Genomic DNA, 115,343 nt, shown 5'->3' with positions numbered 1-115,343 from the left:
CGGGACAAGAAATTGTTTTTTACCCGGGTTATGGCGAGCATGTCAAAATCAATACACCGGCTTATTTTAAACTGGCGGACTAGCATTCGAAAGGAATTCATTATGGATAAAGTAAATAAAATCATTACTCTATTAGAAAACGGTCAACATGAAGAAGCATTGGAGAATTACCAGCAAATTTTGATTGGCGGTTCTCATGAAGAGAGGTTTCTCCTTGCGGAGGAACTCTTTCAGTATGGTTTCCTTGAGGAAGCAAGATCTCTGTATGAACGCCTTTTGGAAGCCTATCCTGAAGAGGGTGAGCTCCTGGTTCTTTTAGCTGAAACGCATATAGATCTGGGGAATGAGGAGGAAGCGATTCTGGTCCTGGAAGGAATAAATAAGAAGGATCCAAGCTATCCGCAGTCGCTGCTGCTGCTGGCTGATCTTTATCAAATGGAAGGATTATTTGAGGTAAGTGAACAAAAACTGCTAAATGCAAAAGCTATATTGCCGGATGAGGTAATTATCGATTTTGCTCTGGGAGAGCTATATGCCGAACAGGGGAAATTTCTTGAAGCCATCCGTGTTTATAAACGAGTTTTAGAAAAAGAGGAAATCATAGCCGGTATGAATGTTAATCAAAGGCTGGCGGATGTCCTTAGTGCTGGCGGCGCTTTTGAAGAAGCACTTCCGTACTACGAAAAAGCACTTGAGGATAAATTAGAGATTAATACACTCTTCAGCTATGCTTTTACAGCCCTGCAAGCTGGCTATAACCGCACAGCCATCGAAAAGTTTACCGAGTTAAAGGAGCTCGACCCTGAATATCATTCCTTATATTTGTATCTTGCAAAGGCGCACGAACGGGAAGAAGAGTCCTCAAAAGGTCTGGAGACTATTAAAGAAGGAATTAAGCAGGATGAATTCAATAAAGAGTTATTCTTCTATGGAGGGAAGCTAGCCCTGAAGAATGGTGATGAAAAAGAGGCTGAGGATATGTTTAGACAAGCTCTTGTACTGGATCCTGAATATATACAGGCTGCGATTACGCTAAATAAACTCCTCCTTCAGCAGGAAAGATATGATGAAGTCATAGAAATTGCAAATATGATGAATGAGATGATTGAAGAAGAGCCGCAGTTATTGTGGGATGCAGCTGTTGCCTATCAAAATAAAGAAGAATATTCAGAGGCATTAAACAAATACCAGCTTGCATATACTTTCTTTAAGCAGCAGCCGGATTTCCTTTCCGATTACGGTTATTTTTTAATTGAAGAAGGAAAAAGAAACGAGGCTGCCGAAATTTTTAATACATTAATCAAACTAGAACCAGGCAATGAAGAGTATTTGAACGTTCTGCAAAGACTTACAGATGATTTTCTTGCGTAATTAAGGAAGCTGCAGGAGATTGCTTCTGTGAAAGACATCCTTATTCGAGATTCAGTTAGACCAAATTAGTTTGTAAGCAGAGGAGGGAATCAAAAATGGCGACCCCTGTATCTGTCAACGAGAAGAAAGATTTTATACGCTGGTTTTTAAATCACTATCAGCTAAAAAGAAGGGAATGCGTTTGGATTCTTAATTATTTGATGAGCCATGACCAGCTGATGAAGAAAGTGCATTTTGTTGAGCAGGCACAATATTGCCCGCGCGGCTTAATCATGTCTACTCATTGTGTGGATGAAGTTCCATTCCGTTTTTACAAAGAAAATGTAATGACTACAGATGCTGAAAAATCGTTCCATGATATCCGGTTAAACCGTGATGAAGAAATATTCATTCAATTAAATTTCCACGCTTCGAACAAAGCGCATCAGTATGCGGCCGTCATGGAAGAAAATCCATTTATGCCAAAAAGCCTGCAGATCAGTGACAAGGACCGTCTTATTGCTGAAAGATTCCTGACTGAAAGCCTGGAGAAGTTTAGAAGAGAGAAGCTTCTTGAGTTAATTGATGAAGCATTGGATAATCAAGATAAAACAGCTTTTAGAATGCTGACTCAGCAGCTGAATAAATTGGAAACGATCTAAGCCTTGCTTTTTCAAAAGCAGGGCTTTTATTTTTTTTGCAAATGTTAATGAGCCAGCACCGCATGCTTAGATTTTCAGATTTGTAGCCGTTCGATGAATAGTGATATATTTAATAGGTAAATTTATATAATGGAGTGAATTAAATGAAATGGATTTCCCAGGACATTGATATGTTCCTGAAAGAAAAACAATATGTGGATACGGTTGTGATGCCGCTCCTTCCAGTATCATTCCGAGATGATATTAAACAGTCTGTCGCAATGACTGAATTTATATCTCTTCTTAGCGTTCAGCTCGAACGGCAATTTAGAGGGCGACTGATTATGCTGCCGGGGTATGCTTATTTGAAGGCAACTCCAGAACCCAAGCTTATCAGCGTCATAAACGAATGGGAAAAGGAGCTTAAAGAACAAGGATTCAAGCATATTTTCCATCTTACTGCCGACAGCTTATGGAAAGGTCTGGAAGAACGGCTGGAGGGAGGTGTTATCTGGCTGCCATCCTTGCCTTTAGAGCACATGGATAATAACTATAAGAATTCTATTGTGGAAGATCAGGTGAAGCAGCTTTTGAATTTATTTGTGCAAAAATGGCAAAGTAGTGAATAGTGGGAATTTTAAGTCACTCTATTCACATTTTTCGCCAAAGGATTATATTGACCTTACATAAAGATTGATATATCATTGTTATGTCCTAGTTTTATATTGTGTTGAATTTTGTCCGTTGGACTTAACTTCATAATAGAGGGGGGAAAAGTATGAGCAAAAATCGAGTTTCTAGACGTCAATTCCTAAACTATACACTTACTGGTGTAGGCGGTTTCATGGCAGCTGGCATGCTGATGCCGATGGTCCGTTTTGCGGTCGATCCTATATTGCAGACAGCTGGTGAGAGTGATTTTATCCCAACAAAGCAAAAAGTGGCAGAAATTACTGAAAAGCCAACAAGGGTTGATTACACTTTTGAACAGCAGGATGCATGGTACACATCCGAAGTTACCGGCACTGCGTGGGTTTATAAGGATGAGAAGGGTGAGGTAGTGGCATTGTCTCCAGTTTGTAAGCATTTAGGATGCACAGTTGACTGGAATACTGACAAATCAAATCCTGATCATTTCTACTGCCCTTGCCACGGCGGCCTTTATACAAAGGATGGGACTAACGTTCCAGGTACACCGCCGATTGCAGCACTTGATGTATTTCCTTACACAGAAAAAGACGGCTTTTTGTATTTAGGCAAAGCTGAACCGCGAAAGGAGGCGTAATCATTGTTAAACAAAATTTATGATTGGGTAGATGAGCGTTTAGATATTACGCCCATCTGGCGGGATATTGCAGATCATGAAGTACCTGAGCATGTAAACCCTGCGCATCATTTCTCTGCGTTTGTTTATTGTTTTGGCGGTCTGACGTTTTTCGTTACAGTAATTCAAATCTTATCCGGTATGTTCCTGACAATGTACTATGTTCCGGATATCAAAAATGCATGGGAATCCGTGTATTATCTTCAAAACCATGTTGCATTCGGCCAAATTGTCCGTGGAATGCATCACTGGGGAGCGAGTTTGGTAATCGTAATGATGTTCCTACATACGTTACGTGTTTTCTTCCAGGGAGCTTATAAGAAGCCCCGTGAATTAAACTGGATTGTTGGAGTGCTAATTTTCTTTATTATGCTGGCACTTGGACTGACTGGTTACTTATTGCCTTGGGATATGAAAGCTCTTTTCGCATCAAAGGTAACAATCCAGATTGTAGAATCTACTCCATTGATTGGAGAATATCTGAAAATACTTATTGCCGGAGATTCTGATATTGTCGGCGCACAAACTATTACCCGTTTCTTTGCGATCCATGTATTCTTCCTTCCGGCTGCACTGTTCGGGTTAATGGCTGCTCACTTTATTATGATCCGTAAACAAGGTATTTCCGGGCCATTGTAGGATGATTAAAAGCAGAGCGACCGCTCAGACGGCAGCAAGATCAAAAATCTTGCGACAGAGAAGCAATGCTATTTTAAAATTCTAAACTGAAACATTGCCGAAATATTCAAAAAGGAGGGGAAATCGCCCAATGCATCGTGGTAAAGGTATGAAATTCGTAGGTGACTCGCGTGTACCTGCTGAACGTAAACCGAATATCCCGAAAGACTATTCGGAATATCCAGGTAAAACGGAAGCGTTCTGGCCAAACTTCTTATTAAAGGAATGGATGGTAGGAGCTGTTTTCCTTATTGGTTTCCTCAGCTTAACAATTGCACATCAGCCGCCATTAGAAAAAATTGCTGATCCAAGTGATACAGCTTATATTCCGCTGCCTGACTGGTATTTCTTATTCCTATACCAGCTCCTAAAGTATAGCTATGCATCAGGACCTTATAATGCTATTGGGGCGTTCATTATTCCTGGACTAGCATTCGGAGCTTTATTGCTTGCTCCATTTATTGATCGCGGACCTGAACGCCGTCCATCTAAGCGTCCATTAGCTACTGGATTTATGCTATTGGCATTAGCCGGTATTACTTTCTTGACATGGGAGTCAGTTGCACATCATGACTGGGAAGCTGCAGCACAGCAAGGTAAGATTGTAGCTGAAGTAGAATTTGACAAAGAAGATGAAGGTTACAAGATTTTTGAAGCGAACGGATGTATTTCCTGTCATGGTGGAGATCTTCAGGGGGGTGCAGGTTCACCAGCCCTAGTTGATACAGGGTTAACTCCTGAGGAAGTTGCTGAAATTGCCAAGAACGGTAAAGGCGCTATGCCTGCAGGAATGTTCAAAGGCACTGATGAAGAACTTCAAAAATTGGCTGAGTTTATCTCCGGCCTTGAAAGTAAATAATAAATTGAAAGAAGCTGACGATTGTCAGCTTCTTTTTTATGCCTCATAGTTATAATAGTTGTATTATGGTAAAATAATGAAATATCATGAACAGAGAAGAGGAAGAAAAATGAAGTGGATTTATCCTTTGTTAGGAAACAGAGCGGTGTTAGTGCTCTTGCTGATTATTAACACAGCTGGCACAATTTACGGATATATATGGTACAAATGGCAGCTGGTTGATACACCTCCTATATTTTTGGCCTTTGTTCCGGATAGTCCGACTGCCAGCTTGTTTTTTGTGTTTGTCCTGATTGCCTTTTTGATGGGTAAAAACTGGCCTTTGATGGAAGTGTTGGCCATAGTAACCTTAGTTAAATATGGTATTTGGGCGGTTGTCATGAATTTGCTTGTTTACCAGGTGACAGGTGATTTGGGACCTGCTGCTCTCATGCTGATTTTTTCTCATGGAGCTATGGCTATTCAAGGCGTTTTGTATGCACCATTTTACAGGTTTAAAACATGGCATCTAGTTGCAGCGGGAATATGGACAATCCATAATGATGTGATTGATTATGTTTTTTTCATGCTTCCCCGCTATCCGATTTTGAACTTATATACCCCTCAAATTGGCTACTTTACGTTTTGGCTGAGTATCTTTTCTTTGGGCATTGCGTATTATTTAGTATTGAGGAAAGAACGGTTTAGCTTGGACTTAGCAAGTTAGCAAGAAAAAATAAATAGGTAAATATTAAGGGTTGCGTGAAATAATTTCTGGTCTAACCTTGTCCTCCTTTTCATACATATCTAGTAGTAATTTGAGGGGGGACAAGTTAATGAGGCAAAAATTCATCGCAGTCTTAGTTTTTATTTTCATGTTATTGCCTGGACAAGGGTTTGCAGATAAGACCTCACACATAGATAAGTTGGACCAGTTATCTGATGAAGCACTGCAAATGGTTAAGCTTCATCGGTACGAGGATGCAAAGAAGCTTCTGGAGTATTTTTCTGATCGATTCATTGCTGTTAACGGCAATGAAAGGCCTTTTACAATGGATGAATTGCGTATCGTAACAGTTTCACATGACGATGCTGTTCAAGCTATGGTGAATTCAGCGATGAGCCATGATGAGCGGCTGAATAATGTAACAAAATTCCGGCTGGTTATGGATGCGATTTCTTCTAATTATCAGCCTCTATGGACAGAAATGGAAAAGCCAATTATGGCTGTTTTTGGGGATGTTAAGGAAGCGGCATATAGCGGAAATAACGAAAACTTCCATTCTAATTTAAATGCTTTTTTGTCTTTATACGAAATTATTTATCCAAGCATGAAAATCGATGTAGACCCAGATAGGGTTCAAAAATTGAATGCCCGGATCAATTTTATTGATCATTATCGTCCTCAAGTCCTAACCCAGTATGCCAGTCAGCAGGAACTCGAAGCTTTGGAAACAGATTTGCAGACCATATTTGACGATATGACAGAAGATGAAACAGATCCTTCTCTCTGGTGGGTGATTATTTCGACAGGAAGCATTATCATCCTTACATTATCTTATGTTGGATGGAGAAAATATAAGGGAGATAAGGCAAGACAAAAGAATCGGTCCAGGGAGCTAAAAGATTGACTGTAAAGTATTTCAACATATACTTTTTCTAATTATCACAGCTTCAGCCTTGGTTTTAAGTTATACCCGTTTTGCTGACAGGGAATAAGGGAAATGATTAGGAATAGTACCTGAAACAGTGCTGACAGGGTAAACTTTGCTGATGCAGACACCATGATCATCAAGATAGGAGGTGGAAAAATGGGAGGATATCTCATATATTTTGCGATTATTATCATTGTGCCGCTTTGGGCGCAAATGAAAGTTAAGGGTGCTTACAGAAAATACTCCAAAGTTCCTTCTTCCACCCAGCTGAGAGGGGCGGAAGTGGCACGAAAAATTTTGGACGAAAATGGCTTGTTCCAGGTAGGTGTTGAAGAAACCAGGGGACACTTAACAGATCACTACGATCCCCGTTCAAAGACAGTAAGGCTATCAGCCACGAATTATCATGGACATTCTGTGGCAGCAGCAGCCATAGCTGCCCACGAAGTAGGGCATGCCATCCAGGATCACCAGGATTACGCATTTCTTCGCTTTCGCCATGCATTAGTGCCAGTAGCAAATCTAGGTTCAAATTTTTCATGGATCTTGATTATGATCGGCTTTTTTGCAGGAATGAGCGGGATGGTGCTGCTGGGTATTATTTTCATGGCAGCAGCCGTAGTCTTCCAGGTGATTACATTGCCCGTCGAGTTTAATGCCTCTAATCGGGCAATGGATCAGGTAGTATCCTTAGGTATTATCAGAAATGATGAAGAAAGGGAGACTAAAAAGGTTTTGAACGCAGCTGCCTTAACATATGTAGCTGCTGCGGCAGTCGCTGTGCTGGAATTGCTTCGTTTAATTTTTATTTATACTGGAATGACAAGATCCGAGTAGAAAGCTGGCTCTGTGCCGGCTTTTTTGTGATATCAGAATTTATATCCTTTGGAGATTAGATAACTGTCTAGCTCCAGGCGCCTAACCACTCGTCTTGTGCTTGAGGCCCCAAGGATGGGGGTCATGCAGACGTTGCCACAGGACGTGACGTTCATAGTCTGCGTTCCTTCGTGGGCAAGGCGCCTTGCGTTTTTCTTAATTCTGGAAAAGATGATCTTTCGGAACATATCTTTTTAATTAGCCTTATTGAAAGTTATTGTGACTCTGCCCTTTGTTTAATGGCGGAAGTCATTGGTGCATGTTAACGGAGGAGCAAATTGTCAAAGGTTTAGCGTTCAACAGGTTTTTTGTTTTCGTCTAATGTAAAGCCTTCGCCTAACACATCGTGAACGGCTGTTACCGAAACAAACGCATGGGGATCAACGGATGTAATAACGTTTTTCAAACGGATAATTTCGTTTTTTCCCACCACACAATAAAGAACTTCCCTTTCTTTTTTGGTAAAAGAACCGTGCCCTTTTAAAACAGTGACACCCCTGTCCATTTCTTTCATTATTTTTTCTGCAATTGCGCCGTTTAATTCGGAAATAATCATGGCGCCTCTTGCAGCATAAGCACCCTCTTGCATAAAATCAATCACTTTAGCTCCGACAAAAACGGCGACAAGAGTATACATAGCCTCCCGGTAGTTCAAATAAGTGATAAGCGAAAGTGCGATAACGAAAAAATCAAAAATAAACATTGTTTTACCCATGCTTACTCCTGCGTATTTATGTGTTAGTCTGGCGATAATGTCAACTCCGCCAGTCGTTCCTCCGTACCTGAAAATTGTCCCCAGGCCAATTCCAATAAATACGCCCGCGAATAAAGCAGCAAGAGTTAAGTCTTCATTTAATGGCATTTCTATTTGATAGCGCTGAAAGATCCACAAGAAAATGGAGACCCCAACTGTTCCGATAATCGTGTATAGGAATACATTTCTTCCTAAAAGCTTCCAGCCTATAAAAAAGAGAGGTATATTTAATATCAAGTTCGTATAGGAAGGATCCCACTTGAAAAGAAAGTAAAGCAGCAAAGTGATTCCGGTGAATCCTCCCTCAGCTAAATTATTTTGCATATTAAAATGAACAAGGCCGAATGAAAAAATGGCTGCTCCCAGCAAAATAAAGAAAATATTTTTAAATTTTAATCCAAAAAGCATATTATCCCTCCGCTACCTAAATATCTCAAATCCAAAGCGTATCTAATTATATAAGATACAGATTATAAGAGCAATAACATCGGAAGAAGGCATAGGAATAGACAAAATTTGCTTTTCAGGGATCTTTTTAATTAAAAATATTTGTAATGGAGCTTCGCTTTAGCTAACATGAAAAGTGAAAAACTCTGAACTGCTATAAAAGCTGAGGTGAAATAAATGCAAACCAACAAAACAATGACAGAGCTTCAAACAGAAGTAGATACATACATAAGCCAATTTAAAGAAGGATATTTCAGCCCATTGGCAATGCTTGCAAGAATGACAGAAGAACTTGGGGAGCTTTCAAGGGAAGTGAACCATTATTATGGCGAAAAACCTAAAAAATCAACGGAAGAAGAAAAGGCGATCGAAGAAGAGTTAGGGGATATGCTTTTTGTTCTTATTTGCTTTGCAAATTCTTTAAATATCGATTTGCAGGAAGCACATGATCGGGTAATGAATAAATTTAATACCCGCGATAAAAACAGATGGACAAGAATCGAGGAATAGAAGGAGAGAATAAAATGGATATAGTCAAAATTGCAATAGCCGGAGCGCGGGGAAGAATGGGCAGAGAGGCTGTCCAGCTTGTTAAAAGAACCCGCCAATATGAATTGGTTGCTGTGATTGACCATAAGAACGGAGGGGGATATCTTCGTGATTTTGATGGGTTTTCAGGAGATGACCAAATTCCGGTTTACACAGATATAGTAATCTGCTTTCAAGAACAGAAACCAGATGTTCTGATTGATTTGACTACTCCCGAAGTCGGAATGTACCATACGAAAACGGCACTTGAGCACGGTGTTAGGCCGGTTGTCGGTACAACAGGTTTTACTAAAGAAAATCTGCGTGAGCTTGAGGTTCTTTGCCATGAAAAAGGGCTTGGCTGCATTATTGCCCCAAACTTTGCTCTTGGTGCCGTTTTAATGATGAAATTTTCACAAATGGCAGGCAAATACTTTAACGATGTTGAAATTATCGAATTGCATCATGATCAAAAATTAGATGCTCCTTCTGGTACAGCAGTTAAAACAGCAGAAATGATTGCCGGCGTCAGAGAGAAAAAAGAGCAAGGGCATCCTAATGAAAAAGAAACGGTTACTGGAGCCAGGGGTGCCAACTTTGACGGCATGCACATACACTCAGTAAGATTGCCGGGACTAATAGCCCATCAGCAAGTCATGTTTGGATCCGAGGGACAAACACTAACGGTACGCCATGACTCATATAACCGTGCTTCTTTCATGTCAGGTGTGAAACTTGCGGTGGATACCGTCTTGAAAATTGACACTCTTGTATACGGGCTTGAAAATATTATGGAGTAGGAAGGAGGTTAATTGTGAATATTGCGCTAATTGCTCACGATAAGAAAAAAGATGATATAGTGCGCTTCGCCTTAGCATATAAGTCCATTCTCAACGAGCATTCTATGTTTGCAACCGGAACGACCGGTTCCCGAATCATGAAGGAAACAGGACTAAAAATTCATCGTTTCCAGTCAGGCCCTCTTGGAGGCGATCAAGAAATCGGAGCGCTAATTGCCAATAATAAGATTGATGTTGTGTTTTTCTTTAGAGATCCGCTGACAGTTCAGTCGCATGAGCCGGACGTTTCCGCGCTCGTTCGCCTGTGTGACGTATATGCTGTTCCATTAGCAACAAATATGGGGACAGCCGAGATTATTATCAAAGGGCTTGAGCGGGGAGATCTTTCCTGGAGAAAAATTGCAAGCGAAGAAAAAGGTGACATGAATGAACAGTAATACTTTGGATATTCTGGCGTTTGGCGCCCATGCTGATGATGTTGAAATCGGCATGGGCGGTACGATTGCCAAGTATGCATCAAAAGGGAAAAAAATTGGGATTTGCGACTTGACTAAGGCTGAACTATCCTCTAATGGAACGGTCGAAATACGCAAAGAAGAAGCAAGGAAAGCAGCGGAACTTTTGGGAGTAAGCTGCAGAGAGACCCTTGATTTGCCTGACAGGGGTTTATATTATAAATCTGAATACATAGCCAAAATCGCTGAATTGATCCGTAAATATCGGCCTGCTCTCGTTTTTGCCCCTTATTTCGAGGATAGGCATCCTGATCATGGCAACTGTGCCCGTCTAGTAGAAGAGGCGGTTTTTTCAGCAGGAATAAAAAAGTTTGAAACGGAAAACCGCTATACGCCCTATAAGGTGGAAAATATGTATTTTTATATGATAAATGGTTTCCATCAACCAGACTTTCTGATTGATATTTCTTCCTTCATGAATCAAAAGACAGCAAGCCTTGAGGCCTATAAAAGCCAATTTACACGAAGCGCAGATTCTTTTGAAACCCCATTGGTAAATGGGTATATTGGAATTGTCCAGGCTAGGGAAGGCCTTTTCGGAAAACAGGCAGGGGTTCAATACGCAGAGGGATTTAAAGTAAACAAGCCGCTTCTTTTGAATCGAGATTTATTTGGTGAAGGCTTATGAAGAAGCTGAAGATCGGAATTACCTGTTATCCAACTGTAGGCGGCTCCGGTGTTGTTGCAACCGAATTAGGGAAAATGCTTGCTGAAAAAGGGCATGAGATTCACTTTATATCCTCAAGCCTTCCTTTTCGTCTAAAAAGGATGTATCATAATATCTTTTATCATCAGGTTGATGTAAATCAATACTCCGTTTTTCAATATGCTCCATATGATATTGCCCTTGCAAGTAAAATGGCAGAAGTAATTAAGAGGGAGAAGCTGGACCTGGTACATGTCCATTATGCCATTCCTCATGCTGTATGTGCTATATTAGCGAAACAGATGAGCGGGATGGATATTAAAGTTGTCACTACTCTTCATGGAACGGATATTACTGTGCTTGGATACGATCCGTCCCTTACAGATGCCATCAGATTCGGCATCGAAAAGTCTGATGGTGTTACGGCTGTTTCCAATGCCTTAATTGCTCAGACCTACGATCTAATAAAGCCTGATAAGCCAATAAAAACGGTGTATAACTTTATAGATGAAAGGGTTTATCAGAAAACCGATTCAGCATATCTTAAAAAGGAATATGGCATAGCCCCTGATGAGAAAGTGTTAATCCATGTTTCGAATTTTCGCAGCGTTAAAAGAGTGCCGGATGTTGTGAATTCGTTCGCAAAAATAGCAGAAGAAGTTCCTGCAAAGCTGCTCCTAGTTGGTGACGGACCGGAGATCACCGTTATCTGCAAGCTTGTCAATGATCTTAATCTTAAGAACAAAGTCTTATTTCTTGGAAAGCAGGATAACTTGGAGGAATTATATAGCATCAGTGACCTTATGCTGCTGCTCTCTGAAAAAGAAAGCTTTGGGCTAGTTGCTTTAGAAGCAATGGCTTGCGGGGTTCCTTGCATTGGAACAAATGTAGGTGGAATTCCTGAAGTGATTGCCGATGGAGAGACTGGATATATTTGCAGGCTAGGGGATATTGATGAAATCTCCCAAAAAGCTGTAAGGCTTCTAAAGGATGCAGACCTCCACTTAAGCTTTTCTGCACAAGCCATATCGCTGGCAAAAGATGTGTTTAAAGCTGATCGAATTGTTACCCAATATGAAGAGTTCTATTATGATCTTTTAGGGAACGGTGATCGGGATGAATAAAGTATTTCTTAAGGCTGGTCCCGTTTTGGAAAAAATTGAAGCCGCCGGTTTTGAGGCTTATTTTGTAGGAGGTTCAGTCAGGGATTTTCTCCTCGAGAAAGAGATTGCCGATGTGGATATTGCCACATCGGCTAACCCAGAGGAACTGAAGTCCATTTTTTCAAAGACTCTTGATGTAGGAATAGAGCATGGTACGGTTGTGGTTCTGTTTAATGGCACTCCGTATGAAGTCACAACTTATAGGACAGAAGCTGAATATTTAGATTATAGAAGACCATCGGAAGTCCAATTTATCAGATCTCTGGAAGAAGATCTGAAGAGAAGAGACTTTACAATGAACGCCATTGCAATGGATAGAAAAGGAAGGCTCATTGATCCTTTTAATGGAAAAAAGGATATTCAACTAAAAGTAATCAGGACAGTCGGGAACCCTGAAGACAGATTTTCGGAGGATGCTCTGAGAATGATGAGGGCTGTACGCTTTTATAGCCAGCTATCGTTTGGAATTGAAAAAAACACATATAGGGCTCTTTCATTGATGGCCCATTTGCTTGAAAAAATTGCTGTGGAGCGCAAACTGGCAGAATTCAAAAAACTGCTGGCGGGCAGGAACCGAATGATGGCTCTAAGAATTATTGGTGAAACAGAACTATATAAGTACCTTCCAAAAATGTCTTCTTACAGGAAAGAACTAAGCAGTTTACCGGAGTATAAAGCAGATGGGCTTACCGAAGAGGAAATGTGGGGACTCCTTGCTTGTCTCTTTGGGGTGGACGAGCCAAATGCGGAGTTGTTTTATAAAAGCTGGAAATTGCCTGTTAAGAAAACTAGACGGCTATTGTCGATTTTAAAATGGATACACTATCGATCGAAAAATGAGTGGGGTGCCAATTCGATTTATCAGGCAGGAAGGGAATCTGCACTTAGTGCTGAGCGGATATTCAATGCACTGAAGCATATAGACATAAACAGACATGCAGACAGCCTGCTTAAGCTTTATAGTTCTTTGCCAATAAAGGATAGAAGCGAACTTCAGCTTACTGGAAATGATCTGATGAGCTGGTATGGAAAGCCTCCTGGTCCATGGATCAAAGAAGAATTGGAAAAAGCGGAAAGTGCCGTACTGAAGGGCGATATTAAAAATAGCAATGAATCCATAAGGGAGTGGCTCATGAAGTGCAATTGGAAATAAGGAAAAAAATGATTGATGCCTTTACGAATAGCAAAGAAGAATATCTATCAGGCCAGTATTTGGCAGACCTGATTGGGTGTTCAAGAACCGCTGTATGGAAGCATATTGAAGAGCTGAGAAAGGAAGGCTTTGAGTTGCAAGCTGTAAGAAGGAAAGGCTATCGAATTACAAAAACCCCTGAAAAAGTGACTGCAGATGAAATCAGGCTGGGATTGAAAACCAAAACACTTGGACGGCATATACAACACGAAGAGAGTGTTGATTCCACACAGAAAATTGCTCATCGTCTAGCCTATGAAGGCGCAGCGGAGGGGACTGTTGTGATTGCTGAAGAACAGGTCTCAGGCAGGGGAAGAATGGATCGGAGATGGTACTCCCCAAAGTCGACTGGAGTTTGGATGAGTGTTATTTTAAGGCCGAATATTCCGCCGCCAATGGCGCCGCAGCTTACCCTTATTACAGCAGTGGCTGTTGTGCAGGCGATTGAAGATCTTACTGAGTTGACACCGCAGATAAAATGGCCGAATGATATATTAATGAATGGCAAGAAAGTAACAGGGATCCTTACTGAGCTGCAGGCGGATGCAGATCGGATCATTTCAATCATTATAGGAATTGGAATCAATGTGAATCAGCAGCTGGACGACTATCCAGATGAACTTAAAAATATTGCCACTTCTTTATCAATTGAAAAAGGGGAGAAACTATCAAGGGCTGAATTGATAAAAATCATTCTTGGGAAATTGGAGAACCTATATAAGCTTTATCTGGACAAAGGGTTTTATCCTATTAAGCTTCTATGGGAAAGCTACGCTGTCAGCATTGGCAAGAACCTCACTGCCAGAACCATTACGGGAAGCATCTATGGAAAGGCTCTCGGAATTACGGATGATGGGGTCCTGATGATAGAAGACAGCAGCGGTAAAATACATCATGTCTATTCTGCAGACATTGAGCTAGATTCCTGAAAACCCGCCAGAAATTTTATATAGCCAATACTTTCTCCTTTTTGATATACTTTTTTTGGGCAGTATCCTTAAAAGAACTGCACCTTTTTATATCAACCAAAACAAATAGATATCTGCCTAGATCCAAAATGGACCGGGACAGAGGGATGAACTACTATAATGAGCTATTACAGAATCCTTCTGCCTACAGAAGGATTTTTCTGCGGCTGTAAGCCTTGATTTATTTTTAATACTCATTGGTGAAGTTTACTCCTCTTCCTAAATAAGGAGGAAGAAAGATGAAGCAAACTACTGATTTCCTAAAGATGAAAGAAAATGAGGAAAAAATTGTGATGCTCACTGCTTATGATTATCCGGCTGCAGGCCAGGCGGAGAATGCACTAGTGGATATGATTCTTGTCGGGGACTCTTTGGGGATGGTCGTGTTAGGCTATGATTCAACAGTACCTGTCACAATGGAGGACATGATCCATCACGGCAGGGCAGTCAAAAGAGGGGCAAAAAACACATTCATTGTTATAGATATGCCGTTTATGAGCTATCACTTATCCGTAAAAGATACACTACTGAATGGAGCAAGAATTATTCAGGAAACAGGCGCACATGCTGTTAAACTTGAAGGCGGAGATGAAGTTGCTGAGCATATTAAGGCATTAACGAGAGCGGGTATACCTGTAGTTGCCCATCTAGGCTTAACTCCTCAATCTGTAGGAGTTTTAGGAGGTTATAAGGTTCAGGGGAAAAATGCTGAAGCTGCCCGAAAGTTAATAGAAGATGCCAAGGAATGTGAAAGAGCGGGCGCGTTTGCGGTTGTCCTCGAATGTGTTCCTAAACAGCTAGCGAAACGGATTTCTCAGGAATTAACAATTCCAACAATCGGGATAGGGGCCGGCAGAGATACAGATGGACAGGTTCTTGTTTATCATGATGTGCTGGGTTACGGGGTTGAACGTGTTCCTAAATTTGTAAAACAATATCAAAACTTAAACCCAGCTATCCAGGACAGCCTGGCAGCATATTGTGCGGAAGTGAAGAATGGGACATTCCCTGAAGATGTGTATTCTTTCACGATGAAAGAAGAAGAGCTTCTTAGCTTGTATGGAGGCCAGCGATGAGAACGATTACAAATGTGAGGGAGATGCAAAAAATTGCTTTACAGCTTAAAAGGGAAGGAAAAACAATAGGGTTTGTACCTACCATGGGCTATTTGCATGATGGCCATCTTTCTTTATTGAAGGCTGCCAGAAAAGAAAATGATGTTACTGTACTAAGTATTTTTGTTAATCCTCTTCAATTTGGTCCTAAAGAGGATCTGGCCACATATCCAAAAGACTTTGAACGTGACAGCCAGCTGGCTGAGAATGAAGGAAATGACTTTATATTCTATCCTTCAGCAGATGAAATGTATCCGGATTCGCTTTCGGTAACTGCAAAAATACACGACCGGACAGATGTTTTATGCGGAAAGTGCAGGCCAGGACACTTTGATGGAGTTGCAACGGTTCTTATAAAGCTTTTCAATATTGTGCAGCCTGACAAAGTGTATTTTGGAATGAAAGATGCTCAGCAGGTGGCAGTGGTCGATGGTCTTGTAAAAGATTTTAATATTCCGGTGGAAATTGTTCCTGTCACAACGGTCAGGGAACAAGATGGTCTGGCAAAAAGCTCAAGAAATATAAATCTGCTTCCTGCAGAACGTCTGCAGGCTCCATCGCTTCACCAAAGCCTTAAAATCGCAGAATCTATGGTTTCAGGAGGGGAAACAAACCCTCAAATTGTGATTGCAAAAATGATGGATCATATTAAAAAAAACACAAGCGGTGTTATCGATTATATAGAAATTCTCTCCTATCCGGAGCTTAAACAACCGAATCTCCTTGAAGGGAATATAATCATCGCTCTTGCAGTTCAATTCTCAAAAGCAAGGCTAATAGACAATATGATCATTAAGCTAAAATAGGATAGCTAAAGGGGGAAGCAGCATGTTTCGGACCATGATGAATGGTAAGATCCATCGTGCAACTGTAACGGAAGCAAATTTGAATTATGTAGGAAGCATCACGATAGATACCGATATCATTGAAGCAGTAGGAATGGCACCCAATGAAAAGGTACAAATCGTGAATAATAATAACGGAGCACGCTTTGAAACATATATTATTCCTGGCGAAAGAGGTAGTGGCGTTATTTGTGTAAATGGTGCAGCAGCCCGCCTTGTTCAGGAAGGAGACATTGTCATTATCATCTCATATGGATTGGTTCCGGATGAAAAGGTGCCTTACCACGAACCGAAAGTTGCCATTATGGACAGCAGCAATCGTATAGTTGATATGATCCATGCAGAGCCGGCGAGCACAATTCTATAATGTGACCTTAGTAAAAAGTGCTGACCTTTAACGTACAGGTTCAGCACTTTTTACTTGGCTGTGAAGCTTGCATGAATAAGGGCATCATCCATGTGGAAGAAAAATAATAAGATGAAAGTTATTTGCCTTTTTCTTTTTCCGTTTTTGTGATACCGTTTGAATGACTGAATGTAGAGGTGTATGCCATGGGTAATAAATATGTGGTTGTTGATTTAGAAACGACTGGAAACGCTCCAAAGAAGGGCGATAAAATTATACAATTTGCCGCTGTGGTGATCGAAAACGGAAAAATCACGGAGGAATACTCATCACTTTTGAATCCGGAACAGCCAATTTCTCCTTTTATTGAGGAATTGACAGGGTTATCCGATGATATGGTGGAGGATGCCCCTCTCTTTTCTGTAATAGCTCCAAAGGTGCTGACCTTGCTGGATGGAGCTTTTTTTGTAGCTCATAATGTTTTATTTGATTTGTCATTTTTACAGGAGGAGTTATTGGAGTCAGGGTATAATGGATTTTATGGACCTGTCATTGACACTGTTGAACTTGCCCGAATCCTTTTACCTACTTCGGATAGCTTCAAATTGTCAGATCTCGCCATTCGGGAAGGGCTTAATCATGAACGTCCTCACCAGGCAGATAGTGATGCATATGTGACTGCAGAACTATTGCTGATTCTTTTAAATAAGCTTAAAAATCTTCCGCTTAATACGCTTGAACAGCTTCATAAGCTATCTGGCGGCTTAAAAAGCGACCTTGATATTCTATTTGATGAACTCATTTCGTTAAAAGAAAGCAAAATTGAGTATTTGCCTGATTATCTTGAAATACATAAAGGAATTGCCTTGAAAAAGGAAAAAATACCAAAAGCTCAAGAAGTTTCAGCCGTCATCGATTATCCTTATGGGGTTGAGGACAAGCAGAAGATGTTCATCAAAGCTTTTTCTTCCTATGAGATTAGGCATGGCCAGTTTAACATGATGGATTCTGTATATGCGGCATTCAAAGATAGCAAACATGCATTAATAGAGGCGGGAACAGGTGTAGGGAAATCAATTGCTTACCTTGTACCTTCCGCCATTCATGCAAATGAAAGCGGCCAGACAGTCGTTATTAGTACATATACAACCCAGCTGCAGGAACAGCTTTTGACAAAGGACATGCCGCTTCTGAAAAGGATGCTGCCATTTCCTGTTAAAGCAGCTTTGCTAAAGGGAAGAAGCCATTATATAAGCATGGCAAAATTCGCCCAAACCTTAAGGGATGATGAAGTAGATAATTATGATACAATCCTCAGCAAAATGCAGATACTTGTTTGGCTGCTTGATACGGATACCGGTGATAGTGATGAACTAAACTTGTCTAGCGGCGGCAGGATTTTCTGGAATAAAATTAAGAATGACGATACCGTGTTTCTGCATGATCGTTCATGGATTTCGAGGGACTTTTACCTAAGAGCAAGGAAGGCTGCACAAAGTGCGGATATTATTATTACCAACCATTCCATGCTGCTAACTGATTTGGTGGCACCTAGTTCTTTCTTGCCTGATTTCAGCCATGTAGTTATAGATGAAGGTCATCATTTTGTAAAAGCATCTGGAAAGCATTTTGGCCAAAAGCTTGATTATTTGACCGTTCGCCTGCTTCTTGGCCAGATTGGGCTCTTCGAACAAAAGCAGCTCTTTCATAAGCTTGAAAAACTGGCAGAGGAGAAAGCTGAAAATGTAGACCATTCCATTCACTCTTTTGAGTTAAATCAGCTGATTTCAGAAATTTTGCATGAAATGGATGAACTATTTAAAGTTATTGGTATTTATGCGAAAAAGCATTCGATAGCCAAGAAAGGCATGAATCGCTTAACTGTGCGCTTTTTCAATGGAACGAATGATAAAGAGTCAAGAGCGGTATTGGTTAGTGCAGAGCGGTTTGGTTTTTTGCTTAAAGATTTAATAAAAGGCATTGATAACCGAGTAGGGATGATGGCTAAAATTAAAGAAGCTTTAACACTTGAGGAGAAGGCCCTTATGGAGGAGGTGGCTTCCATATTGAATGATTTAAAAGGGTTAAATGAGAACATAAAATATATTTTTCAAACGACATCATCTCAATTGGTTGTTTGGATTGAGATGGATACTCGTTCTGCACAAAATGCCACAACTGTCTATTCCCAGCCTGTAAATGTATCAGAGTACTTAAAGGAGCAATTTTTCAGTAAAAAAGAAAGTGCTGTGATTACTTCGGCAACATTGTCTGTAAAAGATTCATTTCATTTTATTCTTAATGAGCTTGGCCTTGAAGAACAGCATTGCATCGTTCAACAAATATCATCGCCTTTCAATTATCAGGAACAGGTCAAACTGGTGATCCCCAATGACCTTCCAGAAGTTAATGCCGTTCCGCTGGAGGAATATGTTGCTTCCATCTCGGAGCATATTATATCCATTGGGGAAGCAACAAAAGGCAGGATGCTGATTCTTTTCACTTCTCATGAGATGCTTAGGAGAACATATGAACTAATAAAAGAATCAGGCTTTCTTGAGGATTATGCTGTAATTGCCCAAGGTGTAACAAGCGGCAGCCGTTCAAGGCTTACAAGAAATTTTCAGCGATTTGACAAAGCCATCCTGTTGGGGACAAGCAGCTTCTGGGAGGGTGTGGATATTCCGGGAGAAGACCTTTCCTGCCTAGTAATTGTCAGGCTGCCTTTCTCTCCTCCAGACGAACCCATGGTACAGGCAAAAAATGAGCAAATCAAAAGTGAAGGAAGAAATCCTTTTTCCGCAAACTCATTGCCTGAGGCGGTAATCCGCTTTAAACAGGGGGTGGGCAGGTTAATACGGACTAGCTCAGATAAGGGACTCATCGTGGTCTTTGACCGCAGAATAGTTACAACGAAATATGGGAAGGCATTTCTGGATTCCATACCACCTGTCCCGGTCCAAAAAGGAAATATTGATGATATTGTCGATTTAATTTATACTTGGTTATAAAAAATTCATATGACAGCAGAAACTATACAGTCTACATTGAATTATGAGGCAGAGGGAAGCGCTTTTTTTTGCCCTAAACAAACTGCACTCTTTCGTGTCCTCCTCTCTTGTAACAATATGTATAAGGCTTTAAAACAGGATAAATTTGCATAAATAACACATTATATATTTGTTGGGAATTTATTTTATCGCAGTTTAACGGTCAGTAAGCTTCCCTCTTTAATACTCAGAGATAACGAAGGAGAATAAGCGGGAGTCCAACTGCCCGTAAGACCCGATTGTTTCAACTAACAATCAGTGAGGAAAAGCGCTTCTGATTGAAGTTTCCCTTTATCCAAGGAGCGACTAACATAGTGGAAGGGTTTACCCATACGCTTTTGTTGGTAGGAGGAATGAATAGATGAAAGTGATGTTCGCCTTTATCCTGTTGTTTACAAATTGGTACTACATACCAAAAGACTCTCCTGCAGTTCCAGTAAAGGTGGAAAGCATTGATTTAAAGTTAAAAAACGATGAGCTTGCTGTCACTTTTTTTTCTCTATCAGATGGAGAAGCTTCCTTGATCCACCATGGAAGTAATAAGAACATTCTTATAAACACTGGCGGAATCGGGACTGAGCCTGAATTAAAAAAACTTCTGCAGCTATATAGAACAAACAAAATATCGACGGTTATTCTGACCGATGAAGAATTGTATAATGACTCCAGCCTTGCCTGGCTGATAAAAGAATATAACATTAATCAAGTTATAGCAGGAGAGTCTATAGCCTCCCATTTGAAAAATGGAAAAATGGATTTAAGTGATGTCAATATCCACATTTGGGCCCGGAATACTAAACAGCTGCTTCTGCCTGGATTGCATGCTGAAGTCCTTTATGAAGGGATGAATACAGGAGATGGAATGGATTTATCTTTAACATTTGCAAGACATCGGGTCTTTTTTATGAATTCCTTAAGTGAGAAAGCTAAAAATGTGTTTATGAAAAAAGATTTATCCAATGTCAATATTGTGAAGCTGCCAGCGTTTGGAAGAGAAGAGTCTGTTTCTGAAGATATGATAAAACATATGGATCCACAGATTGCTATTTTATTCCATAAGTCATCCGTAAAACCTAATTCTGATTTATTCAGACTGTTAAATGAAGCGTGGGTTGATGTATATTATACAAGGAAACATGGTACAGTCACCATTAAATTCACTGATATTAACTATGAAGTCATTACAATTTTCCAGGAAGACGAATTGAAATAAAGAGTGTCATGGACAAGAGCCTTCAATAACTTCTCCTGCAGGAAAATTCGTGAAGACATTTCGGATTAAATGAAGAAAGCTGCGCTTATAGCGCAGCCTGACGTGGTGGACCAGAAGAAAAATTTTATTATTGAACATACAAGGAAACATCTCTGCTGTTATACTGTTATTGTGTATTTCTTTGTAAGTTTATTTTAACCTAAATGATAAGGTATATAAGTAACAAATATTGTAGAGGCTGAGGAGGAATTCCAGATTGGAAAGCAAAATTGAAGTTTTATCTACAGTTAAGATTCAGCAAAGCCCGGATCTGTATAAAATTGTTGATGCACTAAACAGAACCTTGAAGGAAAAAGACCTAATGTTTGGTTTGGCGCTTGATCAGGAAGATCAAAATAAAGCGATTTTTACCATCTACCGTACATAAAAAGAGAGACTGATAAATGAGAAAAGCATTAATAGCCATCATTATTTTACTCGTCATTGGGATTGGTGCAGGCACCATCATTTACTTTAACAGCATGAAGCCGGTAAATGCGGCAGAAGAAAAAGCTTTGGAACTTGCGCGAAAGCAAACAGATCTTGCTGTTGTTGAAGACTTCCATTTATATCATGGGACAGAAACCTATTATGTAATTGAGGGACAGGATTCGGAAGGGACAAAGATTTTTGTGTGGGTTCCGGAGAAGACAGGAAAAATAGTTACCCAAAAACAATCAGAAGGGATCTCAAGTCAGGAAGCGATCAACAGACTTACGCAGGAAAAAAATCCTGCTGAAATTATGTCAGTACGCCTGGGGATGGAGAAAAATATTCCATTATGGGAAATTCATTATCGTTCCAAAGGCGATTTAATAAATTATTATTATATAGATTTTAAAACGGGAGAATGGCTAAAAAAAATTGAGAACCTGTAAGACTAAGGCTCAACAAGTCTTGGAGAGCAGGAGAAAACGGGAGGAAGCACAATGGAGATTCAACTGGCTCAAAGAGTTAAAGCATTAACACCATCAACAACCCTTGCAATTACTGCTAAAGCAAAGGAACTAAAATCTCAGGGACATGATGTCATCGGTTTAGGAGCAGGGGAACCAGATTTTAATACGCCTCAGCACATCATTGACGCTGCAGTCCAATCCATGAATGAAGGTCATACGAAATATACCCCTTCTGCAGGCCTTCCAGCTTTAAAGAAAGCAATTGCAGCCAAGTTCCAAAAAGATCAAGGCTTGGAATACAACCTATCTGAAATTATTGTCACAAGCGGAGCAAAGCATGGCTTGTATACTCTTTTCCAAGTGCTCCTTAATGAAGGGGATGAAGTCATCATTCCTATTCCATACTGGGTCAGCTATCCCGAACAGGTTAAACTTGCAGGCGGTGTTCCGGTATATGCTGAGGGAAAAGAGGAAAATGAATATAAAATTACTCCTGAACAGCTTGCAAGCAGCATTACCGATAAAACAAAAGCAGTTATCATTAACTCACCAAGCAATCCGACAGGAATGCTTTATTCGCCAGATGAATTAAAGGTACTTGGAGATGTCTGCTTAAAACATAATGTTTTAATTATTTCTGATGAGATCTATGAAAAGCTGGTTTACGGCGGGCATAAACATACTTCCATTGCAGAGCTTTCTCCTGAACTGAAAGAGCAAACCATTATCATCAATGGAGTCTCAAAATCACACTCAATGACTGGGTGGAGAATTGGCTATGCTGCAGGAAATAAAGAAATAATTAAAGCGATGACCAATCTTGCCAGTCATAGCACATCCAACCCGACTACTACTGCGCAATTTGGATCTATTGCTGCATATACGGGCTCTCAGGATATGCTGAATGAAATGCGCGAAGCATTTGAGCATCGTTTAAATATTATTTACGATAAATTAATCCAGATTCCGGGTTTTAGTTGTATTAAACCCCAGGGAGCATTTTACTTGTTCCCGAATGTGCAAAAGGCTGCCGAGATGACAAGATTTGTAAATGTGGATGATTTTGCTAAAGCATTGTTGGAAGAAGCAATGGTAGCTGTAATTCCTGGCTCAGGATTTGGGTCGCCGCAAAATATCCGTTTATCGTATGCAACTTCTCTTGATTTACTTGAAAAGGCTGTTGATCGCATGCATAAATTTGTAAAAAAGAACATGAAGTGATATTTGTCAGGAAAGCCGGATGACATCCGGCCTTCTTCCGTGATATCTGTATAAACTTCTATATTATTGATTGTCAATTGGCATGAAGGTATAATAGATAGCGGTACATAAGGAGTAATTGCTTTGATTTTTTGGAGGGAACATAAATTGACAAAAACAACAATATCTCAAGTTTACAAATATGTTGACCAAGAAGTTACGATTGGAGCTTGGATTGCCAATAAGCGTTCGAGCGGAAAGATCGCGTTTTTGCAGCTTCGGGATGGGACAGGCTTTATCCAAGGGGTTGTAGTGAAAGCAGAAGTCCCTGAAAAAGCATTTCAAAGTGCGAAATCAGTTACACAGGAATCGTCCGTATATGTAACCGGGAAGGTTCAAAAGGATGAACGTTCACCTTTCGGCTATGAACTGCTGGTGATGGGTATGGAAGTTATTCATCATGCAGTCGACTACCCAATTACCCCTAAAGAACACGGCACGGAGTTCTTAATGGATAACCGCCATTTATGGCTGCGCTCCCGCCGCCAGCATGCGGTAATGAAAATAAGAAATGAAATCATACGTGCAACTTATGAATTTTTCAACGAGGAAGGATTCTCAAAAGTCGATCCTCCAATTTTGACGGGAAGTGCACCTGAAGGAACTTCAGAGCTTTTTGCGACAAAGTATTTTGATGAAGATGCCTATTTATCGCAAAGCGGTCAGCTTTATATGGAAGCTGCAGCAATGGCACTCGGAAAAGTATTTTCTTTCGGACCGACATTTCGTGCTGAAAAATCAAAAACCCGACGTCATTTGATTGAATTCTGGATGATTGAGCCTGAAATGGCTTTCTGTGAATTTGATGATAACCTTAAAGTCCAGGAAGAATATGTTGCTCATATTGTTCAATCTGTACTAAAGAACTGCCCAATCGAACTTAAAACACTCGGCCGTGAAACAGAAAACCTTGAAAAGATTACAGTACCATTCCCGCGCATTACTTATGATGAGGCGATTAAGTTCCTGCAGGAAAAAGGCTTTGCTGATATCCAATGGGGCGATGATTTCGGTGCACCGCATGAGACAGCTATTGCGGAAAGCTATGAAAAACCAGTCTTTATCACACACTATCCGACTTCATTGAAGCCATTCTATATGCAACCTGATCCAACTAGGGAAGATGTTGTACTTTGTGCCGATTTGATTGCTCCAGAAGGATATGGAGAAATTATTGGTGGGTCTGAGCGTATACATGATTATGAGCTCCTCAAGAAGCGAATTGAAGAGCATAATTTAGATATGGATGCATACAAATGGTATCTTGAACTGCGACAATACGGCTCAGTACCGCATTCTGGATTTGGCCTTGGGCTAGAAAGAACGGTTGCTTGGATCAGCGGAGTTGAGCATGTTCGTGAAACAATTCCGTTCCCTCGTTTGCTTAATCGTTTATATCCATAAGAACAGCTGTAAAAACAAATAAATAATGGCTAAAGCGAAAAATCCGCCTTCCGCGGATTTTTTGCTTCTTGTAATTTTAATATTGAAACAAACATATAAGGCTGTTCTTCTAATTCAGTCAAGATAAAACTTATGGAGAGATTACCGGTTATTCTCCTCACTTTAGCCTGGTTGTTCATGATATACTGAAAAGGAGGTGTCCCGAATGTCCAAAACCAGTTTATTAAAATGGCTTCAGGAAGGAAATGTTTCCATCCCCGGAGTTTTATTGACACAATACAAAGAAATGAATCTGAACGAGCATGAACTCGTTTTAATCCTTCATGTAATATCCTTTATTGAGCAGGGGAACGAGTTTCCCACCCCAGTCGAATTATCTTCCCGCATGACCATTTCGGTAGCTGATTGTACGGATCTGCTTAGAAAATTAATTCAAAAAAGCTGCATTGAAATAAAGGACAGGTATTCATCTGATGGAATCCGTTATGAGAGGTATAATCTTAATCCGCTTTGGGAGAAGCTTATTGACCAATTTCTTCTAAGCGGCAAGAAAGAAGAAGCTGTTAAGCTGCAGCAGGATGAAACAGACTTATATACTTGCTTTGAGCAGGAGTTTGGCAGGCCGCTTTCACCTTTTGAATGTGAAACATTGGCACTTTGGATGGATGATGATCATCATGACCCCCATATTATCAAAGCGGCTTTAAGAGAATCTGTTATGTCTGGTAAACTGAACTTTAGATACATTGACAGAATTTTATTTGAATGGAAAAAGAATGGAATTAAAACAATTGAACAAGCAAAAAGCTATGGGAAAAAATTCAGGCAAAACCAGACTCAGCAAAGAAATAAAAGGGAGGATATGGCTTCCCAGACAACGAAGTCGGTTCCTTTTTACAATTGGCTTGAACAGTAAGCAAATATCTGGCTGCTGATAAAATAGATAACAGTAAGTGGTGATTTCTTTGTTAAATAAAACACAAATCCGATATTGCCTTGATACAATGGGTGAAATGTTCCCGGAAGCACACTGTGAATTAATTCATTCCAATCCATTTGAACTTGTAATAGCAGTAGCCTTGTCGGCACAATGTACAGATGCACTGGTGAATAGAGTGACAAGAAAGCTATTTCAAAAATACAAAACACCGCAGGACTATCTTGATGTCCCGCTGGAAGAATTGCAGGAAGAAATTCGATCAATCGGTCTATACCGTAATAAAGCAAAAAACATCCAAAAGCTCTGCCGATTGCTGATTGATGAATATGATGGAACAGTACCACGTGACCGGGATGAATTGATAAAGCTTCCGGGTGTTGGCCGGAAGACAGCAAATGTCGTTGTTTCAGTGGCTTACGGTGTCCCAGCCATTGCAGTGGATACACATGTAGAGCGTGTAAGCAAAAGGTTAGGCTTCTGCCGCTGGAAAGATTCGGTGCTCGAAGTTGAGAAAGCATTAATGAAAAAAGTACCGATGGAGGAATGGTCTGTCACCCACCATCGAATGATTTTTTTCGGAAGGTATCATTGCAAAGCTCAGAATCCGCAATGTGAGATTTGCCCGCTGCTTGAACTATGCAGGGAAGGTAAGAAACGGATGAGGGGCAAGCAGGCATAATGAGTGGCGAGCAATTAATTCCAATCTCTGTGCAGCTCCGCCAGCCTTTATTCTATAGTGATAAAGATTGTATTTATGCAGAAGAAACACTGCTGAAAAAGATTGTCCTTCAGCCGATTTTTTTGTATGACGCTGCCTTTTACGCAGGCGTTGAGGCATTAAAGCCCTGGGAGGATAAAGAAGATTTTATTCCCGTGCTTCTTGCGGAGTGGAATGAACATAAGCACACCCTGGATAATCATTTTGCCACTCGGAACCACAAGGCTGCAAAAGTTCCAATGAAAACTGCAATTGGCTACTTTCTTGAACTGCTTTTTTGGATAAATGGAAAGCCGGTTGATTTGCAGGCAGATCCCATGGATTTGAAGATAAAGCCAATCAACCTAAAAGAACGGCTGGAGTTTATATTAAAGCGCCCGGTATTTTACCATGCGTACATCCAGCTATCCGAATTGATAGCCGAAATGGAAAAGCAGTCTATAAAGCATTTAACATTAGAAAAAAGGGCAAAAGCGCCAGGGAAAAAATAGGTGCTTTTTTCTGTGTTTATTGTAAGAAATGAGGAGGGCAATCAGAAGTATGGCAATAAAAGAGGAGATTGCGCAGATAAATACGTAATCTCCTCGTCTCGAGTCCGCCCGAAAGAGGGATTAACGTGCAAAACGCAGATAAACCCGCTCAGAAGTGAGAAAAATGTGCGCATATCCAGGTCGAATCTATGCGCGCATTCCCAGTCTTCGACTTCACATAAAAGCAGAAATCAAGAGGTTCATATATCCATACCAATAACGAAAAAGCTGACTCGACTCGAGTCAGCTTTTTATATGAAAGTAAGAAAATATAACTTTGAACTTAGAAAACTGTCTAGCTCCAGGCGCCACCGGCTCTTGGCTTGTGCTTGTCGGGGGTGGTCAAGGCGCCCTGCGCTTTTCTTAGTCCTTTAGTTGTTGGAGTTAGATCCAGAACCTGCTTCAGACCCGGAATTGCTGTTGGTTCCTTCCGAACCGCTGCCGCCCGTATTTCCGCCAGTTCCAGTGCCGGAGCCGGAGCCGGAGTCGCCTTCTCCATCAGTGCCATCACCATCACCTTGTCCAGTACCGTCACCTTCGCCCTGGCCGTTTCCGTTTCCGTCATTGTCACCTTCGCCGTCTCCGTTTCCGTCATCGTCACTTGAGCCGCCGCCATTCTGGTTTCCGGTATTGCCTTCCTGGCCGCCTTGGTCATCTTGGCCTTCATCGGTTTCACCCTGTTCTTCGCCTTCAGTGTCGTCTTCTTCAATGACGGTTGGATCAGGAATTTCGACCTTCACAGAAGCGGGATCACTCTGCTGGTCACCGCGAATAGCTGTAACATTAAAGTTATACACAGCTCCAGGCTGAGGATTAGCAATTTTTAAGCCTTTTTCAGACGTGACGCTCAGCTGCTGGTCTCCACCTTCATTAACAGAAACAGTCACTTCAAATTGAGTTCCCTCTGCATCTTCTGGATACTCCCAGGTTAGCATAATTTCATTTGCTTCCTGGTCATAATTTGCACTCAGGTTAGAAGGGGAATCAAGTTTATCGAATTTCTCGGATACTTGTGTTGGAGCATTGCCTTTCACAGCATATTCATAAATGATTTGGTCCTTTGGTGTGAATTGGCTTGCTAATTTGGCAGGGTTGCTGCCTTTTTCAATTGCCACCTTCTCCACAGACTTAGGAACCGTAAAGTCAGAAGTTTCTTTACCTTCCGATACATGTGCCATTAAATTGCTAAACAGCTTCTGGGCAATTTTTTGATCAGCACCAGCGTTTATATAATTCTTTCGGTCTTGATATCCAGTCCAAATAGCTGCAGTATAGTTTGTGGTATATCCTGCAAACCAGGCATCTGGTACTGCACCATTAGGCACGCCATATTTTTGCTCTTCTTTATCTGAATAATTGGTGGTCCCCGTTTTTCCTGCAACAGGGAGGCCTGAAACATCAGCCAATCGTCCTGTTCCATATGAAGACTTCACAACACTTTTTAACATGTCGCTGATCATAAATGCAGTGTAATCCTTCATAACAACTTCAGATTCAGGTTTTAAGTCGAGCTTTGTTCCATCACGCATTTCAATTTGCTTTACAGCATGAGGTTCAGTGTAAAAGCCATTGTTTCCAAAAGCACTGTACGCTCCTGCTACTTGCATGGAAGAAACCTCATAAGCTCCTATAGAATACGACTCATACATTTCATCCATTGGAATGCCTAATTTCTTTGTAAACTCCAGTGCTTTATCAGTGCCAACTTCCTGAAGTGTTTTCAGTGCAGGTATATTCCTTGAACGGGCGAGGGCTTCCCTTATTGACATAGGGCCCATATGCCTGCCGTCCCAGTTGTTAATCTTAGTTCCGCCTGAGTACGTATGAGGTTCATCTACGAGTGTGTGGTAAGTCCCCCATTTCAGGTATTCAATTGCAGGGCCATAATCTACAATCGGTTTAAACGTTGAACCTGCATGTCTTTTTTGGTCCACTGCAAAGTTAAATCCGCGTTTGACCTCTTGGTTCCTTCCCCCGCCAATTGCCCTGATTTCACCTGTCTTTGTATCAAGCAAGGTGATGCCGGCTTGAAACTTTTCATCCGGATATTCAACAACTTCATTTGTATTTAAAATCGTTTCTACATGTTCCTGTGCATTTGGGTCTAGGGTCGTATAGATTTTTAATCCATCGGAATAGGGATTAAGATCAGGGTATTTCTTTTCCACTTCATCTAACACAACATCAATAAAAGAATCATATTTTGATTCATTGGTTTCTCTTTTATTTTCAGCAACAAGTGATGATTCAACAGGCACCTTTTGTGCTGCTTCCATTTGTTCCTTGGAAATGAAGCCATGCTGATTCATCAGTGAAAGAACAATATTTCTGCGTTTTTCTGCTTTATCAGGATGTTTGAAAGGATTGTAGTTGTTGGGGCTCTGCGGCATCCCTGCTAAAAGGGCAGCTTCATGAAGCTCCAGCTCATCCAATTCTTTACCGAAAAAGATCTTTGATGCTGTAAGAACACCATGTCCCTCGGACATAAAGATCTTATTCACATACATTTCAAAGATTTCCTGCTTTGTATACTTGCGCTCAAGCTGGAAGGCTAGCCATGCTTCTTGTGCTTTTCTGCTTAGGGTTTTTTCATTATTTAAAAAGGAGTTCTTGACGACCTGCTGGGTGATAGTACTGGCTCCTTCAGAACCAAAACCTCGGGTGATATTGGCAATTACTGCTCCGCCCAAACGGATTAAATCCATTCCATTATGCTTGTAAAACCGGACATCCTCTGTTGCCAAAAAGGCATCTTCTACAAGTTTTGGTATATCTTCATACGCTACATAATCACGGTTTTCCGATCCTACGTCAGTAATGAAATTGTTTTCCATGTCATAAATTTGCGAAGAAATTGGATCCTTTAGCAATTTTTCATCAAGCTTTGGGGCATCCTTAACCATGAATGCGAATGTACCGGCACCTATAAGCATTGCAGCAATACCAAGGGCAATTAAAATAAGAAAAATGCGTCTAAAAGTACCGGAAGACTTTTTCTTGCCCTTTTTCTTGGGTTTGGATTGCTGCTTGCGGCGCTCCTCTCTTGATTGATAATTTTCTGCCATATATATATTCATCCTTTCTGTTAATGAAGACTAAATGATTATTATTTAAGGTTATAAAGATAATCTATTATCTTTATATAGTCAATTCTGGGCTGGAATCCAATTGGAATGCGATGCCCATTACTAACTATTTCATCCTTGGTAATGGACTTTCTCCCGCCATCCTTCATTCTTTTCCAGTAGGAGAGCAGGTAACTCGCCTCTAAGAAATACATTTCTTCAGTGGCTGAAAATCGAAGAAGCACAAAGCAAATTCCTTTCTGGGCTAAAACGGTTTCCATATGCTTCACTTGGTGTTCGTGAAAGTTCTTTAATGGAAACGAGGTTGTATTTTGCGTTTCTTTTGCTTCAAAATCAATATATTTCCCGTTATAAACCCCATTATAATCGGTTGTTGAAGCTTGTTTAAAATAGGCTTCCTTGATCACGGCAGCACTTCTCTTAGGATAATCCACCTGAACAATTTGGACAGGTGTAGGCTTTTTATGGATGGAGGCTATACCTTGTTCCAGATAATATTCATTTGTTTCATTAATATCTTCTTCCAAAGTCATCCCGCGATTGCTATAGGACCACTTCTTGTCAGCTTTAAATTTTTTTGTTGTTTTTGCAGCAGGGTTATACCTCCTGCCATTTGGATAATGAAAATTCATGCAGTCACCCCATTTTAAACTACTCCCTATAATAACAAATGTCAGTATACTTTGGGTGAATAAAATGTTCTATTTGGCAAACGCTAATACATATTCATTTTCTGAGGTGAAAAGCCGTGTTTATTCCTGGAAAACCTATCCTTGCCTGTTATGCCAACAACGAACAATTATTCATCAAACATATAAAGAAAATGACTGCAAAAAAGAATATGGATAACATCTCCAGGACAGATGCATATTTTCATTTCTATATTAAGCACCCCGAAATACGCTGGACATTTCTAGCCTCCATGGTATCGCGGAATGCTGGCTGGAATATGTGCGACCTTGAAGGGAACTGTTTTCAAAAGCTAATCGGGAAGAATCTGAGAGATATGCTTTTCTTTACTTATGAAAGGGCTAACTGGCTGATCTTTCAGGATGCTTATCCTCAATTGCTTCTCTATCATTATTCGACGAAAATGAATAAACCAATGTTTCATTTATTAAAGAAATTTAATGTTTCTTCATTTATGGAGCAGGAATGGCTTCATTTTTGGAGAGCCGGAAATGAAAAGAGGTTAATGATCTCACTTATTATTAACGAGCAGAATGTCATCCAGCAGCCTGTAATGGAACATCCTGTATATAAAAATAAAGTTTTCCATACCATGATATTTGCCTTTCAGGATTATTTCCATTTTAGTTCAGTGATTTTTCCTACATGCAATGGAGAATTATACGGTACCAGTGTGAATGGCTTTAGATCAGTTTCCAAAAGAATCGATCTGGGAAAACGGCTTGCTGAAATTTTATTTGACCAAAGGTTTTACAATGCGATTTTTAAATTTGCATCCAATACAGCCCATACAGGATCAAGGCATGATTATGAGCAATATTTTAAAAAAAAAGCACCAAGAACGACTCCTTTCCTACGCTGTACATACCCTATAATTACTCATCACATTCATCAATTTCATGATTGGTCTGCAAATAAGAGGATTAAGAAAAAGTGGCAAATAGAAGGAATTAGCCAAAGGCATCCTGTGCATATTACGAAATGGTATCTTCATAAACAGAAACAGCTGGAAATAGCAGCAGCGTGGCTTGGGAATTTATTTCATTCCAACTAAAAAAGCAAGGAGAATCTCCTTGCTTTTTACTTGTGGATTTAAGTTGAAGGACGATCTGGCCCTTCAAGTTTTTTATTTCCATACCCGGTTTTAGTTTCTCCTAATTTTTTTGGCTGTACCTTATTTTGTTTTTCTTTTTTTGCCATTACTTAACACCTCCGATAATTAGTTTGTTCAATGACTTTATTTTCATTCCTCAGGGGATGTCGAATCAAAGACTTTTTCAAACAATTTAATACTTTCTTTGGCGAATATCTTCTAGTTTTGTCAGCCATGAAGGAAAGCCTTAATGTAAGGAGAAATAGGTACACAGAAAAAAATTGCTCATAAAACTGGAAAAGCTTTGCTGACTTACAAAGTATGCAAAAGTATGGGGAGGTTTTTTACATGGAAGATAGAATTGTGGAAAAAAAGGAATTGCTGGCGATGCTGACTGAAATCTATGATCAGCTTGAAGAATTGGAAAGCGTTCTGGAATCAAATTTAACAGGCCTTCGCCAAAATTGGCATGATGAACAGACCGGTAAAATAGTTGCTTGTGAAAAAAAGCTTCAAACAATTGAAAATGAATTAACAGCCTTCTCCGAAACACAATCTGAAACAGAGCGAGAAAAAAACGCCCAAAAAACAAAAAGCATGCAGCTTGAACTTGGTTTTTAATTGAAATAAAATAAGATTAACTTTCAGTAGCTAGTTAAAGAATAGCTACTCTTATTTTTGGAGCTGATGATTTTATGACCCACAACGAAGACCTTCTGCAATTAACCGAGCAGCTTTTGGCTTATATGCATACTTCCGATAATCGGTATAAAAAAGTAAAAGAGTCAGGGGCAAAGGGTGACTTCTACAGCGAAGTGAAACCCTTTGCGGATGAAGTTAAAGCCCTCAATGATAAATGGAGGATAGATGCTTCTGAGTGGCTTCTAAGGCATAAACCGAGAAACCTTTATCCTCAGCAAATTGACTCTGCTTCCGAGCATATTGAGATGGTTTCGATACAGGCATTTTTCCCGGAAACAAGCAAAACCAGATTCATAAACTATGTAAACTCTGCAATATATGTTTTGAAACAGATGATTGGTTTATTATCAAAAGAAAAGAGGGGAACCTGATGGGTTCTCCTCTTTTGAATTTTACACATTAATTGAATCATGGAGGGAGCTATCTTTATAGCTTTCCGGAACAGCTGCTCCTTGAGCTTCGAGCTCACGAACGAGATTGCGGTAATCAGTGCTGGAAATTTCATTATGAATATAGGCCTTTTTAGCAAAATCCAATAGTTCATTTACATTTTCAGGAGTATAATCCCGTAATTGATGAAACCTCTTTTTTAGTTCGTGAACATTCATTTGATAATGCCTCCTCTTAGAGATTGATTTGCGAAGTAAGTGCTTCCTCGCCGTACCGTGGCATACATAAGGGGACAAGAAATGGCTTTTTTATTATCCTAACATGAAAAATCATTTTTCATCGTTTTTAAAAAAATCAAACTTCCGACAGGTTTCCGCACATTTAGACAAAAACGGAAAGCGCTTCCAGCCATAAGGGGTCGAGGAAAATCAGATTTTTAAAAAGAATGGGTTATTTCGGCTCATTCTCACACAATGGGCACATATTACATATATTATATTGATGAAAAAAGGATAGGCAATAACCCATTTCATAATTAATTTATACATTACATTCATTTTTGTAATAAGGAGGATGTTTGCCCATGTTTGGCCGAAAAATTAATAGAGCCAGTCATTTCCCGCCATACGGCCATTGGAACGTGGTTCATGACAGTGATCCAAACGATATGGGTATGAATGGCCGATACTATATGAGGCAGCAGCCAATGCAAAATTACCAAGGATCAGCACAGCAGGGGAATCCATATTATTTGCCGTACGAAATGGGCTATCAGCAGCACTTACCAGGACAAAATTCTAATTATGGATCACAGCCCAATTATAGCCCTAATCCGTATCCTAACCATGGTCCACAGCCCAATTATAGCCCTAATCCGTATCCTAATCATGGTCCACAGCCAAATTATGGCTCTAATCCGTATCTTAATTATGGTCCACAGCCAAATTATGGCTCTAATCCATATCCTAATCACGGTTCACAGCCGAATTTTAACCCTCATTCATTTCAGGTAACGGGAAATGAATCCGATTACTACAAGACTGAGGCAGTGCAAAACCAAAGTATCTTTCAAAATCCCTTAGAATCTGAAGATTTTAATGGAACGAATCAAAAGCAGCAGCCAATGCAGCCGCCATATCCGTATATGAATCCCTATCCAAAGCAATCATTCATTCCTAAACAGCCATCGGGTGTTCAATCTATTATGAATTCCTTTAAAGCCCAGGACGGCTCAATTGACCTCAATAAGATGGTTGATACTGCCGGTCAAATGATGAACGCGGTAAATCAGGTATCTTCAATGGTAAAGGGAATTGGGGGAATATTTAAAGCTTAGCATTAGAAGGGCCGTGATGGCCTTTTCTTTTTTTTAAGAAAAGTCAGACTTGAAAAAAGATTAAATTTATAGCCGGTCTATTTAATGAATTATATGCCAATATATTCAGGAAAATATATCTATCATTTACTGGAAATGGATTGACAAAATTCGGATAAAAGTGAAAAAATAGAAAAATGACTAGAAGTCAAAAGGGGGGGGGCAATTATGGTTCGTGCTGTTCAGCAAATAGTGATTATATTTATTTTGATATTGTTTCTTGCGGCCTTGCCTAAGATTGTTTCTGTAGACTCTGCTGGAGAGAGCCTGGAATGGAACTTTGGCAGCCTGCCTCAAGTTTATGGGGATTTTGTTACGGAAGTGAGCCAGGGCAGTCTCGGAACTTATCAGCTTGGCAGGCAAACGAGGCCGATCGCAGAGGATATTGGCGACAATTTCTTGACGAGTTTAAAGATTGTTTTAATCGGTGTGAATGGCGCCGTATTTATAAGTCTTATATTTGGAGTGTTTATCAGCAGGTTCCGGCTTACTAAAATCTTTGGGATGATATTAAATACTTTGGCAGCCATACCCGATTTTATTATAATCGTCATGTCGATGATTCTTGCAGTTAAGATCTATAAAGTCACAGGGATCAGAGTCATATCGCTGCGGCCGGATGGCGGAGCGCTCAACACCTGGTTTCCGACCTTGCTCGTCGCTATAGCCCCCACGCTGTATTTGTTTAAACTTATATCGGTAAAGTACTATCAAACAAGCGGGGAAGATTATATTAAAACCGCTGTAGCAAAAGGCATGGGAGTGAATTACATAAATTTCCAGTATATATATAAGAATATCGAACCATTTATAAAAGCAGAGCTGGTAAAGGTAATTTCTTTGGCGATCGGCAACCTTTTTATTATTGAATACATAATGAATGTTTCGGGTATTACCAAATTTGTATTCCAAAGCCATGAAGTTCAGCCGATTGCGATTGGCTTGTTTGCTATGCTGTTAATATCCCTTATTGTCTATATATCAATTAGATTAATATTCTATCTGTTTAAACGGGGTTTTATATATGAATAGGCTATTAAAGATCAATTACTCATTCTATTTTGGGGTATTCCTGGTTTCAGTGCTGCTTTTTTTCTGTATATTTGGTCCTATGCTTGCACCTCATTCTTTGACCTCTACATTGGAAACACAATATACAAGTGGAAAAGTGCTGGCACCGCCAATGGAGCCTTTTGAATCAGACTCATACCCTTTGGGCACGGACAAATGGGGGTATGATTTAATGTCCATGATTCTGAATGGGCTGAGGTATACTGTTTTTATTGCTGCTGCTGTCACTGCAGTTAAAATGTTCTTTGGAACGCTTATGGGCCTTTATATCGGAACCTGGAAGAAAACGCCTGGATGGATGATTGCTTTTGAGAATGCCTGGAGTTATGTACCACTATTTTTAATACTATATTTTTTCCTTGCACCGATCAGCTTTAACAGCGCACTGGAAGAAAGTGCACTTATTGGCTGCTTTATTGCCATAGCATCCATTATTAGCATTCCAAGCATCGTTTCTTCTGTCAGGCTTAAAACTGCTGAATTATATCAATCTGTTTATATTGAAGCTGCAAAGGCATTGGGAGCAAATAAACATCGCCTTATCTGGAAGCATATCCTTCCTCAATTAAAAGAAACATTCCTGGTTATGTTTATTCTGGAGACCGTTTATGTTATTGCCATTATGGGACAGCTGGCGCTTATGAATATATTTGTGGGCGGCACGATAATGAGATTCGACCCGATTATTTACCTTTCAGGATCGAAGGAGCTGGCAGGACTCGTGGGCCAGGCCAGAGGGAATATATACGGCAGTACCCATATTCTTCTTATTCCGTTATTCGTCCTATTATATACCACTGCATCCTTTAGCCTCCTAGCGAATGGGCTGAAGAATCGGTTTCAATCCAATTATCAGCGTACTCCATGGATAAAGACCGGACATGAGCCACAGGTGCAGCCGGCGAGAAAAAAATACGAAGCAAAGGGGAGCCTTTGGGCTCTTTCCGGCCCTAAAATTGCTTTAGCAGCTATTCTGCTGGCCTTTACAGGCGCCGGCATTTATGTGACCGCTACAAAGGATGCCGATGTAGGAGTTCAAAGCGGAAGCAGCGCAAACTATCAAATTGACTTAAGTATGGATTCAGACGGGGTCTTTACTGCCGAAGCGGTTATCCAAATAAAGAATAAAACGGATGATGAGTGGGATGAACTGGTATTATACTTTATCCCGAATGTTTTTAAAAAAGGGAATCCATTCGAATCAGTGGAAGGCAGCTCTGATGCGGAAATTAAGAAGGTGACCTTGAATGGCAAGGATGCTGAATATCAGTTGAAGGGCGATACTTTAAAAATCCCGGTTAGTGCTGGAATGGCTGATAAAGCCAAACACAGGGTTACAATAAATTTTGATTTTACTGTGCCTGAGAATGGGAGCCGTTTTTCAAGAGTGGGTTCCAACTATTATCTTGCTCAATGGTATCCGATGGCAGCCCTTTATCAAAACGGAAAATGGAATAAAGAGCCATATTCAGAGGGCCTGGAGACCTTTCACACTGGGTTTTCTGATTTTAAAGTTTCATATAGCTTGCCTAAAGGGTATTCTTTTGTTTCAACAGCAGAAAAAGATCCTCCTGCCGGCAATACCGAAGGCACCGTAAAAGCGAAGAAAGTAAGGGACTTTTTCATTGCTATGATGAAAGATATGGAAGTTTATGAAACAGAAGCTGAAGATGGTGTGAAAATTAGGCTGTACACCAGGAGCAATCATGACAAGGATCCTGCTGCTTCCCTCGAACTCGCCCGAAAAGCACTATCTTTTTATCAGGAAGAAATGGGAGAATACCCTCTTGATCAGCTTGATATTGTTTTGGATAAGGGCCAATTTATGGAATATCCAGGAATTATAACGATAAACCCTTACATTGGAGATAAGAGATTTTATGATATTTCAATCGTCCATGAAATTGCCCATCAATATTTTTATGGGATAGTAGCCAATGATCCTTACCATCATGCTTGGTTGGATGAAGGGATGACGGAATATGCAACATCCATGTACTTTTATGCGGATGAAAATCAGCCAGAAGCACAGGCTTTTGGCCTCTCGCGTTATCGAATGGAAGCAATCGCGGCGGAAGGCCTGGGGAGGCAGTATTCCAATGTCCCTCTTAATGAGGTCAAACATACTGGCTATATATATGGCCAGCCAACTCTGGAAATCCATAAGATGATTCAGGAGAAGTACAGGCAAAAAGGGGACACACCAAAGGAAGTGGGAATTCGGTATTTGTCTGACTACTATCATATGTTCAGTTATAAAGAGGTAGATACCCAGGATTTCATCCAATTTACAAAAGATTATTTCAGTGTTCCGACGGGCTATTTTAATAATTGGCTGGATACTTCAAAATAACAATCAAATAAATTTTATTAGGCAGATATAAAAGTAAATCAAACAAAAACAAGCAGTCATTATTCTGCTTGTTTTTGTTTAGCGGCATAAAGTTAAATAGCATATTGGAAAATGAATAAGGCTGCGGCCTTCTTTAGCTTTCATCGATAAGTATTCTTTTTCCCTGCTGTTTCGGCACTGTGATCTGCAGCAGTCCATTTTTGTAAACTGCTTTCACTTTCTTCTCATTGACAGGCTGTGGAAGGGGAATAGTGCGGCTGGAACGCTGCAGGCTTTGCTGTCTTTTTAAGACTTTTCTATTTTCATCTTCTTCAGTTATCAATTCAGCAGATTTAACTGAAATCGTAACATAATTATCCATGATATCAATCTGGATCTGTTCTTTATTTATTCCTGGAAGTTCAGCCGTTACAATATGGTCTGTATCAGTTTCTGTAACATCTACATGGAAGGAAGAAGAAAGTGGGAAGGGGTTCCTAAAAAAGTCATCCATTGTCTGCAGAAATCCCTTAACTGGTTTTTCGTGGAATAACTGATTCATGGATTTCATTAAATCTCCAAAAGGCTCATTTCTTTCTCTTTCTCTTTCTCTTTCTCTCTTTTTTGGATCCTCCATCGTAGGCATCTCCTCTCATACAGGATTAATCAACATATGGTATGCTGCTGATTGGGTGAATGTTCCTGTTAAAAAAGCATAGAAAAATAAAAAAACCGCATATGCGGTTTTCTAAAACATCTCCTCTAATAGCTGGTCAGGCTTGAGAATTAAATGTCCATCCCTGTCTGTTTCAATTAAGTTCTTTTTTTTCATTTTTGTTAAAGTGCGGCTTACCGTTTCCCTTGTAGTGCCGATCATATTGGCAAGATCTTTATTTGTAAAATCGCCCTTCAGGGTGTAGGAGCCATCTCCTTGATCCTGGCCGTGCATTTTACAAAGCCGAACAAGCAGCTTGATAATTTGTTCATACGTATTGTTTAAGATTTGTGCCTCTAATCTTTCTTGAAGGTCCACAATTTTTTCACCAAGGACTTTAAATACCTTGATGCATAATTCTGGATTTTCTATGAGGACCTTTTCAAATTGAGCAATAGGAACAACAACCAGCTGGGCGTTTTCAAGAACTTCTGAAAAAGCAGGATAGCCGCCTTTCCGGAAGAATCCAACATGGGGGAACATTTCACCTTTTGTTAAGATCGCAACAATTTGCTCTTTACCATTAATATCACTTTTGTATATCTTGACTCGCCCATCGTTAATAAAATAAACATTTTCCAAAGGATCATCCTGCAGAAAAACATGGCTCCCTTTTTTCCATTCCCTTGAAATTGATATCTCTACAACTTTATCCAGTTCATCATTGTTAAGCTCCCTAAATAAAGAAAACTGAGAAAGAACGTCTTTGATTTCAGCTGCTTTCATAATCCACCTCTTGCTTCATGAGCTATTAAGCCTATTGTAACAAAAATCCATAAAAAGTTAATGGGATTTATGAGTTTTGTCTGTTAGAACGAACGTTTATTCGCTAGAATAGGGTTATGAGGTGAAAAAAAGATGAAAGTGCGAAAAAATCTGCCTGAAATAATGAAAGAGTTAATTTCCGACAAGCAGTACAAAGAAAATATTGTTCATTGGCATATAATTGAGGAAAAAGAGGCAAAAACGGCGGAGCTTCCTGATGACATTCATCCTTCTCTAAAGGATGCATTATTAAAAAGAGGCATCACAAGGCTTTATACTCACCAAAAAACCTCTTATCAAGAAGCGATGAAGGGGCAAAGCCTGGTAGCGGTTACACCAACAGCCTCGGGGAAAACGCTATGCTATAACCTGCCTGTGCTGCAGACAATAGTAAACGATTCGAATGCACGTGCTCTTTATATGTTTCCGACGAAAGCACTGGCACAGGATCAAAAAAGTGAAATCAATGAAATTATTCAGGAATCTGGATTGAATATAAATAGCTATACATATGACGGGGATACGCCAGCCAACATCCGGCAAAAGGTACGGAGGGCCGGGCATGTGGTTATAACGAACCCGGATATGCTTCATTCAGCTATCTTGCCCCATCACACAAAATGGGTTTCTTTGTTCGAGAATTTAAAGTATGTAGTGATAGATGAACTACATATATATAGAGGGGTATTTGGAAGCCATGTGGCAAATGTAATCCGCCGTTTAAGACGGATCTGCCGTTTCTATGGAAGTGATCCCATCTTCATTTGCACATCTGCAACGATTGCAAATCCTCTTGAGCTTGCAGAAAAGCTTACGGAAAAGCCAGTCAGACTGATCGATAACAATGGTGCTCCAAGCGGGAAAAAACACTTTGTTTTTTACAATCCGCCTATTGTCAATAAACCATTGAATATCAGGAGGAGTGCTACTCTGGAAGCAAGGAAACTCGCAGGTGAGCTGCTGAAAAACAAAATACAGACCATTGTATTTGCAAGAAGCAGGGTTAGGGTTGAAATTTTACTTTCCTATTTGCAGGAACTTGTAAAACACAAGCTTGGCCCAAAAGCTATTCGCGGGTATAGGGGAGGTTATCTTCCAACTGAGAGGCGCGAAATTGAAAAAGGGCTGAGGTCAGGGGACATATATGGTGTTGTGAGCACCAACGCTTTGGAGCTCGGGGTGGATATAGGGCAGCTGCAGGTATGCGTTATGACTGGATATCCAGGAACGATTGCTAGCTCCTGGCAGCAGGCAGGACGAGCAGGAAGAAGGCATGGAGAATCACTTGTCATCTTGGTTGCAAGCTCCAGCCCGCTTGACCAATATGTCATTCAAAATCCTGATTATTTTTTTAATAAAAGCCCTGAGACTGCCCGTATAAACCCAGATAACCTCATTATTTTGGTCGATCATATTAAATGTGCAGCCTACGAACTTCCTTTTAACGCTGGAGAGCGTTTTGGGACATTTGAAACAGAGGAAGTTTTGGAATATCTGGCTGAAGAAAGAGTGCTTCATCAAAATGGTGATAAATTCTACTGGATGAATGACTCGTTTCCTGCCCATAATATCAGCCTTCGTTCGGCTTCTCAGGAAAATGTTGTCATTATCGACCAATCAGAGGCAGCGAATGTAAAAGTTATAGGAGAAATGGATCGCTTTTCCGCTATGACGCTTCTTCACGAAGAAGCCATCTATCTCCATCAGGGCACTCAATTTCAAGTAGAAGTGCTGGACTGGAAAGAGAAAAAGGCATTCGTCCGTGAGGTTGACGTCGATTATTTCACAGATGCAAATCTGGCTGTTGAGCTGAAGGTGCTTGAACAGGATAAACAAAGGACCTCCTCGATGGGAGCGATTGGTTTCGGAGATGTAAGTGTTGTTGCCATGGCAACTATATTTAAAAAAATAAAATTTGAAACCCATGAAAATATTGGGTCAGGGCCAATAACTCTGCCGGAAGAAGAGCTTCATACAAGTTCAACATGGCTTTCCTTAAAGGAAGAGGTTCTAAAGTTTAATCAGGACCGGCTGGAACAAGGGTTGATTGGGACGGCACATGCCCTTAAGCATATTGTCCCTCTGTTTGTTATGTGCGACCCGCAGGACGTCCATGTAGTGCCGCAAGTAAAAGCGGCACTACATGAAAAGCCAACCATTTTCTTTTATGACAGGTATCCTGGCGGTATAGGACTCAGCGAAAAGATATTCGGAGGGATCGAACATATTATGCATGAAACCATGGAAATGGTGGGCAGATGCTCTTGTGAACATGGCTGTCCTTCATGCATCGGTACAGATACTTCATCAGAGACAGCCAAAAAAGATGTTCTCAGGATTCTTGCCTCCTTTAAAAATGGAGAGAGCGGTATAGGTGATCACATTGTCCATTAAAAATAAGCTCAATAGGCTGAAAAGCCATCTCGGAACAGAAAATAGCAGCAAACCTGAACCTGAAAAGAAACCGAAGAGAAGTATCGATCTGCCTTTTAAAGAGGTATGGGATAAAGAAGGTGTCTATCCATTTTATTTTGAAGATGCCTACTGCCTGGTAAGAGAGAAGGAATACTGCCTTGACCAAATGCATGGAATCTATTCGTTTGGCCAATTTAAATCAGCAGTTGAAGCTTGGAATTCCACAAGATTAAGGCATCCGCTGTCTGCTGCAGGCCGTGACCCGGAGAATATTTTTTTCTTTGATACTGAAACAACAGGCTTGGGCGGAGGGACAGGAAATTCTATTTTCCTGCTTGGCCAAGCCAGCCTGCAAGGAAACAAAATAAAATTAAAACAGCATATACTGCCGCATCCAGGTGCCGAGGTTCCTTTGTTTAAAAGCTTTCTCGAGAGCATTGATTATTCAGCGATGGTGACCTATAACGGAAAGGCTTTCGATTGGCCGCAGGTTAAAACAAGGCATACGCTGATCAGACAACATTTGCCGAAGCTGCCCCTGTTTGGTCATTTTGATTTATACCATGCAGCAAGAAGAATGTGGAAACATAAACTTGAGCGAATAAAGCTGAGTGCAGTTGAAAAAGATGTATTGGGAATTGAACGAAAAGATGACATACCCGGTTTTCTTGCGCCCATGATTTATTTTGACTTTGTAGAAAGAAAAAATCCTGAGGGCATGCTTGGTATCATTAAGCATAATGAAATTGACATCTTATCGCTGATCAGCTTATATACACATCTTTCCTTTCAAATTTTAAGGCTTGACGACAAGCAGACTCCAATGGAAATTTATGAAGTGGGCAGGTGGCTTTCCTCATTGGGGGAATCATCTGAAGCCCAAACAGCTTTTAATAATATTTCCGGCGGGGAAACGCCTGAGGCCTCAGCAGCAAGGTTTGCTTTGGCTTTCGAGCATAAGAAACATAAGAACTGGGAAGAAGCTGCTGTCCTTTGGAAGGAAACAGCAGAAAACGGGACCTTGAAAACCAGGATCATCTCTTGTGTTGAACTGGCAAAGATTTATGAGCACCGTTCGAAAGATATTAATCGGGCGATTGGATATGCCGAAAAAGCAATAGAGCTTTATCAAAATACAGGGAAGGAATTTGAAAAAACTAGCCTTAAAGGGGAAGAACTCAAAAATCGTCTTGCACGCTTGTATAGAAAGCGTAAAAATTAATTTATCTCTTTGTAACAAAACTTTAATATTTCAGACAAAAAAATCCACTATTTCCTAGTTGTCTGTACCTCTTGTAAGCGGTAAAATAAGAAGATGTGTGGTACTTTTTTAGGAATATATAATAGTGAGGCTGGTAATATGTATAAAGCAATTTTAGTTTTATTCTTCCTTGTTATTTTCACTACAGCATTCGTTTTTTCCAATTTAAAAGACAGTTTTTACAGTGTTCTCTAAACAAAAACCTAAGAAAACAAGTGAAATTAGGTGTTTTCATTAGTACAAGATTCCCCTTTCAGACATAGTTTGTTAATGTAAATACAATTTAGAAAGGGGATCTTTACATGTATTGCAGACCAAGGCCATCGCAGGTAATGCCTGCTGTTGTTCATCCGACAAAGTGTTGTGTAACTCATTCTTTCCAAAACGTTGTGGTTCCTAATATTCATCCTACTCATCATACTCATGTTAATCATATTAATTATGAGAATCAGCATTCCTATCCTCATACTCAATCAACTGTGAATCAAGTGACAACCTCTAATACTACTGCAGGCCCTAGACCAGGTGTAGCAGGAGCCTATAGCCCGGGAATGGGGACAGGATATGGCGGACCTGGAATGGGAATGGGACCAGGATATGGCGGACCTGGAATGGGAATGGGACCAGGATATGGCGGACCTGGAATGGGAATGGGACCAGGATATGGTGCACCAGGAACAGGAGTAGCAGGAGCTTCGACAAGTCCGGGAATGGGACCTAAGCAAGGGCCAAGTTTCTCAGGAAGATAATGAACAAGGGCCTTATGCCCTTGTTTTTGCTTTTTCAGCATATCTTATCAGCATATCATTGGCGGTTTGAAGTTTTTATTGGAAAAATGAGCAAACAAAGGGCATAATATAAAAAGGAGCTTCTTTTATATACAGGCTGTTTTCATAAAATTTGCTGCTTTTTTAAGGAATTTTATTTAAATGCACTAAGGAGTTTTGAATTTGTCAAAAATAGCGGTCGTTTCAGGATATAAACCCTTTGAAGTAGGAATCTTCAAAAATGATGACCTTGCTGTCAGCTACATAAAAAGCGGAATGAAAAAAAGCCTGCTCTCATTGCTTGACGATGGGCTTGAATGGGTTATCATCAGCGGCCAGCTCGGCACAGAGCTATGGGCTGCTGAAGTTGTTTTTGACTTGCAGCTGGATGGGTATTCCGATTTGAAGCTTGCAGTCATTACTCCATTTTTGGACCAGGAGGCATCTTGGAAGGATGCCAATAAGGAATGGTATGAATCCATATTGGCACAGGCTGATTATGTTGACTCCGTAACACGGAAACCATATGAAAATCCGCAGCAGTTTCGGCTGAAAAATCACTTCCTCATTAACAAAAGCGATGTACTTCTTCTTTTTTATGATACAGAGAAAGAAGGAAGCCCCAAATATTTATTTGAAACCGCTAAAAAATTTCAAGAAGAAAATGATTATGAGATTAGACTAATCACCTTTTATGATTTACAATTGATTTTAGAAGAAGAACAGCAGTCACAGAGAGATATGTTTGAATAATATGGATAAATTGACAAATGAACATGTTTTTGAAAAAATAATAATGATGATTGGCGATATACCGAGGTGAGTGTAATGCTATCCGATAAAATTAAATTAACGGCAAAAGACATTTTGGAAAAAGAATTTAAAACAGCTATGCGTGGCTATAAACCGGAAGATGTAGATAAATTTCTAGATTTAATTATTAAAGACTATGAGGCATTCCATCAGGAAATAGAAGCTCTTCAACAGGAAAATATGAAATTAAAGAAACAAGTTGAAGAAGCTTCTCGTCGACCAGCAGCTCAAACTGCCGGCACAACAAATTTTGATATTCTAAAAAGGCTTTCGAATTTGGAAAAGCATGTCTTTGGCAGCAAATTGTATGATTGACAGGAATTATCAGCTTTTCCAATTCAAAACCATTGCTATTCCAACTGAGATTTCATATAATAATCTTTGTAATCATTAATAGCGTTCGGGTAATCGCTGCAATATATTTTCATATTGTAGAGGAAAGTCCATGCTCGCACAGGCTGCGATGCCTGTAGTGTTCGTGCCTAGCGAATTCATAAGCTAGGGCAGCCTGAGCAATAGCTCGGCTGACGGCAGGAAAAATGCCTAAGTCCTTCGGGATATGGCATGAATACCTTGAAAGTGCCACAGTGACGTAGCCTTTTCAGAAATGAAAAGGGTGGAACGGGGTAAACCCCGCGAGCGAGAAACCCAAATGATGGTAGGGGCACTTTCCCTGAGAAAATGAACAACGGGAAGGACAGGCAATTGTCTGTAGATAGATGATTACCACCTGAGTACGAGACAAACGTCGCTTGCAGTACTATGGTACAAAACATGGCTTACAGAACGTTATTAGTGAGACAGTATGAGTGTTATATATCCAGCTCTCCTTTTTAAGGAGAGCTTTTTTATTGGTTTTATATGTGTGCAGGAATGCTTTATGTGATTACCATTAAATAAAAAATCTTTGCATCGTGAATAGGTCTGATTGATACCGTACCAAATGGGGTTCATTATACGTCATTGGACAATAGCCGCGCCGGATCTGCAAGTGCTGCCATCGTTGCGGTCACAGCAATAAACATATATACTTTTATGTGATAATCACATATGCTAATTCCTTTAGATTGTACATATCTGACAGAATTATTTTAAAGTAAGGGTGAAAATATGTCTAAATATGATTTAATTGCAACGACCGCAATGGGTCTTGAGGCTCTTGCGGCTAAAGAAGTACGAAATCTTGGCTATGAATGTGAAGTGGAAAATGGAAGGATTTCTTTTAAAGGAGACGAGGCTGCTATTGTGCGTTCTAACTTGTGGCTTAGAACAGCAGACAGAATCCGTATAAAAGTAGGCGAATTCAAAGCAACAAGCTTCGATGAGCTCTTTGAGAAAACAAAATCTTTGCCTTGGGAAAAATACATGCCTGAAAACGCAGAATTTCCCGTATCGGGCAAATCTGTAAAATCCAAGCTATTTTCAGTTTCAGATTGCCAGGCAATTGTGAAGAAAGCAATCGTGGAAAGAATAAGGACGAAGTATAAAAAAACGGGCTGGCTTGAGGAAAACGGGCCTCTTTTTAAGATAGAAGTTGCTCTTCATAAGGATGTGGCATTATTAACAATTGATGCCAGCGGAAGCGGTCTTCATAAGCGAGGATACCGTGCTGGGCAGGGGGAAGCACCCCTGAAAGAAACTCTTGCAGCTGCATTGGTAATGCTGACCAATTGGACTCCTGACAAGACATTTGCTGATCCGTTCTGTGGATCTGGAACAATCCCGATCGAAGCAGCTTTGATCGGGCAAAATATTGCGCCAGGGTTTAATCGTGAGTTCATTTCAGAAGCATGGCATTGGATTCCGGAAAAAATCTGGGAGGATGCCAGAAGTGAAGCTGAAGATGTGGCAAATTATGATCAGCCTTTGGATATTGCTGGTGCTGATATTGATCATAGAATGATAAAGGTAGCCGAAGAGAATGCCTTTGAAGCAGGCTTAGGGGATCTAATTCATTTTAAACAAATGCAGGTACGGGATTTTACGACTCCAAAGGAATATGGAGTCATGGTCGGAAATCCTCCTTATGGCGAAAGGCTTGGAGAAAAGGCTGCTGTGCAAAGAATGTATGCTGAAATGGGAAAGGCTTTTGCCCCTCTTGAAACATGGTCAATCTATATCCTGACCTCTGATGAAGAATTTGAGACTCATTTTGGTAAAAAGGCAACAAAAAAACGCAAGCTCTTTAACGGATTTATTCGCACTGACTATTACCAGTACTGGGGCAAAAGGCCGCCAAGAAGTAAATAGACAATTTATTTAAAAACTAAAAAGCATAAAACCTCCTGCTTCTGAATAAAATATATTTATCTGAGTTTGTCAGGAGGGATGGCAATGAAGCATTCTAAAATCGATTTCAATAAAATCTCACAGGCGCTGAATGGAACGCTTGAAGCAATTCAAGGAGATGATGATTCTTCGGCAGTGGCTCTTGAAAGTCTTAGAAGTGCACAGGAAGAACTGCAGCAGGCATTGTCATTTTCGTTGTCGCGTGTTAATTAAACAAAAATATTTATTGGGAGCAGGGCTGGCTGATGAAGCACCCTGCTTTTTTGCTGAAAAGAAACGTTCAAAACCATTAATCTTGACAGTTGTCATATTTGCGATAAAATTGTATGATGTTCATTTGATTATTTACAGTCTAAAATTGAAATAATGATATAGTTGCAAGAATGGCGTCTGTTTGAATGGCGCTTTAATTTTATTTACGGAGGGGTATCATGTCTAATCGAATGCCTTTTCCCGTGTCCAAAAGCGAATCTTTTTACGAGAAGTTAAGCGAGTGGATCGGGGATGTTTTTTACGATATATTGCCTGAAGCAGGTTTTGAAATACGGGATGAGCAAATATTTATGGCTTTTCAGCTTGAAAAAGTATTTAAAGACAAGAAAGTTATTTTTGCAGAAGCAGGCGTAGGGACGGGGAAAACGATTGTTTACCTGCTGTATGCGATTAGCTATGCAAGATACATAAATAAGCCCGCCATTATCGCATGTGCTGATGAAACTTTAATAGAGCAGCTTGTCAAAAAGGAAGGAGATATAGCAAAGCTTGAAAAAGCATTAAATTTGAATATTGATGTGAGATTGGCAAAATCACGGGATCAATATTTATGCTTGAATAAACTGGACAAGCTTGTCGCAAATGATGTTCATGATCACTATAACGGCATTTTTGATGACTTGCCTAACTTCGTCCAGACTGGATCTTCTATGCAGAAATTTGAGAGATATGGCGACCGCAAAGATTACCCTGACTTGCCGGACGATTATTGGGCAAATGTTGCATGGGATTCAATTCAGGATTGTTTCACATGCGAAAAGCGCCACCGCTGCGGTCAAACACTCCATCGTGAATATTACCGCAGTGCCAAGGACTTGATTATTTGTTCTCATGATTTTTATATGGAACACATTTGGACAAAAGAGTCCAGAAAGCGCGAAGGACAGCTGCCGCTGCTTCCTGAAAGTTCTTGTGTTGTTTTTGATGAGGGGCATTTGCTGGAATATGCTTCCCAGAAGGCACTGACATACCGGTTCACTGAACAAATGCTCGAATCCCTGTTAACTAGGCTGATGGCTAATGATGTAAGAGAGAAAACCCTCAATATCATTGAAGAGGCTATTTATCAGAATGAACATTTCTTCTTAACGCTAGCCATGTCTGCATCAGCAGAAACGGGATCAGACAAGAAAACGATTGAAAAAACGGCTGATGTCCTGAAGGAAGGCAGGAAGCTTCAAGATCTGATAAGCAGTCTTGAGGAGGAGCTGGTTTTTGAAAGTGAGATGTATGTTATCAACGAATATGATTTAAAAATTGTGGAAGAATATCTTGAGCAAATTTCTTATTCTCTGTCTCTGTTCCTTAAAGATTTAAAAGGGATTACCTGGTTTGAAGAGCATAATGGTGAGAGAACTCTGGTCATTATGCCTAGAATGGTCGAGGATATTATGAGGGAAGAAGTTTTCTCACAGAAAAAGCCTTTTGTTTTCTCATCAGCTACATTATCCGAAAATAAGTCATTTGATTATATGGCTAGAAGCCTTGGTGTCGATGAATATTTATCCTTTACGGTAGAATCTCCTTTTGACTATGAGGAAAATATGTCCATTAGAATGCCGGAATTTGCAGCGGATGATGAGACAGTAAAAATGCTTTATACGCTTGAGCAAATCAGGCAATCTGAAGGAAAAGCATTGGTGCTTTTTACCAATCGTTCTGATTTGGCAGTATTTAAAGAATTTGCAGCTGGGAAAATGGATGTTCCATTCTTTTTTGAAGGGGATGCAGAAGTCAGCACACTGGTATCAAATTTCCAAAATGACGAACATTCCGTACTCTGTTCCGTCAATTTATGGGAAGGTCTTGATATACCGGGAAGATCATTGGAAAATGTCTTTATCTTTGGCCTTCCATTCCCTCCACATGACCCAGTCTTTACTGCTAAGCGGAAAGGGTCGTCCGATCCTTTCGGGGAGGTTGATCTTCCATATATGATCTTGCGATTAAGGCAAGGAATTGGAAGACTAATACGAACTCAAGAGGACAAAGGATCTGTGCATATATTAATGAATGAAAATGAAAATCCTGAAGTGCTTGAAAAGATTAAGAAGGTTCTTCCAGCAGAACCATCCACGATTAAAAACATATAAAAAAATACAGAAAAGTGCCCGATCTTTTTATTAAGGGAAAGGGCACTTCTTTTTTTATCCCCTTAAAAGCCTATTTCCCTCAGGTGTCATGTTTCCGGGAGTCCAGGCAGGTTCCCAGACGAGATTAACATCTACTGTTGTAAACTCTTTGAGCTCTTCGATGCAGTACTTTACGCCGCTTACTATGCTGTCATGGAGAGGGCATCCAGGTGTTGTGAGTGTCATCGTTATAATTACTTCCCCAGTTTCAGGAAATTCAATATCATATATAAGGCCTAAATCAACAACGTTTATGTTTAATTCCGGATCCATTACTCTTTTTAAGTTAGTTAAAACGAGTTCTTTTAAATTCATGAAAATGGCCTCCTATTTATTAATAATTGTAAAAATCAAATAACTAAATGCCAGACAAGCGCCCAAAGTCATGAACTGACCTGTGAAGAATAAGCCTTTGTTTTCTAATAAAATGGATGCAGCTACCCCACATACTCCCAGAATAAGAATGGAGAGTACCGGGATTGAGGCTTTGTCATCCATCATGTCTTTTAGTGAGGGGACGTTCTGTTTGCCTATTACTTTACTGTATTTCCATGTCCACCACAGAAAAGGAACAATCTTAAATAGATAGCCGAAGATACTAAGTGCTATCCAAAGCATCAGGTAAGCAAAAAGTAAGAAGCCTGCAGTGGTTTCAAAAGTGCCCAAAAGCGAGCTGGCAAATGCAGCTAAATGGATTATGAGTCCTAAAGGAATAGCCAGAAGTGCAAAATGGAAGGAAGAATCAAGTTTTTTCTTAACTCTCTTTTTCAAAATTTGGAGCATATGCCAGGCAAAGAAGGTGAATCCTCCTGCAAGAATCAGCCATGCTGAAGTAAGAAGGTATGCACTTTCTGTAAAAAACGCTATCAATGCCAGTACCAACCCTGCTGCATATAAGGCAAATACATATTTGGCTGGCTTCATGCTGTAGCCATGAGACAGGGAAAACATAGGGATCAATTTGTAGGAAAAACCGAAGATCAGCAAAGTAAACCAGCCGGCTGTACCAAGCAGCAAATGGCTGTTAAAGATAGACGGATAGAAATTTGAAGCAATTCCAGTTTTCATGATGATTACCATCAAAATTCCCATCAAAATAGTGCTGAACAAACAAGCCAAGGCAGTTCCAGCAAAGAGAGTAAGCACATTGCGCTTTGCTTGGCTTTTTAAAGTCATAAACATCTGCAGCAGAAACATTAAGATGCCTGCTACTGTAATGAGTCCGGGCAGCAGGGCATTATGCGGACTGTGAAATAAGACATGTGCAAAATAAAGGATGCCAAAAGCTGTAACGCCAAATTGGATAAAACCGAATCTTTCATTCCAAATGGGAGTCAGGAAAGCTACTGGAACAAGCTGATACATGGCTCCCATCGCTGTCATTAAAGCCCATCCCAATACAAAAAGATGTGCAGCCGACCAAATTCCAGGCACACGGAATTGGCTGTTTATGAGGGAGTCTCCCTGAAAAAGAATTAAAGTCACGGCTCCTATTAAACTGAACATGCTGAATAATATAAATGAAAACGGAAGTTTAATATTGGTTTCATTCTTTGTATTAGGAAGCATTGAAATCACCTGCTTTATTTCTTAATTTCTATTAAAAAACTTCCATCAGTTTGTTCGGTCGTTTTATGCTGATAGCCCAACTCATCGAGCTGTTCATAAAGAAACATGGGACGTCTATCATTGATAATAGACAAGGGTTCACCGTCTGGAAGACTTTCTAGAGCGGCCAACGTCCTCATCATTGGCTGAGGCGGTTCTAGGCCCCTGTTGTCGAGTTTCATTTTGATGGACCTCTCTTGATAAAAGTGACTTTCCAATGTTTTTTCTCAATTTCTACTGCCTTGTGGGCAAATCCTTTAGCCTTCAATACTCCGAAAAGAGGAATTGGCTCAAAAGGGGCATGCAGGATAAAAACATCTTCTTCATCGAGGTCTGCTATTGCAGACATAATTTTCTGGAAAGGCTCAAGTTTATTTTTTAGATCCTCGCGCACATCAAGTTCCACAATTTTTTTCTCCATTTCTTTCGCTCCTTTCTTATAGGCGCTGTTAAAATTACCTGATGAATTCCGCTTCATTCAACAGGTTGCTAAAGTCATTCACACAGCCTTTTTTATATAACCTGGTTTCAGCCATGATAAAAAGACCGGATTCTTCAGAATTCAGGTAACCCTTTTTCTTTAGGTGGTTAATTGTTTTGCTGACAGTTTTTTTGCGAAGTCCTAATCATATTTGCAAGCTCTCTGTTAGTAAAATAGGTGGTCATTTTATATCCTTAGCTCTCTGCCGGAAAAATCGCTTTTATATATTTTTACCTTCCAGGAATGAATGAAAAATACCTTCTCAAGACTTCTCAAGAGGATCGCCTTGCATAATATATATTTTTCGCCTGTAGAAACGTGTCTGTGCAATTTTAACTATTGGTGCAAGCTCTTCCTTTTTAAGTTCTTTAAAAAAGGAACACTGCCTATTCTCTTTTCAATCTCCTTTTTCTCAATTCGACCACCTTTCAGTGCGATATGCATCTTTTCACTTTAAGTTTAACAGCTGAAGAAATTGAAATAAGTGACCTTCATCATATAAGAGGAAATCTTTGTTTATCATTCGAACACGTGTGTAAAATCACAGCCTGGCACTAATGAGGATGAATAGAGTATCAGGGCACAAGAAAAATCCGCAGATGTCAGTCTGCGGATTTTTCCCTTTCCTCTATGCAATCAAAACAGATGGTTTCGTTATTTTCAGTGTAAACTCCATTGAAAAAACCATCCAGGCAATATAGATCTTTCCCGCAAATACAGCAGTTACCCACTAATTCCTTCATCAGCATCACTCCTGGCTTTTACTTAATGACGAACTGTTTTTATTAAAATACACATTCATGCCACAAATGGTTAAAAATAAAACCCCTGCTGCAAGAATAAATCCAATTCTAAATGTGACACCCATTAAACCCAGAAGTGTGGATCCTGCAACAACACCTAAAGAAAAAAATGCATAAAAGAGGCCAAACGCCATTCCTCTCGTTTTCTCTGTTGTGTGATTTGCAATCAAGGAATTAATGGAGGGAAATAAAAGTGCAAAACCAGTCCCGTATAAAACCATGCAAAAAAACATAAAGACAAGGGAAGAAGCTGAACCTAAAAGAATGAGTGCTATGCCTATAATCAGCATACCTGTCATCATTGTGTTTTGGTGTTTATACTTATCAAAGATTTTATTGATGGGCAGAAGAAAAATAAGGATAGCAGTAATTCCGAAGGTGCTTAATAGAATCCCGCTAAATATGGAGCTGATTTCTAGATTCTCAACTTGCGAAGGCAGCAAATAGGCAAGGGTACCCTGTGCGAACATCAAGGAAAACGCACCTGCATAACTGATAGCAAGCATGGGTTCCTTGAATAAAGGCAATAGTTTTTCAGAAGGAGATTTTTTACTCTTGGTTTTTTCCTTCTGATTGGAGGGCAGGAAGGTAAAAGTAAAAACAGCGCTGCTGATCATGGTCGCAGCGATGATCAAAAATACCCAATCCACACTATATTTTGAAGCGACAACAGCCCCAAAGGCAGGCCCCAATATAGCCGCCCCTCCAACTGCAGCTCCTGACAAGGCCATCGATTTCCCTTGTTTGTTTGAGGTTCCGCTGTTAGCGATAACGGTAAATGCAGCTGGAACAAGAAAGCCTCCAAATAGGCCATGGAAAAACCTAATTGCCGCTAATTGATAAGGTAATTCCACTAGTGTGTACAGAAGCAAGATAGTGCCTGTTAAAGCCAGCCCCGACACCAGGACGTTCTTTGCCCCGCTTTTATCTATCCAGTAGCCTGCAAAAATATTGCCAATCATATTTGAGAATGAATACATGCCTACGATCATTCCGATAAAAGCTGGTGATGGATCAATGGATTGTGCAAAAGGGCTCATGATTGGAAGCTGTGAAAATGTATCTATAAATGCAACAACGATAATAAAAAAAATAAAGGATCTCATTCTAACTCTCTTCCTGCAATTATTCACTTTATGTCATTATAACTCTTTCATCTGAAAGTTAAAAAGAAAAAGGACAATATCATATGCTAGCTGTGATTCGGTTCACTAATCTTTTAGTCCTGCACCATTAAAATAAAGTTGTAAAGCAAATGAAGAGGAGGAAGAAAGAATGAGAGAATTTGCCCATACGGTAATTGCGCCTGACTATTCGCCAAAAGAGAAACATCCAGTGATTTTTAACACATTTGATTCTTTAAAAGAAGGAGAATATATGCAGATTGTGAACGATCATGACCCCCGTCCTCTTCGTTATCAATTTCTGATGGAGAGGGAAAATCAATTCTTGGGAGTATATTGAAGCTTGCCCGGAGAGATGGAGAGTGGCCATTGGCAAAAAGTAAACTTCATCATGCAGCAAATAAGATAGGCCCTGCTTGTAGCGGGCCTGTCTTATTTGTAAAAAAGTTTCAGAAACTTGGAATAGAAAGAATAAGCATTAGGAGACTGCCTTTTCAGAAAAATATGATAAAATAGTTTTGATTTAGATTATGAGGGGGGAAGAACTGTGACTGAAGCTCTGAAAGGGACAGAACAGCAATTTATGGATTATGTAAAAAAAATGACGGCATATAATGAAGCATTATCCCTTATGTATTGGGATCTCCGTACAGGAGCGCCAAAACAAGGTGTAGAACAGCGATCTGAAGTAATCGGCATGATTTCTTCAGAAATATTCAAAATGTCAACATCTCAAGAGATGGCAGCATACATAGCGAAGCTTTCGGGAAAAGAGGGCCTTTCGGAAGTAACTTTGAAGACTCTCGAAGAATGCAAAAAAGACTACGATCGCAATAAAAAAGTTCCTGCAGATGAATATAAGGAATATGTCATTCTTCAGTCCAAGGCAGAAAGTATTTGGGAAGAGGCGAAGGAAAAATCGGATTTTGAAATGTTCCGGCCTTATTTGGAAAAGCTTGTAGACATAAACAAGCGGTTTATTGGCTATTGGGGACATGAGGGAAACAAATATAATACGCTATTGGACATGTATGAACCGGGTGTTACAGTTGAAACACTTGATCAGGTTTTTGGCCTATTGCGTGAAAAGATTGTCCCTCTTGTACAGGAAATTTCAGAATCAAACAACAAACCGGGAACAAGCTTTTTATTCCGGCACTTTGCGAAAGATAAACAGCGCGGGTTCAGCCTCGAAGTTTTGGAACAAATGGGGTATAACTTCAAAGCTGGCCGACTCGATGAAACGGTACATCCTTTCGCAATCGGCTTAAACCCTGGAGACGTGCGTGTTACGACTAAATATGATGAAGAGGATTTCCGCACAGCTGTTTTTGGAACCATTCATGAAGGGGGCCATGCACTATATGAGCAGAATATATCACCTGACTTGGTCGGGACCCCATTGTGCACTGGAACTTCCATGGGAATTCATGAATCACAATCTTTATTTTACGAAAATTTTGTTGGACGGGATTACTCATTCTGGAAGAAAAATTATCAGCTGCTCATGGAGTATGCAAGCGGCCAATTTGATCCAGTGACATTGGATGATTTCTATCGTGCCATTAATGAATCTAAACCTTCTTTAATTCGAATTGAAGCAGATGAATTAACTTATCCGCTTCACATTATTATCCGCTATGAAATTGAAAAAGGCTTATTCAATGATGAAATTGAAGTCAAAGACCTTCCAAGAATCTGGAATGAAAAATATCAACAGTACTTGGGTGTAAATCCTGAAAATGATGCACAGGGAGTTCTTCAGGATGTACATTGGGCAGGAGGAAGCTTTGGCTATTTCCCTTCTTATGCTTTAGGATACATGTATGCAGCGCAGCTGAAAAACAGTATGTTAAAAGATTTGCCGGAATATGATAAGCTGCTTGAAGAAGGTAACCTTCTGCCAATCAAGGAATGGTTTACAAAAAATGTACACCAGTATGGCAAAATGAAAAAACCGCTCGAAATATTAAATGATGTAACCGGTGAAGGATTGAATGCTCAATATCTTATCGATTATCTTTATGATAAGTATAGTAATGTGTATCAATTAAAGTAAGGAACTGCTTTTTAAAAATTTGACGTTTTAAGAGGGTGGCGCATGCCATCCTTTTCATTCATGGAGAGAAAACAATGAAGAAAATTTTTCCATATCTGATGATTGCTTTTGGAGCGAGCCTTTGGGGGATTATTGCCATATTTGTTAAAGGGCTGGGACAATATGGATTTTCGGCTATGCAAATTGTGGCCATAAGAGTGATTTTTGCTGCCTTCTTCCTTGTTTTGATAGGTTTAGGGCGTTTTAGGAGTGAAATGAAGCTCAAGTCTCCTCTGGATTTTCGGCTTTTTGCCGGGACAGGTATATTAAGCATTGTTTTTTTTAATTATTGTTATTTCACAACAATCAACGAAATCAATATTTCAATGGCAGTCGTCTTGCTTTATACATCTCCTGCATTTGTAACGGTTTTGTCGTTTGTTTTCTTAAAAGAAAAAGTAAACATGAAAAAAATTACTGCAGTGGCAGGTACAATTGTCGGCTGCATACTTATAGCGGGCTTATCGTCAGGGGAAAGCAAAATAACGTTTCTGGGAATCTTGACAGGGCTGGGATCAGGTCTTGGATATGCGCTTTACACGATATTCGGAAAATTTGCATTGAGAAAATATCACCCATTTACAATCACCCTTTATACGTTCCTTGTCGCAGCAGCTGCTCTTATTCCAGTGACTGGTTTATGGACAAAAGCTGAACTATTTTTGAGTGGTAAAGTCTTTCTGCTTAGCATTGGTTTAGGCTTTATACCCACTGTAATGGCCTATTTTGTCTATACTTGGGGACTTGAACAAACGGAGGGAAGCAAAGCAGCGGTTATCGCAACTGTCGAACCGCTTGTAGCAATGCTTTTAGGAATTGCTCTATATGGAGAGAGTCTGAATGCCATTCAAATTGCAGGCACATTGTTAATCCTGGGCTCTGTTGTAATCGTTAATCTTCCATCAAGAAAAAAGAAGGATCTCACTTTATCCCAATCACAAAAAAACGATCTATAAAAAACTCCGATCCCACTGGACCGGAGTTTTTTCGATATTTCACCAAAGCTTATATCCTTTAGCCCCTGGAGGAGCATTTTGGATTAAGTCAATAAACGGTATTGTGTAGGCAAATAAAATAAGAACAAACGTAATTCCAAGCCAAAGCTTCCAATTTTCAAATACCATTGGCGCTTTTTCAGTTTCTTCTGCAGCTTCTCCTACCGGGAATTCCTGTTCTCCTTTAGGTGCAAAGAATGCAAGGTTAATAAAGATATAGAGCATCAAAATGATGCCAAGGAACAGGATGGATCCCCCAATAGCCTGAGCGACTTGATATGGAATCCATTCAGCTGCCTGCGCTGCTCCGCCATACTCGGAGTAGGAAGAGCGGCGTGGAGCGCCAAGCAATCCTGCAGCATGCATGGCACCAGACATAAAGGTCATTCCGATTGCCCAGATTACAGCTTGGATAATGCCTAATTTATTCATGGCTTTCGTTAATCGTCTTCCTGTCAGATGGGGAATCAGCCAATAGGAGACACCAAAGAATGTAAGTACAACAGACGTTGCCACTGTTAAATGAAAGTGGCCAGTAACCCAAATCGTATTATGGACAACCTGGTTCATTTGGTGGGAAGCATTGATAATACCACCGGCACCAGCAGGGATGAATGCAACCATTCCGATAAACGGAACGACAAAGCGAGCATCACCCCAAGGGAGTTTCTTCATCCATCCGAATAAACCTGATGCCCCTTTTGCGCGTCCGAAGCTTTCAAATGTTGCGAATAGTGAAAATGCAGTCATAAGAGACGGAATAACAACAAGGAATGTCAGAATGACCTGTAAAAACTTCCAAGCTGGATCAATCCCTGGCTCCATTAATTGATGGTGGAAACCGACCGGAATCGAGAATAGCAGGAATAATATAAAGGACATGCGTGCCAATGAGTCTGAGAAAATCTTACCTCCAATAACTTTCGGAATAACGACATACCAGGCCATATAGGCAGGCAATAACCAGAAGTAAACAAGCGGATGTCCGAAATACCAGAACAATGTACGGCTGACCCCGATGTTAACCGTTTCAACCAATCCCAATGACCAAGGAAGCAATTGGAAAAGCACGGTAGATGCCACTCCAATTGTTGCCACAATCCACATCATCGTATTTACTAAAGACATGAATGTTAGGAGAGGACTAGGCTGCCCGGGGTTCTTTCTTCTCCATTCGGCATACTTCATGATAATGGCTGCACCGTCAACCCAGCTTCCGACAATGACCAATGTTAAGCCAATATAATATAGGGCATGTGCCTGAAGAGGAGCGTAAAAGGTATAAAGTACAGTAGCTTCATTTAAAAGAATCATTACTGCAGCAAGAAGAGTTCCTGCTGTCATAAGCCAAAAACCAATCCACCCGGTCACTCTTTGTTTGTTTGTTAATGTGCCTGAAGTTTTGCTCGTTGCAGCAAGCTGGAATCCCATAATAAAGAAAGTGGTAAGCACGAGTCCTAATACAACGCCATGAACAGTCAGAATTTGATAATAGCCAATGCCGGCAGGAAGCTCAAATTTGCCTGACCGTACAAGAGTCTGAAGCAAACCTGCCAATCCGCCTATTGCCAATGCAGTAAATGCAACATAGAAGTGTGCCATTGCCAATTTGCCGTCGCGGCGGTCAACCTTAAAGTTAGCAGTAGGGTTAAACATTATTTCACCACCTCAATTTTAGACGACATCATATGGTGTCCTACACCGCAATATTCATTACAAACTATTAGGTATTCACCAGCTTTGTCAAAAGTTGTGATATGTTCACTGATATATCCAGGCTCAAGCATCATATTGATATTAGAGCCTGCTACTTCAAATCCGTGGACGACATCCTTTGTTGTAGCAATTATCTTTACTTTTGCACCGTAGGGAACCTCTACTGAAGCAGGGCTATATGAAAATGCTGATGCTACAAAGACCAATTCATAATCCCAGTCTTTTCCCTCCACCTTTTTTAATCCCGGTTCATTGAACGGAGCTGTTTTATCCACCTTTTCTGGATCAATTGTTGCCAAACAGCTTGGCGGCTGGTTTCCAAGGTAAAATGCGCTGACACCCAATACTGTTAAGAAAACCAAAAGTGATCCAATTCCAAAGATGAGCCAGGCTTTTTCAAACTTATGCATATGCATAGCTTTTTCCCCTTTCTATCTTTTAAAAGCGACTGACAAATAAAAAGTAAACGCCTACCCATGTAATTATTAGGAAGAATCCTAATAAGAAAACGGAAGCTAACGTTCCCTTTAAGGAAGAGCTATCCTCAATTTCAGTTTTTGTTTTTCGGCTGAGTTCCGTTTTCGCCATTTTCCTTCACTCCTTTCGAATAATTGGAAAAAGTAAATGATTACATTTTCATAATACAAGACATTTACGAAGATTCTAGGGGGTTCTGTGAGTTCACAAATTGTTCATTCGTTACTTAATTACTATGATAATAGTGAAAAATTGATATTACAGTGATATATATCACAAAAACTATGCTGAATTTGTGAAGAAAATGTGAAGGTGAACTCAGGACTTATGAAGGAGGTAATTTCATAACAGTGGAAGATGCTCTTAATGGTCACGAACGAAATCACGAACATTTATAATTATATTTAAAATTTAATTCGTTTTTTAGAGGTTTTTGATTGAATAAATAATAAAAAATGTTATAATGTTTATAAATTAATAACATTCACTCATATAATCGCAGGGATATGGCCTGCAAGTCTCTACCGGGTTGCCGTAAATGATCCGACTATGAGTGAGCAATGTTCAGGACGGTTTTTTCCATCCTTTAGTTGTCTTCAGCTTTTTTTCAAAAAGCCTAAGGCCATTGCTTCACTCATTTTATGTTGTGAATGCATAGCCTTCAGGCCTTTTTGTGTTTGATGGCTTCTTATTTGCAAAGGAGGAAGCAAAATGGAGTTGCTGATTGAAAAAATTAGAAAAGAAGGGGTTGTACTATCACCAGCGGTGTTAAAGGTCGATTCCTTTCTGAACCACCAGATAGACCCTTATCTGATGCATGAAATTGGAAAGGAATTTGCTGAACGCTTTTCAGGCTGCGGGATTACAAAGATTTTAACTATAGAATCATCTGGAATTGCGCCTGCTGTTATGGCAGGGCTTCACTTAAATGTCCCTGTTGTTTTTGCTAGAAAGAGAAAATCACTAACACTAATTAACGATCTGATCACTGCCTCTGTTTACTCTTTTACGAAGGAAGAGTCCAGTGAGATTTCTGTGTCAGAAAAGTATTTAACTGATGATGATAAAGTGCTGATCATTGACGATTTCCTTGCTAATGGCCAAGCGGCATTGGGGCTTTCAGAAATAACCAGCAAGTCCCATGCAACAATTGCAGGAATAGGTATTGTAATAGAAAAAGGATTTCAAGGTGGCGGAAGTCTATTAAGAGGGCAGGGGTTTCGAGTAGAGTCCTTGGCAGTAATTAATTCGCTTGAAAACGGTATAGTCAGCTTTGAAAAGCCATCAGAGAAATTGGAGGAGTTAATAAGATGAAACAGAATCCGCTTAAGATCGCTTCACTTGGCATCCAGCACGTTCTGGCAATGTATGCCGGGGCAGTCATTGTACCACTGATTGTGGGAGGGGCCCTGGGCTTAACAGGTGAACAGCTGACGTATCTGGTTTCGATCGATATTTTGATGTGTGGGGTTGCAACACTCCTTCAAGTTTGGAGTAATAAATTTTTTGGAATAGGCCTGCCTGTCGTTCTAGGCTGTACATTCACTGCAGTCGGTCCGATGATTGCTATTGGCGGCCAATACGGCATATCTGCCATCTATGGATCCATTCTTGTTTCTGGTATTTTTGTGGTCTTAATTTCAAAGTATTTTGGAAAGCTTGTCAAGTTTTTCCCCCCAGTTGTTACGGGTTCCGTGGTAACCATAATCGGGATTACGTTGATTCCTGTTGCAATGAATAATATGGCTGGCGGACAGGGAAGCCCTGACTTTGGTTCCCTTTCAAACATTGCGCTGGCTTTTGGAACTTTGGTGTTCATTATTGTGCTGTTCCGTTTCTTTAGAGGATTTGTCCGTGCCATTGCTATTTTACTAGGATTGGCTGCTGGAACCATTGCTGCCTATTTTATGGGCATGGTCAATCTATCCGCGGTGGGAGAGGCTTCTTGGTTCCACATGCCGGCACCATTTTATTTTGGCATGCCGACTTTTGAGGCTACTGCCATTTTGACTATGATTTTGGTAGCGCTGGTTAGTTTAGTAGAATCAACGGGCGTTTACTTCGCTCTTGGTGATATTTGCGAAGAGAAGCTTGAAGAAAAAGACCTTACAAATGGCTACCGAGCTGAAGGGCTTGCAATCATCCTTGGAGCAGTATTTAACGCATTCCCATATACAACGTACTCACAAAATGTCGGTCTGCTGCAATTGTCAGGGGTTAGGACTAAAAATGTCATTTATACAGCCGGAGTTTTCCTAGTGCTGCTGGGCTTAGTGCCGAAAATAGGGGCCCTGACAACGATTATTCCAACCCCGGTATTGGGAGGGGCGATGATTGCGATGTTTGGAATGGTTGTTGCCTATGGAATTAAAATGCTAAGCAAGGTTGAGTTCTCATCCCAGGAGAATCTATTAATCATTGCCTGCTCTGTCGGAATGGGATTGGGAGTTACAGCTGTGCCGGAATTATTTGCCCAAATGCCTTCAAGTATCCGGATTCTGACTGATAACGGAATTGTTGCGGGAAGTATAACAGCAATTGTTTTAAACCTAGTATTTAATGTATTTAAAGGAAAAGAAGTGGTTCAGCCAGCATCTTTTGCGGAAAATAAAGCTTCTTAATTCATTGCAATTGCATTCACAAAAAAAACGGCAATCAATATAATATTCTATCGGGTTAGTTCTTTAAGAGTTCAGACATTGTTGGTTTTCACTGGAAAGAGAGTGGATGGGATGGAAAAATATTATTGCGATCATTGCCGGCTTTTATATAATGAAGAAGAAGTTTGCCAAGCATGCGGTTTGTTTGTTACCAAAAAAATATATATTGAAGTTCAAAAACACCAGAAAGACCAATTTGAGGCATCGGAATAAGCCGGTGCCGTTTTTTGTGCGAAAAAATATTATTATAATTAAAATAATGCAATTATCAGGAGGTAAATGATTGATCTATACCTGCTGTTTTCCTTTTTTACTCTGCTGGCAGCCATGTCACTTGGCCAGGCTGTGTTTGTAATGGTGCATGACGATTCAGTATTGCTATAATTGAATTGGAAAAGATTTAGTAATGCGTTCAAATGGGGAGTTCATTTATAATGAAGATGCACAGCAACTCCTTCAAAACACATTGCTTCCTCCTATTCGGAGGGAGTTTTTTTGTTTTTAAAAAGAGGGTAAGGCCTTGTGCAACAGTTTAGGAATAATCTGCAATTAATTGGAAATAGTAAAGGAAAGCATGAGAAGGAGAGTCATGTATGCCAGCGATTTTATCAGTTGCAGAAGCTATACCTGAACATGTGCTGAGGCAGGAGCAGGTAATGGGTTTTGCCAGAGACTTATTTTCAGAATCATTTAAAGATATTGAGCGTCTTTTAAAAGCTTTTCATAACGGTCAAATAGAAAAGAGGCATTTCGCAAAGGGACTCGAATGGTTTAAGGCAGACAAGTCATTTGAGGAAAAGAATAACGTTTATATAGAACAGGCTATACAGTTAGGTACAAAAGCCATAATCAATTGTTTGGATAATGAGATGTTCTTGAAGAAACAGATACCATACGAAGAAATCGAAGCCATCTTTACGATATCAAGTTCAGGTATTGCTACGCCAAGCATCGAAGCAAGAATTATGAATAAATTGCCATTCTCGGAACACACAAAGCGAATTCCTATATGGGGTCTGGGATGTGCAGGCGGTGCTTCTGGCCTCTCGAGGGCATACGAATACTGCCTTGCTTTTCCGGATGCAAAAGTATTGGTTTTATCCATTGAGTTATGCAGCCTGACTTTCCAGCGCAACGACCGATCAAAAAGTAATTTAATTGGCACTTCTTTATTTGCTGATGGTGTAGCGTGTGCATTATTAACGGGCGATAATGTAGAAATGGAACCTATTCAGAAGAAAGCTGCACTTCCCTGTATAGCAGGGACTCAGTCAACAACGATGAGGGATTCCCTGGATGTGATGGGGTGGGAAGTGAAGGATGATGGATTCTATGTTGTTTTCTCAAAGGATATCCCAGCTATTATCGAAAGCTGGCTGAAGCCGAAAGTATCGGAATTCTTGCAGAAGAAGGGAATGAAAATGGAAGAAATAAACCATTTTGTTGCTCATCCTGGAGGAAAAAAAGTGATTGAAGCTTATCAAATGGCATTGCAATTTGATCCGGAGAAGACGAAAATTTCACTTGATGTTTTAAAAGAATACGGAAATATGTCTTCAGCAACCATCCTGTATGTTTTGAAAAGGTTTATGGAAATTGGCCAGCGGGGAGAAACCGGTCTTGCCGCTGCACTGGGACCGGGATTCAGTTCTGAATTGCTGCTTTTGGAATGGAAGTGAACACATGCTATTTCTATTGTTTATAGCAATTATCATTGTGCAAAGGGCAGCCGAGCTTATGGTTGCCAAAAGCAATGAAAAGTGGATGAAATCCCAAGGTGCATTAGAATTTGGCCAGGGACATTATAAGTGGATAGTTTTCATTCATACCATGTTTTTGATCAGCTGCATCTTAGAAGTGTTTATACTTGAAAAGAGCCTGTCGCCATTTTGGCCATTTTTTTTATGTTTGTTTGTGGTTGCCCAGGCAGAGCGAATATGGGCCATATCTTCACTTGGCCGGTTCTGGAACACCAAAATCATTGTCCTTCCCGGAGCGAATGTTATAAGAAAAGGCCCATACCGTTTTTTCAAGCATCCTAACTATATGATTGTTGCAGCGGAATTCTTGGTGATTCCTTTACTGTTTAAAGCCCATTTAACTGCGATTGTCTTTACCATTGTAAATAGTATAATTCTGTCCATCAGAATTCCTGCAGAAGAAAAAGCGTTAAAAGAATTAACAGAATATGAGAAAGCCTTTTTGCAGATCAGGCCAGGAATTGATGAAGATATTAAAAAAGTTTGACAATTTTATTATCACTATTGAAAATGATTATCGTTCGTGATAAACTTCTAATTGAAGTTGAAAATTATTCTCAATATCATTCCAACAGGAAAGGTGTTGCTACATATGGCCATTGTTTTTGTTGCCGGCACAATTGCTGCATACACACTAATTATGAAACATGTTCTCAATAACGTTGCAAAACCTCACACAAGATAACAGACAAATAATTTACTTGGGACCAGGCTGATGCCTGGTTTTTGTTTTGCTTTTTTATTGCTTTATTTTACCAATGATGTGAACTTAACGTGTACATAATGAAAATGGGCTAATATCAGTTTAAATCAGGTAATAAACTTAGGAAATTAGCGAACAAATAACAAAACAAAGGATATAGGGAATAAACCAATGTAATACAGGAATCGGAATTCAAGCTTATATTTTGGGGCGGATTTTCATAAAAAAGATTAGAAAAATCAATGAATATGGTCTCACTTATAGGAAAAATTGCGAATATCATTTAAAATAGGTAGTAAATCGAAGTTACAAGGGGATAAATGTAAATGGCTAAAACAGCAATGCAACCAGGATTACAACAAACCGAATTATTGAACAAAGTTACTGCTTTAAATACATATGCTAAGAAAAACGGTGATGAAGAGACAGCAGAGAGAGCAAAAGACCTGGCGAAAAAACTTGGAGAACAGGAATTCGCGATAGCCTTTTGCGGACATTTTTCAGCCGGGAAATCAAGCATAATCAATAAACTCGCGGGAGAAGATCTTCTTCCTTCCTCGCCAATTCCAACCAGTGCCAATCTGGTCAAGGTGAAATCTGGCGAAGAAGATTATGCAAAAGTAAACTTTAAGGCAGGAAAGCCAAGGCTGTACCCTGCGCCATATGACTACGGGAGAGTTAAATCTTACTGCAAGGACGGCGATTTAATCCAATCTATTGAAATAAGCCATTCCAATACAGGTTTGCCAAAAAAGGCAGTCATTATGGATACACCGGGAATTGATTCCACTGACGATGCACATAGAATCGCAACTGAGTCTGCTTTGCATTTGGCTGATCTTGTTTTTTACGTAATGGATTATAACCATGTGCAATCGGAGTTAAACTTCCTTTTCACTAAGGAATTGTCGGCTGCTGGCAAGGAAGTTTACCTTGTGATCAATCAAATAGACAAGCATCGGGATGAGGAACTTAGCTTTGAGCAATTTAAAGAAAGTGTGAGAGATTCATTTGCCTCCTGGGGAGTGAAGCCTGCACGGATTTTCTACACTTCATTGAAAGATTTGAACCATAAAGAGAACGAATTTTATTCCTTGCAGAAGTTTATTAATGAAAGCATTGCTAACCGTAAAGCCCTGCTGCCTGTTTCAGTATTCAACTCCTTAAAAAAGCTGGCCGATGACCACCTTGCTTTTTTGATTGAATCACATGCTGCAGATAAAGAAAAGCAGGAAGAAAAATTAGGCGGGCTTAATATGCAGGAACAGGCCCAGCTGCCGGCTAGATTGGCCAATTTAGAAGCTGAATTAAAGGTGCTGAAAAGTTCCATTGATGCGACTGATATCAGTATGGGCAAAAAGATCGATGAGATACTAAAAAACGCTTATCTAATGCCCTTTCAGACTAGGGATCTGGCTGAGTCTTATCTGGAGTCCCGCAAGCCTGAATTTAAAGTCGGCCTCTTTTTCAGCAAACAGAAAACAGAGCAGGAAAGGCAGGCAAGGTTTGAACGCTTTTATCAAGACTTTTCCGAGAAAGTGAAGGCGCAGCTGGAATGGCATATAAAGGAGCTGTTTCTTCAGGAGTTAAAACAGCAAGAGATTCATGAACCTGAGTTACTCGCACAGGCCCAGGGGTTCAAAATGCATTTTGAGCCAGAGCTTTTAGCCGGTACAGTAAAGTCCGGAGCCATGGTTTCAGGCGATTACGTCTTACAATATACAAATGATGCAGCAGATGCAGTAAAAAGAATAGCAAAGAACAGCGCAGCCGTTCTAAAAGAAGCGATGCTGGCCGCCTTACAGGATAAAACCAGCAATGAACAACTAAAACTCGAAAAAGAGCTCCAGCAGCTTAGAACCTATACTGAAGCACTAAATGAGTTAAACTCTTTCAATCTGAAGATCGAAAAAGCAAAAAGGCAGATAGAGTCCTATTTATCAGGTGAGTATTCCCTGGAGGAGTTCAGTGAGAAGGCGCAAAAGCTTGCAAAGGAGGAATTGGAAGAAGCGGAAGTGATTTTCCTTCAAGATGAGCAGGATGGGAAAGAAGAGGAAATAAAGGAATCGGCACAGCCTCAGGAGGATGAAGCTGAGGCTGAGGTACCGTCCGTAGAGGTTCAGTCAGTTATAGAAAAGCTGAACTTCACTGCTCAGACTGTTAAAGACCTTCCGGGTTTTAGAAAAATTTCTGCAGACTTAGCTGAAAAAGCAGCAAGGCTTGAGAGCAAAGAGTTCTCTGTTGCGCTTTTTGGAGCTTTCAGTGCGGGGAAATCTTCTTTTGCCAATGCCTTGATTGGCGAAAAGCTGCTGCCCGTTTCCCCAAACCCGACAACAGCAGCTATCAATAAGATTAAGCCTGTTTCGAGTGAAAAGGCTCACGGGACTGTTCTGGTAAAAGTTAAAGATTCCGAATCAATTTTTAATGATGTTAATCATTCTCTAAAAGTCTTTGATTATTCAGCCAGCAGTTTTGAGGATGCTGCAGCTGCAATTAAGAAAATAACTGGTTCCAACCACGACTTTGATGCTAATGAGAAGACGCATTTTGCCTTTCTAAATGCTTTCTTGCGCGGATTTAATACGTTCCGTGATTTGCTTGGAAACACAATCGAAGCTAATCTTGAAGAGTTTAAGGACTATGTGGCCAATGAGGAGAAATCATGCTTTGTAGAAATGATCGAAGTATATTATGATTGCGATTTGACCAGGCAGGGAATCACACTTGTTGATACACCTGGAGCGGATTCCATCAATGCAAGGCATACAGGTGTTGCGTTTGAATACATTAAAAATTCAGATGCTATTCTTTTTGTAACCTATTATAATCACGCTTTCTCCAAAGCAGATCGTGAGTTTCTTATTCAATTGGGAAGGGTAAAAGACACATTCGCCCTGGATAAAATGTTCTTTATTGTCAATGCGATTGATCTGGCAAATGATGAGGAAGAAAAAGAAACAGTGCTGGACTATGTAGAAGACCAGCTAATACAATACGGTATCCGCCGACCGCATTTGTTTGGGATTTCCAGCCTTCAAGCAATGGCAGAAAAGCTGGATAGCAGCAAAGAAGAAAGATCCAATATCAGTTCTTTTGAAAAAAGCTTTTACTCTTTTATTAATAAAGACTTGATTAATATCTCCATCTCTTCAGCAGAAACTGAGTGGAAGCGTTTATTAGGGCAATTAAGATCTTATATCTCTTCCTCTCAGGAAAACAAAGATGTTAAGCTTCAAAAACTCAAGATGCTAAAAGAAGAACATAAAACGATAATTGGCATGATCCGAAAACAAAAAATGGAGCTTCTTTCTCAAAGGCTGGAGCAAGAAACAGATGAGCTAGTTTTTTATATCAAACAGAGGGTATTTTTGCGTTTTGGAGATTTTGTTAAAGAAGCTTTCAACCCATCGGTATTAAAGGATGATGGGCGAAATCTGAAGAAGATGCTTAAAGCAGCGCTTGATGATTTTCTTTTCAGCTTTGGCTTTGATTTTGCACAGGAGCTCCGCGCCACAACCTTGAGGCTGGAAACATATATCGGGAAGCTTCTTTTACAGCAGCAGGAAATAATCGCCAAGTCAGCTTCAGGTGTAAATAGTGATTTGTCATACAGTTCATATGAAGCATCATCAATGGACGGAATAGAATTTGAATCCGCTTTTACAAACGCAGACCCAAATCTGTTTAAAAAGGCTTTATCCCATTTTAAAAACCCGAAATCCTTCTTTGAGAAAAATGAGCGTAAATTATTGGCTGATGAGCTTGAGAGTATTCTTCAGGAACCTGCTGACGGTTATTTACAGGCAGAATGTGCAAGGCTGAAGTTCCATTACAACAGCTTGCTGACAAAAGAATTTGAGCGGCTGCTCAATTCACTGAGTGAACAGACCAATGAGTATTATGAAGGAATCACCTCTGCTCTTAAGGAAGATTTCCCGATGGAAGAACTTCAGCAAATTGAGAGGGTAATTGCGCGAAACGAATAATTTTTTGAAAGGTTGCTGCTTTTCTTATGGAAAAATGGCTGTCCGCTGCAGAAGATAAATATAATATCGACATCCTATTTGCTTGTGAGGCGGGAAGCAGGGCATGGGGTACTGATGATGCGGAATCTGACTATGATGTTCGCTTCATATTTAAACACAGGGACATCAAAGCTTATCTTTCCCTTGAACGTGCCAAGGAGGTTTTCGACACAGAACATCCTTTTGATGCGCATGGCTGGGATATTTATAAAGCATTCGGCCTGATGATAAAGTCCAACCCAAGTATGTATGAATGGGCTTTTTCACCCATTATATACAGGGATAGGGGCCAATTTTCTGTAAAGCTGCAGAGAATAGTGGAAGAACAATTCTCTCCCTATAAATTATTTCAGCATTACAGGCAGCTTTTTATCCGCAACTTGAAAGAAGCGGCCAAAATTGAAATAATCACAGAGAAAAAGCAGAAACTGCTTATACAGGCCGTGAGATCATATCTGATCGGGAAGCAAATTCTTCAGGCGGACCGCTTAAATGGACATTTTCTTTTCGAAGGGCTTTTTCTCTTGAAGGAAGAAAATGATTTCACGCTTTTTTATCGAGATCTGGCTGAAGAAAAGAAAAGCGGACGCCTGATTCAAGATAATTATGCCGACTTAATGATTGTCAGACTAGAAATAGAAAAAGAGGAAATGTCAGCTGTTGCAGAAAGTTTAAAGAACGTGAACAGTTCGGCATCAGCTCTAAATGAATGGCTTTGGGAGCTGCTGGGAATTTAGGCAGTATGTCTGTGTAGGAAAAGGGAGAGCTATGGAAAAAAATTCTTTTCATGTTTGTGCTACTTGCGTTAACTTTAAAATTGAAAAGCGTAATGAAGGAATGCACTATAATTGCAGCAGACTTGGCTATGAAACAAAACCGGATTATCAATTTGACTGCTGGACGCCAAAGGAACATGTTGTCAGGCTGATGGAAAAAAGAAAAGGGGAGAGGCTGGGATGAAGTATATTGTTGAAAAGGAATGGCTTTTAAACCAACTTGATAAGCCAAATATAAGAATCGCCGATTGCCGTTTCAAGTTGGGGTCACCTAATGAAGGGAACAGCCAGTATGAGGTAAACCATATTCCAAATGCGGTTTATTTTGATCTTGAAAAAGATCTGTCGGGTCCGGTCGAGGAACACGGAGGTAGGCATCCTCTTCCAAATCCGGATCAGTTAAAGCAAAACCTCGAGAGAGCTGGAATAAGCAGGGAGACCATAGTGGTCGCTTATGATGGCGGTGAAGGAGCATTTGCTTCTCGTTTCTGGTGGCTTCTGCGGTATTTAGGACATGAGCAAGTGTATGTCTTAAACGGGGGATATAAAGAATGGCTTGAGAGCGAATATCCTGTAAATAGCGAGATGCCTAAATTCGAACCTGCTGTTTTAAATGTTGAGCTGCAGCCTGATATCCTAGCAACTTATGTAGAGGTTAAAGAACAGACAGAAAGCAGAAATGCAGGTGCGCTAATTGACTCAAGAGAGGCGAAACGCTATAGGGGGATTGAGGAACCCATCGATAAAAAGGCAGGCCATATACCTGGAGCAATTAATAAAGTCTGGCTAGAGGCTTATGGGAATGGTAGATTTAAAGAAGCAAACGAACAGGGGAAAAGATTTGCCGATGTTGAAAAAGACAAGCCTGTAATCGTCTATTGCGGTTCAGGTGTTACAGCTGCCCCAAACTTTCTGGCTTTAAAGGAAGCAGGCTATTGCAATGTTAAATTATATGCAGGAAGCTTCAGTGATTGGATCTCATATGAAGAAAATGAAATAGTGACTGTCGAAAAATAGTGAAATCCCTTTTTTTGAAAAGGGATTTTTTTACTGTTAAAAATATTATATAATTTAAAAGATTTAATAGATTCAGAATAATTAAGGGTATATATGAATACTACAGGGTATACAATTTCAAAAAAGCAAAAAACAGATATAAGTCAGATTTTGGTAACGACTGCAATCATTCTGATTTTGTCAGCCATTTTTATTCCGATCTTTTTACTTTCCCCTTTTCAGGCACAATTTTACAAGCCAGAAGGAACTTGGGTATTTGAAGCTCCTAAAGCTGCTTATTTAACATTTAGTATTGCCCTGGCAGCAGTGGCTGTTTTCATGATAACAGGGGTTTGGCTTCATAGTGCCGGAAAGTTTGGCATGTTCGCGAAAGTCATTATCGGAGCAGGATTTTTATCATCGCTAGCCACTGTTATCTTAAGCTTTGACTATTATCATTACATTGATAAAAACGGTGTTTATTTTAATCTTTTATTTAGTCTAGAAGAGAAGCACTATGAGTGGTCTGAAATTAAGCAGGCAAGACAGACCGTAAAAAACGAAATGGGCATCATGTCGGATGATAAGCTAATTTTTACGATTAAAGATGGAACATCCTATGCCTATTTATTGAATGTCAATGTTCGCAGGGCCAGAATTGCAACTTATTTCGAGCTGGAGGAAAATGGAGTTGAATTGATACAGGAAACCGAATGATTCTGTAAAACATTTCAAGGGAATTGTGGAAGTTTCCCATGTTATAATGGTATTTATGAATATAACCGGGAGGCGAAGAAATGAACGAAAATAAATCTTCACTGCTGCTTGTAGACGGTATGGCGCTATTATTCAGGGCTTATTTTGCCACCGCTGTATCCGGCCAGTTTATGATAAATTCAAAAGGAATCCCCACTAATGGGGTATATGGTTTTGTTAAACACTTCTTGACCGCTGTTTCATCCTTTAGCCCAACTCACGTGGCTGTCTGCTGGGACATGGGCAGCAAAACATTCCGTACCGAAATGTTTGATGGTTATAAAGCAAACCGCCCGGAAGCACCCATTGAGCTAGTTCCTCAATTCGATCTCGTAAAGGAAGTCGTTGAAGCTTTTGATGTTCCGAATATTGGACTAGAGGGGTTTGAAGCTGATGACTGCATCGGAACGATTGCGAAAAAAGCCAGCAAAGAAGCAGATGTATTCATTCTTACAGGAGACCAGGATATTCTGCAGCTTTTGGATGACAAGATTTCTGTTATTCTGCTGCAAAAAGGCTACGGCAATTACCTGGTGCATACCACAGAAACCTTTTATGAAGAAAAAGGCATTACACCAAAACAGATAATCGATCTTAAAGCCTTTATGGGCGATACAAGCGATAACTATCCTGGCGTAAAAGGAATAGGCGAAAAGACAGCATTAAAGCTTTTGCAGCAGTATGAGCATATCGAAGGTGTACTTGAAAATCTGGAACACCTGACAAAAGGGCAGCGCACAAAGATTGAACAAGATCTCGAAATGCTCCATTTGAGCAGGCAGCTTGCAGAAATCAAATGCGATGTACCTGTTGAATGTCCGCTGGATACCGCTGCATTCTCAATGGATCGGGAGAAAGTCATCGGAAAATTCACCGAAATAGAATTCCATGGCCTTCACCGTTTTCTCGATCTGAAAAAAGAATATGCTTAAAGGATGGAACTCCAGGCTCTGGTCTGGGGTTTTATATTTTATCCATACACAGTGGCTGCTTGTACGGGTGTTGGGGCATCAATCAGAAAGAGTGATGCCTAACAGATAGTTTCCCGAGCAGGAAAGGTGGGCGGGCACAAATCAGGAAAATCAGCATGTGCTCTCTCACTACCCCAAATAACAAATAGCTACCCACTCCAGGCAGCTATATCAAATCATTTAGTATTCTTTTTTTTCGCCGCATTTTCCAGCTTGCTCTTCGGCTCTTCTGCAAATTCAGCATCTTGTCCGTATCCTTGAGGGTTTACGCCCGGAGCCTTTTTTCCTCTGTTTGTATGTCCATTTTTGCTCAAGTGGTTCACCTCCCTACTAAATAACCAGTGTGATAACCTTATTATTGTTTAAGTCTTTGTGTTTTAATCATTACGAAGGAGGGTACAATTTAAAAACTGATGCTGCCCATTGTTCTTCAGATGGGCTGGGGTTTAATTCACAATGATAATAAACGCTAATCAGCTATTGCTGGAGGAATAATAACAATCTGCATACTTCACAATATAAAAGAGGTGAGTCTGAATGAATAAGGGAGTTTATGTAGCTCTTTTGAGTATAGGATTGGCTCAGGGTCTGAAGATTCCGATCCATTACGTGAAAAAGGGAGAGCTTCGTCCGGATTTGTTTTTCCAGACGGGAGGTATGCCAAGTTCTCATTCGGCTGGCGTTTCTTCCTTAACTACGTTTATTGCTTTGAAGCGGGGGATTCCAACTGTTGATTTTGCTCTATCGCTTGTTTATGGCTTGATTGTAATGTATGATGCACAAGGGATCAGACGCCAGACTGGTGAGCTTACTCTAAAAGTAAACAGCCTTGGCGAGCTGGTTGATAAGATTCATAAAGATGAAACAGTAAAGTTCGAAGAAAAAGGCCCAAAGAAGCTAAAAGAGATGCTCGGCCACCAGCCTGCAGAGGTTTTGGGGGGAGCCCTTCTCGGAGTGCTTACAGGTACACTCGGCTATCTTCTTACAAAGAAAAATAAATAACAATTACTTTACACCCCTGTTTCATACTTGCAGAAAAAAGTAGATAATGGTCGAAAATTCAAGTAAGATTTAGGAGGAAGCAAAGGGAGCAGGAGAAGAGGGATAAGTTTGTGAAGACAGTTGAAGAATATTTGCATTTTTTGAAAAGTAAAGGTTTTCAATTCCGTGAAGACGCAATTGGTTTCATTTATTTTGGCAAAAATTATACAAATGCTTCAGATGAGCTTGCAAATGCAGCGATTGAGTTAACACTGAAGGCACAAAAATCATTTGATGGCAGTTTTTATGTTTCATTGCTTGAGACACTGGTTTCTAAGAATATAAGCAGCAGGCATGAAGCAATTAAATTCGTAAAAGAAAAATCGATCATTTAAAAAGGCGTGTCCGGTTACGAACACGCCTTTTGCCATGCTGCCCTCAGGAAGCTGCTTTTTTTTTCCAGATGAAAATGTTTTTCTTAGCTGGGGTTTCTGCAAAAACCATCCCAGCAAAAATAAGCAAACAGCCAAGCACTGCACTATTAGAAAGCCCTTCGTTTGCCCAAATATATCCAGTGGCGGCTGCAAAAACAGGCTCCATGGCAAAAATCAGCGCAACTCTTGTCGGAGTAGTGTATTTCTGAAAAGTTGTTTGTGCAAAGAAAGCAATAGCTGTCGCAAAAAGAGAAGTGATGATGAGAGCCCCCAGCACATTAAATTTAAATAAAATTTCAGGCTGGAATACTTGCTGCCAATTCTCTGTGAAAATGGCAAAAATCATTGATAAAAGCGCTACCGTGGCGATCTGGATGACTGTTAGCAGTAGTGCGGGGTATTTACTGCTGTATTTTCCCGTGAAGATAATATGAAGGGCGAAACCAATTGCACAAATAAATACTAGTGCATCACCCGTATTCACTGACACTTTATCCGTCTGCGTCAACAGATATAGCCCTGCAGTAGCAATAGAGACACCTGCTATAGCATTAATCCCTGGCTTAATTTTTAATAGCATAAACGAAAAGACGGGTACCATAACCACACTTAATCCGGTAATAAAGCCAGCTTTAGAAGAGGTCGTATAAAGCAGGCCAACTGTCTGGAATGCATAGCCTATAAATAAAAAAAGGCCCATGATGACTCCGGAAGTCAGCAGTTTTTTATTCATTTGCTTTAGCTGTTCTTTCTCAAGAAGGACAAGCCATCCTCCCAGCAAAAGAGCTGCAAGGAAAAAGCGTACACCATTGAAAGAAAATGGTTCCAAAAATGCAATCGCGTTTTGCACGATCACGAAGGTAGATCCCCAAACTAGTGCAACAAGCAAAAGGCTAATATCTGCAAATACTGATGATTTTTTCATTCGTTTTCTTGCCCTTTCATTTTATTTTTTCGGATTGCAGCTCTGGCCAATTCATCAGCAGCTTTATTTTCCGAACTCGGGATCCATTTCATAAAAAATAAATCAAATTGTCTTGAGAGCTGTATTGCTTCTTCAAGCAGCTGGGCAAATTTTTTGTTTTTGACAAATTCTTTTTCCACAGCACGGTTAACAAGCTGTGAATCAGTCCGGAATGAAACAGTTTTATACCCCTTTTCCATACATATTTCAAGTGCAAGTACAAATGCACGATATTCAGCTTCGTGATTTTCCATTTCACCCAATGGGATGGAGAATCGCTCGACCCTGCCATTATTTTTAATAAAGATGCCAGCTCCGCTGGGACCTGGATTTCCGGCGCTTGCTCCATCAATAAATACCTCAATCAATTTTACTGCCTCCTGATCTCTTCAAGTCAGATTAATTGTCAGCAAGAATTTGTTTCACCCGTTTTAATACTGTAATAGGGTAAACTAAATGTAGTTTATCATAAAATTATCTAATAATGCATAAAAAGGATACCACTACGGCATCCACTTTGTTCACGAAAAAAGTATAAAGTATTGAACCCTGATAACTGTCCATCTCCATCCAGCGCCTACCCCCTCGAGGTCCGGCTTGTGCTTGTCGGGGGTGGGCAAGGCGCTTCCGCTTTTTTATTATTTTACCTGAAATCGTTTAGCGATATAAGCGAATGGTGTATCGAGTATTGCGATAAGGAATTTAAGTACATATGTAGTGAGAAATATTTGAATCCAATCTTCTATTGGAAATACGCCAAGAAAAGCAATGCTTGCAAAAATCAGTGTGTCCAATAGCTGGCTGATCATGGTACTGCCATTATTCCGAATCCAAAATTGGTTCTCTTTTGGAAATTTCTTTTTCAAAAAGGTAAAGATATAAACATCAGTCATCTGGCTGATTAAATAGGCAGCCAGGCTTCCAGCTGCAATCCGAGGCAGGATGGAAAAGATCGTGCTGAGAGCTTCATGGGCAAAATCGGTTTGATGCGGTTTAAATAATAATACCATTTGCATGATAAGGGTCATTGCCAAAAGGGTAAAAAACCCAAGCCAAACCGCCTTTTTCGCATCGTCTTTTCCATATTTTTCGTTCAGGATATCGGTGACGAAGAAAGCTGTCCCATACATCGCATTGCCCAATGTAGCAGTCAGGCCAAACATTTCGACGGTTTTAACCACCTGCAAATTCGCTATTACAGTTGAAAATCCAATCCATACGAACAAGCCTGTTTTGCCAAAAAGACGATAAATCACTAATACTAATATAAAATTGACGATTGCAAAAAATAATCCAAACCATTCATTAAACATGTTTATCCTCCTAGTTTTGATAATGCGGGAGTTTTCGAACCGCAATGTCTATCTGATTGTCATTGACCATTATAACTTGAAATATACTCAGTTAGTAATAGAATAAGGAAAGTATAAAATGAAACAATTGCAAACAGTTCTCATATAGGCTATTCGGATAAAAAAGTGCAGAGAGGCTGAAATAAAATGAAATATAAAGTGGAATGGAAATATAAACTTAAAGGGAATGAAGATGTTCATTTTGCTTCAGACTGGATTGACGGGGAATTAGCTTTGCTCGCAGGAGAGGACATAGAAAGGTCTGGCAAGGGCAAAGATGTTATTTATTATGACGAAATTGGCACCTCTTGGAATACCAAGGAAATCCGGAAGCTTCTAACCGAAGTTGAAGAGGACCCTCATGATATTACCGTCTATTTTGACGGCGGATTTAATAAAGAAACAAACCAGGCAGGGCTTGGAGCAGTCATCTATTATAAGCAGGGCAAAAAGAAATACCGTGTAAGGGCCAACGAGCTTTTTGATGAAATGGATAATAATAATGAAGCAGAATATGCTGCAATTTATTTTACCGTTAACCTTCTTGAAGAAATGGGTGTCCATCATATGACATGTGAATTCAAGGGAGATTCCCAGGTCGTTTTGAAGCAGCTGGAAGGTGAATGGCCATGTTACGAAGAAAATCTTAATCGCTGGCTTGATCGAATTGAAGAAAAGATTAAAAAACTTGGCATTCTGCCTAAATATAGACCGATTCCGCGCAACGAAAATAAGGAAGCAGATAAATTGGCTGGCCAAGCACTCCAAGGGAAATTCATCAATAGCAGAATGCAGGTTATATAATCGGAACAAGGAAGGCGTGGAAAATTTGAGCAGAAAGGAAATATTTAATGAAGTGGAAGAGCTTATGGCAAGCTTTTGCAAAGGCTGTTTCCTTCATAAACATCATAAAGAGGAAAAAGGCCGCAGATATGCTCACCGTTTTTGCATTACAGAATGTACAGTAGGTGAAAAAATTAAATCTATTGGAAGCAAGCTGTCATGATCCAGGCAGTTTCAATATAAAAGGCTGGCAGATGCCAGCCTTTTTATCGTTATATTTTAAATTAAAGTTTTACAACGTTTGCAGCTTGAGGTCCGCGGTTTCCTTCAACGATTTCAAAAGAAACTTCTTGGCCTTCTTCTAAAGATTTGAAACCTTCGCCTTGGATAGCAGTGAAATGTACGAACACATCGTCTCCGCCTTCAACTTCGATAAAACCGAAACCTTTTTCGTTATTGAACCATTTTACTTTACCGTTTTGCATGTTTACTTTTCCTCCTAAGCCTTTCAAGACACTTCTCGTGTCTTAGATGAATATTATCACTTAACAAAACATAGAACAGATATTTTTTGAAATAACGGAAATATATTCTGTTAAATGATGATTATAATATACACGAATGGGCACTTTACGTCAAGGAATCCGAGCGCTTTTTTACAAAAAACAATAAAAAATTTTAAATATTTAAAATTTTATTAAAAATTGGTTTTTATACTTTGCTTTTTATATCATATTTAATTGTATTTTTCATATTTATTATTAATTATCTTGTTTTAAAAGGGTGAGGAAATGTACAGGTTTTCCATTCAGAATCAGGATTGGATCTTAAGGTTTTCTCCTAATATCCAAATTGAAGCGGAAGAAAAACAGGCTATCATCAGTTCCATCATTCAGCTTGGCCGCGACCTGCCTATGTTTTCGCATGGAGATTCATTTATCATCATGAATGACCAATTGGGCATCATCGTTTTTAATGTTGAAAAAATCCCATCTATGATCTTGACTGTCTCCAACATTGTCACAGAAAATAAGTGGTACATCCAGAAGAACCTTACGATAAAACCATACAGGAAAGAATGATCGGCGAAAGGCTTAATGGTGATTTTTACATAGTTGATTGAAGTGGAAGGCAATCGACTCCTCCCGCCCCGCGGAAAGCGATTGCCTGGAACGGAAATCAACAGCCCCATTTAACAGAGCCATTATTTTAAAAAGATAGACAAATGGAGAAGTTCCTTTTAGAAGAATCCTTTTTTGGATTCTTCTTTTCTTTAAATGCAGAAATCATTCTCAATTTATTAAGGTATTGTGATAAAAAATTCATGACTATGATGCTTTTTAAACTCTCTTTGCTAAATTTTTAGGTTAATATTAAAATAGATATCTATATTTTGTTCATATAAAGGGAGCTAAACTATGAAATTAATAATTGCGGAAAAACCCGACCAGGGATTAACGCTGGCTTCTATTTTTAAAATAAAGAAACATCAAGGGTACATTGAAATCCAGCCGAATGATATTTTTCCTCAGGGGGCCCATGTAACATGGGCTGTAGGTCATCTCTGCCAGCTTTCTGCTCCAGAAACGTATAATAGGGAATGGAAAAAGTGGTCGCTTGGCACATTGCCCATCATTCCTGAGCAATTTCAATATGAAGTTACAAAGGATAAAGCTAAGCAATTTAATATTATAAAACAGCTTCTTTCTAATCCAAATCTTACAGAAGTCATTCATGCAGGGGATGCAGGGCGTGAGGGTGAGCTGATTATCCGAAATATTTTAAGGCTCACAGGATCGAGAGTCCCAATGAAAAGGCTATGGATCTCTTCATTAACACCAAATGCTATAAGGGAAGGCTTCCTTGCCCTGCTTGAAGAAAGCGAAACAAGGAATCTATATTACGAAGCCTATACAAGAGCATGTGCTGACTGGGTCGTAGGGATGAATGCTTCACGTCTGTATAGCCTGCTTCTGCAGCAGCAGGGCTTTTCAGATGTTTTTTCGGTAGGACGAGTTCAGACGCCTACCCTGGCATTAATTGTGAAAAGGGAAAAAGAGATTCAAAACTTCATAACTGAACCATTTTGGGAGGTTACTGCCCAGTTTAAAATAAACGGAAAAAAATATACAGGCAAATGGGAAAATGATGGAGAATCAAGAATAAAGACGAAAGAGCTTGCTGATAAGATTACAGCTTTTTGCAGGGATAAAGATGCCGAAGTGAAAGAGATTCAGGCTGAAAAGAAGGAATTCCTACCGCCGATGCTCTATAATTTATCTTCATTGCAGGCAGACGCCAACCGGAGATTTAAATTCCCGCCTAAAAAGACGCTTGATGTCTTGCAGAAGCTTTACCAAAAAGGAATTGTATCCTATCCCCGTTCCGATTCCAGGCATGTAACAGAGGGAGAAGCGGAAATGTTCCCTGAAATCCTTAGAAAAATTGAAGCTAAAGAGGAGTATGAAGGTTTGTTTCCTCTCCCCATGAGCTCTATCAAGCAAAATAAACGGTATGTAAATGCAAAGAAGGTTACTGACCACTATGCCATTATTCCGACAGAACAAGTGCCTAATTTTCAAATGCTCTCTTCGGATGAAAAAATACTATATGATCTTGTCGCGAAGAGCTTAGTCGCTGCCCATTATGGAAAAGCTGTTACTGAATATACAACCATTAAAACGCTTGTAGATGGCAGGGCTGTCTTTTTATCAAAGGGGAAGGTGCAGCTGGAAGAAGGCTGGAGAAAAGTCATCCCGCAGCAGGAAAAGGAAAACGAACCGGTCCTACCTTCACTGCAGGCAGGCGATCAAGGTACAGTGGTTAAGGCAGATGTAAAGGAGGGCAAAACACAGCCGCCAAAACGCTATACTGAGGGACAGCTGATTACCCTTATGAAAACAGCAGGAAAGCAGATTGAGGATAAAGAGCTTGAAAAAGTTTTGATGAAAACGGAAGGCCTGGGGACAGAAGCGACAAGGGCCGGCATTATAACAATGCTTAAAGACCGTAAATATATTGATATAAAGAAGAACCTTGTGTATGCAAACCCTAAAGCAAACATCCTGGTAGAGGCCATTGGGTCAGAAATCCTCGCTTCACCGGAAATGACAGCGAAATGGGAGAAGCGCTTAAAAGATATTTCAGATGGAGCTGCCTCCCCAAAACAGTTTATGGAGCAAACAAATAAAATGGTTGCCCACCTTATTGATGCTTCTATTAACAATGCAGGAAAATGGACATTCTCTGAAGAAGATAAAGAAGGTTTCACGCCAGCGAAGTTCAAACAAAGAAAGGTAGCAAATTTGGGGAAATGCAAGCTGTGCGATGGAAAAGTTGTTGATAAAGGAAGCTTCTACGGCTGCACCAATTACAATAAAACGAAATGCAGCTTCACTATCTCCAAAAAGATCATGGGTAAATCGGTCACGCAAAAGCTTCTGAAACAGCTATTACAAGATGGGGAGACTGAATTAGTAGAAGGTTTTTCAAGCAAGGGAAAAGAAAAAAGCTTTTCAGCTAAATTATCCTGGAACGGACAAGAAAACACAATTAAATTTGCCTTCCCGCAAAAGGCTTAATTTGACTTTATGTGACATATCTTCTTGTCTCTATTTCCCATCTGTAGTAAAATCGTAAAAGTCTTAGATATAACAAAGAGATGATATTTGAAAGTGAACAGTGCGCTTGCGCTTTTCTAACAGAGTAAGAAAGTATATAATTTTTAAAGTCGAGAAACTGTCTAGCTCCAGCGCCTACCCCCTCGAGGTCACAAGCCGTTCCTCCCAAAAAGGCAAAGAACGCCTTTCTGGGAGATCCGTCTTGTGCTTGAGGCCCCCAGGACAAGGAAGGCCTCGTCAGCATAAACATCGCACGACCTATAGCGTCAGCTTTTGGGAGGATGGGGGTTGCTGCAGGACGTGGCGTTCTTAGTCTGCGTTCCTTCGTGATCAAGGCGCTCTAAGCTTTTCTAATTGGCAGGAGGTTGCGTGATGCCAACACCAAGTATGGAAGATTATATTGAACAAATATATATGTTAATTGAAGATAAAGGCTATGCCCGAGTTTCCGATATAGCCGATGCGTTGTCTGTGCATCCTTCTTCTGTGACAAAAATGGTACAAAAGCTTGATAAAGATGAGTATCTTGTCTATGAGAAATACAGGGGGCTGATTTTAACGCCAAAAGGCAAGAAGATCGGCAAAAGGCTTGTATTTCGCCATGAGCTTCTTGAACAGCTTCTGCGCATCATAGGAGTCAAAGAAGAAAATATTTATGAAGATGTGGAAGGAATCGAGCATCATCTAAGCTGGGATTCAATCGATCGGGTTGGTGACCTGGTTCAGTTTTTTGAGGAAGATGAAAGCCGCATAGAAGTCTTAAGAGAAATTCAGCGAAAAAATGAAGAAGAACAATAAAAACCTGACAAGCTGTCAGGTTTTTTAACTTTTCAGGGACTTTAATAGAAACTTGGTAACTCATCAAAAGAAAAAACGGCTGAAGGATTCAGATGCATTGAGCCTTTCTCGCCTACAGTAATTGGGATGCCTTCAATCAATCCGTCTTCAGCCTCCTGCAGAGCTTTTCGATAAGATATAATTCGCCCTTCAGAAGTTTGAAACGAAATAACCTCCCCATTATGGTTTCTGTGCACTGCTACAAGCTGTTCTCCATTCATAGTAAACACTCCTTTATGCCTTTTTTAACAGTAGTGTTGCCGTTTTTGAAGTTTTATAATCAAAGGGATTTTTGCTGCTCTTGACGAATTAAAAATATTGGGAACTTTTTATCGCAGTTTTACGGGCAGTAAAACTCTCTCTTCAAGACTCAGAGAAATCGTAGGGGGATAAGTGGGAGTCCAACTGCGATTGGTTCAACTATCAATCAGTGGGGGATAAAAAAGAAAATCTCACTGATTGGAAGAAACGTAAGCAAAGGTGGAGGGATGGGATGAGTTCATTTAACTGGTCCGCAGAAGCTGAAAAGCTATGGGATAAAAATTCGGAAATATGGAATTTAAAGAGCCGTGAAATGTGGGAAGAAGGCAGCCGGAAAGACATCATTTCCTTTTTTGAGAAGCATGTCAAAAAAGGTTCATTGGTATGTGACCTGGGATGCGGGGATGGATACGGATCATATAAGCTCGCTTTGGCGGGCTACAATGTGGCGGGAATCGATGTTTCGGAGGAAATGATACAAAAAGCTCAAGCATTAAATGCCGAAACGAGCGCTGAATTTAAAAAGGGTGATATTTCGTGTTTGCCGATTAAGGATGAGGCGATTGATGCCGTACTTGCCATCAATTCGCTTGAATGGACTGAAAGCCCACTTGAAGTCCTGAAAGAAATGAATCGAGTGGTTAAGACCGGAGGAAGGGCATGTATTGGCATACTGGGACCAACAGCTGCACCGCGGATAAACAGTTTCCGCCGGCTATATAAAGAAAAAGTGATATGCAACACGATGATGCCATGGGAATTTGAGAAGCTATCCGAAGAGAACGGGTGGAAAAAAATTGATGAAATAGGTGTTTATAAAAAGGCATCTGAACAGCTTCCAAAAGGTTCATTGACCGCTGACTTGAAACAGGCTTTATCTTTTATGTGGATTTTCATGCTTGAGAATAAAAAACAGGAAGGGAATGGTTAACCAAATGAGCCGTTACTCAATCGAAGAGTTTGTAAATCAGACAAAACAGCAGGATAAAGGTGAGGGTCTATTTGAACTTGAGACACCGCGAATGCTTGAAATCAATTTAACCAATCAAGTTTGGGCAAAAGCAGGCGGTATGGTCTCTTACCGCGGACAGATAAAGTTTGAGCGTGAAGGGATCCTGGAGCACGGATTGGGCAAAATGTTTAAAAAGGCCCTCACAGGAGAAGGCACGGCTTTGATGAAAGCAACGGGCAGCGGTAAACTATATCTTGCTGACCAGGGGAAGAAGATTTCCATACTGAATCTTAGTAGTGATTCTATTTTTGTAAACGGAAACGACTTGCTGGCATTTGAGCCTTCCATCAAATGGGACATTAAGCTTATGAAGAGAATGGCAGGGATGCTTGCCGGCGGATTATTCAATGTCCGTTTGGAAGGATCGGGCATGGTGGCCATCACCTCCCATTATGAACCGCTCACACTTATGGTTTCGCCGGACAACCCGGTATACACAGATCCCAATGCTACGGTTGCATGGTCAGGAACGCTGGAGCCTGAATTTGTAACAGATATTTCTTTTAAAACATTCCTGGGCAGAGGAAGCGGCGAGTCGATCCAAATGAAATTTTCCGGTAATGGTTTTGTCGTGGTTCAGCCATTTGAAGAAGTTTATTATGCGCAGCAATCATAAAGAAAAGCCGGTTTTTGAGAGGGAAACCTCTCCTAAGCCGGCTTTTTGACATAAGCTATTTCTCTTTTTTTTGACTGCTTTTCCTCGAAAAAATAATATAACCGCTAGTTTCATTTTATCCGCGAAATCCCATCTTACTCAGTAGCAGATACCAGTTTAATCCCATTCATAAGGAGTTTCCTGGTAAACATAGTAATTCAGCCAGTTTGAAAACAGCAAATGAGCATGGGAACGCCATTTATTACGCGGTTTGCTTCCTGGATTGTCATTTGGGAAGTAGTGTTTAGGCAATGGAACCTGCAAGCCTCTGCTTTTATCCCTTGTGTATTCCTCGGCAAGAGTGGTCGTCTCATATTCCAGATGGCCGGTTACCATAATTTGTTTGCCGCCATTGGCAGTCATGATAAACGGTCCGGCTTCTTCTGATGAGGAAAGCAATTTGACTTCCGGGTGCCTGAGCAATTCCTCTATATAGACATCGGTATGGCGGGAATGCGGGGCAAGGAAGATGTCATCAAAGCCTCTCAAAAGCTTTTCGGTTCTGTCATGAACTTCATGTTCATAAATGCCTGAGCATTTTTCCGGAAGTTCATATTTGCCAATTCCAAAATGATGAAATAATGCTGCCTGTGCACCCCAGCAAATATGCAGGGTGGAGGTCACATTCGTTTTCGTCCACTCCATAATTCCGGTCAGTTCCTCCCAATAATCCACATGAACAAAGTCAAGCAGCTCTACAGGCGCCCCTGTAATAATCATCCCGTCAAACTTCCGATTCTTAATCTTGGCAAAGGTTGTATAAAACTGCTCCAAATGCATCGGGCTCGTATTTTTTGATTGATGAGTGGCGGTTTTTAAAAATGAGATGTTAACCTGAAGCGACGTGTTTCCAAGCAGCCTCAGAAGATGTGCTTCGGTTTTTTCTTTTTCAGGCATCAAGTTTAAGATTAAAATATTCAGGGGACGGATATCCTGGTTTTTGGCACGGTCCTCATCCATCACGAAAATATTTTCTTCCTCTAAGATCTCCCTGGCCGGAAGCAGCTTAGGAATTTTAATTGGCAAGTGATCAACTCCCTGACAAAATTTCAATTAAACTTATTATAAAGACGATTCAAAATAGTATCAATGCTTTAGTGCGTGAAAATCCAAAAATATCAAAAACAACTGGCAATTATCTGATCCAGGAGTGGTACAATATAGCTGTAAGGAACCTATACATATTGGATTCAGGGGGATAAAAATGAATGTGAAACCGGTTGTGAAATCAGACATTGAAATCGCTCAAGCATCAACAATGAAACCCATTGCAGAAATTGCCGAAAAAATCGGTCTTCAGGATGACGATCTCGAGCTATTTGGAAAATATAAAGCGAAATTATCCACTAAGACATTAAAAAACCTAAAGACGAAGGAAAGCGGAAAAATAATCCTTGTCACTTCCATTAACCCCACACCTGCAGGAGAAGGGAAATCAACTGTAACGGTTGGTCTTGGCGATGCATTTAACAGGATCGGAAAAAAAGCAATGATTGCCATGAGAGAACCTTCCCTTGGGCCAACCATGGGGATTAAAGGGGGAGCAACTGGCGGAGGATACTCACAGGTGCTGCCGATGGAAGATATAAATTTGCACTTTACAGGAGATCTTCACGCTATTACTACTGCCAATAATGCGCTTGCAGCACTCATCGATAACCACCTTCAGCAGGGGAATCAGCTTAGCATCGATCATAGAAGAATTGTATGGAAACGTGCGCTTGATTTGAATGATCGCGCTTTAAGGAAAGTAGTAATTGGCTTGGGCGGGGCTTTTCAGGGGGTTCCGCGTGAGGATGGGTTCGATATTACGGTGGCTTCAGAAATAATGGCCGTCTTATGCCTTGCGTCCGATCTTCAGAACTTAAAAGAAAGACTGGGAAGAATGATCATTGCCTATAATTATGAAAAACAGCCTGTAACAGTTGCTGACCTTGGGGTGGAAGGCGCTCTTACTTTGCTTTTAAAAGAAGCAGTCAAGCCAAATCTGGTGCAAACAATTGAGCATACGCCTGCATTGATTCATGGCGGCCCGTTTGCGAATATTGCCCACGGCTGCAATAGTGTGATTGCCACAACAGCTGCTTCTAAGCTGGCAGACTATGTTGTAACGGAAGCTGGATTCGGCGCTGACCTTGGTGCTGAAAAGTTTTTGAACATAAAAGCCAGAACGGAAGGGATTGACCCAGAAGCAGTAGTTATTGTTGCTACCATTCGTGCATTGAAAATGCATGGCGGCTTAGCCAAAAACGAGCTAGGCAAAGAGGATACAGTGGCACTCGCATCAGGTTTCTCCAACTTAAAGAAGCATATTGAAACAATTGAAAGCTTTGGGCTTCCATACGTTGTTGCGATTAACCGATTTACTTCCGATAGTGAAAATGAAGTTAGGACTCTTAAAGATTTATGCAGTCAGGCTGGCATACCTGTGGCTCTTACAGAGGTGTGGGAAAAAGGCGGGGAAGGCGGCATTAAGCTTGCTGAAAAGCTGCTGGAGATCTTAGAGGAAAAAGAGAATAAATTCACTCATTTATACGAATTATCTCTTCCGCTTGAAGACAAAATCCAAATGATTGCCCAGAAGGTTTATGGCGCGGGAAAAGTTGAGTACTCAACAAAAGCTAAAAAGCAGCTACAGGATTTTGAAAGTGTTGGATGGGGCGGCTTGCCGATCTGTATGGCAAAGACACAGTATTCATTATCAGATGATCCGGCAAAGTTAGGAAGGCCGAAAGACTTTATCATCACAATCAGGGAGCTGAAACCTTCCATTGGTGCTGGATTCATTGTCGCCTTGACTGGAGACGTCATGACAATGCCTGGACTGCCAAAGGCACCTGCAGCCATGAATATGGACGTAGATGAGGAGGGCAATGCTCTTGGTTTATTTTAGAGGAGGATCTGACCATGTTTGACCCTACAGCCTTTGAAAATATGAAGGTTGTGATGGAAGGCGGTTTTTATGATCGCGATCTTAGCGGGGAGATTAGAATCATTGACCGCAACGATATCCTGAATTCTGCTAAGATGGCACGCTGTTATGAAATTACGTTTACTGATATTGCTGGGGAGAAGGATATTAGCTGTTCCTATAAAATGGAAGCAGGACTTGAAAATTTGGCGGCTGAGCTTATGCCTGAGGGAAAGTCTGAAAGGCTGGCAGGGTGCCGTGTATCAGTCAGGTTTACTATGCAGCTAAACAATGATCCCCAGCTCTTTAGGGAAAACCGGAAGATATTGCGTGACATTTGGGGAAGGGAACGGACGATCAAGCAAACTGTCAATTATAACCCAGAGGGAGCAGATCATTCGGTTACAGCAGAAACGTTTGTTCTTTTCAATCGGCTGGTTTACGAGGAACAGATAGATGATCTTTCCGAAATGATTAATTATATGATTGCTTCCCTGCAAGCCCTTAAAAATATTAGCCTTTAATAAGGCTGCCTGCTTATCGCCTTGCTCTAGGTTAGAGCAAGGTATTTTTTATATAAATTGTATGGAAAATTCAAAATTATATTTACAAGACGTAATCCAGCTAATACGATTAAGAAGGAATGGCAAAACACTCCTGAAAATATAGTAAGGAGAAGAAGACAAATGAGGACAAAATTCAGTGTTGGCAAGGAAAGTGAAGAGGAAAGACAGGTTGTAACCTAGTCAGGAGGACAAAAAATGATTCAAAGTACGGACAAAATTAAAATGGCTGAGTATCATGAGGGATTTGCTGCAGGTGTTGCAAAAATGTGGAATCTTAGCCGCGATAGCTGGGGCGGGGATACTTGCGTCATGACTGAAGAACAGGTGAAAACGAAGGAAGCAAATAATGGGAACATCGCTTTGTTTTTAGCTTTGGATGGTGAAGAGGTAGTCGGATGTTGCGCTATCTGAATATAAGGAAGATACAGGATCTCTATATATTCCGCTTCTTAATGTAAGGCCAGATTATCATGGCAGAAAGATTGGAAAGATGCTTGTGCTGGAAGCTCTTCAAAAAACAGTGGAATTGGGATGGCCTCGTCTTGATTTATATACATGGCCTGGGAATGTTAAGGCTGTGCCGCTTTATAAAAAATGCGGTTTTTTCTGGGAAGACAGAGATGAAACGACTCATCTCATGAATTTTATCCCTGCTCTGTATCGAACTCCGCTGCTTAAGCCGGTGCTTGAAAAACTTGATTGGTATGAGGACAGTGTAAGAGAAATTGAGGTAAAGCCGGATGGAATCAAAGAAAACGGTTTTACTTTTTATGAATATGAATGGAAACAAGATCAGAAGGCTGCTAGGGTAAGGTTTGAAAGAACAAGCAGAGGGATTAGTTATATAAATACCGAACAGTATCTTCTTGAACTGACTATGCAGGATTATGAATTAATCGAAAATGAAACCCAACATTTCAAGCTAAAGTTTATTAATAAAACTGGAAAGCCTGTTTCATTTAGGGCAGCGGGCGAAAATCAAGGCAGAGTTGAATCGGCTTTTGAATATGAAATGCTGGTTGACTGTGAAGCCCTTATTAACGGGAAATTAACTGTTCATGAAGGGGAAGAACCAAGTGTCTGGAAAACACATCCTTCCTTAGTGGTTAAAGTTTGGCTGGATGGCGAGGAATGTGAGCTGCGCCTTGGGCTGCATCCAAAGCAGCCAGCTAAAATTAAAGGTGTATCCAAAGGAAACCTAAGGTTATTGCATCAGGAAGCAGAACTGGAGCTGGAAGTGGAAAACAATCTTAAAGAGGAAGCCCGATTCCATTTATCTTTTTCAGAAGATGAACTTGTTGATTTAACACAACGGGAATTCACTTTAGAACTTCTGATAAATGAAAGAAAACTTCTTAGGATTCCTTATAGGGTGAAGAAATACGGGTTTTACAATCCGTTGATCTCCATTATGGCAAAGAAGAATGATGGGGGCAAGCTTATCTTCAACAGCAGTGCAGTTGGTGTGCCCCTCAAGAGTTTCGGACAGAAGTTTGGTGGAGTATCAAAAGAGTATTGGCATATTTGCAACGGGATATGCCAGGTGAATATTCGAAAATTTGATTATAAAATAACGGCAGGCCGAAATGAAGATATGCACCAGCCATTTGCGTTTTTCATTCCTAAGCTTGGCAAGCCGTACACGACTGAATTCTATAAGGCTAAGCCAATAAATGAAAAGGCTCTGATTGTTAATGGAGGAAACCCTGTTGCTGACGGCTTGGAAGAAGTGGAGTACACCATAAAAACCCATCGTTCAAGCTTTCTGGATGGTACCATGGAGCTTTATCTGAATGAGGAAAAGAAACAGTCCTCAAGTTTTAGACAAAAAGAGGAATTGAAGAAGATTTCAGCGAATTTGCCTATAAGGGGAATTAAGGCCTCTAACGTTAGTAAAGGCAGACATCAGCCTGGATAGTGAGAAAAAGGAGCTAAATGATCTTCTGCTTATACCTGAAGGTAATATGGATGCATTTAAGGAGAACCAGGGCGGCAATTCAGTATATATGCTCGATAACGGCATCATCCGACTTAAAGCAGCCCCGGATTTTTATCCTGGTCTATTTTCGCTTTCCTATCAGAATCGGGAATGGCTTGATACTTCCATCCATGGGCAGGCGGCATGAAAACCGCGCCTTCACATATGAGTGTGTTTTCTTTGTTAAAAGAGGAAACTGCTGCTGAATTTAAGAGTCTTATAGATTCTCATGGAAATGAATGGACGGCACTTGCCATCAGAACGAAAATAACACATCATCCCCTTTGGAAAGGACTTGATTACACCCAGTACTTTGCGCTTTTGCCAGGTGTTCCTGTTCTTGCTCATTGGGTAAAAGCTGAAGATGCAGGCGGAAAGATGCTTGCTGATGAAAAATGGATATCAGATTTGTTTTTATCAGGCGGTTCCTTGACAGATCTTACACTTGCAGTGCGTGACAAAGATGAAGAGTCACGCTATCAGGCTGGAATAGAAGAGCAATCATTTAAGCTCGCAGATGGGAACTATATATCTAACTGCCATTTTCCCGAGAATATTTAGGTAGTAGGGAGCAAAGATAGTGAGTACCTTGAAGCATATATGAATAAAAAAGCATTCCAGGTTATTTCTGAAAGAAAAGCAGCCATTCTGGCAAAACCGGGTTATATCCTCTTTGATGAAAGAACCATCAAGGGAACCATTTTTAAGAGTCTGTACAACCTAGAATTCTGTTAAAGGAGAATACATGAAAGTTATAGATGCACATATTCATTTTTCATATATTAAATCATTTCACCATACAGCAAATGAACTCTCTTTAGTTGATTATTCATTTAAAGGGCACCAGGAAGAGTTCGAAAAAGCAAATGTGATCCTTAGCATTGCGATGGGCCTCACAGAAACAGACCAAATGGGCTTTCCTGACTACGAGGCTAAGACTCCTATGGGGCTTGATTTGGCAGCTAATATACCTGCCAATATCGTGTATTGCCCTGGCATTAATCCATATGATGTAAATCAAGAGGCACTTGATAGGCTGGAACTTGACCTCCAAAAACCTAATGTAGTAGGTATTAAGATATATTTAGGATATTATCCCTTTTATGCTTATGATCAAGTATATGAGCCTGTATACTCTCTGGCTGCCAAATATCTTGTTCCGGTAGTTTTTCATACCGGTGATATCTATTCTGAAAGAGGATTGCTGAAATATTCACATCCTTTGGCCATTGATGAAGTTGCAGTTAAACACCGAAAAGTAAATTTTTTGATGGCTCATTTTGGAGACCCATGGACGTTGACAGGGGCTGAAATCATTTATAAGAATCCAAATGTCTATGCAGATCTATCAGGCTTAATTGTTGGACCGGAAAAGGAATTGAAGAAACACAGTGAAGGGAGATTTTTGGATCATCTACGGCATGCCCTGGTTTTTGCGGATTCCTATGACAAATTATTGTTTGGAACTGACTGGCCTCTTGCACCGGTTGGCACTTACATTGATTTTATTAAAGAGCTGATCCCTGAGGAGCATCATGAAGATATTTTTTACAATACAGCATTAAAGGTTTATCCAAAAATTAAACCTTTCCTGTCATAAGGTTTTCGGCTGGAGTGAATGTATCAGTTCACTCCCTGCCATTATTTTGGTCTAATTTACGTACATACTATATAAATAATTATAAAGGGGGCGGTTTAAAATGGCTAAAATTGCATGGGTAACCGACAGCACTGCTTATCTGAATGAAGAATTAAAAAACCATCCTGATTTGTATCAAATACCCATGACCATCATTATGGATGGAAATGAGTATACCGATGGAGTTGATTTAACACCGGAAGAGCTATATGCGCGTTTAAAAACTCTTGATACTCCCCCTAAGACATCTCAGCCATCGATTGGAGCATTTCAGAACCTTTACGAAAATTTGAAAGGCAAGTATGATGCGATTATTGCAGTCCTTGTATCCGCAAAGCTCAGCGGCACAGTTTCCTCAAGTGAACAGGCGTCACAGCTTGTGGATATACCAGTATACAGTGTAGATTCTAAGATTCTTTCATACCCTTTAACGAGAATGATCCTAAAGGGTATGGAGTGGGCGGAATCAGGATTAGCTGCTGAAGAAGTTATAAGGAGAATTGAGATTCTGCGGGATACCGGGGAGACATATGTCCTGATCGGAAGCCTTGAACAGCTTCATCGGAGCGGCAGAATGTCAGGGATTCAATTTTTTCTTGGAAGCATGCTGAATGTTAAGCCTATTATCTCTGTTCATGATGGTGAGCTAAGTGTCAGGGAAAAAGCCAGGAGCGAGAAAAAGGCAAAGGAAAAAATTATGAAGCTTTTAAGAAACTCACATGAAAAGAAACCGCTCAAAGAAGTATTTATCTTATATGGACTTCATCCTGATGAAGCTGAAAGTTGGAAGGAAGAGCTGCAGAAGGAATTCCCTGCGATAAAATTTGGCTGCTATTCACTAGGAGCAACAATAGGAGTCCATGCAGGGGAAAATACACTCGGAATAAGCTGGCTTAATGGCCTGGATTAACAATAATGGACAGATCATAGGAGCCTGGACTAAGAAATCTATGAAAATGGTTTCTTGATCCAGGCTTTTATCTGATGAAAACTGGATTATTGGCTAATTTTTAAGTTTTGTTCGCTAAATATAATATTTATTCGTAAGTTTGATTAATTTATTCGCTAAGTTCACATTTACAGCGGATCCCCCTGAAAAATGGAATATGCTTGCCGATGTTTCTTTTCCCTGACTAATGTTAAAATGGACAATGAAGTTTGAAAGCAGGTGAAATGATTGAACAAAAAAATTATACATAATACACAATATTTTGTTCGGAATGAGCTGGGAGATGATTCAACCGGACATGACTGGCATCATATTGAACGGGTGCGTAAATATGCCCTATACATAGCCAAAAAAGAGGAGCGAGGCGACTTTTTTATCATTGAAATGGCAGCCTTGCTTCACGATATACCGGATGAAAAACTTAATCCTTCCAAAGGTGCAGGGGAAGAGAAGCTTTCCGATTTCCTGGCGACTTTGGAAATACATGAAGAAGCTAAAAGTAAAATTAAAGATATTATTTATTCAATCTCCTTTAAAGGCGGACTTAATAATAAGGTTTTGAGCAGAGAAGCCGAAATTGTGCAAGATGCTGACAGACTGGATGCCATCGGAGCACTGGGGATTGCAAGAGCATTTGCTTATGGAGGAAAAAAAGGGCAGGCAATTTATGATCCAGTCATTGAAGTCAGAGATGAAATGACTGAAGACGAATACCGCAATGGAAATTCCTCTTCGATCAATCATTTTTATGAAAAGCTGTTAAGGCTAAAAGATAAGTTTAATACAGTTACCGCAAAGGAAATAGCGGAAGAACGGCACAAATTTATGGAACAGTATTTGCAGCAATTTTATAAAGAATGGAATGGTCAAGCATGAAAATGATCTCTGCAGAGAATGTAACAAAAACATATGGAGAAAAAGAGCTTTTTAAAAATATCTCTTTTACAATCGCTGAAAAAGAGAGAGTAGGCCTTATTGGAGTGAACGGTACGGGGAAATCATCCTTGTTAAAAGTAATGGCAGGCATTGACCAGCCGGATTCAGGGGAAATTGTCACTCCGAAGGACTACACCATTTCATATTCAGCCCAGCAGCCAGAGTTAAATGCTGAACTGACCGTACTCGAGCAAGTATTTGCAGGAAATGCCCCAATCCTAGTTGTGCAGAAAGAGTATGAACTGGCATTGATGAAGCTCGGCAAAAGTCCAGAAGATTCAGCTATACAGCAAGAACTTTTTGAGATTCAAAAAAGAATGGATACATTGAATGCCTGGGAAGTGAATACTGATGCAAAAACAATTCTTACAAAGCTCGGAATCGAAGACTTTAACAAAAAGATCGGGGAGTTATCCGGCGGACAAAAGAAAAGGGTTGCCCTAGCGCAAGTTTTGATTCAGTCACCAGATTTGCTGATTTTGGATGAGCCGACTAACCATCTTGACTTTGAATCTGTCAAATGGCTTGAAGAATATTTGGGGCGATACAGGGGAGCACTCTTGCTTGTAACTCACGACCGTTATTTTCTTGACCGGGTTACTAATAGAATGTTTGAACTAGATGGCGGAAATCTTTACAGTTACAAAGGCAATTATGCAGCTTTTTTGGAAGCAAAGGCAAGTAGAGGAGAAAACGAAGCCGCAACAATAGAAAAGCAGAAAAACCTCTTTAGAAGGGAACTTGAATGGATCAGAAGAGGGGCAAAAGCACGCACAACAAAACAAAAGGCCAGAATTCAGCGTTTTGATGAACTCGATAGTCAGCTTGCTAATGTTAAAACGACAGAAAAGCTTGATATGTCCCTTAGCGGCAGCCGTCTTGGGAAACAGGTCTTTGAATTGGAAGATGCTACGAAAAAATATGGCAGCCAGTTTATCTTGAATAAGTTCGATCTGTTGGTAAAGGCAGGAGACAGAATCGGGATTATTGGCAGGAACGGTACCGGAAAGTCTACCTTGCTGAATATTCTGGCTGGCCGGATTCCGCTTGATTCGGGTGAACGCATTATTGGACAAACAGTAAAAATCGCTTATTATACACAGGAAAGCGAAGATATGGATGAAAATAAACGCATGATCGAATATTTAAAGGAAACGGCACAGGTAGTCGAAACAACAGATGGAAAAACGATTTCTGCGGCACAACTGCTGGAACGTTTCCTATTTCCCTCGTTTACTCATGGCACTCCTATCCGAAAGCTTTCCGGAGGAGAAAAACGCAGGCTGTATTTGTTGAAAATTCTAATGTCCGAGCCGAATGTACTCCTGCTCGATGAGCCAACCAATAATCTTGATACCCAAACTTTAACGGTTTTAGAAGATTATCTGGATGATTTCCCGGGAGTGGTCATTACTGTGTCTCATGACCGCTATTTTCTTGATAAAGTTGCCGATCAGCTTCTTGTCTTAAAAGGTGAAGGCGAGGTCGATTCTTTTTATGGGAATTACAGCGAATTTCTTGAAAAGGAAAGTGCAAAACCAGTTCATGAAAATGGTTCAGTTCCAGAAAAGCCGAAGGAAATGAAGCCTAAAAAGAAGAAAATGACGTACAAGGAGAAAAAAGAATGGGAAGAGATTGATAGCAAGATTGAATCAGTTGAAAGCCGGCTGGAAGAGATCTCTTCAGAAATGGCCAATATTGGGAGCGATTTTGAAAAAGGACAGTCGTTAGTGGAAGAAGAAGCCAAACTTAATGAAGAACTAGAGTATTTAATTGAGAGATGGAGCTGCCTTTCAGAAATAGCTGAAAACGAATGAGGAAACTAGAGCCCGGGGCGAATGCTTCGGGTTTTTATCTTTAATCAGCTCTGTTAACCCAACCCTTTTCATTAAAAACACATAAAATGCCACGTGATTCTTCTTATGGTAGAATAAGACCAGTTGCCAACGTGAAAACATTAAAAAAGGGTGATACTCATTGAAAATAAAAGCTATTGAACCAACACCAAGTCCGAATACGATGAAGGTTATTCTGGACAAAGAACTTCCGATGGGAAAAAGCAATAATTATAAAAAAGATAAAAGCCAAGGCGCTCCAAAGGTTATACTGGATATTCTTGCAATTGAAGGGGTAAAGGGCGTTTACCATGTGGCAGACTTTTTGGCAGTTGAAAGAAACGCCAAATATGACTGGAAAGAGCTGCTTCCTCAAGTCCGTTCTGCTTTTGGCGAGGACGTTGCAAATGAAAGCAGCGATGAAAATGGCTTCGATGAGCACTTTGGAGAAGTGCAGGTCTTTGTCCAAATGTACAAAGGAATCCCTATGCAAGTAAAGCTTTCTGGTGGTTCAGAAGAAAAACGCTTTGGATTGCCAGAGAACTTTATTAAAGCTGTTGGAGAGGCTCAAGACCCAGCAGACAATGTCGTGATGGTCCGCAAGTGGAAAGAATTTGGCGTCCGTTATGGAGACTTTGACCAGGTTGGCCATGATCTTGTAGAAGAGCTTATGGCTTCTTATCCTGAAGGAAGGCTGCAGACCCTTGTTCAAATTGCCAAAAGTCCAGAAAAAGCAGAAGAAAAGCATGCGCGTCCGCGTTTAAAACTGGCTGCAGAAGACCTTGATTCTCCTGATTGGCGAGTTCGCTACCAAAAGCTCGAACAAATGGATGACCCAACTGTAGAAGACTTCACAGTATTGGAGAAAGCCCTGAACGATGAAAAAGCTTCAATCAGAAGGCTTGCGACTGTATATCTTGGTATGATAGAAAATAAAGGGGTTCTTCCGCTCCTATATAAAGCATTAAAGGATAAAACCGTGACGGTAAGGCGTACAGCGGGAGACTGCTTGTCTGATTTAGGCTTTAAGGAAGCAATGGATGCCATGCAGGAAGCGCTGCAGGATGACAGCAAACTTGTGCGCTGGCGTGCTGCCATGTTTTTATACGAGGTGGGAGATGAAAGTGCTCTGGCCTCATTAATTGCTGCTGAAGATGATCCGGAATTCGAAGTGAGCATGCAAATAAAACTGGCAATCGAAAGGATTGAACATGGAGAAGAAGCAAAAGGTTCAGTGTGGAAGCAAATGACTGAATCGCGTAAGCAAGGACAAGAATAAGAAAAATAAAACCGCTCAATGGGCATCGGCCTGGGCGGTTTTTTTGATTACGTGATTATTGAAGAAGGAGTTTTTCAAGCTCCAGTCCTTTCCTGGCTGAAGCGCTAGGAAAAAGTGCTAGATCCTAACTTAATTCTCCTATCGGGCTAATACTATGTTTTTAAACTTTTCCTTCTCTCGCTAAACTATATCCAATAAATGCGATGGAGTCTGACTCCAATCATGACTTAACTTGTTTCCTTCTTCCCACTTCTTATATACATTGCAGTTTACCCTTTTAAAGCAAAAAAATATATTAAATTAGTGAAAATTGTTGAAATTATTTGAAAAAAAGGCTATATTGTAAAGAAATATTTGGGAGGTTCTTCATTTCATTCCCATAGAATAATAGGTTTTGAATCTAGGGTAAATTGGAGGTTTTACATACTATGACTGACACACAAATGAGAAGTGACATGATTAAAAAGGGGACGGACCGCGCACCGCACAGGAGTTTATTGCGAGCTGCTGGTGTAAAAGAAGAAGATTTCGGCAAGCCATTCATTGCGGTATGCAACTCGTATATAGATATTGTACCTGGGCATGTGCATTTGCAGGAATTTGGAAAAATCGTTAAGGAAGCGATTCGTGAAGCGGGCGGAGTTCCGTTTGAATTTAATACAATCGGGGTTGATGACGGAATTGCCATGGGACATATCGGTATGCGTTATTCCCTTCCGAGCCGTGAGATTATTGCAGATTCTCTCGAAACTGTCGTCTCTGCGCATTGGTTTGATGGCATGGTCTGCATCCCGAACTGTGATAAAATAACGCCTGGCATGATGATGGGTGCTTTACGGGTGAATATCCCAACTGTTTTTGTCAGCGGGGGCCCGATGAAAGCAGGAGTAGACTCGGATGGAAAACCATTATCATTAAGCTCTGTTTTTGAAGGAGTGGGTGCCTATGAATCCGGAAAAATTGATGAACAAAAGCTGCAGGAAATTGAGCAAGTTGCTTGTCCGACGTGTGGATCATGCTCAGGAATGTTCACAGCGAACTCCATGAATTGCCTTGCTGAAGGCCTTGGTCTTGCTCTTCCCGGCAACGGTACGATTCTGGCTGTATCAGAGGAAAGGAAGGAGTTTGTCAAACGTTCTGCCAAACAGCTGATGGAACTAATTAAAAAAGATATCAAGCCGCGCGATATTGTTACAATGGATGCAATCGACAATGCTTTTGCTTTGGACATGGCGATGGGCGGATCGACTAACACAGTCCTTCATACCTTGGCATTGGCACATGAGGCAGAGATTGATTACCCGATTGAACGCATTAATGAAATTGCCAACCGGGTTCCACATCTCGCAAAGATCGCACCTGCTTCTGATTACCATATTGAAGATGTACATAATGCTGGGGGTGTAAGTGCGATTATAAATGAATTGCTGAAAAAGCCTGATGCATTAAATGGAGATTGTCTGACAGTAACTGGAAAGCCACTGCGGGAAAACGTTGCGGGCTGTGAGATTTTGGACAGAAATGTTATCCGTTCTCTTGAGAATCCGCATTCCAAGCGGGGGGGGCTTGCAGTTTTGTTCGGAAATCTTGCTCCTGAAGGGTCCATTATCAAAGTCGGTGCAGTCGACGAATCGGTAGGCGGCTATCACAGAGGCCCTGCCATTTGCTTTGATTCGCAGGAAGATGCCCTTTCCGGAATCATTACCGGCAAAGTACAGGAAGGCAATGTTGTAGTCATTCGCTATGAAGGCCCTAAAGGTGGGCCGGGCATGCCGGAAATGCTTGCTCCAACTTCCCAAATTGTCGGAAGGGGCCTTGGTGCAAAAGTCGGCCTGATTACGGATGGCCGATTCTCCGGTGCATCCCGCGGCATCAGCATTGGACATATTTCGCCTGAAGCAGCAGAAGGCGGCCCGATTGCTTTCGTTGAAAACGGGGACATCATTGAGCTTGATTTAAATAACCGTACAATCAGCCTTGAAATTTCCGATGAGGAATTTGAAAAGAGGAAAGCCAATTGGAAAGGCTTCGAGCCAAAGGTTAAGAAAGGCTACTTGGCACGTTACTCAAAGCTTGTTACCAATGCAAGCACAGGCGGCGTGATGAAAATTTAAAACGTTAAAAGCCAGCCAACTTACGGCTGGCTTTTTGTGCATTAAAATACTGTGTATTGGCAGTTAAATTGGGGTTTCTCTGACCGATAAATTGAAAGATTTGCCCGGTAAAACCCCCGGAATGGCCGATAAATTGATGCGAAGGGGCAATTAAATCTCAATTCGGCTAATTTCACCTGATTGAATACACACTTAGGTGAAAGATTAACAAAATAGCTCCTATAGAACAATTTTCTTAGATATGCAGACAAATGCTTGCCGCATTTTTGGAAGTTTCATAGCAACGTGGAAAAATTGCATTATTGCTAATGGTTATAGTATGCTAACTGTACAAAAGGCAGCAGATAGAGGAGGCAATAATATGTCAATGGCGTATGAAGAATACATGAGACAAATGGTTAAGCCGATGCGCGAGGAACTTGTGCAGGCGGGATTTAAGGAGCTGACATCTCCTGAAGAGGTAGAAGATTTTATGGGAAGCCATGAAGGTACGGCACTCGTTGTTGTGAATTCGGTTTGTGGCTGTGCAGCTGGATTAGCTCGCCCGGCGGCAACCCAGGCTGTTTTAAGAAGCGAAAAGAAACCGGATCATTTAGTTACCGTTTTCGCTGGCCAGGATAAAGAAGCAACTGCAAAGATGCGCGAATACTTCGAAGGATATGAGCCTTCATCTCCATCAATGGCGCTGCTGAAAGGAAAGGAAGTTGTACACTTTATTCATCGGCATGATATTGAAGACCACCCAATGGAAGCAATTATGGAGAATCTTCTTGAGGCAATCGAAGCCAACTGCTAATACTTAGTTAAAGAGTGTTTTGGGCAAAGGGTGTCAGCTTGGCACCCTTTTCTCTATAACCAGCCAATTTCTGTTCGGGACCAACAGCAAAAAAGAGTCAGGTGAATATCATGATCATTACCACAGCAGGACGGACCAACCAGGAAATGAAGGATAAAGCCCGGAAAATAGCTGACGATTTAGACTCCGAGTATATAGACCGGAATAAAAGAGCGGTTAATACTCTGCACAATCTTCTAAAGGATGATTGTATTGTAGTGGGGAAAGAGCGTCTAGAACTTTTTCCATTGGGGGAAAGCCAGCCGTTTTTTTTTCATCCCAATTCCGCCATGTTTAGAATAAAGCGCCTTTTAAGAGGGGAGAGCGATCCTTTCATACAGGCGGCAGAGCTTGAAAAAGGCAAGAGCATTCTGGACTGTACACTAGGTCTTGGATCTGACAGTATAGTAGCGAGCTTTACAGTTGGAAATGAAGGTTTGGTTACAAGTCTGGAGGGCAATAAATATCTTTCCTGCATTGTAGGCAAGGGACTTGGGCAATGGGAATCAGGATTGGAATCCATGGATCTTGCAATGAGGAGAATACAGGTTAAGAATACGATGTCACTCCCGTTTTTAGTGAGCATGCCTGATGACAGCCATGATATTGTGTATTTAGATCCCATGTTTGAGGAAACCATCCTTGAGTCAGATGGAATCAAAGCCTTAAGCCGGTTTGCTGTATATGATGATTTGTCAGAAGAAATCATCAATCAGGCGAAACGGGTCGCCAGAGAAAAAGTTGTTCTGAAAGACCACTTTAGAAGCCCGAGATTTGAGGAATACGGTTTCAAAGTATATACACGTAAATCTTCGAAATTCCATTTTGGAGTATTGGAAAATTAAAAGGTGCCAGGATATTCGGCACCTTTACATTTAGTCGGCAATAGACAGATAAACAAAATAAGCCAGCAGCAGCAAGCTTGCAATTACAAAAACAAGAGACCACTCCATCCTCAATTCCCCCTTTGTCGTCTTTTGCATTCAATGAAAACGATTTTGTTCTGATATCAGAATTTATTATCCCTTTGAACTTATAGAACTGTTTAGCTCCAGGCACCTACCCTCTCGAGGCGCGTCTTGTGCTTGTCGGGGGTGGTCAAGGCGCCCTGCGCTTTTCTTACTATTATTCCCGCTTAAATGATTTGTAATCGCCTAAATTTATATTCCACTACATAACTATTGTTTTAATGGGGGATTAATGAAATCAATTTTCATTTTTTTTAAAAAGCAGTATAATAGATAGTGAGAATAAAGATACATAGCGAGGAAGGGTATAAATGGATTTTCCTGTTTCAAAAAGAATGTCTTCCTTTCGGGAAAGTGTTTTTGCAGAATTGGCGCAAATTAAGAATTCTAAACTTTCAGATGGAGTTCCGATGATAGACCTAAGCATCGGCAGTCCTGATTTGCCTCCGCCAAGTTTCGTAACAGATGCGTTGGCTAAAAGTTCTCAGAATCCGGATTTATACGGTTATTCCTTAATAGGAACAGGGGAATTTCATTCAGCTGTAGGCGATTACTACAAGAGGAATTACAATGTGTCGCTTGACCCGGATTCAGAGGTGCTCCTCTTGATGGGATCTCAGGATGGGCTTGTCCATTTGCCTATGGTCCTGTGCGATCCAGGAGACTTAATCCTTGTCCCAGATCCGGGATACACTGCATATGCTGCAGGTGCAGGGATGGCTGGAGCTCAAATGTACAGCATGCCGTTAAAAAAAGAAAACAGGTTTCTGCCGGATTTGATTGAGATTCCAAAAGAAATACTGCTAAAAACAAAGCTAATGATTTTGAATTTTCCAGGTAACCCAGTTCCTGCTATGGCTACTGAATATTTTTATACCGAAGCTATTCGTCTTGCGAAAAAGTATAATTTTGTAATTTTACATGATTATGCATATTCCGAGCTTTATTATGAGCAAAAGCCATTGAGTTATTTATCAGTGGAAGGAGCTATGGAAGTAGGACTGGAAATGAATTCCCTTTCAAAAAGCTTTAATATGGCTGGCTGCCGGGTTGCATACGCGGCAGGAAATAAACAGCTAATCAATCTGCTGGCTAACTTTAAATCGAACTTGGATTATGGGGTGTTTTTGCCTATTCAGGCTGCAGCTTCCATAGCGCTAAAGGATCAATCAGGCTTTTTAACCAGCTTAAGAGATATTTACAGAAGAAGAAGAGATGTACTGGCGGAAGGCCTGAACAATATCGGCTGGCATGTCAGCAAACCTGAAGGTTCTATGTTTTTATGGGCAGAGGTTCCTGCCCCATATAGTTCGAAGCAGTTTGCCATTGAACTAATAAACCGTGCAAATGTGGTGGTTACACCTGGCAATGCTTTCGGAGAGTGGGGAGAGGGGTATGTCCGCATTGCGCTTGTCCAGCCTAAAGAGATACTGCAGCAAGCTGTAGCCAATATTCAAAAAAGCGGGATATTAAAAAAGGTTTTTGCTTAGTTGGGAAGCTTAATTTTGCATTGTTTTTAGGGTGGACAGAAATCTCATTAAAGTTTATCTAAATAATGGAAAGGAGGATGAGTATTATGCCAAACTGGTTAAGAAAATCCTTTTTTGTCCTCATAACCATACTTACATTTGGCATGGTAACGCCTTCTCAGGCCTTTCTATATGAAAATACAAATCACCTGAAGGCTTCAAAAGCTTCAGATGTAGAGGAAGCAGAAGAAAGTACAGAGTCCACTGCTGATGATGTCAATATAATTGATAAAGAGATCTTTATCAGGCAGATGGTCAAAGAAGCTGGAGTGCAATCGTATGAGAAATTTGGCACAAAAATTGGTCCGGTTATAGAAGATGAATTCAATGAAGTGATTATTCCGAATATCGAAAAAGCCATCCAGGAGGTGGCAATGCAATTTCCTGATGAAAGCCTTGCCCATTTAAGAGTGACCGAAACTCCTGGAGGTGGAGTATCAGAGAAAATTTTCCATATTACGAATAGCCAGACGAATGAAGATGTGATCCGCTTTCATGTAAGAAGGGACCATCCCCCTCAGCAAGGCTACTGGTTTAACTTTCATTACCATACTCATCATGATTGTTTTCAGGCCCATCATGATTTGGGTGCGATTTATTGGGATAAAAATACACCTCCAAAATGGATGAGTTAAAACATTGAAATAAATCTTATGTTATGAAAAAATATTTTTAAGGATTATGAAACTTTCCATGATCTATATCGTATATACATTTATTCTACTAATGGAGGTTTGATTTCAAATGGCAGTAAGTTTATCAAAAGGACAAAAAGTTGATTTAACCAAGACGAATCCAGGTATGACTAAAGTAGTTGTAGGTCTTGGATGGGACACAAACAAATATGATGGCGGAACAGACTTTGACCTTGATTCTTCCGTTTTCCTTCTTGGGGATAATGGAAAAGTTACTTCCGAAAATGATTTTGTCTTCTATAACAATTCTACTGGCGGCAATGGGTCTGTTGTACATACTGGTGATAACCGTACAGGTGAAGGTGCAGGCGATGACGAGCAAGTGAAAATTGACCTTGCAAATGTACCTGCAAGCGTTCAACGAATTACTTTTACTATTACAATTCATGATGGGGAAGCACGCAGCCAAAACTTCGGACAGGTTTCTAATTCTTATGTAAGAATCCTTAATGAGAATTCTGGTGAAGAATTGATCCGTTATGATCTTGGTGAAGATTTCTCCATTGAGACAGCTCTTGTAGTTGGGGAATTATATAGACATAATGGAGAGTGGAAGTTCAGTGCAATCGGCAGCGGATACCAGGGCGGATTGGCTGCACTGGCAAAAGATTTCGGTTTACAGGTTGGATAATAAAGAGGTATATTTGCTTAATACAGGCTCGGCAATGCCGAGCTTTTTATCACGGTCTAACGGGCAGTAAGACTCCTTGGCTAAGATTATGAGGAACCAAAGCATGATGAAAAGGAGTCCAACTGCCCTTAAAGGCCCGATTGTTCAACTAACAATCAATGGGAAAAACCCCCACTGATTTAAGTTTCACTTTATACGAACAAAATAGAATGGAATATCTAGGGGGAACAATAAAAGAATGTCTGTTTTAGAAGGAATTCTTCATACTTATGCCCAATTCTTCAACTGGGAAATGTGGGTTGATGTTTTATCTAACCCTGTCAGCTGGGGACTAATTGGAACGCTTGTTATTATGGAAGGTCTTTTGTCTGCAGATAATGCACTGGTTCTTGCGGTAATGGTAAAACATTTGCCAGAAAAGCAACGCAAAAAAGCCCTGTTTTATGGTTTGTTGGGTGCTTATATTTTCCGTTTCATTGCAATCGGAATTGGTGTATATCTCATTGAATTTTGGTGGGTTAAAATTATTGGTGCGGGTTACCTGGCCTGGTTATCCATCAAGTACTTTATAGACAAGAAAAAGGGTCTGGGTGAAGAGGATGAAGATATTGAAGGCATCAATCAGAAAGGCCTGCTAATCCGTTTATTCGGCACTTTCTGGGGAACAGTTGCAGCGGTTGAGCTGATGGATATTGCTTTCTCTGTAGACAGTGTCCTGGCTGCTTTTGGCATAAGCCAGGAAATTTGGGTTCTTCTTTTAGGCGGTATGCTTGGCGTATTGATGATGCGTGGAGTTGCCGGAGTTTTCTTGAAGCTTATTGATAGAATACCCGAACTTGAGACTGCTGCATATGTACTAATTTTAGTTATCGCAGCGAAGATGCTCTTAGGTGTATTTGGAGTTCATGTAGAACACATTCATTTCTTTATCCTTCTGCTTGTTGTGTTTGCAGGAACATTCGTTGTCCACTACAGAAACAAGAAGAAAGAACAAGAAACTGCAAATTAATCTTAAAACAATTATAACCAACTATCAGCAAAAGGGATCAGACACATGTCCGCTCCCTTTCTTTTTATCCTTTTTTGCATAAAGGGGGTAAATTTTAATGACTTTTTGCCCACAAAAGAAAGAATGGAGCTGCAAAAATGAGATTATTTTCCGATCTCCCGGATGAAAAACTGAATCAGGTTTTCTATAAACAGCCTGGTTATTTCAATAAAAGATCCGATAGGAATCTATTGGCTTATGCACTTGGGGCAACTTTATATATGCCGGCGACAAGGCCTAATATTCATCAGGATCTGCTCTCAAAAAAGCATGCAGGCCTTACTTCCATGGTAATATGCCTTGAAGATGCAATTGGTGATGATGAAGTGGAAAAGGCAGAAGATCTGCTTACTTTGGAATTGGGGAACTTGAGTATGGATTTGGCTAAAGGTCTTTGCCATGAGGGTGATCTCCCTTTAATCTTTGTGAGAATCAGAAGCTATGAGCAGCTTGTGAGATTGAAAAATAGAATTCAGAATGGTATGCATATGCTTACAGGGATTGTGATTCCCAAGTTTTCCCCATTGGAAGGCAGCAAAATATTAAGTGAGATAAATCATATCAACTCTAATGGATATTGTTTATATGCCATGCCTATTCTGGAAACCAAACAAATTATCCAGAAGGAAACTAGGCTGGAAGAGTTAATTGGCATTAAAAAGGTCTTGGATCAATATGAGGATTTAATACTGAATGTCAGGATTGGGGCTACAGATTTTAGCGGCCTATATGGAATTCGCAGAAATTCTGATATGACAGTATATGATATAGCTGTTATCAGAGATTGCATTTCAGATATTATCAATATCTTCTTGCGTGCAGACAATCCATATGTGATCTCAGGTCCGGTATGGGAATACTTCTCGTCAAAGGAACGGCTCCTTAAGCCTCAAATCAGGCAGACACCTTTTAGGGAACGTCTTGGACAGGATGGATTAAAAATGCGGACCGATTTAATCGATAAGCATATGGACGGTTTAATCAGGGAAATCGCTATGGATATGACAAACGGCCTTACCGGCAAAACGATTATACATCCTACTCATATAAGACCTGTCCAAGCTTTGAATACTGTAACGGCTGAAGAGTATTTGGATGCTTTGAGCATTGTCGACCAGGCAAACGGAAAAAAAGGCGTTATGAAAAGTACGTACCAAAACAAAATGAATGAAATTAAGCCTCATTTATATTGGGCAAGGAAAATTTTGTTAAAATCTGAGATATACGGGGTGCTTTATGAAGAATACACATACATTGACCTTCTCAAAAACAAAATATTCGCATCAGATCCTCAATTCGTTAGGCGTTGAGATAAACATTACAGATAATCCGTATCAAATTTCAGCAGAAGATTTATTTGTAATGGCGGCGAGAATAAATAAAAAAAGGTCTTTTTTGTTTGTCAGCAAGGTACTTGGGAAGCATATTCCGATAAATCCGCGAATCGGACTTCTCACAGGAGAACTTCTTGCAAACCGTTATTTGGAAAAGGTGAAGAATGAAGAGACAGGTAAAACTAAAGAACTTCTTTCGGCCTTTAGGGATGATATTGGGGCTTTTAATGGCAGTCCTTTCATTGGTGAAGAACATAATCCGGTTATTATAGGATTTGCTGAAACAGCGACGGCGCTGGGACATGCTTTCTTCCAATCTTTTAAAAAGGCCCATTTCTTTCATACTACTAGAGAGCAGCTTCCAAGTAAGGCTCCAGTTATTACTTTTGAAGAGGAGCATTCCCACGCAACCTCTCACCGCTGTTATGTTGATGGCAGTCTATTAGATAACCAACGGGAAATTATTCTTGTTGATGATGAAATGACAACTGGGAAAACAGCTATAAATATTATTCGTTCCATTCATGAACGCTTTCCTAGGGATGTTTATACAGTAGTATCTATTTTAGATTGGCGTTCTGAATTGGACCAGGCCCGCTTTCATACTCTCGAAAAAGAGTTGGGAATCACCATCCACTGTGTATCCCTTCTAAAAGGTGAAGTTAAAGTAACAGGTTCTCCGGAAGTAAGAGATATCCATTCAAATACACAAGATTCAGCAGAGAGTGCAGAAGTTTCATATATTCATATTGATAGTGAATTTCCTGACTTGTTTGCTTACGAAATGGGACCCTCTGTCACTCTTGGCGGAGAGATCAGACATTGCCCTTATTTAAAAGAATCCGGCAGATTTGGGCTGGATGAGAGAGACCAGGCAAGACTTGAAATTGACTTAGTAAAGGTTGGAAGCTTTTTATCCGGCAGAAGGACTGGCAAAAAAACTCTATGCCTTGGTACAGGGGAATTTATGTACATCCCCATGAAACTTGCTTCTTTAATGGGGAAAGGTGTTAAGTTTCATTCAACAACCCGCAGTCCGATTTATGTATGGAATGAAGTAAATTACGGTGCTCAACACGGACTTGCTTTTCCAAACCCTGAAGATCGCGATATGGCGCAATATGTTTACAACATTCCTGAAAACCATTATGATGAGCTCTTCCTTTTCCTTGAGAGGAAAGCCTTCGATGACACACTTGGTCATCTTATTAATCATTTAAAGAAATACATTAAAGCTATTAAAATCGTATATTTCAATGGAGGTGGATGAAATGGCTAATTTGGCAATACAAAAGAATTCATTTGGCTCTTACAGTGAAACAGATGTGGTTTTTTTATTAAAAGACTTAAGCAGCTTCTCGCTTGAGGGAACAATTGAGCATAGGGAAAAAAATATTCAATCAGGCCAGCATTACAGTGAAACACTGCCTATAGAATATCAGCCTCCAAAAAATTATCTGAGCCTTTTTCGGGAGACACTTGAGGAGTATAAACAAAAAGTAGCCTTATCCACAGGGGCAGTTGCCGAACAAATATGGAAGCAAAAAGGGGAAAACACAGTCTTAGTTTCTTTAGCCAGAGCAGGTACTCCAGTTGGTATTTTAATCAAACGGTATCTTTCCGAAGTCTATGGAGCGGATCTCCCCCATTATAGCGTATCTATTATCCGTGACAGAGGAATTGATGATAAGGCGATAAAATACATTCTGGAAAAGCACCCAGACTGTAAAATTCAATTTATAGACGGCTGGACGGGAAAAGGTGCTATTTCTGTTGAATTAACTAAGGCATGTAAAGAATTCCATGAAAAATACGGCATCCTGCTTGATGATACTTTAGCTGTTCTTGCTGATCCCGGTCATTGCACAAATCTTTACGGGACAAGGGAAGACTTCTTGATTCCAAGTGCCTGTTTGAATTCAACTGTTTCCGGTCTTGTAAGCAGAACGGTGCTAAATGATGAGTTAATAGGGCCTGACGATTTTCATGGTGCCAAGTTTTATCGTGAGCTGGAAAAGGCAGATGTTTCAAATGAATATCTCTCGGTTATTAGCAACCAATTTGAATCTATAAAACAGGAGGCTGCAGAAACAGCAGCAATTCTATTCAAAACCGCCGGGGAAGCAACTTTTAAGGGAATGGAAGAGGTCAAGCAAATAAAAGAAGAATTCAAGATTGATTCAATAAATTTTGTAAAGCCGGGAGTAGGAGAAACAACCAGGGTACTTCTAAGAAGACTTCCTTGGAAAATTCTTATGAAAGATCCGGATAGCAAGTATGTCAGGCATATTATGATGCTGGCTAAGGAACGCAATGTTGAAATCATTCATTATCCGGATATGAGTTACACGTGCTGCGGTTTGATTAAAAAGGCGGAAAGAGATCAATGATGATGTTTGCTTCAGATTTGGATAGAACGCTCATTTACTCAAACAGGGCCCTGTCTGAATTCGGACATGCCGGCAGGGAGGGATTAATAGGGGCAGAGCGCAAGGAAGGACATGAAATTGCCTATACTACAGGAAAGGCTCTTAAGATGTTAATGGAGCTGTCCACTCGAATGCATTTTATACCCGTAACAACAAGGACCTACGAGCAATATAAGCGGGTTGTTATTCTAAATAAACTTCCGGTATCCTACGCTGTAACATCAAATGGAGCCAATATTCATTTTCAGGGGAATCCTCTGGAGGATTGGACTTCAATTGTTCATAAACGTTTAAGTTCAGAGTGTGGTCATCTTGAGGATATCGTAGAGAAGTTAAAAGGTTATGAGTTAAACGGCCGCATAAAAATAGCTGATAATCTATTTGTTTATTATATTCTTAATAAGCAAATTACAGGAGAAGAAAAAGAAGTATTGAGCAGAACGGCCGAGTCTTTTGGGTGGAGAGTTTCTTTGCAGGGCCGAAAGCTTTATTTTATGCCTGCCCCAATTTGTAAAGGTGAAGCAGTGAAGTTTATTAAAGAACGAGAAGGCGTAACTACTTTATTTGGGGCTGGGGACTCAATTCTCGACCATGATTTCTTGAAGTTTTGCGATTATTCGTTTGTGCCAAAGCATGGAGAATTAGCGAAAATGGATTCACTTTGCCTTCTGTATAAAATTTCTAATAAACGGGGCGTTATGGCCGGTGAAGAAATTCTCGCAGAAATTTTGGGTCATATTAAGCAAAAAATCTAATCTGGCTGGTCTCCCAGCCATTTTTTTAATAGCAGAAACAAACAGCAGCTAAAAGAATAGGCACTTAATAGCACTAATCCAAAAATTGCAAGTGATTGGTGAAGGGGAAAAGTAAGCGATGCCATAATGACAGACCAAATCAAGGAGTCCATGAAAACGAAGGAGCTTGAGCATATTACATGGCTGATTAATTTCAAATCTTCTTCAATCCCTCGGTACCTTGCCCTTCTAAAAATCAGTCTCATCCTAATTCACCTTCTTCTGCGGAGTACTCCAATTTATGCGGGGACAGGAGCAAAGGTGAAAGCTGCAAATTTAATTAATAGCTGCAGAAAGTCCTCCTAAGAAAAGATACATACATTTATTTGGAGATATTTTATTAGAAATGAAACTTTTTTCTGATAAAGTACGTAATTGTAATTAAATCATTTTAGAAAACCATTTATCCGTATGATATGATGGTAATATGTATACATATTTAAACTGGCTGAAATTGGGCATTGCAGAGATTTACTAGTTTTTAGATAATGCAAAGGCATCTTTCGCTCATAGAGGGAAGGGATATTAATGAACCCATCATATAGTCAAATTAGAGCACACATGCTGAAGGTTACATACGAAGATTGGCTATCCCAGCTTAAAAAACCAAATCATGAACGGGATGGTTTTTCTGAAGAACAGCATACACTTCATATTGGTCAAATCGTCGCCCGTTTTCTGGGTGTTCCTTTGGATGAAGATGATTATTATAATCGTCTGTTTGACCTTCACGCAGAAAGTACAGGCCTGATTCTGTTAAGTGAAGAACATCTTGATAAAACAATAGATAATCAGCAATTTCAGGCAATTCAAAAGGTGCTCAATATAAATAAGGAGCAAAATTTATCGATTAACCGATTTGCTGCTTTCCTTGATGGAGAACAGCTGCTGTTAAAATCATCAATATCTTCACTGCACAGAAAAATAAGAGAAGCTATGATCGATATGCTTCAGCTGTTTTCGAGCAATGAACCTGATGGCTTGAAGAACCAGGGTATCCAGAGGGTGCTGGTTGATGTGATTAAATGGTCATTTAACCATCTGGGTAAAGAAATTACAGATGCCAATCCCCAAAAAACAATGCCAAAAATCCTATGGTTTGGGAATGGAAAGAAAAGCCATCTTTATTTTTTATATTACTTGATAAGCTTGGGCTGCGATGTTGTATATTTTTCTCCATCCGGTGAAGACCTTATAGGATCAGTAAGTCCAGAAATGCAGGAATCATTTGTACATCATTATTCTGAGAAAAAAAACCCTGAGCCTTTTCCAAAAGAAAAGCGGAGACGGAGCGCAACAGTTGCTTACAGAGCTTCCAGGGAAATCGAGACAATTCTGAACCATGAGGGCTCTGGTTTATATAAACCATGGCAGCTTCGGGATTATACGCCATCTTCAGTTACACTGAAAACAACCTATGACGAACTGTTTATATTAATAAAAGAAAAAGCCATGATCCGGCCAAATTTTGATGTGAAAGAAGGACGGGTGATGATTCCCTCTGTATTTGCTAAAATTCAGGGAGTCAGCAAGAACCGAAAGGAGTACTGGGACCGCATACAAACGATTAGCCAGTATGAACAGAGTCTATTGATTCGAAGGTTTCCATTTACAAACAGCGTTAATAATGACTTTCGGTTCCATTACCGCAATGCCTTGGACAGAGAAGGTATGCTCGATCCTGGAAAGATGATTGCTGGCCACTATTGGAAATATCAGCACCTGCCGACCGGGCTTCAAAGTGGAATTGCAATGGCCATTAGGAATATATGCAGCCGTCCATATTTAAAGCCCCTTCCGCATGAATCGGAAGAGGAACTTAAGATCTACCTTTTTACTCAAAGCATGCAAATCCCGCCAAGCATTTTAAAGCTAATGCAGCAGTTTGATTATTCTCAGGATGTTCCTAAAATTATCCTCTACAATAACGAGCTGAATGGGACAATGGTAAGGTCGGATGCTGCCCTTCTTTTGATGCTAAATCAATTTGGGCTTGATATTGTATTATATAATCCTCCTGGCCATAACGATATGGAGAATTTCATCGAAGAAGGTTTATATGATGTCCATTGGCTGGAGGATGTTGTTTTCGAACAGGAGTTTAAAGAGCCTTCTTTTATAAAAAAAGTGTTTTTACAAGGATTATTAAAAAATTTAAAGGGTGATTGAAAATGAATCCGACTCAGCAAACCGATTTAAATTTAACAACCCAGCTGCAGGATGAAAAGTTGTCAGAGAATAAAGTTTCAGAAATTAAACTGGCATTAAGGCAGGAGCCTGAGGTGCAAAATCTTGCGAGATCCATTGATGAGAAAGATCAAATTCAAATCCTTGAATTTGGAAAAGAGCCGGCTGTGCAAATTTCCCGCTTCTCAGATCAAATCCTAAGCAATATGGGGTCGACGAAGGTTGAGGATTCAGGCGAGCTCTTAAAACAGCTTGGCAAGATAATGGATAAATTTGATAAAAAGGATTTTGAGCAAGGCTCCAAAGGGCTGTTCGGAAAGCTTTTCAAACGCGGTGAAAAGATGATCGAGAAGCTTTTTGGCAAATATCAGACTATGGGACACGAAATTGACAAGGTATATGTGGAAATATCTAAGTACCAAAGTGAAATGGTAGATTCGACAACTATGCTCGAACAGATGTATGAGCAAAACTATCAGTACTACTTGACGCTTGAAAAATATGCCGTTGCCGGCCAGATGAAAGCCGATGACCTTAAAGCAAATCAGCTCCCTCAGCTTGAAGCCAGGGCTGCACAAGGGGATCAAATGGCCTCCATGCAGCTTGATACCTTAAAAAATGCTATAGAACTGCTGGAACAGCGAGTTTATGATCTTGAGATGGCTAAGATGGTTGCGCTTCAAACTGCACCGCAAATCCGTCTTCTGCAAAGGGGAAATACAAAGCTGATTGGGAAAATTAACTCTGCATTTGTTACTACCATTCCAATTTTTAAAAACGGGCTAATTCAGGCAGTGGCTGCTAAAAGGCAAAAGCTTGTTGCAGATTCAATGAGCGAGCTTGATAGAAGAACAAATGAAATGCTTGTCCGCAATGCTCAAAATATCTCCAATCAAAGTACTGACATTGCAAGGCTGGCTGGAGGCTCAAGCATTAAGATCGAGACGATTGAAGAATCCTGGAATATCATCATGAAAGGTATGCAGGAAACAAAGTCGATAGAAGAGGAAAACAAGCGCATGCGTGAAGAAGGTACAAGAAGGCTGGAGCAGCTCCAGGAAAATTTTAAAAAAATGAAGCAGCAGGGCTAGGCGGCTGTTCATTTTAATATATAGAAGGCTGTGTTTGGCCGCTGCTGAGAATGGCCCTTTAAAAATAGGAGCTGCAAATCAGCAGATCAGCTAATATAACCTGATAGAAAAATATTTTAATGAGGTGGAAACTATGGCGATCAATTTGCAAAAGGGACAGCGTGTAGACCTAACAAAAGGAAATCCAGGCTTATCTAAAATAATGGTGGGATTGGGCTGGGACCCAGTTCAAAACCGCGGAGGAGGCGGTCTTCTAGGCTCACTATTCGGAGGCGGCGGTGCGAATATCGACTGTGACGCATCTGTTATTTTGCTTGGTGAAAATGGCAAGCTTCGAAACAACAGTGATGTTATTTATTTCGGAAACTTAAGGAGCGGAGATGGCAGTGTCCAGCATTCCGGAGACAACCTAACAGGGGCAGGGGACGGAGACGACGAACAGATTATGATTGATTTAAGCAGAGTACCAGCTCATGTCCATAAAATGATTTTCGTTGTAAATATATATGATAGCGTAAAAAGGAAGCAGCATTTTGGCATGATTCAGAATGCGTTCATCCGTGTTGTGAACTCCGCGAACAACCAGGAAATTATTCATTATAATCTGACAGATGACTACAGTGGAAAAACAAGTTTAATTGTTGGTGAGATTTATCGTCATGGAAGCGACTGGAAGTTTGCTGCTGTTGGCACAGGAACGGCATCCACAGGTTTGTCTGATGTAGTGCGCTCTTATAGTTAATATTTGAAAAAACTGCTAAAAAAGGACCCGCTATGAGCGGAGGGCACTGAAAAAGTCCATTTAAAGAGAAAAAAGAAGTTGACTACCTACTATATGTAGATAATCAACTTCTTTTATTTGCTGTATGTTGATGAAAGTGCTGGCTAATTACTCAAAGTGAACACTTTTTCAGCGGCTTTCTATGAGCCGGGTCCTTTTACTTCCCATCATTTGTTTCCTTCCAACTTGTTCTCCATATGTTATAATTTAATAGAGTATTAGGTCGGTTATTAAGGTATTTCCTTCAATTTTTCTTCTAACAGGAAGTTTCACATTTTTACTCTGAATGCCATGTCTTTATCATTTATACATCTTAGAATTGCAGAAGGGAAAATGAAAATGCTCAAAATGGTACTTACATTTACGATCATGATTGTTTCCCTTGCACTTTTAGGGAATTCACAGGCTGCCATTGGCGGCATTAAACTAAAAGACTATCCACAATCTTCCCAGCTTATGAGATTTCTCATTTTAAATTCTCCAAATGAGCTTGGAGATATTTTTATTTTGCCTATAGAGCCTTTTGATGAAGGTGAAGCCTCAAACATGATTTCACGGATAGACAATTTGCCCGGATCACTGCTAACTAAAATTGAGGATGAAGATATCAAGGTTAAATTGTTCGTTGGGAAGCTGACAGATAATCCAACTGCCCAGCATCTCGAAGGCGTGATTCCCCGTGGATATACAGGAGATACAACTTGGGATGATGTACCCGGCATAGGCGGGGCTAAAACAGTCCTTGTAAAAATCGGCTTTAGCGAAAAGGGAAAAGGCCACGGTTCTGTAAACCTTGAACTCCATGAATTAGCCCATTCTGTTGATCGGCATGTCTATAATGGTATCCGTTTAAATCAAAAATTCCTGACAGCGTGGAAAGCAGAGAAAGCTAAGCTGTTCCCGGGACAAAGCTATTTTTTAACGTTTCCGGAGGAATACTTTGCAGAAGCCTTTGCCATGTATTTTGTCGGCGGAGAGCCAAGGAAATTATTAAGGTTGAAAGCCCCGGAAACCTATGAGTTTATAAAAAAATTAAAATAGGAATTCCCCTGTTTTGTCCGCAGGGGATATTTTGTTTTAAGACTTTAATTATAAGCTTTCGTAAAAGTTGTAGTTATTTAACTGCACACTAGGTTTAACCAACTGAGCTGTTTAAAGCGGAGGGTAACTTGATCCTTGAAATTGCTCCCGTGTATCCTTCGTGCGGTGTTAATTCAGGGAAAATTATTCAAAGTCCTGGGGGAGGAGAGGGAGTGAGAGACCCCACAGGCGAAGCAGCAGAGAGGCTCTCATTCCTCCCGTAAAAAAACAAGTGCCCGCATCGGAAAACAACGGGCAGCATTCATTAGTAAAAAAACAATCAGTGAAAAGAGCTTTATTTAATTGAGTACCTAGTTTTTTTGAATAAGTTTCCGTACAATAACATTAAGCATTTTAGAAAAGGTTGGGTTAAAATGAAACAGTATTTAGATCTTTGCAAGCATGTGCTGGAAAAAGGAACAAAAAAGGAAGACCGTACAGGTACAGGGACAATTAGTACCTTTGGGTATCAGATGCGATTTGATCTGCGGGAAGGCTTTCCGCTTATCACAACGAAGAAATTGCATTTAAGATCTATTATTCATGAGCTGCTATGGTTTTTGAATGGTGATACAAATGTAAAATATCTGCAGGAAAACGGTGTTCGCATATGGAATGAATGGGCTGACGATAAAGGCGATCTCGGACCGATTTACGGCCATCAGTGGAGATCCTGGACTGGAGCTGATGGTAACACTGTTGATCAGATAAGCAGTCTGATTGAACAAATTAAAACAAACCCGGATTCCCGCAGATTGATTGTTAATGCCTGGAATGCAGGGGAGATTGATAAAATGGCTTTGCCTCCATGCCATTGTATGTTCCAGTTCTATGTTGCAGAGGGGAAACTTTCATGCCAGCTATACCAGCGATCGGCAGATGTTTTTCTTGGAGTTCCATTCAATATTGCTTCTTACGCACTGCTGACCATGATGGTTGCACAAGTATGCGATTTGGAGCTTGGAGAGTTCGTCCATACTTTCGGCGATGTACATATCTATCAAAATCACATTGAACAGGTAAATCTGCAGCTTAGCCGTGAACCAAAGCCTCTTCCAAAAATGGTTATCAATTCGGAAGTAAAAGATATCTTCAGCTTTAAATATAATGATTTCCAGCTGGAAGGATATGAGTCGCATCCGCATATAAAAGGGGTTGTAAGTGTATGATTTCTTTAATGTGGGCGATGGATGAAAACCGCGTAATTGGCAAGGACAATAAGCTTCCCTGGCATTTGCCTGAGGATTTAAAGTTTTTCAAAAGGACTACAATGGGTCACCCAATTGCAATGGGCCGTAAAACCTGGGATTCAATAGGCAGGCCGCTCCCTGGAAGGGAAAACATTGTCATAACCCGAAACAAATCGTTTTCCTGTGATGGGTGTACGATATTGAATTCAATTGAAGAACTCCGAAAGTATAGTGGAGATAAAGAAGAAGAAATCTTCATCATAGGCGGTGCGGAGATTTTCAAAGCCATTCTTCCATCAGCTGACCGGCTGTATCTAACGATGATTTATGATCAATTTGAAGGTGACACATTCTTTCCTGAATTGGATATAGGAAATTGGGAGCTCATTTCAAAGGAAAAGGGAATCAAGGATGAAACAAATCCATTTGATTATGAATTTCTGATTTATAAAAGAAAATAATGGAAAGCAGCTCAGAAGCGGGCTGCTTTTTCATATGCCAGCCTTTTTAATAATGTGGCTGTGTTAATGCTTATTATTTAATGTATGTTTCAGTCGCCGGTGTGCGCGTCAGTGCAGGAATCGGTTTCTGAAGGCGGCCCCGATTAATGTTCAGGGCTTTTGAATTTTATTTTCAATCCCGTTCCTAAATGTTCGGATTAACCAAGTATTCAGTCAGCTTTTGAATCATTCCGTGATATTCCCTTGGATCGCAGAATTCTTCTGCAGTGAAATTTGCTTTAACCCACTGTATTAACTCATTGGCACTATTAAAATACTCGCCGCTCGTATCGCTCTTCCGTATCATATACCTGCCGTTGTCCTCATCCAAAGTTACTTCTACCGGCAATGCACTGTCAAGACTGCATAAAGAAAACTCCATACCTGCACCTCTTTATTGAAAATGAACTTTTGCTTATTATATGTCAGGTACCTCAAATTCTATACAAAAAAGTAATTCGAAAAATATAAATTTTAAAAAAATAGGATTGAATTCAATTTTTCACATGGTATAATGTACAAATTAAATAATTTGTAAAGAAGAGGGTGGCAAAATGGAACAAAAGGTAATGACAAAGAAGTGGGTGCAGTTGGAGGATATTTTAATTGCATACCAGCAGCTAAAGGATATTGTTGCCCATACACCTTTACAGAAGAATGACCGGCTATCAGAAAAATATGGGTGCAATGTTTACTTGAAAAGGGAAGATCTACAGCACGTCCGCTCATTTAAATTAAGAGGTGCCTATTATAAAGTTAAATCCTTAAATGCAGAAGAACTTAAAAATGGAGTTGTCTGTGCGAGTGCCGGAAATCATGCTCAAGGTGTTGCATATGCCTGCAGGCAATTGGGCGTACAGGGAAAAATTTTCATGCCCGCAACGACACCTAGGCAAAAAGTAAGCCAGGTTGAACTATTCGGACGAAATTCTGTTGAAATTATCCTTATTGGAGACACGTTTGATGACTCCTACCATGAAGCTGTAAAATGTGCAAAGGATGAAAACAGGGCCTTTATTCATCCATTCGATGATGAAAGGGTCATTGCCGGACAGGGTACTGTAGCTGTTGAGCTTCTGAATGACTGTGAAGAGAACTGCGATTACATTTTTGCGAGCATTGGCGGAGGCGGCCTCATGGCAGGGTTAAGCACTTACATAAAGAGCATATCTCCGGAAACTAAGATGATTGGAGTCGAACCTGAAGGGGCACCGTCTATGACTGAGTCAATCAGGACTCAAACAGTATCACCTCTTGAAGAAATTGATAAGTTCATAGATGGGGCAGCTGTTAAGTGCGTTGGTGAAAAAACCTACGATATTTGCAATGAGCTTGTTGATGATATCTTAACAGTTCCTGAAGGGAAGGTCTGCACAACTATTCTGGAATTATATAATGAGCACGCAATTGTGGCTGAGCCTGCTGGTGCCATGCCTATAGCGGCCCTGGATTTATACAGGGAGCAAATTAAAGGAAAGAACGTCGTCTGTGTTATAAGCGGGGGCAACAATGATATTGGCCGCATGCAGGAAATTAAGGAAAGGTCTTTGCTGTATGAAGGCCTGCTCTACCACTTTATCGTTAATTTCCCTCAGCGCGCTGGGGCTTTAAGGGAGTTTCTTGACGAGGTACTGGGTCCAACAGATGATATTACACGGTTTGAATACACCAAGAAAAATAATAAAGAAAATGGACCAGCTCTTGTGGGGATCGAATTAAAGCATCAAGAAGATTATGGTGATTTGATCGAAAGAATGAATAGAAAGGGATTCTCCTATAAGGAGATTAACAAGGACAGCAATCTTTTTCATTTATTGGTATGATGCCCTACCAGGGTCTTTTCAGATTGGTTATCGATTGGATAGCTGGTCCTTTTGTGAATTTAATTCGAACTTTTTTCTAAATCAGCGACATTTCCCCTGAAAAATACTATAATCAATGTAGATTTATAACAATGTATTTTAAAGGGGATGTACTCCATGCTTTCAAATATTGGATTTCCGGGTTTGATCCTTATTCTTGTTTTGGCTCTAATCCTTTTTGGACCAAAAAAACTGCCTGAAGTTGGCCGTGCTTTTGGAGAAACTTTAAGGGAATTTAAGAAATCAACCCGTGGCTTGACAAGTGATGTAATGGAAGATTTAGAAGAAGATACGAAGAAAAAAGCGCTCAAATAAGGTGGGAGAATTTCTTTCACCTTATTTCTTCCTGAATTATTCATATTTCTAGCTGGCTCATGTTTTAAGCGATGACAAACCATTTTCTTGATTTCTAGGCAAGCGATCTCGTGATT

At 40.3% G+C, this 115,343-nt stretch carries 119 protein-coding genes, 1 other RNA gene, 1 pseudogene and 1 riboswitch (1 of these 122 running past the window's edge); of the genes and pseudogenes, 97 read left to right on the top strand and 24 right to left on the bottom strand.

All coding sequences use genetic code 11. The annotated features are described in order from the left end of the window. The 10 genes from NCCP133_RS00605 to NCCP133_RS00560 form a co-directional block, all read left to right on the top strand. On the top strand, positions 1-83 hold the 3' portion of the coding sequence (locus NCCP133_RS00605; RefSeq protein WP_264803031.1) for a hypothetical protein. The gene continues 823 nt to the left of window position 1, outside the view; the window shows 83 of its 906 coding nt (coding positions 824-906); its start codon lies off the left edge, out of view; it ends in the stop codon at positions 81-83. 19 nt (positions 84-102) lie between these two features. Further along, positions 103-1,371 (top strand): tetratricopeptide repeat protein, encoded by a 1,269-nt coding sequence (locus NCCP133_RS00600; RefSeq protein ID WP_264803030.1) that lies wholly within the window; start codon positions 103-105, stop codon positions 1,369-1,371. A 95-nt stretch (positions 1,372-1,466) separates the two neighbouring features. Next, on the top strand, positions 1,467-2,012 hold the full coding sequence (locus NCCP133_RS00595) for a ReoY family proteolytic degradation factor (RefSeq protein WP_264803029.1): 546 nt from the start codon (positions 1,467-1,469) through the stop codon (positions 2,010-2,012). 143 nt (positions 2,013-2,155) lie between these two features. Next, positions 2,156-2,620 carry a YpiF family protein gene (locus tag NCCP133_RS00590; protein ID WP_264803028.1) on the top strand — a complete coding sequence of 155 codons (465 nt, stop codon included), beginning with the start codon at positions 2,156-2,158 and terminating at the stop codon, positions 2,618-2,620. Positions 2,621-2,769: 149 nt separating this feature from the next. After that, complete coding sequence (locus NCCP133_RS00585; protein ID WP_264803027.1) at positions 2,770-3,276, top strand: QcrA and Rieske domain-containing protein; 507 nt, start codon at positions 2,770-2,772, stop codon at positions 3,274-3,276. A 3-nt stretch (positions 3,277-3,279) separates the two neighbouring features. After that, on the top strand, positions 3,280-3,954 hold the full coding sequence (gene qcrB, locus NCCP133_RS00580) for a menaquinol-cytochrome c reductase cytochrome b subunit (protein ID WP_264803026.1): 675 nt from the start codon (positions 3,280-3,282) through the stop codon (positions 3,952-3,954). Positions 3,955-4,084: 130 nt separating this feature from the next. Continuing rightward, the gene (locus NCCP133_RS00575) at positions 4,085-4,852 is read left to right on the top strand and encodes a menaquinol-cytochrome c reductase cytochrome b/c subunit (protein ID WP_264803025.1); all 768 of its coding nucleotides are present in this window, start codon (positions 4,085-4,087) and stop codon (positions 4,850-4,852) included. A gap of 109 nt (positions 4,853-4,961) precedes the next feature. Then, positions 4,962-5,558, top strand: coding sequence for a DUF1405 domain-containing protein (locus tag NCCP133_RS00570; RefSeq protein WP_264803024.1), 597 nt, complete (start codon positions 4,962-4,964; stop codon positions 5,556-5,558). Between the two features lie 109 nt (positions 5,559-5,667). Then, on the top strand, positions 5,668-6,462 hold the full coding sequence (gene ypjB / locus NCCP133_RS00565) for a sporulation protein YpjB (RefSeq protein ID WP_264803023.1): 795 nt from the start codon (positions 5,668-5,670) through the stop codon (positions 6,460-6,462). Positions 6,463-6,642: 180 nt separating this feature from the next. Beyond that, positions 6,643-7,323 (top strand): zinc metallopeptidase, encoded by a 681-nt coding sequence (locus NCCP133_RS00560; protein ID WP_264803022.1) that lies wholly within the window; start codon positions 6,643-6,645, stop codon positions 7,321-7,323. 328 nt (positions 7,324-7,651) lie between these two features. Here NCCP133_RS00560 and NCCP133_RS00555 read toward each other — a convergent pair whose 3' ends face one another. Continuing rightward, positions 7,652-8,524 carry a YitT family protein gene (locus tag NCCP133_RS00555; protein ID WP_264803021.1) on the bottom strand — a complete coding sequence of 291 codons (873 nt, stop codon included), beginning with the start codon at positions 8,522-8,524 and terminating at the stop codon, positions 7,652-7,654. 216 nt (positions 8,525-8,740) lie between these two features. On the opposite strand from NCCP133_RS00555, the gene NCCP133_RS00550 reads away from it, so the two are divergent. From NCCP133_RS00550 to NCCP133_RS00460, 19 genes are all read left to right on the top strand, one after another. Next, positions 8,741-9,073 (top strand): nucleotide pyrophosphohydrolase, encoded by a 333-nt coding sequence (locus tag NCCP133_RS00550; RefSeq protein WP_264803020.1) that lies wholly within the window; start codon positions 8,741-8,743, stop codon positions 9,071-9,073. Positions 9,074-9,087: 14 nt separating this feature from the next. Beyond that, entirely contained in the window at positions 9,088-9,891 is an 804-nt protein-coding gene (dapB, locus tag NCCP133_RS00545) for a 4-hydroxy-tetrahydrodipicolinate reductase (protein ID WP_264803019.1), read from the top strand. A gap of 14 nt (positions 9,892-9,905) precedes the next feature. Then, positions 9,906-10,328 carry a methylglyoxal synthase gene (gene mgsA, locus NCCP133_RS00540; protein ID WP_264803018.1) on the top strand — a complete coding sequence of 141 codons (423 nt, stop codon included), beginning with the start codon at positions 9,906-9,908 and terminating at the stop codon, positions 10,326-10,328. Continuing rightward, positions 10,318-11,034: a bacillithiol biosynthesis deacetylase BshB1 gene (gene bshB1, locus NCCP133_RS00535; RefSeq protein WP_264803017.1), complete on the top strand. Its 717-nt coding sequence runs from the start codon at positions 10,318-10,320 to the stop codon at positions 11,032-11,034. The genes mgsA and bshB1 overlap by 11 nt, the downstream gene beginning before the upstream one ends. Further along, entirely contained in the window at positions 11,031-12,176 is a 1,146-nt protein-coding gene (gene bshA, locus NCCP133_RS00530; protein ID WP_264803016.1) for an N-acetyl-alpha-D-glucosaminyl L-malate synthase BshA, read from the top strand. Before bshB1 ends, bshA begins: the two co-directional genes overlap by 4 nt. After that, complete coding sequence (locus NCCP133_RS00525; protein WP_264803015.1) at positions 12,169-13,368, top strand: CCA tRNA nucleotidyltransferase; 1,200 nt, start codon at positions 12,169-12,171, stop codon at positions 13,366-13,368. The genes bshA and NCCP133_RS00525 overlap by 8 nt, the downstream gene beginning before the upstream one ends. Next, the gene (locus tag NCCP133_RS00520) at positions 13,353-14,336 is read left to right on the top strand and encodes a biotin--[acetyl-CoA-carboxylase] ligase (protein ID WP_264803014.1); all 984 of its coding nucleotides are present in this window, start codon (positions 13,353-13,355) and stop codon (positions 14,334-14,336) included. The genes NCCP133_RS00525 and NCCP133_RS00520 overlap by 16 nt, the downstream gene beginning before the upstream one ends. 278 nt (positions 14,337-14,614) lie before the next feature. Beyond that, on the top strand, positions 14,615-15,451 hold the full coding sequence (gene panB, locus NCCP133_RS00515) for a 3-methyl-2-oxobutanoate hydroxymethyltransferase (RefSeq protein WP_264803013.1): 837 nt from the start codon (positions 14,615-14,617) through the stop codon (positions 15,449-15,451). Next, entirely contained in the window at positions 15,448-16,296 is an 849-nt protein-coding gene (panC, locus tag NCCP133_RS00510) for a pantoate--beta-alanine ligase (protein WP_264803012.1), read from the top strand. The genes panB and panC overlap by 4 nt, the downstream gene beginning before the upstream one ends. Before the next feature lie 22 nt (positions 16,297-16,318). Then, a complete protein-coding gene (gene panD / locus NCCP133_RS00505) occupies positions 16,319-16,702 on the top strand; it encodes an aspartate 1-decarboxylase (protein ID WP_264803011.1) in 384 nt (127 codons plus the stop codon). A 185-nt stretch (positions 16,703-16,887) separates the two neighbouring features. Continuing rightward, the gene (dinG, locus tag NCCP133_RS00500) at positions 16,888-19,692 is read left to right on the top strand and encodes an ATP-dependent DNA helicase DinG (protein WP_264803010.1); all 2,805 of its coding nucleotides are present in this window, start codon (positions 16,888-16,890) and stop codon (positions 19,690-19,692) included. Positions 19,693-20,092: 400 nt separating this feature from the next. Next, complete coding sequence (locus tag NCCP133_RS00495) at positions 20,093-20,944, top strand: ATP-dependent DNA helicase (protein WP_264803009.1); 852 nt, start codon at positions 20,093-20,095, stop codon at positions 20,942-20,944. 256 nt (positions 20,945-21,200) lie between these two features. Continuing rightward, positions 21,201-21,371: a YpmA family protein gene (locus NCCP133_RS00490; RefSeq protein ID WP_009332715.1), complete on the top strand. Its 171-nt coding sequence runs from the start codon at positions 21,201-21,203 to the stop codon at positions 21,369-21,371. Positions 21,372-21,387: 16 nt separating this feature from the next. After that, positions 21,388-21,861, top strand: a complete 474-nt coding sequence (locus NCCP133_RS00485; protein WP_264803008.1) for a cell wall elongation regulator TseB-like domain-containing protein — start codon at positions 21,388-21,390, stop codon at positions 21,859-21,861. 51 nt (positions 21,862-21,912) lie between these two features. Then, on the top strand, positions 21,913-23,103 hold the full coding sequence (locus tag NCCP133_RS00480; protein WP_309298022.1) for a pyridoxal phosphate-dependent aminotransferase: 1,191 nt from the start codon (positions 21,913-21,915) through the stop codon (positions 23,101-23,103). Positions 23,104-23,250: 147 nt separating this feature from the next. After that, positions 23,251-24,546: an asparagine--tRNA ligase gene (gene asnS / locus NCCP133_RS00475; protein WP_264803007.1), complete on the top strand. Its 1,296-nt coding sequence runs from the start codon at positions 23,251-23,253 to the stop codon at positions 24,544-24,546. Positions 24,547-24,751: 205 nt separating this feature from the next. Further along, positions 24,752-25,462 (top strand): DnaD domain-containing protein, encoded by a 711-nt coding sequence (locus NCCP133_RS00470; RefSeq protein ID WP_264803006.1) that lies wholly within the window; start codon positions 24,752-24,754, stop codon positions 25,460-25,462. 49 nt (positions 25,463-25,511) lie between these two features. Beyond that, the gene (gene nth / locus NCCP133_RS00465; RefSeq protein WP_264803005.1) at positions 25,512-26,165 is read left to right on the top strand and encodes an endonuclease III; all 654 of its coding nucleotides are present in this window, start codon (positions 25,512-25,514) and stop codon (positions 26,163-26,165) included. Beyond that, positions 26,165-26,695 (top strand): YpoC family protein, encoded by a 531-nt coding sequence (locus NCCP133_RS00460; protein WP_264803004.1) that lies wholly within the window; start codon positions 26,165-26,167, stop codon positions 26,693-26,695. Before nth ends, NCCP133_RS00460 begins: the two co-directional genes overlap by 1 nt. 410 nt (positions 26,696-27,105) lie before the next feature. Here NCCP133_RS00460 and NCCP133_RS00455 read toward each other — a convergent pair whose 3' ends face one another. Both NCCP133_RS00455 and recU read right to left on the bottom strand, forming a co-directional pair. Beyond that, positions 27,106-29,799: a penicillin-binding protein 1A gene (locus NCCP133_RS00455; protein ID WP_264803003.1), complete on the bottom strand. Its 2,694-nt coding sequence runs from the start codon at positions 29,797-29,799 to the stop codon at positions 27,106-27,108. Between the two features lie 41 nt (positions 29,800-29,840). Continuing rightward, the gene (gene recU, locus NCCP133_RS00450; protein ID WP_264803002.1) at positions 29,841-30,452 is read right to left on the bottom strand and encodes a Holliday junction resolvase RecU; all 612 of its coding nucleotides are present in this window, start codon (positions 30,450-30,452) and stop codon (positions 29,841-29,843) included. Between the two features lie 116 nt (positions 30,453-30,568). On the opposite strand from recU, the gene NCCP133_RS00445 reads away from it, so the two are divergent. The 3 genes from NCCP133_RS00445 to NCCP133_RS00435 all read left to right on the top strand — a co-directional run bounded on the left by NCCP133_RS00445 (position 30,569) and on the right by NCCP133_RS00435 (position 32,676). After that, entirely contained in the window at positions 30,569-31,564 is a 996-nt protein-coding gene (locus NCCP133_RS00445; protein ID WP_264803001.1) for a DUF2515 domain-containing protein, read from the top strand. Positions 31,565-31,951: 387 nt separating this feature from the next. Next, on the top strand, positions 31,952-32,224 hold the full coding sequence (locus NCCP133_RS00440) for a hypothetical protein (protein ID WP_264803000.1): 273 nt from the start codon (positions 31,952-31,954) through the stop codon (positions 32,222-32,224). A gap of 74 nt (positions 32,225-32,298) precedes the next feature. Continuing rightward, complete coding sequence (locus NCCP133_RS00435) at positions 32,299-32,676, top strand: YppE family protein (RefSeq protein WP_264802999.1); 378 nt, start codon at positions 32,299-32,301, stop codon at positions 32,674-32,676. 21 nt (positions 32,677-32,697) lie between these two features. On the opposite strand, the gene NCCP133_RS00430 is transcribed toward NCCP133_RS00435, so the two are convergent. Beyond that, the gene (locus NCCP133_RS00430) at positions 32,698-32,913 is read right to left on the bottom strand and encodes a YppF family protein (RefSeq protein WP_264802998.1); all 216 of its coding nucleotides are present in this window, start codon (positions 32,911-32,913) and stop codon (positions 32,698-32,700) included. Positions 32,914-33,278: 365 nt separating this feature from the next. On the opposite strand from NCCP133_RS00430, the gene NCCP133_RS00425 reads away from it, so the two are divergent. The 3 genes from NCCP133_RS00425 to NCCP133_RS00415 all read left to right on the top strand — a co-directional run bounded on the left by NCCP133_RS00425 (position 33,279) and on the right by NCCP133_RS00415 (position 37,494). Further along, positions 33,279-34,031 carry a YppG family protein gene (locus NCCP133_RS00425; RefSeq protein WP_264802997.1) on the top strand — a complete coding sequence of 251 codons (753 nt, stop codon included), beginning with the start codon at positions 33,279-33,281 and terminating at the stop codon, positions 34,029-34,031. A 207-nt stretch (positions 34,032-34,238) separates the two neighbouring features. Next, complete coding sequence (locus tag NCCP133_RS00420) at positions 34,239-35,102, top strand: ABC transporter permease subunit (RefSeq protein ID WP_264802996.1); 864 nt, start codon at positions 34,239-34,241, stop codon at positions 35,100-35,102. Continuing rightward, positions 35,095-37,494, top strand: a complete 2,400-nt coding sequence (locus tag NCCP133_RS00415) for an ABC transporter permease subunit (RefSeq protein ID WP_264802995.1) — start codon at positions 35,095-35,097, stop codon at positions 37,492-37,494. The genes NCCP133_RS00420 and NCCP133_RS00415 overlap by 8 nt, the downstream gene beginning before the upstream one ends. A 133-nt stretch (positions 37,495-37,627) precedes the next feature. Here the strand turns inward: NCCP133_RS00415 and NCCP133_RS00410 are convergent, their stop codons facing one another. Then, positions 37,628-38,110: an Hsp20/alpha crystallin family protein gene (locus NCCP133_RS00410; RefSeq protein ID WP_264802994.1), complete on the bottom strand. Its 483-nt coding sequence runs from the start codon at positions 38,108-38,110 to the stop codon at positions 37,628-37,630. A gap of 111 nt (positions 38,111-38,221) precedes the next feature. Then, positions 38,222-38,914: a Crp/Fnr family transcriptional regulator gene (locus tag NCCP133_RS00405; RefSeq protein ID WP_264802993.1), complete on the bottom strand. Its 693-nt coding sequence runs from the start codon at positions 38,912-38,914 to the stop codon at positions 38,222-38,224. A gap of 132 nt (positions 38,915-39,046) precedes the next feature. On the opposite strand from NCCP133_RS00405, the gene NCCP133_RS00400 reads away from it, so the two are divergent. The 9 genes from NCCP133_RS00400 to NCCP133_RS00360 all read left to right on the top strand — a co-directional run bounded on the left by NCCP133_RS00400 (position 39,047) and on the right by NCCP133_RS00360 (position 48,864). Beyond that, on the top strand, positions 39,047-41,347 hold the full coding sequence (locus NCCP133_RS00400; protein WP_264802992.1) for a DEAD/DEAH box helicase: 2,301 nt from the start codon (positions 39,047-39,049) through the stop codon (positions 41,345-41,347). Next, positions 41,337-42,590, top strand: coding sequence for a ribonuclease H-like domain-containing protein (locus NCCP133_RS00395; RefSeq protein ID WP_264802991.1), 1,254 nt, complete (start codon positions 41,337-41,339; stop codon positions 42,588-42,590). The genes NCCP133_RS00400 and NCCP133_RS00395 overlap by 11 nt, the downstream gene beginning before the upstream one ends. Positions 42,591-42,931: 341 nt before the next feature. After that, positions 42,932-43,378 (top strand): spore coat protein, encoded by a 447-nt coding sequence (locus tag NCCP133_RS00390; RefSeq protein ID WP_264802990.1) that lies wholly within the window; start codon positions 42,932-42,934, stop codon positions 43,376-43,378. A gap of 201 nt (positions 43,379-43,579) precedes the next feature. Beyond that, the gene (locus tag NCCP133_RS00385) at positions 43,580-44,149 is read left to right on the top strand and encodes a DUF1273 domain-containing protein (RefSeq protein ID WP_264802989.1); all 570 of its coding nucleotides are present in this window, start codon (positions 43,580-43,582) and stop codon (positions 44,147-44,149) included. Positions 44,150-44,224: 75 nt separating this feature from the next. Beyond that, entirely contained in the window at positions 44,225-44,524 is a 300-nt protein-coding gene (gpsB, locus tag NCCP133_RS00380; RefSeq protein ID WP_264802988.1) for a cell division regulator GpsB, read from the top strand. An 81-nt stretch (positions 44,525-44,605) separates the two neighbouring features. Next, positions 44,606-44,996: RNase P RNA component class B (gene rnpB / locus NCCP133_RS00375), an RNA gene on the top strand. Between the two features lie 323 nt (positions 44,997-45,319). Further along, on the top strand, positions 45,320-46,459 hold the full coding sequence (locus NCCP133_RS00370; protein WP_264802987.1) for a THUMP domain-containing class I SAM-dependent RNA methyltransferase: 1,140 nt from the start codon (positions 45,320-45,322) through the stop codon (positions 46,457-46,459). Positions 46,460-46,543: 84 nt separating this feature from the next. Further along, a complete protein-coding gene (locus NCCP133_RS00365) occupies positions 46,544-46,711 on the top strand; it encodes a hypothetical protein (protein ID WP_264802986.1) in 168 nt (55 codons plus the stop codon). 218 nt (positions 46,712-46,929) lie between these two features. Beyond that, the gene (locus NCCP133_RS00360; RefSeq protein ID WP_264802985.1) at positions 46,930-48,864 is read left to right on the top strand and encodes an ATP-dependent DNA helicase; all 1,935 of its coding nucleotides are present in this window, start codon (positions 46,930-46,932) and stop codon (positions 48,862-48,864) included. Between the two features lie 54 nt (positions 48,865-48,918). Here the strand turns inward: NCCP133_RS00360 and NCCP133_RS00355 are convergent, their stop codons facing one another. The 6 genes from NCCP133_RS00355 to NCCP133_RS00330 all read right to left on the bottom strand — a co-directional run bounded on the left by NCCP133_RS00355 (position 48,919) and on the right by NCCP133_RS00330 (position 52,901). Beyond that, the gene (locus tag NCCP133_RS00355) at positions 48,919-49,218 is read right to left on the bottom strand and encodes a metal-sulfur cluster assembly factor (RefSeq protein WP_264802984.1); all 300 of its coding nucleotides are present in this window, start codon (positions 49,216-49,218) and stop codon (positions 48,919-48,921) included. A 12-nt stretch (positions 49,219-49,230) separates the two neighbouring features. After that, entirely contained in the window at positions 49,231-50,472 is a 1,242-nt protein-coding gene (locus tag NCCP133_RS00350; RefSeq protein ID WP_264802982.1) for a hypothetical protein, read from the bottom strand. Between the two features lie 14 nt (positions 50,473-50,486). Then, positions 50,487-50,693, bottom strand: a complete 207-nt coding sequence (locus NCCP133_RS00345; protein WP_264802980.1) for a DUF2249 domain-containing protein — start codon at positions 50,691-50,693, stop codon at positions 50,487-50,489. Beyond that, the gene (locus tag NCCP133_RS00340) at positions 50,690-50,932 is read right to left on the bottom strand and encodes a DUF2249 domain-containing protein (protein ID WP_264802978.1); all 243 of its coding nucleotides are present in this window, start codon (positions 50,930-50,932) and stop codon (positions 50,690-50,692) included. Before NCCP133_RS00340 ends, NCCP133_RS00345 begins: the two co-directional genes overlap by 4 nt. Positions 50,933-51,594: 662 nt before the next feature. After that, positions 51,595-51,735, bottom strand: coding sequence for a hypothetical protein (locus NCCP133_RS00335; RefSeq protein ID WP_264802977.1), 141 nt, complete (start codon positions 51,733-51,735; stop codon positions 51,595-51,597). Between the two features lie 5 nt (positions 51,736-51,740). Next, complete coding sequence (locus NCCP133_RS00330; protein WP_264802975.1) at positions 51,741-52,901, bottom strand: MFS transporter; 1,161 nt, start codon at positions 52,899-52,901, stop codon at positions 51,741-51,743. 169 nt (positions 52,902-53,070) lie between these two features. On the opposite strand from NCCP133_RS00330, the pseudogene NCCP133_RS00325 reads away from it, so the two are divergent. The 3 genes and pseudogenes from NCCP133_RS00325 (at position 53,071) to NCCP133_RS00315 (ending at position 55,973) form a co-directional block, all read left to right on the top strand. Continuing rightward, positions 53,071-53,302 (top strand): annotated as a pseudogene (locus NCCP133_RS00325) (DUF2249 domain-containing protein). 164 nt (positions 53,303-53,466) lie between these two features. Then, positions 53,467-54,978: a carboxypeptidase M32 gene (locus NCCP133_RS00320; RefSeq protein WP_309298021.1), complete on the top strand. Its 1,512-nt coding sequence runs from the start codon at positions 53,467-53,469 to the stop codon at positions 54,976-54,978. Positions 54,979-55,052: 74 nt separating this feature from the next. Beyond that, a complete protein-coding gene (locus NCCP133_RS00315; protein WP_264802973.1) occupies positions 55,053-55,973 on the top strand; it encodes a DMT family transporter in 921 nt (306 codons plus the stop codon). Between the two features lie 39 nt (positions 55,974-56,012). On the opposite strand, the gene NCCP133_RS00310 is transcribed toward NCCP133_RS00315, so the two are convergent. From NCCP133_RS00310 to NCCP133_RS00300, 3 genes are read right to left on the bottom strand one after another with little or no spacing between them, the layout of a single operon-like run. Next, complete coding sequence (locus tag NCCP133_RS00310; RefSeq protein WP_264802972.1) at positions 56,013-57,668, bottom strand: b(o/a)3-type cytochrome-c oxidase subunit 1; 1,656 nt, start codon at positions 57,666-57,668, stop codon at positions 56,013-56,015. Beyond that, entirely contained in the window at positions 57,668-58,144 is a 477-nt protein-coding gene (locus NCCP133_RS00305) for a cytochrome c oxidase subunit II (RefSeq protein WP_264802970.1), read from the bottom strand. The genes NCCP133_RS00310 and NCCP133_RS00305 overlap by 1 nt, the downstream gene beginning before the upstream one ends. Positions 58,145-58,166: 22 nt before the next feature. Then, the gene (locus tag NCCP133_RS00300) at positions 58,167-58,316 is read right to left on the bottom strand and encodes a hypothetical protein (protein ID WP_026581129.1); all 150 of its coding nucleotides are present in this window, start codon (positions 58,314-58,316) and stop codon (positions 58,167-58,169) included. A gap of 357 nt (positions 58,317-58,673) precedes the next feature. Next, positions 58,674-58,775, top strand: a riboswitch (purine riboswitch). A 141-nt stretch (positions 58,776-58,916) separates the two neighbouring features. Between NCCP133_RS00300 and NCCP133_RS00295 the strand changes: the two genes are divergently transcribed. The 11 genes from NCCP133_RS00295 (at position 58,917) to NCCP133_RS00245 (ending at position 70,813) form a co-directional block, all read left to right on the top strand. After that, the gene (locus tag NCCP133_RS00295) at positions 58,917-59,519 is read left to right on the top strand and encodes a xanthine phosphoribosyltransferase (RefSeq protein ID WP_264802967.1); all 603 of its coding nucleotides are present in this window, start codon (positions 58,917-58,919) and stop codon (positions 59,517-59,519) included. Further along, complete coding sequence (locus NCCP133_RS00290) at positions 59,516-60,826, top strand: nucleobase:cation symporter-2 family protein (RefSeq protein WP_264802965.1); 1,311 nt, start codon at positions 59,516-59,518, stop codon at positions 60,824-60,826. The genes NCCP133_RS00295 and NCCP133_RS00290 overlap by 4 nt, the downstream gene beginning before the upstream one ends. A 111-nt stretch (positions 60,827-60,937) precedes the next feature. After that, on the top strand, positions 60,938-61,078 hold the full coding sequence (locus NCCP133_RS00285; protein ID WP_264802964.1) for a hypothetical protein: 141 nt from the start codon (positions 60,938-60,940) through the stop codon (positions 61,076-61,078). A 380-nt stretch (positions 61,079-61,458) separates the two neighbouring features. After that, complete coding sequence (locus NCCP133_RS00280; protein ID WP_264802962.1) at positions 61,459-62,544, top strand: type III polyketide synthase; 1,086 nt, start codon at positions 61,459-61,461, stop codon at positions 62,542-62,544. A gap of 4 nt (positions 62,545-62,548) precedes the next feature. Then, positions 62,549-63,112: an isoprenylcysteine carboxyl methyltransferase family protein gene (locus tag NCCP133_RS00275; RefSeq protein ID WP_264802961.1), complete on the top strand. Its 564-nt coding sequence runs from the start codon at positions 62,549-62,551 to the stop codon at positions 63,110-63,112. A gap of 542 nt (positions 63,113-63,654) precedes the next feature. Then, positions 63,655-67,314 carry a dynamin family protein gene (locus tag NCCP133_RS00270; RefSeq protein ID WP_264802959.1) on the top strand — a complete coding sequence of 1,220 codons (3,660 nt, stop codon included), beginning with the start codon at positions 63,655-63,657 and terminating at the stop codon, positions 67,312-67,314. Between the two features lie 26 nt (positions 67,315-67,340). Next, a complete protein-coding gene (locus NCCP133_RS00265; RefSeq protein WP_264802958.1) occupies positions 67,341-68,090 on the top strand; it encodes a nucleotidyltransferase domain-containing protein in 750 nt (249 codons plus the stop codon). 31 nt (positions 68,091-68,121) lie between these two features. Further along, complete coding sequence (locus NCCP133_RS00260; protein ID WP_264802956.1) at positions 68,122-68,313, top strand: hypothetical protein; 192 nt, start codon at positions 68,122-68,124, stop codon at positions 68,311-68,313. Then, positions 68,310-69,146, top strand: a complete 837-nt coding sequence (locus NCCP133_RS00255) for a sulfurtransferase (RefSeq protein ID WP_264802954.1) — start codon at positions 68,310-68,312, stop codon at positions 69,144-69,146. Before NCCP133_RS00260 ends, NCCP133_RS00255 begins: the two co-directional genes overlap by 4 nt. Before the next feature lie 93 nt (positions 69,147-69,239). After that, the gene (locus tag NCCP133_RS00250; RefSeq protein WP_264802952.1) at positions 69,240-69,842 is read left to right on the top strand and encodes a hypothetical protein; all 603 of its coding nucleotides are present in this window, start codon (positions 69,240-69,242) and stop codon (positions 69,840-69,842) included. Between the two features lie 80 nt (positions 69,843-69,922). Further along, complete coding sequence (locus tag NCCP133_RS00245; protein WP_264802950.1) at positions 69,923-70,813, top strand: 5'-3' exonuclease; 891 nt, start codon at positions 69,923-69,925, stop codon at positions 70,811-70,813. A 215-nt stretch (positions 70,814-71,028) separates the two neighbouring features. Here NCCP133_RS00245 and sspL read toward each other — a convergent pair whose 3' ends face one another. Then, positions 71,029-71,166 (bottom strand): small, acid-soluble spore protein L, encoded by a 138-nt coding sequence (sspL, locus tag NCCP133_RS00240; protein WP_026581140.1) that lies wholly within the window; start codon positions 71,164-71,166, stop codon positions 71,029-71,031. 223 nt (positions 71,167-71,389) lie between these two features. Here sspL and NCCP133_RS00235 point away from each other — a divergent pair, with 223 nt between their 5' ends. Both NCCP133_RS00235 and NCCP133_RS00230 read left to right on the top strand, forming a co-directional pair. Continuing rightward, positions 71,390-71,854, top strand: coding sequence for a divergent PAP2 family protein (locus NCCP133_RS00235; protein WP_264802943.1), 465 nt, complete (start codon positions 71,390-71,392; stop codon positions 71,852-71,854). Between the two features lie 110 nt (positions 71,855-71,964). Then, complete coding sequence (locus tag NCCP133_RS00230) at positions 71,965-72,228, top strand: DUF6123 family protein (protein ID WP_264802941.1); 264 nt, start codon at positions 71,965-71,967, stop codon at positions 72,226-72,228. 43 nt (positions 72,229-72,271) lie between these two features. Here the strand turns inward: NCCP133_RS00230 and NCCP133_RS00225 are convergent, their stop codons facing one another. From NCCP133_RS00225 to NCCP133_RS00215, 3 genes are all read right to left on the bottom strand, one after another. Further along, positions 72,272-73,192, bottom strand: a complete 921-nt coding sequence (locus NCCP133_RS00225) for a DMT family transporter (protein WP_264802939.1) — start codon at positions 73,190-73,192, stop codon at positions 72,272-72,274. Beyond that, positions 73,189-73,599, bottom strand: a complete 411-nt coding sequence (locus NCCP133_RS00220) for a reverse transcriptase-like protein (protein ID WP_264802938.1) — start codon at positions 73,597-73,599, stop codon at positions 73,189-73,191. The genes NCCP133_RS00225 and NCCP133_RS00220 overlap by 4 nt, the downstream gene beginning before the upstream one ends. 270 nt (positions 73,600-73,869) lie before the next feature. Beyond that, on the bottom strand, positions 73,870-74,544 hold the full coding sequence (locus NCCP133_RS00215; protein WP_264802937.1) for a queuosine precursor transporter: 675 nt from the start codon (positions 74,542-74,544) through the stop codon (positions 73,870-73,872). Positions 74,545-74,730: 186 nt separating this feature from the next. Here NCCP133_RS00215 and NCCP133_RS00210 point away from each other — a divergent pair, with 186 nt between their 5' ends. Both NCCP133_RS00210 and NCCP133_RS00205 read left to right on the top strand, forming a co-directional pair. Then, positions 74,731-75,387: a reverse transcriptase-like protein gene (locus NCCP133_RS00210; protein ID WP_264802935.1), complete on the top strand. Its 657-nt coding sequence runs from the start codon at positions 74,731-74,733 to the stop codon at positions 75,385-75,387. 25 nt (positions 75,388-75,412) lie between these two features. Beyond that, a complete protein-coding gene (locus NCCP133_RS00205) occupies positions 75,413-75,589 on the top strand; it encodes a zinc-finger domain-containing protein (RefSeq protein ID WP_264802933.1) in 177 nt (58 codons plus the stop codon). A 61-nt stretch (positions 75,590-75,650) separates the two neighbouring features. Here the strand turns inward: NCCP133_RS00205 and cspD are convergent, their stop codons facing one another. Then, positions 75,651-75,851 carry a cold-shock protein CspD gene (gene cspD, locus NCCP133_RS00200; RefSeq protein ID WP_009332654.1) on the bottom strand — a complete coding sequence of 67 codons (201 nt, stop codon included), beginning with the start codon at positions 75,849-75,851 and terminating at the stop codon, positions 75,651-75,653. Between the two features lie 306 nt (positions 75,852-76,157). Here cspD and NCCP133_RS00195 point away from each other — a divergent pair, with 306 nt between their 5' ends. The 3 genes from NCCP133_RS00195 to mntR all read left to right on the top strand — a co-directional run bounded on the left by NCCP133_RS00195 (position 76,158) and on the right by mntR (position 79,784). Continuing rightward, positions 76,158-76,448, top strand: coding sequence for a hypothetical protein (locus tag NCCP133_RS00195; protein ID WP_264802919.1), 291 nt, complete (start codon positions 76,158-76,160; stop codon positions 76,446-76,448). A 336-nt stretch (positions 76,449-76,784) separates the two neighbouring features. Beyond that, positions 76,785-78,947, top strand: a complete 2,163-nt coding sequence (locus NCCP133_RS00190; RefSeq protein WP_264802917.1) for a DNA topoisomerase III — start codon at positions 76,785-76,787, stop codon at positions 78,945-78,947. Positions 78,948-79,358: 411 nt separating this feature from the next. Continuing rightward, entirely contained in the window at positions 79,359-79,784 is a 426-nt protein-coding gene (gene mntR, locus NCCP133_RS00185) for a transcriptional regulator MntR (protein ID WP_264802915.1), read from the top strand. Between the two features lie 41 nt (positions 79,785-79,825). On the opposite strand, the gene NCCP133_RS00180 is transcribed toward mntR, so the two are convergent. Next, complete coding sequence (locus NCCP133_RS00180) at positions 79,826-80,044, bottom strand: DUF3892 domain-containing protein (RefSeq protein WP_264802913.1); 219 nt, start codon at positions 80,042-80,044, stop codon at positions 79,826-79,828. Positions 80,045-80,316: 272 nt separating this feature from the next. On the opposite strand from NCCP133_RS00180, the gene NCCP133_RS00175 reads away from it, so the two are divergent. Both NCCP133_RS00175 and NCCP133_RS00170 read left to right on the top strand, forming a co-directional pair. Further along, positions 80,317-81,015 carry a class I SAM-dependent methyltransferase gene (locus NCCP133_RS00175; RefSeq protein WP_264802912.1) on the top strand — a complete coding sequence of 233 codons (699 nt, stop codon included), beginning with the start codon at positions 80,317-80,319 and terminating at the stop codon, positions 81,013-81,015. A gap of 4 nt (positions 81,016-81,019) precedes the next feature. Beyond that, positions 81,020-81,712 carry an AIM24 family protein gene (locus tag NCCP133_RS00170; protein ID WP_264803627.1) on the top strand — a complete coding sequence of 231 codons (693 nt, stop codon included), beginning with the start codon at positions 81,020-81,022 and terminating at the stop codon, positions 81,710-81,712. 156 nt (positions 81,713-81,868) lie between these two features. Here the strand turns inward: NCCP133_RS00170 and metA are convergent, their stop codons facing one another. Continuing rightward, complete coding sequence (metA, locus tag NCCP133_RS00165; protein ID WP_264802910.1) at positions 81,869-82,777, bottom strand: homoserine O-acetyltransferase MetA; 909 nt, start codon at positions 82,775-82,777, stop codon at positions 81,869-81,871. A 178-nt stretch (positions 82,778-82,955) separates the two neighbouring features. Here metA and NCCP133_RS00160 point away from each other — a divergent pair, with 178 nt between their 5' ends. The 22 genes from NCCP133_RS00160 to NCCP133_RS00055 all read left to right on the top strand — a co-directional run bounded on the left by NCCP133_RS00160 (position 82,956) and on the right by NCCP133_RS00055 (position 106,182). Continuing rightward, entirely contained in the window at positions 82,956-84,644 is a 1,689-nt protein-coding gene (locus NCCP133_RS00160) for a formate--tetrahydrofolate ligase (RefSeq protein ID WP_264802908.1), read from the top strand. Positions 84,645-84,658: 14 nt separating this feature from the next. Further along, the gene (locus tag NCCP133_RS00155) at positions 84,659-85,186 is read left to right on the top strand and encodes a hypothetical protein (RefSeq protein WP_264802906.1); all 528 of its coding nucleotides are present in this window, start codon (positions 84,659-84,661) and stop codon (positions 85,184-85,186) included. Between the two features lie 237 nt (positions 85,187-85,423). Next, positions 85,424-85,639 carry a hypothetical protein gene (locus NCCP133_RS00150; protein ID WP_264802904.1) on the top strand — a complete coding sequence of 72 codons (216 nt, stop codon included), beginning with the start codon at positions 85,424-85,426 and terminating at the stop codon, positions 85,637-85,639. A gap of 28 nt (positions 85,640-85,667) precedes the next feature. Further along, the gene (locus tag NCCP133_RS00145) at positions 85,668-87,146 is read left to right on the top strand and encodes a GNAT family N-acetyltransferase (RefSeq protein WP_264803626.1); all 1,479 of its coding nucleotides are present in this window, start codon (positions 85,668-85,670) and stop codon (positions 87,144-87,146) included. Between the two features lie 46 nt (positions 87,147-87,192). After that, positions 87,193-87,354 (top strand): hypothetical protein, encoded by a 162-nt coding sequence (locus NCCP133_RS00140; RefSeq protein ID WP_264802903.1) that lies wholly within the window; start codon positions 87,193-87,195, stop codon positions 87,352-87,354. Next, positions 87,351-87,767 carry a hypothetical protein gene (locus NCCP133_RS00135; protein ID WP_264802901.1) on the top strand — a complete coding sequence of 139 codons (417 nt, stop codon included), beginning with the start codon at positions 87,351-87,353 and terminating at the stop codon, positions 87,765-87,767. The genes NCCP133_RS00140 and NCCP133_RS00135 overlap by 4 nt, the downstream gene beginning before the upstream one ends. A gap of 184 nt (positions 87,768-87,951) precedes the next feature. Then, positions 87,952-88,806 (top strand): amidohydrolase family protein, encoded by an 855-nt coding sequence (locus NCCP133_RS00130; protein WP_264802899.1) that lies wholly within the window; start codon positions 87,952-87,954, stop codon positions 88,804-88,806. A 100-nt stretch (positions 88,807-88,906) separates the two neighbouring features. After that, on the top strand, positions 88,907-89,755 hold the full coding sequence (locus tag NCCP133_RS00125; RefSeq protein WP_264802898.1) for a DegV family protein: 849 nt from the start codon (positions 88,907-88,909) through the stop codon (positions 89,753-89,755). A gap of 267 nt (positions 89,756-90,022) precedes the next feature. Next, on the top strand, positions 90,023-90,670 hold the full coding sequence (locus NCCP133_RS00120) for an HD domain-containing protein (protein WP_264802896.1): 648 nt from the start codon (positions 90,023-90,025) through the stop codon (positions 90,668-90,670). Further along, positions 90,667-92,547, top strand: a complete 1,881-nt coding sequence (locus NCCP133_RS00115) for an ABC-F family ATP-binding cassette domain-containing protein (RefSeq protein ID WP_264802894.1) — start codon at positions 90,667-90,669, stop codon at positions 92,545-92,547. The genes NCCP133_RS00120 and NCCP133_RS00115 overlap by 4 nt, the downstream gene beginning before the upstream one ends. Positions 92,548-92,707: 160 nt before the next feature. Next, positions 92,708-93,844: a conserved virulence factor C family protein gene (locus NCCP133_RS00110; protein ID WP_264802892.1), complete on the top strand. Its 1,137-nt coding sequence runs from the start codon at positions 92,708-92,710 to the stop codon at positions 93,842-93,844. Positions 93,845-94,287: 443 nt separating this feature from the next. Then, positions 94,288-95,958 carry a dihydroxy-acid dehydratase gene (ilvD, locus tag NCCP133_RS00105; protein WP_442874233.1) on the top strand — a complete coding sequence of 557 codons (1,671 nt, stop codon included), beginning with the start codon at positions 94,288-94,290 and terminating at the stop codon, positions 95,956-95,958. Between the two features lie 361 nt (positions 95,959-96,319). Then, positions 96,320-96,754, top strand: coding sequence for a BrxA/BrxB family bacilliredoxin (locus tag NCCP133_RS00100; RefSeq protein WP_264802888.1), 435 nt, complete (start codon positions 96,320-96,322; stop codon positions 96,752-96,754). Positions 96,755-96,864: 110 nt separating this feature from the next. Next, positions 96,865-97,638 carry a class I SAM-dependent methyltransferase gene (locus NCCP133_RS00095; RefSeq protein WP_264802887.1) on the top strand — a complete coding sequence of 258 codons (774 nt, stop codon included), beginning with the start codon at positions 96,865-96,867 and terminating at the stop codon, positions 97,636-97,638. A gap of 434 nt (positions 97,639-98,072) precedes the next feature. Then, a complete protein-coding gene (locus NCCP133_RS00090; protein ID WP_264802885.1) occupies positions 98,073-99,251 on the top strand; it encodes an LL-diaminopimelate aminotransferase in 1,179 nt (392 codons plus the stop codon). 86 nt (positions 99,252-99,337) lie between these two features. Then, a complete protein-coding gene (locus NCCP133_RS00085) occupies positions 99,338-99,925 on the top strand; it encodes a YpjP family protein (RefSeq protein ID WP_264802883.1) in 588 nt (195 codons plus the stop codon). Between the two features lie 109 nt (positions 99,926-100,034). Then, positions 100,035-100,616, top strand: a complete 582-nt coding sequence (locus tag NCCP133_RS00080; RefSeq protein ID WP_264802882.1) for a TerD family protein — start codon at positions 100,035-100,037, stop codon at positions 100,614-100,616. 238 nt (positions 100,617-100,854) lie between these two features. Then, positions 100,855-101,625, top strand: coding sequence for a TerC family protein (locus NCCP133_RS00075; RefSeq protein ID WP_264802879.1), 771 nt, complete (start codon positions 100,855-100,857; stop codon positions 101,623-101,625). 137 nt (positions 101,626-101,762) lie between these two features. Beyond that, the gene (locus NCCP133_RS00070) at positions 101,763-102,974 is read left to right on the top strand and encodes an HpcH/HpaI aldolase/citrate lyase family protein (protein ID WP_264802878.1); all 1,212 of its coding nucleotides are present in this window, start codon (positions 101,763-101,765) and stop codon (positions 102,972-102,974) included. Next, positions 102,901-104,268: a phosphoribosyltransferase family protein gene (locus NCCP133_RS00065; protein ID WP_264802876.1), complete on the top strand. Its 1,368-nt coding sequence runs from the start codon at positions 102,901-102,903 to the stop codon at positions 104,266-104,268. Before NCCP133_RS00070 ends, NCCP133_RS00065 begins: the two co-directional genes overlap by 74 nt. A 1-nt stretch (position 104,269) precedes the next feature. Next, positions 104,270-105,388: a cysteine protease StiP family protein gene (locus NCCP133_RS00060; protein WP_264802874.1), complete on the top strand. Its 1,119-nt coding sequence runs from the start codon at positions 104,270-104,272 to the stop codon at positions 105,386-105,388. Then, on the top strand, positions 105,385-106,182 hold the full coding sequence (locus tag NCCP133_RS00055; protein WP_264802872.1) for an HAD family hydrolase: 798 nt from the start codon (positions 105,385-105,387) through the stop codon (positions 106,180-106,182). The genes NCCP133_RS00060 and NCCP133_RS00055 overlap by 4 nt, the downstream gene beginning before the upstream one ends. On the opposite strand, the gene NCCP133_RS00050 is transcribed toward NCCP133_RS00055, so the two are convergent. Next, the gene (locus NCCP133_RS00050; protein WP_264802871.1) at positions 106,179-106,427 is read right to left on the bottom strand and encodes a hypothetical protein; all 249 of its coding nucleotides are present in this window, start codon (positions 106,425-106,427) and stop codon (positions 106,179-106,181) included. The genes NCCP133_RS00055 and NCCP133_RS00050 overlap by 4 nt on opposite strands. Before the next feature lie 322 nt (positions 106,428-106,749). Between NCCP133_RS00050 and NCCP133_RS00045 the strand changes: the two genes are divergently transcribed. The 6 genes from NCCP133_RS00045 (at position 106,750) to NCCP133_RS00020 (ending at position 113,011) form a co-directional block, all read left to right on the top strand. After that, complete coding sequence (locus NCCP133_RS00045) at positions 106,750-108,390, top strand: YceG family protein (RefSeq protein WP_264802870.1); 1,641 nt, start codon at positions 106,750-106,752, stop codon at positions 108,388-108,390. 2 nt (positions 108,391-108,392) lie between these two features. Beyond that, on the top strand, positions 108,393-109,499 hold the full coding sequence (locus tag NCCP133_RS00040) for a toxic anion resistance protein (protein WP_264802868.1): 1,107 nt from the start codon (positions 108,393-108,395) through the stop codon (positions 109,497-109,499). 133 nt (positions 109,500-109,632) lie between these two features. Beyond that, a complete protein-coding gene (locus tag NCCP133_RS00035) occupies positions 109,633-110,241 on the top strand; it encodes a TerD family protein (RefSeq protein ID WP_264802867.1) in 609 nt (202 codons plus the stop codon). 378 nt (positions 110,242-110,619) lie between these two features. Further along, entirely contained in the window at positions 110,620-111,321 is a 702-nt protein-coding gene (locus tag NCCP133_RS00030) for an anthrax toxin lethal factor-related metalloendopeptidase (RefSeq protein WP_264803625.1), read from the top strand. Positions 111,322-111,734: 413 nt separating this feature from the next. Further along, positions 111,735-112,529: a thymidylate synthase gene (locus tag NCCP133_RS00025; protein WP_264802865.1), complete on the top strand. Its 795-nt coding sequence runs from the start codon at positions 111,735-111,737 to the stop codon at positions 112,527-112,529. Next, positions 112,526-113,011, top strand: a complete 486-nt coding sequence (locus NCCP133_RS00020) for a dihydrofolate reductase (protein WP_264802863.1) — start codon at positions 112,526-112,528, stop codon at positions 113,009-113,011. The genes NCCP133_RS00025 and NCCP133_RS00020 overlap by 4 nt, the downstream gene beginning before the upstream one ends. 184 nt (positions 113,012-113,195) lie before the next feature. Here NCCP133_RS00020 and NCCP133_RS00015 read toward each other — a convergent pair whose 3' ends face one another. Beyond that, complete coding sequence (locus NCCP133_RS00015) at positions 113,196-113,432, bottom strand: hypothetical protein (RefSeq protein ID WP_264802861.1); 237 nt, start codon at positions 113,430-113,432, stop codon at positions 113,196-113,198. Between the two features lie 172 nt (positions 113,433-113,604). Here NCCP133_RS00015 and ilvA point away from each other — a divergent pair, with 172 nt between their 5' ends. Next, on the top strand, positions 113,605-114,873 hold the full coding sequence (ilvA, locus tag NCCP133_RS00010) for a threonine ammonia-lyase IlvA (RefSeq protein ID WP_264802859.1): 1,269 nt from the start codon (positions 113,605-113,607) through the stop codon (positions 114,871-114,873). A gap of 156 nt (positions 114,874-115,029) precedes the next feature. Further along, complete coding sequence (gene tatA / locus NCCP133_RS00005) at positions 115,030-115,227, top strand: twin-arginine translocase TatA/TatE family subunit (RefSeq protein WP_264802857.1); 198 nt, start codon at positions 115,030-115,032, stop codon at positions 115,225-115,227. Positions 115,228-115,343 lie beyond the last annotated feature (116 nt).

Origin of the sequence: Cytobacillus sp. NCCP-133, assembly GCF_026011715.1 — a bacterium.
Taxonomy (GTDB): domain Bacteria; phylum Bacillota; class Bacilli; order Bacillales; family Cytobacillaceae; genus Cytobacillus.
The sequence above is the reverse complement of the archived record's forward strand: the minus strand, read 5'-3'. Positions and strand labels throughout refer to the sequence as shown.

Coding starts and splice junctions, on each gene's coding strand:
- gpsB (WP_264802988.1), top strand. CDS start 44,225: ATGCTATCCGATAAAATTAAATTAACGGCAAAAGACATTTTGGAAAAA.
- ypjB (WP_264803023.1), top strand. CDS start 5,668: ATGAGGCAAAAATTCATCGCAGTCTTAGTTTTTATTTTCATGTTATTG.
- NCCP133_RS00190 (WP_264802917.1), top strand. CDS start 76,785: ATGAAATTAATAATTGCGGAAAAACCCGACCAGGGATTAACGCTGGCT.
- NCCP133_RS00275 (WP_264802961.1), top strand. CDS start 62,549: ATGCTATTTCTATTGTTTATAGCAATTATCATTGTGCAAAGGGCAGCC.
- NCCP133_RS00235 (WP_264802943.1), top strand. CDS start 71,390: ATGAATAAGGGAGTTTATGTAGCTCTTTTGAGTATAGGATTGGCTCAG.
- NCCP133_RS00340 (WP_264802978.1), bottom strand. CDS start 50,932: ATGGAGAAAAAAATTGTGGAACTTGATGTGCGCGAGGATCTAAAAAAT.
- NCCP133_RS00285 (WP_264802964.1), top strand. CDS start 60,938: ATGGAAAAATATTATTGCGATCATTGCCGGCTTTTATATAATGAAGAA.
- ilvA (WP_264802859.1), top strand. CDS start 113,605: ATGGAACAAAAGGTAATGACAAAGAAGTGGGTGCAGTTGGAGGATATT.
- NCCP133_RS00430 (WP_264802998.1), bottom strand. CDS start 32,913: ATGAATGTTCACGAACTAAAAAAGAGGTTTCATCAATTACGGGATTAT.
- NCCP133_RS00335 (WP_264802977.1), bottom strand. CDS start 51,735: ATGAAGGAATTAGTGGGTAACTGCTGTATTTGCGGGAAAGATCTATAT.
- NCCP133_RS00495 (WP_264803009.1), top strand. CDS start 20,093: ATGAAAGTGATGTTCGCCTTTATCCTGTTGTTTACAAATTGGTACTAC.
- NCCP133_RS00575 (WP_264803025.1), top strand. CDS start 4,085: ATGCATCGTGGTAAAGGTATGAAATTCGTAGGTGACTCGCGTGTACCT.
- NCCP133_RS00030 (WP_264803625.1), top strand. CDS start 110,620: ATGCTCAAAATGGTACTTACATTTACGATCATGATTGTTTCCCTTGCA.
- NCCP133_RS00470 (WP_264803006.1), top strand. CDS start 24,752: ATGTCCAAAACCAGTTTATTAAAATGGCTTCAGGAAGGAAATGTTTCC.
- NCCP133_RS00095 (WP_264802887.1), top strand. CDS start 96,865: ATGATCATTACCACAGCAGGACGGACCAACCAGGAAATGAAGGATAAA.
- NCCP133_RS00175 (WP_264802912.1), top strand. CDS start 80,317: ATGAGTTCATTTAACTGGTCCGCAGAAGCTGAAAAGCTATGGGATAAA.
- NCCP133_RS00405 (WP_264802993.1), bottom strand. CDS start 38,914: ATGAAAGCAGCTGAAATCAAAGACGTTCTTTCTCAGTTTTCTTTATTT.
- NCCP133_RS00480 (WP_309298022.1), top strand. CDS start 21,913: ATGGAGATTCAACTGGCTCAAAGAGTTAAAGCATTAACACCATCAACA.
- NCCP133_RS00590 (WP_264803028.1), top strand. CDS start 2,156: ATGAAATGGATTTCCCAGGACATTGATATGTTCCTGAAAGAAAAACAA.
- NCCP133_RS00280 (WP_264802962.1), top strand. CDS start 61,459: ATGCCAGCGATTTTATCAGTTGCAGAAGCTATACCTGAACATGTGCTG.
- NCCP133_RS00255 (WP_264802954.1), top strand. CDS start 68,310: ATGAAGTATATTGTTGAAAAGGAATGGCTTTTAAACCAACTTGATAAG.
- NCCP133_RS00485 (WP_264803008.1), top strand. CDS start 21,388: ATGAGAAAAGCATTAATAGCCATCATTATTTTACTCGTCATTGGGATT.
- NCCP133_RS00350 (WP_264802982.1), bottom strand. CDS start 50,472: ATGCTTCCTAATACAAAGAATGAAACCAATATTAAACTTCCGTTTTCA.
- NCCP133_RS00360 (WP_264802985.1), top strand. CDS start 46,930: ATGTCTAATCGAATGCCTTTTCCCGTGTCCAAAAGCGAATCTTTTTAC.
- NCCP133_RS00415 (WP_264802995.1), top strand. CDS start 35,095: ATGAATAGGCTATTAAAGATCAATTACTCATTCTATTTTGGGGTATTC.
- NCCP133_RS00055 (WP_264802872.1), top strand. CDS start 105,385: ATGATGATGTTTGCTTCAGATTTGGATAGAACGCTCATTTACTCAAAC.
- NCCP133_RS00525 (WP_264803015.1), top strand. CDS start 12,169: ATGAATAAAGTATTTCTTAAGGCTGGTCCCGTTTTGGAAAAAATTGAA.
- NCCP133_RS00090 (WP_264802885.1), top strand. CDS start 98,073: ATGGATTTTCCTGTTTCAAAAAGAATGTCTTCCTTTCGGGAAAGTGTT.
- NCCP133_RS00135 (WP_264802901.1), top strand. CDS start 87,351: ATGAAAACCGCGCCTTCACATATGAGTGTGTTTTCTTTGTTAAAAGAG.
- NCCP133_RS00355 (WP_264802984.1), bottom strand. CDS start 49,218: ATGAATTTAAAAGAACTCGTTTTAACTAACTTAAAAAGAGTAATGGAT.
- NCCP133_RS00560 (WP_264803022.1), top strand. CDS start 6,643: ATGGGAGGATATCTCATATATTTTGCGATTATTATCATTGTGCCGCTT.
- NCCP133_RS00425 (WP_264802997.1), top strand. CDS start 33,279: ATGTTTGGCCGAAAAATTAATAGAGCCAGTCATTTCCCGCCATACGGC.
- NCCP133_RS00125 (WP_264802898.1), top strand. CDS start 88,907: ATGGCTAAAATTGCATGGGTAACCGACAGCACTGCTTATCTGAATGAA.
- NCCP133_RS00065 (WP_264802876.1), top strand. CDS start 102,901: ATGAAGAATACACATACATTGACCTTCTCAAAAACAAAATATTCGCAT.
- NCCP133_RS00245 (WP_264802950.1), top strand. CDS start 69,923: ATGAACGAAAATAAATCTTCACTGCTGCTTGTAGACGGTATGGCGCTA.
- panC (WP_264803012.1), top strand. CDS start 15,448: ATGAGAACGATTACAAATGTGAGGGAGATGCAAAAAATTGCTTTACAG.
- NCCP133_RS00025 (WP_264802865.1), top strand. CDS start 111,735: ATGAAACAGTATTTAGATCTTTGCAAGCATGTGCTGGAAAAAGGAACA.
- ilvD (WP_442874233.1), top strand. CDS start 94,288: ATGAGAAGTGACATGATTAAAAAGGGGACGGACCGCGCACCGCACAGG.
- NCCP133_RS00570 (WP_264803024.1), top strand. CDS start 4,962: ATGAAGTGGATTTATCCTTTGTTAGGAAACAGAGCGGTGTTAGTGCTC.
- NCCP133_RS00300 (WP_026581129.1), bottom strand. CDS start 58,316: ATGGCGAAAACGGAACTCAGCCGAAAAACAAAAACTGAAATTGAGGAT.
- NCCP133_RS00100 (WP_264802888.1), top strand. CDS start 96,320: ATGTCAATGGCGTATGAAGAATACATGAGACAAATGGTTAAGCCGATG.
- NCCP133_RS00115 (WP_264802894.1), top strand. CDS start 90,667: ATGAAAATGATCTCTGCAGAGAATGTAACAAAAACATATGGAGAAAAA.
- NCCP133_RS00040 (WP_264802868.1), top strand. CDS start 108,393: ATGAATCCGACTCAGCAAACCGATTTAAATTTAACAACCCAGCTGCAG.
- NCCP133_RS00225 (WP_264802939.1), bottom strand. CDS start 73,192: ATGAAAAAATCATCAGTATTTGCAGATATTAGCCTTTTGCTTGTTGCA.
- bshA (WP_264803016.1), top strand. CDS start 11,031: ATGAAGAAGCTGAAGATCGGAATTACCTGTTATCCAACTGTAGGCGGC.
- NCCP133_RS00600 (WP_264803030.1), top strand. CDS start 103: ATGGATAAAGTAAATAAAATCATTACTCTATTAGAAAACGGTCAACAT.
- dapB (WP_264803019.1), top strand. CDS start 9,088: ATGGATATAGTCAAAATTGCAATAGCCGGAGCGCGGGGAAGAATGGGC.
- NCCP133_RS00160 (WP_264802908.1), top strand. CDS start 82,956: ATGAATGTGAAACCGGTTGTGAAATCAGACATTGAAATCGCTCAAGCA.
- NCCP133_RS00195 (WP_264802919.1), top strand. CDS start 76,158: ATGTACAGGTTTTCCATTCAGAATCAGGATTGGATCTTAAGGTTTTCT.
- NCCP133_RS00265 (WP_264802958.1), top strand. CDS start 67,341: ATGGAAAAATGGCTGTCCGCTGCAGAAGATAAATATAATATCGACATC.
- NCCP133_RS00180 (WP_264802913.1), bottom strand. CDS start 80,044: ATGAATGGAGAACAGCTTGTAGCAGTGCACAGAAACCATAATGGGGAG.
- NCCP133_RS00210 (WP_264802935.1), top strand. CDS start 74,731: ATGAAATATAAAGTGGAATGGAAATATAAACTTAAAGGGAATGAAGAT.
- panD (WP_264803011.1), top strand. CDS start 16,319: ATGTTTCGGACCATGATGAATGGTAAGATCCATCGTGCAACTGTAACG.
- NCCP133_RS00155 (WP_264802906.1), top strand. CDS start 84,659: ATGTTTGACCCTACAGCCTTTGAAAATATGAAGGTTGTGATGGAAGGC.
- NCCP133_RS00455 (WP_264803003.1), bottom strand. CDS start 29,799: ATGGCAGAAAATTATCAATCAAGAGAGGAGCGCCGCAAGCAGCAATCC.
- NCCP133_RS00215 (WP_264802937.1), bottom strand. CDS start 74,544: ATGTTTAATGAATGGTTTGGATTATTTTTTGCAATCGTCAATTTTATA.
- NCCP133_RS00365 (WP_264802986.1), top strand. CDS start 46,544: ATGAAGCATTCTAAAATCGATTTCAATAAAATCTCACAGGCGCTGAAT.
- NCCP133_RS00045 (WP_264802870.1), top strand. CDS start 106,750: ATGAACCCATCATATAGTCAAATTAGAGCACACATGCTGAAGGTTACA.
- NCCP133_RS00595 (WP_264803029.1), top strand. CDS start 1,467: ATGGCGACCCCTGTATCTGTCAACGAGAAGAAAGATTTTATACGCTGG.
- NCCP133_RS00290 (WP_264802965.1), top strand. CDS start 59,516: ATGAAACAGAATCCGCTTAAGATCGCTTCACTTGGCATCCAGCACGTT.
- NCCP133_RS00420 (WP_264802996.1), top strand. CDS start 34,239: ATGGTTCGTGCTGTTCAGCAAATAGTGATTATATTTATTTTGATATTG.
- NCCP133_RS00070 (WP_264802878.1), top strand. CDS start 101,763: ATGAGATTATTTTCCGATCTCCCGGATGAAAAACTGAATCAGGTTTTC.
- NCCP133_RS00555 (WP_264803021.1), bottom strand. CDS start 8,524: ATGCTTTTTGGATTAAAATTTAAAAATATTTTCTTTATTTTGCTGGGA.
- NCCP133_RS00130 (WP_264802899.1), top strand. CDS start 87,952: ATGAAAGTTATAGATGCACATATTCATTTTTCATATATTAAATCATTT.
- recU (WP_264803002.1), bottom strand. CDS start 30,452: ATGAATTTTCATTATCCAAATGGCAGGAGGTATAACCCTGCTGCAAAA.
- NCCP133_RS00330 (WP_264802975.1), bottom strand. CDS start 52,901: ATGAGATCCTTTATTTTTTTTATTATCGTTGTTGCATTTATAGATACA.
- panB (WP_264803013.1), top strand. CDS start 14,615: ATGAAGCAAACTACTGATTTCCTAAAGATGAAAGAAAATGAGGAAAAA.
- NCCP133_RS00020 (WP_264802863.1), top strand. CDS start 112,526: ATGATTTCTTTAATGTGGGCGATGGATGAAAACCGCGTAATTGGCAAG.
- NCCP133_RS00390 (WP_264802990.1), top strand. CDS start 42,932: ATGTATTGCAGACCAAGGCCATCGCAGGTAATGCCTGCTGTTGTTCAT.
- NCCP133_RS00060 (WP_264802874.1), top strand. CDS start 104,270: ATGGCTAATTTGGCAATACAAAAGAATTCATTTGGCTCTTACAGTGAA.
- NCCP133_RS00170 (WP_264803627.1), top strand. CDS start 81,020: ATGAGCCGTTACTCAATCGAAGAGTTTGTAAATCAGACAAAACAGCAG.
- NCCP133_RS00140 (WP_264802903.1), top strand. CDS start 87,193: ATGGATGCATTTAAGGAGAACCAGGGCGGCAATTCAGTATATATGCTC.
- NCCP133_RS00085 (WP_264802883.1), top strand. CDS start 99,338: ATGCCAAACTGGTTAAGAAAATCCTTTTTTGTCCTCATAACCATACTT.
- NCCP133_RS00460 (WP_264803004.1), top strand. CDS start 26,165: ATGAGTGGCGAGCAATTAATTCCAATCTCTGTGCAGCTCCGCCAGCCT.
- NCCP133_RS00250 (WP_264802952.1), top strand. CDS start 69,240: ATGAATACTACAGGGTATACAATTTCAAAAAAGCAAAAAACAGATATA.
- NCCP133_RS00050 (WP_264802871.1), bottom strand. CDS start 106,427: ATGAGACTGATTTTTAGAAGGGCAAGGTACCGAGGGATTGAAGAAGAT.
- NCCP133_RS00295 (WP_264802967.1), top strand. CDS start 58,917: ATGGAGTTGCTGATTGAAAAAATTAGAAAAGAAGGGGTTGTACTATCA.
- NCCP133_RS00080 (WP_264802882.1), top strand. CDS start 100,035: ATGGCAGTAAGTTTATCAAAAGGACAAAAAGTTGATTTAACCAAGACG.
- NCCP133_RS00150 (WP_264802904.1), top strand. CDS start 85,424: ATGATTCAAAGTACGGACAAAATTAAAATGGCTGAGTATCATGAGGGA.
- NCCP133_RS00345 (WP_264802980.1), bottom strand. CDS start 50,693: ATGAAACTCGACAACAGGGGCCTAGAACCGCCTCAGCCAATGATGAGG.
- NCCP133_RS00015 (WP_264802861.1), bottom strand. CDS start 113,432: ATGGAGTTTTCTTTATGCAGTCTTGACAGTGCATTGCCGGTAGAAGTA.
- tatA (WP_264802857.1), top strand. CDS start 115,030: ATGCTTTCAAATATTGGATTTCCGGGTTTGATCCTTATTCTTGTTTTG.
- bshB1 (WP_264803017.1), top strand. CDS start 10,318: ATGAACAGTAATACTTTGGATATTCTGGCGTTTGGCGCCCATGCTGAT.
- NCCP133_RS00260 (WP_264802956.1), top strand. CDS start 68,122: ATGGAAAAAAATTCTTTTCATGTTTGTGCTACTTGCGTTAACTTTAAA.
- cspD (WP_009332654.1), bottom strand. CDS start 75,851: ATGCAAAACGGTAAAGTAAAATGGTTCAATAACGAAAAAGGTTTCGGT.
- NCCP133_RS00400 (WP_264802992.1), top strand. CDS start 39,047: ATGAAAGTGCGAAAAAATCTGCCTGAAATAATGAAAGAGTTAATTTCC.
- dinG (WP_264803010.1), top strand. CDS start 16,888: ATGGGTAATAAATATGTGGTTGTTGATTTAGAAACGACTGGAAACGCT.
- NCCP133_RS00315 (WP_264802973.1), top strand. CDS start 55,053: ATGAAGAAAATTTTTCCATATCTGATGATTGCTTTTGGAGCGAGCCTT.
- NCCP133_RS00410 (WP_264802994.1), bottom strand. CDS start 38,110: ATGGAGGATCCAAAAAAGAGAGAAAGAGAAAGAGAAAGAGAAAGAAAT.
- NCCP133_RS00035 (WP_264802867.1), top strand. CDS start 109,633: ATGGCGATCAATTTGCAAAAGGGACAGCGTGTAGACCTAACAAAAGGA.
- NCCP133_RS00305 (WP_264802970.1), bottom strand. CDS start 58,144: ATGCATATGCATAAGTTTGAAAAAGCCTGGCTCATCTTTGGAATTGGA.
- NCCP133_RS00585 (WP_264803027.1), top strand. CDS start 2,770: ATGAGCAAAAATCGAGTTTCTAGACGTCAATTCCTAAACTATACACTT.
- NCCP133_RS00440 (WP_264803000.1), top strand. CDS start 31,952: ATGGAAGATAGAATTGTGGAAAAAAAGGAATTGCTGGCGATGCTGACT.
- NCCP133_RS00435 (WP_264802999.1), top strand. CDS start 32,299: ATGACCCACAACGAAGACCTTCTGCAATTAACCGAGCAGCTTTTGGCT.
- NCCP133_RS00550 (WP_264803020.1), top strand. CDS start 8,741: ATGCAAACCAACAAAACAATGACAGAGCTTCAAACAGAAGTAGATACA.
- mntR (WP_264802915.1), top strand. CDS start 79,359: ATGCCAACACCAAGTATGGAAGATTATATTGAACAAATATATATGTTA.
- NCCP133_RS00270 (WP_264802959.1), top strand. CDS start 63,655: ATGGCTAAAACAGCAATGCAACCAGGATTACAACAAACCGAATTATTG.
- NCCP133_RS00075 (WP_264802879.1), top strand. CDS start 100,855: ATGTCTGTTTTAGAAGGAATTCTTCATACTTATGCCCAATTCTTCAAC.
- NCCP133_RS00370 (WP_264802987.1), top strand. CDS start 45,320: ATGTCTAAATATGATTTAATTGCAACGACCGCAATGGGTCTTGAGGCT.
- NCCP133_RS00310 (WP_264802972.1), bottom strand. CDS start 57,668: ATGTTTAACCCTACTGCTAACTTTAAGGTTGACCGCCGCGACGGCAAA.